The 110,321-nt window shown below is 67.8% G+C and carries 121 protein-coding genes and 1 pseudogene (2 of these 122 running past the window's edge); 57 read left to right on the top strand and 65 right to left on the bottom strand.

Annotation, left to right across the window (positions count from 1 at the left end; all coding sequences use genetic code 11):
- On the bottom strand, positions 1-1,739 hold the 5' portion of the coding sequence (pepN, locus tag AC0662_RS07005) for an aminopeptidase N (protein WP_452201782.1). 718 nt of this gene lie to the left of the window's left edge; only the first 1,739 of its 2,457 coding nucleotides appear in the window; the start codon lies at positions 1,737-1,739; the stop codon falls past the left edge of the window.
- 34 nt (positions 1,740-1,773) lie between these two features.
- Between pepN and AC0662_RS07000 the strand changes: the two genes are divergently transcribed.
- The 3 genes from AC0662_RS07000 to AC0662_RS06990 all read left to right on the top strand — a co-directional run bounded on the left by AC0662_RS07000 (position 1,774) and on the right by AC0662_RS06990 (position 4,226).
- Positions 1,774-2,718 (top strand): aldo/keto reductase, encoded by a 945-nt coding sequence (locus tag AC0662_RS07000; RefSeq protein ID WP_452201780.1) that lies wholly within the window; start codon positions 1,774-1,776, stop codon positions 2,716-2,718.
- The gene (locus AC0662_RS06995) at positions 2,715-3,476 is read left to right on the top strand and encodes a YaaA family protein (protein WP_452201778.1); all 762 of its coding nucleotides are present in this window, start codon (positions 2,715-2,717) and stop codon (positions 3,474-3,476) included. The genes AC0662_RS07000 and AC0662_RS06995 overlap by 4 nt, the downstream gene beginning before the upstream one ends.
- 150 nt (positions 3,477-3,626) lie before the next feature.
- The gene (locus tag AC0662_RS06990) at positions 3,627-4,226 is read left to right on the top strand and encodes an HNH endonuclease family protein (protein WP_478299077.1); all 600 of its coding nucleotides are present in this window, start codon (positions 3,627-3,629) and stop codon (positions 4,224-4,226) included.
- Here the strand turns inward: AC0662_RS06990 and AC0662_RS06985 are convergent.
- Positions 4,223-5,155, bottom strand: a complete 933-nt coding sequence (locus AC0662_RS06985; RefSeq protein ID WP_478299075.1) for a helix-turn-helix transcriptional regulator — start codon at positions 5,153-5,155, stop codon at positions 4,223-4,225. The two genes, AC0662_RS06990 and AC0662_RS06985, sit on opposite strands and share 4 nt — an antisense overlap.
- Positions 5,156-5,246: 91 nt before the next feature.
- Here AC0662_RS06985 and AC0662_RS06980 point away from each other — a divergent pair, with 91 nt between their 5' ends.
- Complete coding sequence (locus AC0662_RS06980) at positions 5,247-5,642, top strand: RidA family protein (RefSeq protein ID WP_478300202.1); 396 nt, start codon at positions 5,247-5,249, stop codon at positions 5,640-5,642.
- Here AC0662_RS06980 and AC0662_RS06975 read toward each other — a convergent pair.
- Together AC0662_RS06975 and AC0662_RS06970 are read right to left on the bottom strand one after the other, a co-directional pair.
- Positions 5,639-6,595: a transcriptional regulator TrmB gene (locus AC0662_RS06975; RefSeq protein WP_478299073.1), complete on the bottom strand. Its 957-nt coding sequence runs from the start codon at positions 6,593-6,595 to the stop codon at positions 5,639-5,641. The two genes, AC0662_RS06980 and AC0662_RS06975, sit on opposite strands and share 4 nt — an antisense overlap.
- Before the next feature lie 156 nt (positions 6,596-6,751).
- Entirely contained in the window at positions 6,752-7,705 is a 954-nt protein-coding gene (locus tag AC0662_RS06970; RefSeq protein WP_452201890.1) for a DUF389 domain-containing protein, read from the bottom strand.
- A gap of 124 nt (positions 7,706-7,829) precedes the next feature.
- Between AC0662_RS06970 and AC0662_RS06965 the strand changes: the two genes are divergently transcribed.
- On the top strand, positions 7,830-9,242 hold the full coding sequence (locus AC0662_RS06965) for an APC family permease (protein WP_478299071.1): 1,413 nt from the start codon (positions 7,830-7,832) through the stop codon (positions 9,240-9,242).
- Here AC0662_RS06965 and AC0662_RS06960 read toward each other — a convergent pair.
- The gene (locus tag AC0662_RS06960) at positions 9,184-10,383 is read right to left on the bottom strand and encodes a Cmx/CmrA family chloramphenicol efflux MFS transporter (protein WP_478299069.1); all 1,200 of its coding nucleotides are present in this window, start codon (positions 10,381-10,383) and stop codon (positions 9,184-9,186) included. The genes AC0662_RS06965 and AC0662_RS06960 overlap by 59 nt on opposite strands.
- Before the next feature lie 109 nt (positions 10,384-10,492).
- On the opposite strand from AC0662_RS06960, the gene AC0662_RS06955 reads away from it, so the two are divergent.
- Positions 10,493-11,110, top strand: coding sequence for a rhomboid family intramembrane serine protease (locus AC0662_RS06955; RefSeq protein ID WP_478299067.1), 618 nt, complete (start codon positions 10,493-10,495; stop codon positions 11,108-11,110).
- Position 11,111: 1 nt separating this feature from the next.
- Here the strand turns inward: AC0662_RS06955 and AC0662_RS06950 are convergent, their stop codons facing one another.
- The gene (locus tag AC0662_RS06950; RefSeq protein WP_452201764.1) at positions 11,112-12,032 is read right to left on the bottom strand and encodes a threonine/serine dehydratase; all 921 of its coding nucleotides are present in this window, start codon (positions 12,030-12,032) and stop codon (positions 11,112-11,114) included.
- 51 nt (positions 12,033-12,083) lie between these two features.
- On the opposite strand from AC0662_RS06950, the gene AC0662_RS06945 reads away from it, so the two are divergent.
- Complete coding sequence (locus AC0662_RS06945; protein ID WP_478299065.1) at positions 12,084-13,979, top strand: propionyl-CoA synthetase; 1,896 nt, start codon at positions 12,084-12,086, stop codon at positions 13,977-13,979.
- On the opposite strand, the gene AC0662_RS06940 is transcribed toward AC0662_RS06945, so the two are convergent.
- The gene (locus AC0662_RS06940; protein WP_478299063.1) at positions 13,944-14,729 is read right to left on the bottom strand and encodes an alpha/beta fold hydrolase; all 786 of its coding nucleotides are present in this window, start codon (positions 14,727-14,729) and stop codon (positions 13,944-13,946) included. The genes AC0662_RS06945 and AC0662_RS06940 overlap by 36 nt on opposite strands.
- Before the next feature lie 43 nt (positions 14,730-14,772).
- On the opposite strand from AC0662_RS06940, the gene AC0662_RS06935 reads away from it, so the two are divergent.
- Both AC0662_RS06935 and AC0662_RS06930 read left to right on the top strand, forming a co-directional pair.
- Complete coding sequence (locus AC0662_RS06935) at positions 14,773-15,423, top strand: NAD(P)H-binding protein (protein WP_452201759.1); 651 nt, start codon at positions 14,773-14,775, stop codon at positions 15,421-15,423.
- Between the two features lie 72 nt (positions 15,424-15,495).
- A complete protein-coding gene (locus tag AC0662_RS06930) occupies positions 15,496-15,906 on the top strand; it encodes an OsmC family protein (protein WP_478299061.1) in 411 nt (136 codons plus the stop codon).
- 4 nt (positions 15,907-15,910) lie between these two features.
- Here the strand turns inward: AC0662_RS06930 and AC0662_RS06925 are convergent, their stop codons facing one another.
- From AC0662_RS06925 to AC0662_RS06915, 3 genes are read right to left on the bottom strand one after another with little or no spacing between them, the layout of a single operon-like run.
- Complete coding sequence (locus AC0662_RS06925; protein ID WP_478299059.1) at positions 15,911-16,687, bottom strand: SDR family oxidoreductase; 777 nt, start codon at positions 16,685-16,687, stop codon at positions 15,911-15,913.
- Positions 16,684-17,526 carry a hypothetical protein gene (locus tag AC0662_RS06920; RefSeq protein WP_478299057.1) on the bottom strand — a complete coding sequence of 281 codons (843 nt, stop codon included), beginning with the start codon at positions 17,524-17,526 and terminating at the stop codon, positions 16,684-16,686. Before AC0662_RS06920 ends, AC0662_RS06925 begins: the two co-directional genes overlap by 4 nt.
- 17 nt (positions 17,527-17,543) lie before the next feature.
- A complete protein-coding gene (locus AC0662_RS06915) occupies positions 17,544-18,005 on the bottom strand; it encodes an Lrp/AsnC family transcriptional regulator (RefSeq protein WP_478299055.1) in 462 nt (153 codons plus the stop codon).
- Between the two features lie 93 nt (positions 18,006-18,098).
- Between AC0662_RS06915 and AC0662_RS06910 the strand changes: the two genes are divergently transcribed.
- Both AC0662_RS06910 and AC0662_RS06905 read left to right on the top strand, forming a co-directional pair.
- Complete coding sequence (locus AC0662_RS06910; RefSeq protein WP_478299053.1) at positions 18,099-18,947, top strand: LLM class flavin-dependent oxidoreductase; 849 nt, start codon at positions 18,099-18,101, stop codon at positions 18,945-18,947.
- Positions 18,944-19,369, top strand: a complete 426-nt coding sequence (locus tag AC0662_RS06905) for a nucleoside deaminase (protein ID WP_452201747.1) — start codon at positions 18,944-18,946, stop codon at positions 19,367-19,369. The genes AC0662_RS06910 and AC0662_RS06905 overlap by 4 nt, the downstream gene beginning before the upstream one ends.
- Before the next feature lie 34 nt (positions 19,370-19,403).
- Here AC0662_RS06905 and AC0662_RS06900 read toward each other — a convergent pair whose 3' ends face one another.
- On the bottom strand, positions 19,404-20,387 hold the full coding sequence (locus AC0662_RS06900; RefSeq protein WP_452201746.1) for an LppU/SCO3897 family protein: 984 nt from the start codon (positions 20,385-20,387) through the stop codon (positions 19,404-19,406).
- Between the two features lie 64 nt (positions 20,388-20,451).
- Positions 20,452-21,390, bottom strand: coding sequence for a helix-turn-helix transcriptional regulator (locus AC0662_RS06895; RefSeq protein ID WP_478299050.1), 939 nt, complete (start codon positions 21,388-21,390; stop codon positions 20,452-20,454).
- A 93-nt stretch (positions 21,391-21,483) separates the two neighbouring features.
- On the opposite strand from AC0662_RS06895, the gene AC0662_RS06890 reads away from it, so the two are divergent.
- The 4 genes from AC0662_RS06890 (at position 21,484) to AC0662_RS06875 (ending at position 24,030) form a co-directional block, all read left to right on the top strand.
- On the top strand, positions 21,484-22,431 hold the full coding sequence (locus tag AC0662_RS06890) for a helix-turn-helix transcriptional regulator (RefSeq protein WP_452201742.1): 948 nt from the start codon (positions 21,484-21,486) through the stop codon (positions 22,429-22,431).
- Positions 22,428-23,114, top strand: a complete 687-nt coding sequence (locus AC0662_RS06885; RefSeq protein ID WP_452201740.1) for an alpha/beta fold hydrolase — start codon at positions 22,428-22,430, stop codon at positions 23,112-23,114. Before AC0662_RS06890 ends, AC0662_RS06885 begins: the two co-directional genes overlap by 4 nt.
- Positions 23,102-23,401 carry a DUF1905 domain-containing protein gene (locus tag AC0662_RS06880; protein WP_452201738.1) on the top strand — a complete coding sequence of 100 codons (300 nt, stop codon included), beginning with the start codon at positions 23,102-23,104 and terminating at the stop codon, positions 23,399-23,401. The genes AC0662_RS06885 and AC0662_RS06880 overlap by 13 nt, the downstream gene beginning before the upstream one ends.
- A gap of 80 nt (positions 23,402-23,481) precedes the next feature.
- Positions 23,482-24,030 (top strand): isochorismatase family protein, encoded by a 549-nt coding sequence (locus AC0662_RS06875; RefSeq protein ID WP_452201736.1) that lies wholly within the window; start codon positions 23,482-23,484, stop codon positions 24,028-24,030.
- Here the strand turns inward: AC0662_RS06875 and AC0662_RS06870 are convergent.
- From AC0662_RS06870 to AC0662_RS06860, 3 genes are all read right to left on the bottom strand, one after another.
- Positions 24,020-24,700: an HAD family hydrolase gene (locus tag AC0662_RS06870; RefSeq protein ID WP_452201734.1), complete on the bottom strand. Its 681-nt coding sequence runs from the start codon at positions 24,698-24,700 to the stop codon at positions 24,020-24,022. The two genes, AC0662_RS06875 and AC0662_RS06870, sit on opposite strands and share 11 nt — an antisense overlap.
- Positions 24,685-25,038, bottom strand: coding sequence for a hypothetical protein (locus tag AC0662_RS06865; RefSeq protein WP_478299048.1), 354 nt, complete (start codon positions 25,036-25,038; stop codon positions 24,685-24,687). The genes AC0662_RS06870 and AC0662_RS06865 overlap by 16 nt, the downstream gene beginning before the upstream one ends.
- Positions 25,039-25,584: 546 nt before the next feature.
- Positions 25,585-26,529 carry an aldo/keto reductase gene (locus AC0662_RS06860; protein ID WP_452201731.1) on the bottom strand — a complete coding sequence of 315 codons (945 nt, stop codon included), beginning with the start codon at positions 26,527-26,529 and terminating at the stop codon, positions 25,585-25,587.
- 71 nt (positions 26,530-26,600) lie between these two features.
- On the opposite strand from AC0662_RS06860, the gene AC0662_RS06855 reads away from it, so the two are divergent.
- The gene (locus AC0662_RS06855; RefSeq protein WP_452201730.1) at positions 26,601-27,440 is read left to right on the top strand and encodes a phosphotransferase; all 840 of its coding nucleotides are present in this window, start codon (positions 26,601-26,603) and stop codon (positions 27,438-27,440) included.
- A gap of 29 nt (positions 27,441-27,469) precedes the next feature.
- Positions 27,470-27,820, top strand: a pseudogene (locus AC0662_RS06850) (methyltransferase domain-containing protein); the annotation flags it as partial.
- 25 nt (positions 27,821-27,845) lie between these two features.
- Here the strand turns inward: AC0662_RS06850 and AC0662_RS06845 are convergent.
- Positions 27,846-28,319 carry an NUDIX hydrolase gene (locus AC0662_RS06845; RefSeq protein ID WP_452201728.1) on the bottom strand — a complete coding sequence of 158 codons (474 nt, stop codon included), beginning with the start codon at positions 28,317-28,319 and terminating at the stop codon, positions 27,846-27,848.
- A 103-nt stretch (positions 28,320-28,422) separates the two neighbouring features.
- Between AC0662_RS06845 and AC0662_RS06840 the strand changes: the two genes are divergently transcribed.
- Genes AC0662_RS06840 through AC0662_RS06830 form a run of 3 tightly spaced genes read left to right on the top strand, consistent with a single transcriptional unit; the run spans position 28,423 to position 30,067 of the window.
- Positions 28,423-28,818: a tautomerase family protein gene (locus tag AC0662_RS06840; RefSeq protein WP_452201726.1), complete on the top strand. Its 396-nt coding sequence runs from the start codon at positions 28,423-28,425 to the stop codon at positions 28,816-28,818.
- Positions 28,819-28,838: 20 nt separating this feature from the next.
- Positions 28,839-29,306: an NUDIX domain-containing protein gene (locus AC0662_RS06835; RefSeq protein WP_452201723.1), complete on the top strand. Its 468-nt coding sequence runs from the start codon at positions 28,839-28,841 to the stop codon at positions 29,304-29,306.
- Positions 29,303-30,067, top strand: a complete 765-nt coding sequence (locus tag AC0662_RS06830; protein WP_452201721.1) for a DUF3626 domain-containing protein — start codon at positions 29,303-29,305, stop codon at positions 30,065-30,067. The genes AC0662_RS06835 and AC0662_RS06830 overlap by 4 nt, the downstream gene beginning before the upstream one ends.
- A gap of 110 nt (positions 30,068-30,177) precedes the next feature.
- Here AC0662_RS06830 and AC0662_RS06825 read toward each other — a convergent pair whose 3' ends face one another.
- Entirely contained in the window at positions 30,178-30,474 is a 297-nt protein-coding gene (locus tag AC0662_RS06825) for a helix-turn-helix transcriptional regulator (protein WP_452201719.1), read from the bottom strand.
- Positions 30,475-30,600: 126 nt separating this feature from the next.
- Between AC0662_RS06825 and AC0662_RS06820 the strand changes: the two genes are divergently transcribed.
- On the top strand, positions 30,601-30,918 hold the full coding sequence (locus AC0662_RS06820) for an antibiotic biosynthesis monooxygenase (RefSeq protein WP_452201717.1): 318 nt from the start codon (positions 30,601-30,603) through the stop codon (positions 30,916-30,918).
- A gap of 108 nt (positions 30,919-31,026) precedes the next feature.
- Here AC0662_RS06820 and AC0662_RS06815 read toward each other — a convergent pair whose 3' ends face one another.
- Positions 31,027-31,200 (bottom strand): hypothetical protein, encoded by a 174-nt coding sequence (locus AC0662_RS06815; RefSeq protein WP_452201715.1) that lies wholly within the window; start codon positions 31,198-31,200, stop codon positions 31,027-31,029.
- Positions 31,201-31,442: 242 nt separating this feature from the next.
- Positions 31,443-32,384 (bottom strand): acyl-CoA desaturase, encoded by a 942-nt coding sequence (locus AC0662_RS06810; protein WP_452201714.1) that lies wholly within the window; start codon positions 32,382-32,384, stop codon positions 31,443-31,445.
- A gap of 622 nt (positions 32,385-33,006) precedes the next feature.
- Between AC0662_RS06810 and AC0662_RS06805 the strand changes: the two genes are divergently transcribed.
- Both AC0662_RS06805 and AC0662_RS06800 read left to right on the top strand, forming a co-directional pair.
- Positions 33,007-33,165: a hypothetical protein gene (locus AC0662_RS06805; RefSeq protein WP_452201712.1), complete on the top strand. Its 159-nt coding sequence runs from the start codon at positions 33,007-33,009 to the stop codon at positions 33,163-33,165.
- A 168-nt stretch (positions 33,166-33,333) separates the two neighbouring features.
- Positions 33,334-33,828, top strand: a complete 495-nt coding sequence (locus tag AC0662_RS06800; RefSeq protein ID WP_452201710.1) for an Hsp20/alpha crystallin family protein — start codon at positions 33,334-33,336, stop codon at positions 33,826-33,828.
- Between the two features lie 482 nt (positions 33,829-34,310).
- Here AC0662_RS06800 and AC0662_RS06795 read toward each other — a convergent pair whose 3' ends face one another.
- Positions 34,311-34,559, bottom strand: coding sequence for a hypothetical protein (locus tag AC0662_RS06795; protein WP_452201708.1), 249 nt, complete (start codon positions 34,557-34,559; stop codon positions 34,311-34,313).
- Positions 34,560-34,869: 310 nt separating this feature from the next.
- On the opposite strand from AC0662_RS06795, the gene AC0662_RS06790 reads away from it, so the two are divergent.
- Positions 34,870-35,835, top strand: coding sequence for a phosphotransferase (locus AC0662_RS06790; RefSeq protein ID WP_452201706.1), 966 nt, complete (start codon positions 34,870-34,872; stop codon positions 35,833-35,835).
- Positions 35,836-35,845: 10 nt separating this feature from the next.
- Here AC0662_RS06790 and AC0662_RS06785 read toward each other — a convergent pair whose 3' ends face one another.
- The 6 genes from AC0662_RS06785 to AC0662_RS06760 form a co-directional block, all read right to left on the bottom strand.
- On the bottom strand, positions 35,846-37,081 hold the full coding sequence (locus tag AC0662_RS06785; protein ID WP_478299041.1) for an RNA polymerase sigma factor: 1,236 nt from the start codon (positions 37,079-37,081) through the stop codon (positions 35,846-35,848).
- On the bottom strand, positions 37,078-37,401 hold the full coding sequence (locus tag AC0662_RS06780; protein ID WP_452201702.1) for a YciI family protein: 324 nt from the start codon (positions 37,399-37,401) through the stop codon (positions 37,078-37,080). Before AC0662_RS06780 ends, AC0662_RS06785 begins: the two co-directional genes overlap by 4 nt.
- A gap of 102 nt (positions 37,402-37,503) precedes the next feature.
- A complete protein-coding gene (locus AC0662_RS06775) occupies positions 37,504-38,931 on the bottom strand; it encodes a serine hydrolase domain-containing protein (protein WP_452201701.1) in 1,428 nt (475 codons plus the stop codon).
- A gap of 39 nt (positions 38,932-38,970) precedes the next feature.
- Positions 38,971-40,722 (bottom strand): ABC transporter ATP-binding protein, encoded by a 1,752-nt coding sequence (locus AC0662_RS06770; RefSeq protein WP_478299039.1) that lies wholly within the window; start codon positions 40,720-40,722, stop codon positions 38,971-38,973.
- On the bottom strand, positions 40,706-42,457 hold the full coding sequence (locus tag AC0662_RS06765; RefSeq protein ID WP_478299037.1) for an ABC transporter transmembrane domain-containing protein: 1,752 nt from the start codon (positions 42,455-42,457) through the stop codon (positions 40,706-40,708). The genes AC0662_RS06770 and AC0662_RS06765 overlap by 17 nt, the downstream gene beginning before the upstream one ends.
- An 87-nt stretch (positions 42,458-42,544) precedes the next feature.
- Positions 42,545-43,255 carry a class I SAM-dependent methyltransferase gene (locus tag AC0662_RS06760; RefSeq protein WP_452201695.1) on the bottom strand — a complete coding sequence of 237 codons (711 nt, stop codon included), beginning with the start codon at positions 43,253-43,255 and terminating at the stop codon, positions 42,545-42,547.
- Positions 43,256-43,333: 78 nt separating this feature from the next.
- Between AC0662_RS06760 and AC0662_RS06755 the strand changes: the two genes are divergently transcribed.
- On the top strand, positions 43,334-43,972 hold the full coding sequence (locus AC0662_RS06755; RefSeq protein WP_478299034.1) for a GNAT family N-acetyltransferase: 639 nt from the start codon (positions 43,334-43,336) through the stop codon (positions 43,970-43,972).
- On the opposite strand, the gene rox is transcribed toward AC0662_RS06755, so the two are convergent.
- Positions 43,958-45,382, bottom strand: a complete 1,425-nt coding sequence (gene rox, locus AC0662_RS06750) for a rifampin monooxygenase (RefSeq protein WP_478299032.1) — start codon at positions 45,380-45,382, stop codon at positions 43,958-43,960. The two genes, AC0662_RS06755 and rox, sit on opposite strands and share 15 nt — an antisense overlap.
- Before the next feature lie 493 nt (positions 45,383-45,875).
- On the opposite strand from rox, the gene AC0662_RS06745 reads away from it, so the two are divergent.
- Both AC0662_RS06745 and AC0662_RS06740 read left to right on the top strand, forming a co-directional pair.
- Positions 45,876-46,658, top strand: coding sequence for a VOC family protein (locus AC0662_RS06745; RefSeq protein ID WP_478299030.1), 783 nt, complete (start codon positions 45,876-45,878; stop codon positions 46,656-46,658).
- On the top strand, positions 46,546-47,523 hold the full coding sequence (locus AC0662_RS06740) for a class I SAM-dependent methyltransferase (protein WP_478299028.1): 978 nt from the start codon (positions 46,546-46,548) through the stop codon (positions 47,521-47,523). Before AC0662_RS06745 ends, AC0662_RS06740 begins: the two co-directional genes overlap by 113 nt.
- Positions 47,524-47,536: 13 nt before the next feature.
- Here the strand turns inward: AC0662_RS06740 and AC0662_RS06735 are convergent, their stop codons facing one another.
- Positions 47,537-51,055 carry an ATP-binding cassette domain-containing protein gene (locus tag AC0662_RS06735; RefSeq protein WP_478299026.1) on the bottom strand — a complete coding sequence of 1,173 codons (3,519 nt, stop codon included), beginning with the start codon at positions 51,053-51,055 and terminating at the stop codon, positions 47,537-47,539.
- 98 nt (positions 51,056-51,153) lie between these two features.
- Between AC0662_RS06735 and AC0662_RS06730 the strand changes: the two genes are divergently transcribed.
- The 4 genes from AC0662_RS06730 to AC0662_RS06715 all read left to right on the top strand — a co-directional run bounded on the left by AC0662_RS06730 (position 51,154) and on the right by AC0662_RS06715 (position 55,440).
- On the top strand, positions 51,154-51,999 hold the full coding sequence (locus AC0662_RS06730; protein WP_478299024.1) for a class I SAM-dependent methyltransferase: 846 nt from the start codon (positions 51,154-51,156) through the stop codon (positions 51,997-51,999).
- 374 nt (positions 52,000-52,373) lie between these two features.
- On the top strand, positions 52,374-53,543 hold the full coding sequence (locus tag AC0662_RS06725; RefSeq protein WP_478299022.1) for a tyrosine-type recombinase/integrase: 1,170 nt from the start codon (positions 52,374-52,376) through the stop codon (positions 53,541-53,543).
- Between the two features lie 8 nt (positions 53,544-53,551).
- Entirely contained in the window at positions 53,552-53,893 is a 342-nt protein-coding gene (locus tag AC0662_RS06720) for a helix-turn-helix domain-containing protein (protein WP_478299020.1), read from the top strand.
- A 344-nt stretch (positions 53,894-54,237) separates the two neighbouring features.
- Positions 54,238-55,440, top strand: a complete 1,203-nt coding sequence (locus AC0662_RS06715; RefSeq protein ID WP_478299018.1) for a hypothetical protein — start codon at positions 54,238-54,240, stop codon at positions 55,438-55,440.
- Positions 55,441-55,495: 55 nt separating this feature from the next.
- Here AC0662_RS06715 and AC0662_RS06710 read toward each other — a convergent pair whose 3' ends face one another.
- Positions 55,496-56,260, bottom strand: coding sequence for a class I SAM-dependent methyltransferase (locus tag AC0662_RS06710; RefSeq protein WP_478299016.1), 765 nt, complete (start codon positions 56,258-56,260; stop codon positions 55,496-55,498).
- Between the two features lie 306 nt (positions 56,261-56,566).
- Between AC0662_RS06710 and AC0662_RS06705 the strand changes: the two genes are divergently transcribed.
- Complete coding sequence (locus tag AC0662_RS06705; protein ID WP_452201680.1) at positions 56,567-57,217, top strand: TRM11 family SAM-dependent methyltransferase; 651 nt, start codon at positions 56,567-56,569, stop codon at positions 57,215-57,217.
- 279 nt (positions 57,218-57,496) lie between these two features.
- Positions 57,497-58,009: a GNAT family N-acetyltransferase gene (locus tag AC0662_RS06700; protein ID WP_452201678.1), complete on the top strand. Its 513-nt coding sequence runs from the start codon at positions 57,497-57,499 to the stop codon at positions 58,007-58,009.
- A gap of 122 nt (positions 58,010-58,131) precedes the next feature.
- On the opposite strand, the gene AC0662_RS06695 is transcribed toward AC0662_RS06700, so the two are convergent.
- Both AC0662_RS06695 and AC0662_RS06690 read right to left on the bottom strand, forming a co-directional pair.
- Positions 58,132-58,647, bottom strand: a complete 516-nt coding sequence (locus tag AC0662_RS06695) for a GNAT family N-acetyltransferase (RefSeq protein ID WP_452201677.1) — start codon at positions 58,645-58,647, stop codon at positions 58,132-58,134.
- A gap of 129 nt (positions 58,648-58,776) precedes the next feature.
- The gene (locus AC0662_RS06690; RefSeq protein WP_478299013.1) at positions 58,777-58,989 is read right to left on the bottom strand and encodes a hypothetical protein; all 213 of its coding nucleotides are present in this window, start codon (positions 58,987-58,989) and stop codon (positions 58,777-58,779) included.
- Between the two features lie 414 nt (positions 58,990-59,403).
- On the opposite strand from AC0662_RS06690, the gene AC0662_RS06685 reads away from it, so the two are divergent.
- A complete protein-coding gene (locus AC0662_RS06685; protein WP_452201673.1) occupies positions 59,404-59,901 on the top strand; it encodes an acyltransferase in 498 nt (165 codons plus the stop codon).
- A 3-nt stretch (positions 59,902-59,904) separates the two neighbouring features.
- On the opposite strand, the gene AC0662_RS06680 is transcribed toward AC0662_RS06685, so the two are convergent.
- Positions 59,905-60,603: an alpha/beta fold hydrolase gene (locus AC0662_RS06680; protein ID WP_452201672.1), complete on the bottom strand. Its 699-nt coding sequence runs from the start codon at positions 60,601-60,603 to the stop codon at positions 59,905-59,907.
- Positions 60,604-60,721: 118 nt separating this feature from the next.
- Here AC0662_RS06680 and AC0662_RS06675 point away from each other — a divergent pair, with 118 nt between their 5' ends.
- A complete protein-coding gene (locus tag AC0662_RS06675; protein ID WP_478299010.1) occupies positions 60,722-61,540 on the top strand; it encodes an LLM class flavin-dependent oxidoreductase in 819 nt (272 codons plus the stop codon).
- 10 nt (positions 61,541-61,550) lie between these two features.
- On the opposite strand, the gene AC0662_RS06670 is transcribed toward AC0662_RS06675, so the two are convergent.
- Positions 61,551-62,138, bottom strand: a complete 588-nt coding sequence (locus AC0662_RS06670; protein WP_452201668.1) for a hypothetical protein — start codon at positions 62,136-62,138, stop codon at positions 61,551-61,553.
- 124 nt (positions 62,139-62,262) lie between these two features.
- Between AC0662_RS06670 and AC0662_RS06665 the strand changes: the two genes are divergently transcribed.
- Positions 62,263-62,667 carry an NUDIX domain-containing protein gene (locus AC0662_RS06665; protein ID WP_452201666.1) on the top strand — a complete coding sequence of 135 codons (405 nt, stop codon included), beginning with the start codon at positions 62,263-62,265 and terminating at the stop codon, positions 62,665-62,667.
- On the opposite strand, the gene AC0662_RS06660 is transcribed toward AC0662_RS06665, so the two are convergent.
- Entirely contained in the window at positions 62,664-63,152 is a 489-nt protein-coding gene (locus AC0662_RS06660; RefSeq protein WP_478299007.1) for a GNAT family N-acetyltransferase, read from the bottom strand. The genes AC0662_RS06665 and AC0662_RS06660 overlap by 4 nt on opposite strands.
- 234 nt (positions 63,153-63,386) lie before the next feature.
- On the opposite strand from AC0662_RS06660, the gene AC0662_RS06655 reads away from it, so the two are divergent.
- Positions 63,387-64,895 (top strand): methionine--tRNA ligase, encoded by a 1,509-nt coding sequence (locus AC0662_RS06655; RefSeq protein ID WP_478299005.1) that lies wholly within the window; start codon positions 63,387-63,389, stop codon positions 64,893-64,895.
- Positions 64,896-64,898: 3 nt separating this feature from the next.
- On the opposite strand, the gene AC0662_RS06650 is transcribed toward AC0662_RS06655, so the two are convergent.
- From AC0662_RS06650 to AC0662_RS06635, 4 genes are all read right to left on the bottom strand, one after another.
- Complete coding sequence (locus AC0662_RS06650) at positions 64,899-65,597, bottom strand: class I SAM-dependent methyltransferase (RefSeq protein ID WP_478299003.1); 699 nt, start codon at positions 65,595-65,597, stop codon at positions 64,899-64,901.
- 87 nt (positions 65,598-65,684) lie between these two features.
- On the bottom strand, positions 65,685-66,032 hold the full coding sequence (locus AC0662_RS06645; protein WP_478299001.1) for an HIT domain-containing protein: 348 nt from the start codon (positions 66,030-66,032) through the stop codon (positions 65,685-65,687).
- A 24-nt stretch (positions 66,033-66,056) separates the two neighbouring features.
- Positions 66,057-66,428: a GNAT family N-acetyltransferase gene (locus AC0662_RS06640; protein WP_478300199.1), complete on the bottom strand. Its 372-nt coding sequence runs from the start codon at positions 66,426-66,428 to the stop codon at positions 66,057-66,059.
- A gap of 127 nt (positions 66,429-66,555) precedes the next feature.
- Positions 66,556-66,729: a hypothetical protein gene (locus tag AC0662_RS06635; protein ID WP_452204421.1), complete on the bottom strand. Its 174-nt coding sequence runs from the start codon at positions 66,727-66,729 to the stop codon at positions 66,556-66,558.
- 123 nt (positions 66,730-66,852) lie between these two features.
- Here AC0662_RS06635 and AC0662_RS06630 point away from each other — a divergent pair, with 123 nt between their 5' ends.
- Complete coding sequence (locus AC0662_RS06630) at positions 66,853-67,230, top strand: hypothetical protein (protein WP_478298999.1); 378 nt, start codon at positions 66,853-66,855, stop codon at positions 67,228-67,230.
- Here the strand turns inward: AC0662_RS06630 and AC0662_RS06625 are convergent.
- Entirely contained in the window at positions 67,221-68,021 is an 801-nt protein-coding gene (locus tag AC0662_RS06625) for a helix-turn-helix domain-containing protein (RefSeq protein WP_478298997.1), read from the bottom strand. The genes AC0662_RS06630 and AC0662_RS06625 overlap by 10 nt on opposite strands.
- Positions 68,022-68,165: 144 nt before the next feature.
- Here AC0662_RS06625 and AC0662_RS06620 point away from each other — a divergent pair, with 144 nt between their 5' ends.
- Positions 68,166-68,576 carry an Ohr family peroxiredoxin gene (locus AC0662_RS06620; RefSeq protein ID WP_452204418.1) on the top strand — a complete coding sequence of 137 codons (411 nt, stop codon included), beginning with the start codon at positions 68,166-68,168 and terminating at the stop codon, positions 68,574-68,576.
- Positions 68,577-68,649: 73 nt separating this feature from the next.
- Here the strand turns inward: AC0662_RS06620 and AC0662_RS06615 are convergent, their stop codons facing one another.
- The 8 genes from AC0662_RS06615 to AC0662_RS06580 all read right to left on the bottom strand — a co-directional run bounded on the left by AC0662_RS06615 (position 68,650) and on the right by AC0662_RS06580 (position 76,622).
- Positions 68,650-69,318, bottom strand: coding sequence for an HAD family hydrolase (locus tag AC0662_RS06615; protein ID WP_478298995.1), 669 nt, complete (start codon positions 69,316-69,318; stop codon positions 68,650-68,652).
- A gap of 15 nt (positions 69,319-69,333) precedes the next feature.
- Positions 69,334-69,678 (bottom strand): VOC family protein, encoded by a 345-nt coding sequence (locus tag AC0662_RS06610; RefSeq protein ID WP_452204416.1) that lies wholly within the window; start codon positions 69,676-69,678, stop codon positions 69,334-69,336.
- Between the two features lie 118 nt (positions 69,679-69,796).
- Positions 69,797-72,157: an ATP-binding cassette domain-containing protein gene (locus AC0662_RS06605; RefSeq protein WP_478298993.1), complete on the bottom strand. Its 2,361-nt coding sequence runs from the start codon at positions 72,155-72,157 to the stop codon at positions 69,797-69,799.
- A 27-nt stretch (positions 72,158-72,184) separates the two neighbouring features.
- Positions 72,185-72,595, bottom strand: a complete 411-nt coding sequence (locus AC0662_RS06600) for a VOC family protein (protein WP_452204414.1) — start codon at positions 72,593-72,595, stop codon at positions 72,185-72,187.
- A gap of 4 nt (positions 72,596-72,599) precedes the next feature.
- Entirely contained in the window at positions 72,600-73,049 is a 450-nt protein-coding gene (locus tag AC0662_RS06595; RefSeq protein ID WP_452204413.1) for a helix-turn-helix transcriptional regulator, read from the bottom strand.
- A gap of 57 nt (positions 73,050-73,106) precedes the next feature.
- The gene (locus tag AC0662_RS06590; RefSeq protein WP_452204412.1) at positions 73,107-73,871 is read right to left on the bottom strand and encodes a hypothetical protein; all 765 of its coding nucleotides are present in this window, start codon (positions 73,869-73,871) and stop codon (positions 73,107-73,109) included.
- Positions 73,872-74,010: 139 nt separating this feature from the next.
- The gene (locus AC0662_RS06585) at positions 74,011-75,585 is read right to left on the bottom strand and encodes a hypothetical protein (RefSeq protein ID WP_452204411.1); all 1,575 of its coding nucleotides are present in this window, start codon (positions 75,583-75,585) and stop codon (positions 74,011-74,013) included.
- Positions 75,586-75,644: 59 nt separating this feature from the next.
- Positions 75,645-76,622 carry a saccharopine dehydrogenase NADP-binding domain-containing protein gene (locus tag AC0662_RS06580; RefSeq protein ID WP_452204410.1) on the bottom strand — a complete coding sequence of 326 codons (978 nt, stop codon included), beginning with the start codon at positions 76,620-76,622 and terminating at the stop codon, positions 75,645-75,647.
- Positions 76,623-76,694: 72 nt separating this feature from the next.
- Between AC0662_RS06580 and AC0662_RS06575 the strand changes: the two genes are divergently transcribed.
- From AC0662_RS06575 to AC0662_RS06550, 6 genes are all read left to right on the top strand, one after another.
- On the top strand, positions 76,695-77,633 hold the full coding sequence (locus AC0662_RS06575) for a helix-turn-helix domain-containing protein (protein WP_452204409.1): 939 nt from the start codon (positions 76,695-76,697) through the stop codon (positions 77,631-77,633).
- 10 nt (positions 77,634-77,643) lie between these two features.
- Positions 77,644-78,063 (top strand): VOC family protein, encoded by a 420-nt coding sequence (locus AC0662_RS06570; RefSeq protein ID WP_452204408.1) that lies wholly within the window; start codon positions 77,644-77,646, stop codon positions 78,061-78,063.
- Positions 78,060-78,848 (top strand): alpha/beta fold hydrolase, encoded by a 789-nt coding sequence (locus tag AC0662_RS06565; RefSeq protein ID WP_452204407.1) that lies wholly within the window; start codon positions 78,060-78,062, stop codon positions 78,846-78,848. The genes AC0662_RS06570 and AC0662_RS06565 overlap by 4 nt, the downstream gene beginning before the upstream one ends.
- The gene (locus AC0662_RS06560; protein WP_452204406.1) at positions 78,841-79,287 is read left to right on the top strand and encodes a GNAT family N-acetyltransferase; all 447 of its coding nucleotides are present in this window, start codon (positions 78,841-78,843) and stop codon (positions 79,285-79,287) included. Before AC0662_RS06565 ends, AC0662_RS06560 begins: the two co-directional genes overlap by 8 nt.
- 12 nt (positions 79,288-79,299) lie before the next feature.
- A complete protein-coding gene (locus tag AC0662_RS06555) occupies positions 79,300-80,151 on the top strand; it encodes an AraC family transcriptional regulator (RefSeq protein ID WP_452204405.1) in 852 nt (283 codons plus the stop codon).
- A gap of 86 nt (positions 80,152-80,237) precedes the next feature.
- Positions 80,238-80,999 (top strand): SDR family NAD(P)-dependent oxidoreductase, encoded by a 762-nt coding sequence (locus tag AC0662_RS06550; RefSeq protein ID WP_452204404.1) that lies wholly within the window; start codon positions 80,238-80,240, stop codon positions 80,997-80,999.
- A 19-nt stretch (positions 81,000-81,018) separates the two neighbouring features.
- Here AC0662_RS06550 and AC0662_RS06545 read toward each other — a convergent pair whose 3' ends face one another.
- From AC0662_RS06545 to AC0662_RS06530, 4 genes are all read right to left on the bottom strand, one after another.
- Positions 81,019-81,183, bottom strand: coding sequence for a hypothetical protein (locus tag AC0662_RS06545; protein WP_452204403.1), 165 nt, complete (start codon positions 81,181-81,183; stop codon positions 81,019-81,021).
- A 66-nt stretch (positions 81,184-81,249) separates the two neighbouring features.
- Positions 81,250-82,203: a small ribosomal subunit Rsm22 family protein gene (locus tag AC0662_RS06540; RefSeq protein WP_452204402.1), complete on the bottom strand. Its 954-nt coding sequence runs from the start codon at positions 82,201-82,203 to the stop codon at positions 81,250-81,252.
- 229 nt (positions 82,204-82,432) lie between these two features.
- A complete protein-coding gene (locus AC0662_RS06535; protein ID WP_478298989.1) occupies positions 82,433-83,029 on the bottom strand; it encodes a VOC family protein in 597 nt (198 codons plus the stop codon).
- A gap of 21 nt (positions 83,030-83,050) precedes the next feature.
- Positions 83,051-83,809 carry a DinB family protein gene (locus AC0662_RS06530; RefSeq protein WP_478298987.1) on the bottom strand — a complete coding sequence of 253 codons (759 nt, stop codon included), beginning with the start codon at positions 83,807-83,809 and terminating at the stop codon, positions 83,051-83,053.
- 136 nt (positions 83,810-83,945) lie between these two features.
- Between AC0662_RS06530 and pyrH the strand changes: the two genes are divergently transcribed.
- Positions 83,946-84,653 carry a UMP kinase gene (gene pyrH / locus AC0662_RS06525; RefSeq protein ID WP_478298985.1) on the top strand — a complete coding sequence of 236 codons (708 nt, stop codon included), beginning with the start codon at positions 83,946-83,948 and terminating at the stop codon, positions 84,651-84,653.
- Here the strand turns inward: pyrH and AC0662_RS06520 are convergent.
- Entirely contained in the window at positions 84,646-85,569 is a 924-nt protein-coding gene (locus tag AC0662_RS06520; RefSeq protein WP_452204396.1) for a phosphotransferase family protein, read from the bottom strand. The two genes, pyrH and AC0662_RS06520, sit on opposite strands and share 8 nt — an antisense overlap.
- An 8-nt stretch (positions 85,570-85,577) precedes the next feature.
- Here AC0662_RS06520 and AC0662_RS06515 point away from each other — a divergent pair, with 8 nt between their 5' ends.
- Complete coding sequence (locus AC0662_RS06515; protein WP_478298983.1) at positions 85,578-87,554, top strand: GTP-binding protein; 1,977 nt, start codon at positions 85,578-85,580, stop codon at positions 87,552-87,554.
- Here AC0662_RS06515 and AC0662_RS06510 read toward each other — a convergent pair.
- From AC0662_RS06510 to AC0662_RS06500, 3 genes are all read right to left on the bottom strand, one after another.
- Positions 87,511-88,344, bottom strand: a complete 834-nt coding sequence (locus AC0662_RS06510; RefSeq protein ID WP_478298981.1) for a putative protein N(5)-glutamine methyltransferase — start codon at positions 88,342-88,344, stop codon at positions 87,511-87,513. The genes AC0662_RS06515 and AC0662_RS06510 overlap by 44 nt on opposite strands.
- 128 nt (positions 88,345-88,472) lie before the next feature.
- Positions 88,473-89,414 (bottom strand): SDR family NAD(P)-dependent oxidoreductase, encoded by a 942-nt coding sequence (locus tag AC0662_RS06505; RefSeq protein WP_478298979.1) that lies wholly within the window; start codon positions 89,412-89,414, stop codon positions 88,473-88,475.
- 29 nt (positions 89,415-89,443) lie between these two features.
- A complete protein-coding gene (locus tag AC0662_RS06500) occupies positions 89,444-90,340 on the bottom strand; it encodes a LysR family transcriptional regulator (protein WP_452204391.1) in 897 nt (298 codons plus the stop codon).
- Positions 90,341-90,446: 106 nt separating this feature from the next.
- Between AC0662_RS06500 and AC0662_RS06495 the strand changes: the two genes are divergently transcribed.
- The 8 genes from AC0662_RS06495 (at position 90,447) to AC0662_RS06460 (ending at position 97,447) form a co-directional block, all read left to right on the top strand.
- Complete coding sequence (locus AC0662_RS06495; protein WP_478298977.1) at positions 90,447-91,472, top strand: hydroxyacid dehydrogenase; 1,026 nt, start codon at positions 90,447-90,449, stop codon at positions 91,470-91,472.
- Between the two features lie 11 nt (positions 91,473-91,483).
- Positions 91,484-92,626, top strand: coding sequence for a mandelate racemase/muconate lactonizing enzyme family protein (locus tag AC0662_RS06490; RefSeq protein WP_452204389.1), 1,143 nt, complete (start codon positions 91,484-91,486; stop codon positions 92,624-92,626).
- Between the two features lie 8 nt (positions 92,627-92,634).
- Complete coding sequence (locus AC0662_RS06485) at positions 92,635-93,942, top strand: ABC transporter substrate-binding protein (protein WP_478298975.1); 1,308 nt, start codon at positions 92,635-92,637, stop codon at positions 93,940-93,942.
- Between the two features lie 31 nt (positions 93,943-93,973).
- Positions 93,974-94,888, top strand: a complete 915-nt coding sequence (locus AC0662_RS06480; protein WP_478298973.1) for a carbohydrate ABC transporter permease — start codon at positions 93,974-93,976, stop codon at positions 94,886-94,888.
- 55 nt (positions 94,889-94,943) lie between these two features.
- Positions 94,944-95,738, top strand: a complete 795-nt coding sequence (locus AC0662_RS06475; RefSeq protein WP_478298971.1) for a carbohydrate ABC transporter permease — start codon at positions 94,944-94,946, stop codon at positions 95,736-95,738.
- A 2-nt stretch (positions 95,739-95,740) separates the two neighbouring features.
- Positions 95,741-96,523, top strand: a complete 783-nt coding sequence (locus tag AC0662_RS06470; protein ID WP_478298969.1) for a sugar phosphate isomerase/epimerase family protein — start codon at positions 95,741-95,743, stop codon at positions 96,521-96,523.
- A gap of 34 nt (positions 96,524-96,557) precedes the next feature.
- A complete protein-coding gene (locus AC0662_RS06465; RefSeq protein WP_478298967.1) occupies positions 96,558-97,013 on the top strand; it encodes a carboxymuconolactone decarboxylase family protein in 456 nt (151 codons plus the stop codon).
- Between the two features lie 83 nt (positions 97,014-97,096).
- The gene (locus AC0662_RS06460; protein ID WP_478298965.1) at positions 97,097-97,447 is read left to right on the top strand and encodes a YciI family protein; all 351 of its coding nucleotides are present in this window, start codon (positions 97,097-97,099) and stop codon (positions 97,445-97,447) included.
- 619 nt (positions 97,448-98,066) lie between these two features.
- On the opposite strand, the gene AC0662_RS06455 is transcribed toward AC0662_RS06460, so the two are convergent.
- From AC0662_RS06455 to AC0662_RS06435, 5 genes are all read right to left on the bottom strand, one after another.
- A complete protein-coding gene (locus tag AC0662_RS06455; protein WP_478298963.1) occupies positions 98,067-98,957 on the bottom strand; it encodes a carbohydrate ABC transporter permease in 891 nt (296 codons plus the stop codon).
- On the bottom strand, positions 98,954-99,889 hold the full coding sequence (locus AC0662_RS06450; protein ID WP_452204379.1) for a carbohydrate ABC transporter permease: 936 nt from the start codon (positions 99,887-99,889) through the stop codon (positions 98,954-98,956). Before AC0662_RS06450 ends, AC0662_RS06455 begins: the two co-directional genes overlap by 4 nt.
- A gap of 14 nt (positions 99,890-99,903) precedes the next feature.
- Positions 99,904-101,193 carry an extracellular solute-binding protein gene (locus tag AC0662_RS06445; RefSeq protein WP_452204378.1) on the bottom strand — a complete coding sequence of 430 codons (1,290 nt, stop codon included), beginning with the start codon at positions 101,191-101,193 and terminating at the stop codon, positions 99,904-99,906.
- Between the two features lie 89 nt (positions 101,194-101,282).
- Positions 101,283-102,332 (bottom strand): LacI family DNA-binding transcriptional regulator, encoded by a 1,050-nt coding sequence (locus tag AC0662_RS06440; protein WP_478298961.1) that lies wholly within the window; start codon positions 102,330-102,332, stop codon positions 101,283-101,285.
- Between the two features lie 37 nt (positions 102,333-102,369).
- Positions 102,370-103,077, bottom strand: a complete 708-nt coding sequence (locus AC0662_RS06435) for an SDR family NAD(P)-dependent oxidoreductase (RefSeq protein WP_478298959.1) — start codon at positions 103,075-103,077, stop codon at positions 102,370-102,372.
- Between the two features lie 56 nt (positions 103,078-103,133).
- On the opposite strand from AC0662_RS06435, the gene AC0662_RS06430 reads away from it, so the two are divergent.
- Both AC0662_RS06430 and AC0662_RS06425 read left to right on the top strand, forming a co-directional pair.
- Positions 103,134-103,679 carry a MarR family winged helix-turn-helix transcriptional regulator gene (locus AC0662_RS06430; RefSeq protein ID WP_478298957.1) on the top strand — a complete coding sequence of 182 codons (546 nt, stop codon included), beginning with the start codon at positions 103,134-103,136 and terminating at the stop codon, positions 103,677-103,679.
- Between the two features lie 72 nt (positions 103,680-103,751).
- Complete coding sequence (locus tag AC0662_RS06425; protein WP_478298955.1) at positions 103,752-106,013, top strand: ATP-binding cassette domain-containing protein; 2,262 nt, start codon at positions 103,752-103,754, stop codon at positions 106,011-106,013.
- Here AC0662_RS06425 and AC0662_RS06420 read toward each other — a convergent pair.
- The 5 genes from AC0662_RS06420 to AC0662_RS06400 form a co-directional block, all read right to left on the bottom strand.
- Complete coding sequence (locus tag AC0662_RS06420; RefSeq protein WP_478298953.1) at positions 106,002-106,817, bottom strand: SRPBCC family protein; 816 nt, start codon at positions 106,815-106,817, stop codon at positions 106,002-106,004. The two genes, AC0662_RS06425 and AC0662_RS06420, sit on opposite strands and share 12 nt — an antisense overlap.
- A 32-nt stretch (positions 106,818-106,849) precedes the next feature.
- Positions 106,850-107,866 (bottom strand): winged helix DNA-binding domain-containing protein, encoded by a 1,017-nt coding sequence (locus tag AC0662_RS06415; RefSeq protein ID WP_478298951.1) that lies wholly within the window; start codon positions 107,864-107,866, stop codon positions 106,850-106,852.
- Positions 107,867-107,923: 57 nt separating this feature from the next.
- Entirely contained in the window at positions 107,924-108,709 is a 786-nt protein-coding gene (locus AC0662_RS06410) for an SGNH/GDSL hydrolase family protein (RefSeq protein ID WP_478298949.1), read from the bottom strand.
- Between the two features lie 129 nt (positions 108,710-108,838).
- On the bottom strand, positions 108,839-109,885 hold the full coding sequence (locus AC0662_RS06405) for a mandelate racemase/muconate lactonizing enzyme family protein (protein ID WP_452204370.1): 1,047 nt from the start codon (positions 109,883-109,885) through the stop codon (positions 108,839-108,841).
- Positions 109,882-110,321: the 3' portion of an energy-coupling factor ABC transporter ATP-binding protein gene (locus AC0662_RS06400; RefSeq protein WP_478298947.1), read on the bottom strand. Its footprint extends 334 nt past the window's final position; the window shows 440 of its 774 coding nt (coding positions 335-774); its start codon lies beyond the right edge, outside the window — the gene reads right to left on this strand; it ends in the stop codon at positions 109,882-109,884. The genes AC0662_RS06405 and AC0662_RS06400 overlap by 4 nt, the downstream gene beginning before the upstream one ends.

The raw sequence follows: 110,321 nt of genomic DNA, 5'->3' as shown, positions 1-110,321 counted from the left end.
ATCGAGGAGACCGCGATGTCGCTCGTCTCGGTCGCCAGCAGCGCGAGCAGCAGCTCGAACCCGAGCTTCGGGTCCATCTCGACGTCGGCGACGGCGTCCCGGATGCTGTTCAGTACGGCGGCCCGCGTCACTCCGTCGGTGATCTTCGGCAGTACGGCAGCGAGGTTCTTCAGGCTCTCGTCGTCGAGCCGGATCTTCGCCCAGCTGTCGTCACCGGCGTCCGGTACGACGACCGCGAGCGACGGATCGAGGTCGACCTCCACCTCGTCGGCGTCGACGAGGACCTCGACCGTAGTACTGCGGCCGTCGGCGTCGAATCCGGCGACGGTCAGCTTGTGCGGTCGTGAAGCCGGGTACTCGGCCGGCGCCTTGCGGTGCAGCTTGATGCCGGTCTCGGTGCGCGTCACGCTGAGCGTGTCCACACCGGGCGTCCGCAGCCAGGCCTGAGCCCAGTCGTCGATGCCGACCGCACCGGCTTCGGTCCACTTCGCGAGCAGGTCGGCGAACGTCGCGTTGCCGAACTGGTTGGCGGCGATGTGCGCGTTCACGCCGGCGAGGAAGACGTCGTCACCGAGGTACGCCGCCAGCTGCTTGAGGACTGCCGCGCCCTTCGCGTACGAGATGCCGTCGAAGTCGTCCAGCGAGGCGAGCGCGTCCTTGACCGCGTCGGCGGCGACCGGGTGCGTCGAGGACCGCTGGTCGGCCTGCAGGCCCCACCACTTGCGGACGTAGGCGAAGTCGATCCAGTTGTCGGTGTACCGGGTCGCGTCGGTCGCCACCCGGTGCGCCATGTACTCGGCGAACGACTCGTTCAGCCAGAGGTCGTTCCACCACTTCATCGTCACCGTGTCGCCGAACCACTGGTGCGCCATCTCGTGCACGATGGTCCGCGCCCGCTGGCTGCGCTCGCCGTCGGTCGCCACCGACCGGAACACCATCTGGTCGCGGAAGGTCACGCAGCCCGGGTTCTCCATCGCGCCGGCGTTGAACTCCGGGACGAACGCCTGGTGGTACTCGCCGAACGGGTACCGCAGACCGAACATCCGGTGGTACTCGTCGAAGGACTGCTTGGTCACCTCGAAGATGTCCGCGGCCTCCCGGTCCAGCGCGTCCTTCAGCGACTGCCGCGACACCACGCTCAGGTTGATGCCGTCGTGGGAGTCGGTGACTTGGTGGTACGGCCCGGCCACCACGGTGACGAAGTACGTCGACAGCGGCTTGGTCTCGGCGAGCTCCCAGCGACCGGGGGAGACCTGCGTCGAGGCGCCGTTGCCGAGCACCAGCCAGTCCTCGGGCGCGGTGACCTTGAACCGGTACGGCGCCTTGAGGTCCGGCTGGTCGAAGCACGCGAAGATCCGCGGTGCGGCATCCAGGAACGACATCGCGTAGGTGTAGGCGAGACCGTCCGCGGCGTCGACCGAGCGGTGCAGTCCCTCGCCGTCGTGGGAGTACGCCATCGTGGCGACGACGACCAGTTCGTTCTGCGGCTGCAGGTCGGTGAGCTCGAGCCGTCCGTCGTTCAGTCCGGCCACGTCGACCGCCGTACCGTTCAGCGTGACGGAGATCAGTTCGTCCGGTTTCACGTCGAGCCAGGTCGACGGTTCGGAGGCGGTGAAGCGGATCGTGGTGGTGGATCCGAACGTGCGCTCGCCTTGGGTGAGGTCGAGGTCGACGTCGTACGACTGGACGGAGAGGGCGGCGGCCCGAGTACGGGCGCCGTCGACGGTGAGACTCGGCATGAGGGCCACTGTATGCGCTGACTAGGCTGAGCACATGACGGATATGGAGTACCGGCAGCTGGGCGACTCGGGGCTGACTGTGAGTGTCGTCGGACTGGGGTGCAACAACTTCGGCCGGCGCCTGGACGCGGACCGGACGGACGCGGTGGTGAACGCCGCGGTGGACGCCGGAATCACTCTGTTCGACACGGCGGACATCTACCGCGGCGAGCACGGGTTCAGCGAGGAGCTGCTCGGCAAGGCGCTCGGGTCGCGCCGCGACGAGGTCGTCATCGCGACCAAGTTCGGCGGCGACATGGGCGGCGTGAACGGCCCCGACTGGGGTGTCCGCGGCTCCCGCCGGTACATCCGCAAGGCGGTCGAGTCGAGCCTGCAACGGCTCGGCACCGACTGGATCGACCTCTACCAGCTGCACTTCCCGGACCCGGTGACCCCGATCGGCGAGACCCTGGCGGCGCTGTCCGAGCTCGTTGCCGAGGGCAAGGTCCGGTACGTCGGCAGCTCGCAGTTCGCGGCCTGGCAGCTCGTCGACGCCGACTGGACCGCGCGGACCGACGGCCTGGAGCGGTTCATCAGCGCGCAGAACCGGTACTCGTTGCTCGATCGCGAGGTCGAGGACGAACTGGTGCCCGCCTGCGAGCACCTCGGCCTGGGCATCCTGCCGTTCTTCCCGCTCTCCTCGGGCCTGCTCACCGGTAAGTACAAGCGTGGCGAGGCCGCCCCGGACGGCACCCGCCTGGCGGCCCGGCCGGAGGCGCTGGCCAACGCCGACTTCGACAAGATCGAGGCCCTCGACACGTTCGCGGCCGAACGCGACCTGACCCTGATCGACGTCGCCATCGGCGGCCTCGCGGCACAGCCCGCGGTCGCGTCCGTGATCGCCGGCGCGACCAGCCCCGAGCAGATCGCCCAGAACGTCGCCGCCGGCACCTGGCAGCCGACAGTCGCCGACCTGGCCACCCTGGACGAACTCACGTGACGCTGATCCTGCTGCCGCCGTCCGAAGGCAAGACCGGGCGGCTGCGTGGTCGCGCAGTCGACTTCTCCACCCTGTCGTTCCCCGAACTGAACCCGGTCCGCGAGCAGGTGCTCGAGACGCTGGCGAAGGTCTCGGCGTCGGCCGACGCGTTCGGCGTACTGGATGTCGGAGCCTCGCTCCAGCACGAGGTCGAGCGCAACACCCGCTGGCGCACCGAGCCGTCCGTACCGGTCTCCGAGCTGTACTCCGGTGTCCTGTACGACGCCCTCGGCTACTCGACGCTGTCCGCGGGCAGCAAGCGCCGCGCCGCGAACCGGCTGCTCGTCGTCTCCGCGGCCTGGGGCGCGCTCCGCCCGGCCGACCGCGTCCCGCCGTACCGGCTCTCGATGGGTACGACGCTGCCCGGGCACGGACCGCTGGCCTCGGTATGGCGCGAGCCGTTGAGCACCGCACTGGCCGGCGTCGACGGCGTGATCGTGGACTGCCGTTCGTCGACGTACGTCGCGGCGTGGCGCCCGAGCGGCGCGCAGGCGGACAAGTGGGTGTCGGTGAATGTGGTCCGCGAGCGGGCCGGAGTGCGGTCGGTGGTCTCGCACAACGCCAAGCACACGCGCGGCCTGGTCGCTCGGCATTTGCTTGAGTCAGGCAAGGATCCGGGAACGGCGAAATCCCTGCACAAGTTGGTGAGTGAGCGGTGGAACGCCGAACTGGACCGCGCGGCGGCCGGGTGGACCCTGACCGTCGTGGAACACGACTGACGTTCATCCGACTGTAACTGGTGAGCGGTTTTCTACAGTGCGTGATCGGGGAAGGCTGAGGGGCAGCAACGTCAGGGGGGATTCCGCCCTACCTCGGAGGCCTGACCGATGCCCCGCAAGATCACACGTTTTACACCCCTTGCCACCACAGTGGCAGCGGCTGCGACTGCCTTGGCCCTCGGCGCCGGACCGGCGCTGGCCGCCCCGCCGACCCCGCCGTCGGCGAGCACCGCAGCCACCGAACTGGCGAGCCTGACCGTGAAGACCGAAGGCACGACGACCGGCTACAGCCGGGACAAGTTCCCGCACTGGATCAACCAGTCGGGCAGCTGCGACACCCGCGAAGAGGTCCTGAAGCGCGACGGGACCGGCGTCAAGGTCGACAGCAGTTGCCAGCCGACCAACGGCAGCTGGACGAGCGTGTACGACAACAAGACCTTCACCGACTCGTCGGACCTGGACATCGACCACATCGTGCCGCTGGCCGAGGCGTGGAAGTCCGGCGCCAACACCTGGACGCAGGCCAAGCGCCAGGAGTTCGCGAACAACCTGACGATCTCGCAGCTGATCGCGGTGTCGGCGTCCAGCAACCGCTCGAAGAGCGACAGGGATCCGTCGGAGTGGCAGCCGCCGAACGCCGCGGTGCACTGCATGTACGCGCGCTACTGGATCTGGGTGAAGTACACCTACAAGCTGTCGCTGCAGTCGGCGGAGAAGACGGCACTGCAGGACATGCTCGGCACCTGCTAGTCGGCGTAGCGGGTCGCCATCGCGGCGGCCCGCTGGTGCAGGGCGGTGCGTAGCGACTGCGGGGCAACGGCTTCCGCACTCGTACCGAGCTGCCACAGCGCCCACTCGGCGTGCCAGGCGTCCTGGAACGTCACCTCGAGCCGCAGCCAGCCGTCCGTGTCAGGTTCTTCGGCACGGACGGCGACTGCCGCATTCAGCAGGTCCTCCCGACGCCTGGGGTGCACACGAACCTGGACGGTCAGATGGCCGTCGGCAAGGAACTGTCCGCGGCGTTCCGCCCAGATCCGGTCGAGGTCGACCTTGCCGGGTCGCTCGGCCGGCTCGGGCAGCTCCTCGGCGGCCAGGATTCGGGAGACCCGGTACGTGCGGTTCTCGCCGGCTCTCGTAGCGAGCAGGTAGATCTGGTCCCGCACGGTCACGAGGCCGATCGGGTCAACCGTTCGCCAGCGGGGTTCCTGGCCGGTGGCCGCGTAGTGGATGCGCAGTTTGTGTCCGGCCAGCACCGCCCGCCGTACGTCGATCGGCGTCTGCTCGGTGACTAGGCGGCGGGAGAGTAGGTCGGTCTCGGGTTCGACCAGGATCCGTTGGGCTGCTTCGTCGGCGGTCGCTCGGTGGTTCTCCGGGAGCGCGTCGACGACCTTGCGCATTGCGGCGGCGAGCGCGGATCCGCGTGCGGAACCGGCGATCAGCAGGGCGACGGCCTCGTCGTTGTTCAGCCCGTAGAGCTCGGTACGGAATCCCGGGAGCAGGGCGAATCCGCCGTGCCGGCCGCGTTCGGCGTACACCGGGACACCGGCCGCCGACAGGGCCTCGATGTCGCGGAGGACGGTCCGCGTCGAGACCTCGAGTTCCTCGGCGAGGGTGTCCGCGGTCAGCCGGCCGCGCTGGCGGAGCAACAGGACCAGGGACACGAGCCGGTCGGCGCGCATCCCCGGAGGCTAACAAATACCTGACCAAGGATGTCGTGATTTCTTGGCAGGCTCCTCGGCACCTACCCACAGGAATGGAGCTGATGTGGCCATCGAACGAACCGCGGTCAACCCGGTGAGCTGGTCGATCCCGATGGGATTCAACCAAGGCGAGCTCGTCTCCGGGCACACCCGGACCTTGTACTGCTCCGGACAGACCGCGATGGACAGCGAGGGCAAGCCCCAGCACGACGGGGACCTGCCGGCGCAACTCGCGCTGAGCCTCGACAACCTCGAGGCGGTGTTGAGGGACGCCGGGATGTCCCTCGCGAACCTGATCCGGCTGAACGTCTACACCACTGACGTCGACCTGCTGTTCCCGCACTACGGAGTACTGGCCGCACGGCTCGGGGCTGCCGGAGTGGCGCCGGCGACCACGATGCTCGGGGTCACCCGGTTGGCGATCCCAGGTCAGCTCGTCGAGCTCGAAGGGACCGCGGTGGCCTAGTCGCGCTCGTCCTCGAGGAGATGGCGGCGCTGGGCGTGGATACCGGCCTGGAAACGGGTCCGCGCGCCCAGCGTCTCCATCAGCTCGGCGACCCGCCGACCGACCGTCCGGCTGCTCAGCGCGAGCTGCCGGGCGATGGCGTCGTCCTTGAACCCCGCGGCGAGGAGTGTCATCAGCCGGGCGTCTGTCGGATCCGTCTTCGCTGACGGGACAACGGGCACCGCCTGGTCCCACAGCAGCCAGAACATCTCGATGAGCGCATCGAGCAGCGCACACGGGTGTACGACGAGCGCGCTGTCGACCAGCTGGTCCACGGCCAGCGGAAGCAGTGCCATCTTCCGGTCGAACACGGCCAGCTTCATCGGCACCTGCGGATGCACCCGCGAGGTTTCGCCGGCGTCGGCCGCGCTGTACGCCTCGTCGACGCCGCCCGGGATGTCGAGCGAGTCCGGCGAGTAGATGCCGTGCACAACGACCCCGTCGCCGAGCAGACCGCGCACCTTGCTGTCCGACTCGTCGGCCTGCGCGGCGTACGGCGGCCGGTCGAGCACCAGGAGCTGATGGTTCGTGCCGTTCAGCAGCTGGGCGAACCGGGCGGCGATGGCTTCCTGACCGACGATCACCTCGACCAGGTTCTCCGGCCGGTGCTGCTCCTGCGCACGCAGTTCCGACAGCAGCACGCGGGCCTCCGCGCGCACCCGGTCGAGCTCGGCCCGGCGTACGGCGACCAGCGCGTCGACCGCGACATCGGGACGGGTCGGGAGCAGTCGCACCGGGTCGTCGGAGGTGCTGGTGAGCAGGCCGAGTTTCTCGAGCCGGCCGACGGTCGCGACGACGTCCTGCTCGTCCCGGCCGAGGTGCGTGGCGAGCTCGCGGATGTCGCAGCCGGGGATCGCGAGCAGCGCCCGGTACGCCTCCTCATCGGGCGGCTCCACCCCCACCGACTCCAGCATCCGATCAGGCTATCTCGTCCACCGGACGGGTTCGACCTGTTTGGCGACTTCGCGCCATGTCCGGCATACGTCAGCGTTCAACCAGGTGCGGAGTGCGGTTCGGTGGGGTATGTCTGACGGTGCTGGGCGCGCGCGGACCGGACAGGGGACGCCCGGTCAAGCCTCAACGCGCGCGCCCGCCCTTCTCCTGACCCGCAGATAGCTGCGCCAGACGAACCGCTGCGCCATCAGGGTCAGCACCCCGGCCACGGTCATACCGGCCAGGTTGATCCCGAGTTGTGCCGCTGAGCCGCCGATCTGGTGCGGTGCCCAGAGCGCCAACGACAGCGCCAGGTCGCCCGCTGCCGGAACGGTAGTGACCGAGATGAAGACCCCGACCAACGCGTTGCCCCGTCCCGCTGTCTGGGACAGCACCCCGGCGCAGCCGGCGAGGACGGCGACGACGACGGACCACTTGTCCGGACGCCAGATGAACCCGGTCAGCGGTCGCGCGGCCGTCAGGTCGCCGGCGTCGACCCACCCCAACGCACGGGCCAGCAGCGCTGCGAGCGCGGTCAACAGGATCGCGAGCAGAAAGCCCTTGACCAGCAGGGACAGCGATCGCCGCGTCAGCCCCGCCTTGCGCAGGAACAGGCCGACTGCCAGGGCAGCCACCACACCGAACTCCGGTCCGACCACCATGGCGCCGACCACCAGGATCGCGGAGTCGGTGATCACCGCGACCGAGGCGATCATCGTCGCCAGCGTGAGGAACGCGTAGTACACCCAGGACCCGCCGGCCTCGTTGTAGGCCTGGTCGACCACGGCGTCCCAGATGACCGCGTCGTCCGGCGCGCCCGGAGCGGCCTTCTCCGCGGCCTGGGCGTTCCGCGACGGGGCGGCGTCGACGATGGCGACGGCGACCGCGCCGTCGTCGTACAGCCCTTCGGACTTGAGCCAGCTGAGGATGTCCGACGTCGCCTCGCGGGTCACGTCGCATTCGATCACGTCCCCGGCGGGCCGATGGGCCGCGCCGGGCAGGCGGACGATGCTGGTGACCCGAGGGTCGGCGACCAGGGTGTCGAGGACATGCTCGCTGCCCACCGGCGGGACGATCAGACGGAGATGCATCACGGGCGACATGCTGCCAGCACCGAGGTCGGACGGTGCGATGCGACTCCCAACGCGCGTCAGAGCTTCTCAGCTGCCTCTCAGATGCGACGATGGTGTGACGCACCGACGTCAGGGAGCCACGATGAGTGAATCTGCTGCTGCCGCGCCGGACACCGGCGAGCGCCCCGAGCTGAAGCGGGTGATGGGGCCCGGACTGCTGCTGCTGTTCGTGGTCGGCGACATCCTCGGGACCGGCGTCTACGCGCTCACCGGGAAGGTCGCGGGGGAGGTCGGCGGGGCGGTCTGGCTGCCGTTCCTGTGTGCGTTCGTGGTCGCGATGCTGACCGCGACCAGTTACCTCGAGCTGGTCACGAAGTACCCGAAGGCCGGTGGTGCGGCGGTCTACACGCACAAGGCGTTCGGGATCCACTTCCTCACGTTCCTGCTGACGTTCGCGGTGATGTGCTCCGGTCTGACCTCGGCGTCCAGCGCGTCCAAGGCGTTCGCGGCGAACTTCTTCTCCGCGGCGCACATCGACCCCGACCGCGGCGCTCTGCTGATGATCACCGCGCTCGGCTTCATGACCCTGATCGCGCTGGTGAACCTGCGCGGCGTCGGCGAGAGCGTGAAGGCGAACGTGGTCCTGACCTGTGTCGAGCTGAGCGGTCTGCTGATCGTGATCGGGATCGGGGCCTGGGCACTGATCGGCGGCGACGGCGATACCTCGCGGCTGACCGAGTTCCACGTGCCGGAGGGCGAGTCGGCGTTCGGTGCGGTCACGGCCGCGACCGCGCTGGCGTTCTTCGCGATGGTCGGCTTCGAGGACTCGGTGAACATGGCCGAGGAGACCAAGGACCCGGTGCGGATCTTCCCGAAGATGATGCTGATCGGCCTGAGCATCACCGGTGTCATCTACGTGGCGGTCGCGATCTCCGCGGTCGCGCTGGTCTCGCCCGACGACCTGAACCAAGGCGCTACGCCACTGCTGAAGGTCGTCCAGGCCGGTGCGCCCGGGTTCCCGCTCGAGGTGTTCGCGTGGATCACGATGTTCGCGGTCGCCAACTCGGCGCTGATCAACATGCTGATGGCCAGCCGGCTGCTCTACGGGATGTCGCACGAGAAGGTGCTGCCCGGTCCGCTCGGCCGCGTGCTGCACAAGCGCCGGACGCCGTACATCGCGATCCTGTTCACCACGCTGCTCGCATTCTTCCTGATCGGGTACGCCGACCTCGCGGCCCTCGGTGGTACGACGGCGTTCCTGCTGCTCTGTGTCTTCGCGATCGTGAACGTCGCGGTGCTGGTGCTGCGCAAGGATCACGTCGAGCACAAGCACTTCCACGCCCCGACCGCGCTGCCGATCCTCGGTGTGGTGCTGTGCGTGTACCTGGCCAGCCCGTTGTCCGGGCGGGACTCGGCCGACTACAAGATCGCCGGCTGGCTGATGCTCGTCGGCGTCGGGCTGTGGGCGATCACGTGGCTGCTGAACAAGTACGTGTTCAAGCGGAACGCCGACTTCGATCCGACGCACCTCGATCAGCAGGGCCCGGTGAACTGACCGGCCAGAACGTGGCGAACAGGACGGTCGCGAGGGCCAGCGCTCCGATGGCGACCGCGATCCAGCCGAGCGACGGGTAGCCCGCGCCGGCGTCGATCGCGACACCACCGAGCCACGGCCCGACCGTGATGCCGACGTTGAACGCGGAGAAGTTCGTCGCGGTGGCCAGCGTGGACCGGTCGCCGGCCAGGCTGAACACGCGCGCGTTCAGCGCCGGGTTGGCCCCGAACCCACAGCCGCCGAGCAGCACGATCACGCTGATCGCCACCACCGGGATGTCCGCGGTGAGCGCCAGCACGCCCGACAGCACGATCAGGCCGGAGATGCTGACGAACAGCGTGCGGAACGGCAGCGCGTCGGCGTACCGGCCGCCGAGCGTGATCCCGATGAAGGACCCGAGCCCGTAGAGCGCGAGTACGCCTGGCACCGCACCGACGGGCAGTCCGGTCGTCTGGATCAGCAGCGGAGCGAGGTAGCTGAACACCACCAGGATCGCCGCGGTCACCAGCGCGGTGGTGCCGAACGCGAGCCAGAGCCGCGCGTTGACCAGCGAGCGCAACTCGCGGACGAGGTCGGGAGTGGTCGACGGATCCGGCCGCGCGCCGGGCACGGTCGCGAGGACACCACCCATGGCGAGCAGGCACAGCGCCGCCACGGTCCAGAACGCCGACTGCCAACCGAGGTGCTGCCCGAGCACGGTGCCGAGCGGGAGCCCGACGATCGTCGCGATCGTCAGTCCGCCCGTGACGATGCTCATCGCCCGCGCGCGGCGGTCCGACCGGACCAGTCCCACCACCGTCACGGCCGCGACCGACCAGAACCCGGCGTACACGAAGGCGCCGACGATCCGGGTCGCCAGCAGTACGCCGTAGCTCGTGGTGAGGGCGCCCGCGACATGGGTCAGCGCGAAGATCGCCAGGAAGACAAGCAACGCCGTACGCCGGGACCAGGTGAGCGTGGCGACCGCGAGGACCGGTGCGCCGACCAGCATGCCGACCGCGAATGCCGAGATCAGCAGCCCGGCCTGGGGGATCGTGACGTGCAGGTCTGCGGCCAGCTCCGGGAGCAGTCCGGCGAGCATCAGCTCGGAAGTGCCCTGGGCGAAGATGCTCAGCCCCAGAACGTACACAGCGATCGGCATCGTTCCCCCTCACTCGACGAGTGCCACGCGCAGTATCTCAGAGATTACTTTCCGCTGTCGCCGCGCCTGTCACCGACTGAGACTTGGGGGAGTGCGGCATGGTGGAGATATGAGTTCGGGGATTCCGGCGAAGCGGTCGGGGCGAAGCGTGGACACCGCCAAGATCGGCAGTGGCCTGACGCTGCTCGTCGCCCTGGTCGGCCTGATGTGGCTCATCGAGATCATCGACACCGTGACCCACGGGGCCCTCGACCAGTACGGGATCATCTCGCGCGAGCCGCGCGGCCTGATCGGCATCCTGACGGCGCCGTTCCTGCACCTCGGGTTCGGCCACCTGATCTCGAACACGTTGCCGCTGGTGACGCTCGGCGCGCTGATCGCGGTGAGCGGCGCCTCCCGGCTGTTCGCGGTGACCGCGATCGTCGTGGTGATCGGCGGCTTCGGGACCTGGCTGATCTCACCGCCGAACACGATCACGATCGGCGCGAGCGGCCTGGTCTTCGGGTACGCGTCGTACCTGATCCTGCGCGGCCTGTTCAACCGGCGGCTCGGGCAGGTGCTGCTCGGCGTCGTGGTGGTGATGGTGTGGGGCAGCGCCCTGCTCGGCGGGCTGCTGCCGCAGGACGGGATCTCCTGGCAGGGTCACCTGTTCGGCGGCATCGCCGGCATCCTCGCCGCCTGGGTGCTGGCCGACGACCGGCAGCAGCGCGTCAAGCAAACGCAGTAGGTCACATCAGCGTGCTCGGGTCGGTGTTCGCGCCGCAGACGACCACGACGACCCGCTCACCCGCCGCCGGCCGATAAGCCCCTGACAGCAACGCCGCGTACGCCGTCGCGCCGCCGTGCTCGGTCGCGAGGTGATGGTCGCGCCACAGCTCGGTGCGGGCGGCAACGATCGCCTCGTCGTCGACCAGCACCGACCGGACGCCGTACTGCTGAGCGGCCGCGAAGGCGAGTTCGCCGATCCGGCGGGCGCCCAGCGAGTCGGACGCCACGCCGCTCACCGCGGCGTCGGTGGGCACGCCGGCTTCGAGCGCGTGGTGCAGGGTCGGCGCGAGGGCCGGCTCCACGCTGACGACCTGGGCGTTGTCCCCGATCGCGGTCGCGATACCGGCGATCAGACCGCCGCCGCCGACCGCGACGAGCACGGTGTCGAACATCCCGGCCTGGTCGAGCAGCTCGAGACCGACGGTGCCCTGGCCCGCGACGATCTCCGGCTGGTCGTAGGCGTGCACGAGCAGCGCGTCGGTCTCGTCCCGCGCCGCGAGCGCTGCCTGGTACGCCTCGGCGTACTCGTTGCCGACCTGGACGATGGTCGCGTCCAGTGTGCGGAGCTTGTCGAGCTTCGCGGCGGGCGTGGTGACCGGGACGAAGATCCGCGCCGGTACGCCGAGTTCGCGGGCCGCGTAGGCCGCGGCGAGCCCGTGGTTGCCGCCTGACGCCGCGACAATGCCCTGCGCGGTCAGCTCCCCGCGTTCCTTCGCGCAGAGCAGCCGGTTGAAGGCGCCGCGCGGCTTGAACGATCCGGTGTGCTGGAGCAGTTCCAGCTTGAACGTAACTCCCGGCGCCACCTGGATCACCGGGGTACGTCGTACCCGCCCGGCGATCCGCGTCGCGGCCTGCCGCACGTCATCGAGGCTTACCGTCATGTCCCAACCCTGCCACGATGGGGAGCAAGCCGACGGACGGGAGGCCATGTGATGGCTGGAACGGGTGCGTACGACGACAGCTACCGGCGGAGCCTGGACGACCCGCACGGGTTCTGGCTGGAGGCGGCCGAGGGGATCTCCTGGAGCCGACCGCCGGCGCAGGCGCTGGACGCGACCGACGCCCCGATCTTCCACTGGTTCCCGGACGGCGTGCTGAACACGTCGTACAACGCTCTTGACCGGCACGTCGAGGCGGGCGACGGCGACCGGACCGCGCTGATCTACGACTCACCGGTCACCGGGACGGGCCGGAGCTACACCTACACGCAGCTCCGGGACGAGGTGGCGACCTTCGCCGGCGCGCTCGCGTCGCTCGGCGTCGGCAAGGGCGATCGGGTGATCGTCTACCTGCCGATGATCCCGGAAGCGGTCGTCGCGATGCTTGCCTGCGCCCGGCTCGGCGCGATCCACTCGGTGGTGTTCGGCGGCTTCGCGCCGCGCGAGCTCGCGGCCCGGATCGACGACGCGGAGCCGAAGGTGATCGTCGCCGCGTCCTGCGGGATCGAGCCGGCCCGGATCGTGGAGTACAAGCCGATCATCGACGAGGCGCTGACGATCGCGCGGCATCGGCCCGAGCACACGATCGTCCTGCAACGCGAGCAGGCCACGGCGCAGCTCGGCGAGCGCGACCTCGACTGGACCGCCTTGGTGGCGGACGCCGCGCCGGTCGAGCCGGTGCAGGTTGCCGCGACCGATCCGCTCTACATCCTCTACACCTCAGGTACGACGGGGAAGCCGAAGGGCGTCGTCCGCGACAACGGCGGCCACGCGGTCGCGCTCGCCTGGACCATGCGCAACGTGTACGACATCGGCCCGGGTGACGTGTGGTGGACGGCCTCGGACGTCGGTTGGGTCGTCGGCCACTCGTATATCGTCTACGCGCCGCTCCTGGTCGGCGCGACGACCGTGCTCTACGAGGGCAAGCCGGTCGGTACGCCGGACGCCGGCGCGTTCTGGCGGGTGATCTCCGAGCACGGCGTGAAGGCGTTGTTCACCGCGCCGACGGCGTTCCGGGCGATCAAGAAGGTCGATCCGGAGGCCGGCGAGCTGGCGAAGTACCCGATGGACAGCTTCCGGACGCTGTTCCTGGCGGGGGAGCGGCTCGACCCGGAGACGTACCACTGGGCGCACGAGCATCTCGGCGTACCGGTGGTGGACCACTGGTGGCAGACCGAGACCGGTTGGCCGATCGCGGCGAACCCGCGCGGGCTGGAGCCGCTGCCGACCAAGCCGGGCTCTGCGACCGTGCCGATGCCGGGGTGGAACGTGCAGATCCTGGACGTGCACGGCAAGGAGCTGCAGCCGCACGAGGAGGGCGCGATCGCGATCAAGCTGCCGCTGCCGCCCGGCGCGCTGCCGACGTTGTGGGGCGACGACCAGCGCTACATCGACAGCTACCTGAAGGAGTACGACGGTTACTACCTGACCGGGGACGGCGGGTTCATCGACGACGACGGCTACATCTTCGTGATGGGCCGCACCGACGACGTGATCAACGTGGCCGGGCACCGGTTGTCGACCGGTTCGATCGAGGCCGTCGTCGCGTCGAACCCGGCGGTCGCAGAGTGTGCGGTGATCGGCGTTCACGACTCGTTGAAGGGGCAGCTGCCGCGCGCGTTCGTCGTACTGAAGGCCGGTGCGACGGTGTCCGAGGAGACGCTCCGGGAGGAACTGGTGGCCGCTGTACGGCGGGACATCGGGCCGGTCGCGGCCTTCCGGGACGTGTCGGTGGTGGATGCGTTGCCGAAGACACGCTCGGGGAAGATCCTGCGCCGGACGATGCGCGGGATCGCCGACGGCCGAGACGAACCCGTTCCGTCGACGATCGAGGACTCCGCCGTACTGGACGCCCTACGCCCGGTCCTGCGCGGCGCTCAGGAAGGCTAGCGCCGCGGGGCTCGCCAGCGAGCGGAACTCGTGGAAGTAGGCGTGCCGGGCGCCCGCGATCACTTCGGCGCGGGCGCCCGGGATGCGCTCGGCGAGCAACTGGGCGTTCGCGACCGGGCTGAAGATGTCGTCACCACCGTGCAGGACGAGTGTCGGCGCGGTGATGCTCGGCAGCCCGTCCCACGCGTCGTGTCGATTGCTCGCGACCAGATGCCGACCCTTCGCGTACGCCGGCATGCTCGCGTCACCGAGGACGTAGTACGGGCCGAGGTTCTGGGCGAGCCAGGCGGGTGTGTACATGAGCTCGAGGAGAACCCGGTCGGTCTTGGCCGGGTCCGCGAGCGCTCTGCGGATCTCCTGGCTGCGTTGGTACCCGTGCGCCGCGCCCGGTGAGGTGCAGCCAAGGATCAGCGCACCAAGCCGCTCCGGATGGTTGATCGCCAGCCACTGCGCGACCCGCCCGCCCATCGACGTGCCGTAGACGTGCGCGCGGTCCAGCCCGAGTTCGTCGAGGACCGCGACGACGTCGTCCGCGAAGCCGTCGGTGGTGTAGACCTCGTCCGGTCTGCCGCTGTCACCAGTGCCGCGCCAGTCGAGCGTGATCGTCCGGTACGCCGTGGTGAAGTCCGCACGGATCGGGTCCCACCAGGTGTGGTTGTTGGACTGACCGGCGAGCAGCAGGAGTGGTTGCCCTTCGCCCCGAACTTGGTAGGCGATCCTGGTCCCGTCCGCCGCTGTCGCATGTGGCACGGGGAGCAGTCTGCCTGATTGGGCGCGGAGTTATGGTGCAGGTATGCGAGTCGTGATTGCTGGTGGACACGGACAGATCGCGTTGCGGCTGACCAAGCTGCTGAGCGCCGACGGGCACGAGGTGGTCGGGCTGGTGCGCAACCCGGACCACGAGGCCGACGTCGCGGCCGCCGGCGGGCAGGCCGCCGTACTGGACCTGGAGCAGGTGGACGCCGACGCGGTGGCCGCGGTTCTCGCCGGTGCGGACGTCGCGATCTTCGCGGCCGGTGCCGGCCCGGGCAGCGGGAAGGCGCGTAAGGACACGGTCGACCGTGGCGCGGCCGCGCTGTTCGCCGAGGCCGCCGAGCAGACCGGCGTACGGCGGCACATCCAGGTCGGCTCGATGGGGGCGGACCGGGCCGACTCGCTCACCGACGACGAGACGTTCACGATCTACCTGAAGGCCAAGTGGGCCGCCGAGGAGGACCTGCGGGCCCGCGACCTGGACTGGACCGTCCTGCGGCCCGGCAGCCTCACCGACGACCCCGGGACCGGCACGGTGTACCTCGCCGACAAGACCGGCAACGGGCGGATCACCCGCGACGACGTCGCCCTGGTGCTGGCCGGCCTCTGCGACACCCCGGCCGCGATCGGCCGGACCCTCGAACTCGTCGCCGGTGACACTCCGGTGACCGAAGCTCTCAACAACCTCTGAGACATCCCCCTTAAGTTGCCACAAGCAACAGAATGTGACGGATAGCGAATCATGGCTGACACCCTCCGCCAAGTGACCTTCGAGCGCCTGGCCAACAGCAGCTACGAGGTACGGAACGCCCGTGGCGGCAGCATCCGGATCGGTTCCGGCGGCGCGGACACCGACTTCACCCCGGTCGAACTGCTGCTGGCCGCGATCGGCACCTGCTCGGCGATCGACGTCGACATCGTCGTCAGTCGCCGCGCCGAGCCGTCCGAGTTCAGCGCCGTGGTGCGTGGCGACAAGGTCCGGGACGCCGAGGAAGGCAACCGGATGGACAACCTCGCGGTCGAGTTCACTGTGCGCTTCCCGGAGGGCGAAGACGGCGACAAGGCCCGCGAGGCGCTACCGCGCGCGGTGAAGATGTCCCACGACCGCCTCTGCACGGTCAGCCGGACGGTCGAGCTAGGCACCCCAGTCACCACCACCGTCAACGACGACTGACCCCTTAGGGGTGCAGGAACTCGCTCGCTGGGCGGAGGCGGGTGGTGAGGAGGGCTTGGGTTTCTCGGGTGTCCAGGCGGATATCCGATGCGGTGCCCGGTGTAGACGGAAGCGAGTCTGGGTCCAGGCCGTCGCGGGTCGCGATCAGCCGGCCCAACTCGTGGCGACTGAGCGCCTCTGGACCCGCCACGTGGACGGGACCATTGACGTCGCTCGTGAGAAGTTCGAGCAGCGCGGAAGACAGGTCCGTGACGTGGATCGGGCAGCGGATGTTCCCGGTGTAGAACGCTCCCGGCTCGCCGCGCGCCAAGCGACGTACCCGCTGCTCCTCCTCCGACGCACCGTCCGACCCGATGATGAGCGAGGTCCGCGCGATCACCGCGCCGGGGCGCAGCGCACGGATCGCCGTCTCGGCGGCTGCCTTCGCGGCCCCGTACGGCGTGATCGGGCACGGCGACTCTTTCTCCGTGTACGGCGTGCCGCGCGGACCGAACACCACGTCCGTCGACACGAACACGATTCGCGCATCGCCCGCCTCGAGCGCGACGTTCACCGCGCCCATCGCCGTCGTCGCCCAGTCGTCCTGCCGATAAGCAGCGTGGATGATCCCGTCCGGACGTTCCGAGCGCAGCACCTCGCGCACCGCGTCCCGCCGCCGGATGTCCAACTGCACCCCACCCGCGACAACCTCCGAGTGGTACGTCGGAACGATGTCGTGTCCGCCCTGCCGCAGCAGTTCACGTCCGAGCAGTCCGGCCGCTCCAGTAACCAGTAGCCTCACCCGAGAACCCTATGGCGTTCCAGCCGCCACCCCGCGGTGCGCGTGGCGCGCTTCACCTCCGCCACCGTCCGTACCTTCCGCGGCGACATCCACGACTGCGACGGCTTGTGAAACATCCACCCGGCCCCGATCGTCAACGCCGCATGCTCCACCAGACCCTCCAGGTTCCGCCACACAAAGACAGTCCCCGGTACGTCGTCCCGCCCGCCGCGCTCAGTGTGTTCAGCGAGCCACGACTCGAACGGCTCCCGCACCATCCACACCGACTCGGCCCCCTCGACGCCGCACCCGGCCATCACCGTCCCGAAACAGTTCGGCCCACTCCCATCCGCGAAGGTGCCCGCGAGCTCCCGCACTCGCGGAAACCGGGCCGGCCACTCGACCACCTCCGCGTGCCGACTCGGCCCCATGTCGACGCTCACGATCTGCGGAAGGATCAGCTCCGGCTGCCGCAGCAACGACTTCCACCACACGAACCGATGCCCGTCAGCCTGCTGCCGAACCTCCGGGCCGACAACGCCGGACCACCTGCGCACCGTCGGCACCGATCCCCGCCCATGGTTCACCTGCGCCCTCACCAGCCTCGCCCGCGTCTCCTTCGGCAGGGCCATGAAGTCGGTCTCGTTCAGCCAGACGGTCCGCGCGGCTGAGCCGTCGATCGCGTAGATCCAGTAGGTGTCGCGGTCCTCGCGCGTCGGCTCGCGCTCGTCGTCGGTCGGCAGCTCCCAGGCGGCAGCCTGCTTCTTCGTGACGAAGAACGGCTGCTCGTCCGGTGCCAGCCAATGCACCCAGTTCTCGAGCAGGTCAGGGGAGACGTCGATGCCCAGGACGGTCAGCATCGGGCAACGCTCTCATCTCAGGCCTGATCGGTCACCGGCTTTTGCGGACCGCGGTACCGCTGCGTCTGCGAGTAGACCAGGTTGGTCGTCGTACTGCCGAAGTCGGTGAGTTCGTTGACGAGCTCCTCGAGGTGCGGCATCGACGCGGCGGCGACCTTCAGCGTGTAGCAGTCGTCGCCGGTCGTCCGCAGGCATTCGAGGATCTCGCGCCGTTCGGCGAGCAGCCGGTGCAGCGGCTCGTGCTTGTTGCCCGGGTACTTCAGCCGGACGACAGCCAGCACCGGGTAGCCGACCTTGGTCAGGTCGATCTCGGCGCGGTACCCGGTGATCACACCGATCGACTCCAGGCGCCGCACCCGCTCGGTGGTGGCTGATGCGCTCAGGTTGACCCGCTTGCCGAGCTGCGTGAGCGACAGCCGGGCGTCGTCCTGGAGCTCGTTCAGGATGGCCCAGTCGGTCGAATCGAGAGTCTCGGTCATATCGCCAATCTACCGGTGATTCCCCGGCGCAAGGCGGCGTACGCCGGGAGGAATCTCTTCAACGGCCGGTGTTCGCCTGGATAGCCTGAAGCCATGGAACTTGGGGTGAACGTGCCGAACTTCGGCCCGGGGACGAACCCGGCGCGGCTGCGGGACTGGGCGCGCGTCGTGGAGGGACTCGGGTACGACCTGCTGATGGTGTCGGACCATGTGGCGATCACACCGGACGTCGCGGAGCAGTACCCGGCGCCGTTCTATGAGCCGTTCACGACGCTCAGCTGGCTGGCCGGCATCACCGAGCGGGTCCGGCTCGGAACCACGGTGCTGATCGCGCCGTACCGGCATCCGTTGCTGGTGGCACGGATGGCGGCGAACCTCGATCAGCTCAGCGGCGGCCGGCTGGTCCTCGGCGTCGGTGCCGGCTGGGCGCGGCAGGAGTTCGAGGCGCTCGGTCAGGATCACGCGCGGCGCGGGCGGCAGACGGACGAGGTACTCGCCGCCCTGCGGTCCGCCTGGGCAGACACCGCGGACTACGGCGACGTGACGATCCCGATCTGGGTCGGCGGAAGCAGCGCGGCGGCACTGCGCCGGACGGTCCGGTACGGCGATGCGTGGCACCCGCTGCGGCAGACTGTCACCCAGATGAGCGACGGGCTCGACCGGTTGCGGACGCTCGCGACCGAGCAGGACCGGCCGGTACCGGGGTTCGCGCCACGGATCCTGCTCCGGCTGACCGACGAACCGCTGCCCGAACAGGATCGCGCAGCGGGCGAGGGGTCGGTCGACCAGGTGATCGGGGATCTCGACGTACTGCGGAAGCTCGGGGCGCGGAGCGTCGTACTCGATCCGTTCGTGGGCGACCCCAGTGAGACCGAACGACCCGAGGTGGCTTGGCAGGCGCTGGCGACGATCGCCGCGCATCGAGGACTGGAGACGACGTGACACCTGAGGCTGAAGGATTCCTCCGCCGCGCGATCGCGCTGGCTGCCGAGGCTCGCGCCGGCGGCAACCCGCCGTTCGGCTCACTGCTGGTGGGGCCGGACGGGACAGTGTTGATCGAGGACCACAACACGACGGTGACCGAAGGCAACATCAGCTTCCACCCGGAGCTGAAGCTCGCCGTGTGGGCCGCTCAGCAACTGTCGCCCGAGGTCGCGGCCGCCACGACCATGTACACGAGCTGCCAGCCGTGCGAGATGTGCACGGGCGCGCTGGCGAGGTCGGGGCTCGGCAAAATCGTCTTCGCCCTGTCCGGCGAGCAGCTCGACGGCCTCAAGACCGGCGGCCACTTCGCCGCCGTACCGCTGGAAGGACCGGCCCTGTACGACGAGGCTCGGGTGCCGGTGGACGGGTACTACAACTGATGAGCGGGGTCCCTGCGAAGGGACCCCGCGCTCGTCAGCGAACCGGCGTCAGGCAGAGCGTGTACTTCGTGGAGCCCTGCTGGTACACGTACGACGCTTCCGCGTCGTCACCGCACTGGCTGTCGTCGGTGGAGTCGTCGATCTTGTCGACGATCTTGTACTCGGCGTCCGACGACGTGCAGTCGACGACCTTCACGTCCGGGTCCGACGAGGTGCCGTTGTTCACGACACACGCGCCGATCTGCGCCTTGGCCTCGGTCGAGTTCAGGTTCCCGATGATGAGCAGCGCGATGAACGCGAACGGCAGCAGCAGCATCAGGATCGCCGGGCGCTTGAACAGCGGCTTGCCCGGATCCATCGGCCGGCCCGGACCTTGCTGCGGCTCGGGGAGGCGCTTGAACTTCTGCATCGGGCCGATGTTCATCAGCATCGTGATCGGGTTGATGATCGACGACCCGATACCCCACCAGCCCTGCCACAGGCTCTTCGACGTCATGTCCCGGACCGACGCCATCCCACAGGTGCGGCAGAACGGGCCCTGCAGCTTCAGGAACCGCATGATGATGATCAGACCCTGGTGGCCGCGGACGGTCGCCTCGACGGCCGGGTAGCCACCACAGAACCGGCAGACCATCTGGCCCTGCGGCGCGAACGCCTGCTGACCGTGCGGCTGACCCTGCTGGCCATGATCCTGCTGGCCCGGGAACGTCGCCCCGTGCTGGTACTGGCCCTGGGCCTGCTGACCCGCGTACTGCGGAGCCTGCTGGTACTGGTCCTGCGGACCGGGACCCTGCTGGTAGGACTGCTGACCCGGCTGCTGACCGTACTGCTGGTCGTACTGCTGGCCGGGGTGCTGCTCACCGTAGGGCTGCTGGTACGGCTGACCGCCGTACTGCTGGTCCTGTTGCTGGCCGGGCTGCTGCGAGTACTGCGGGAACTGCTGCTCGTTGGGCGGACCGTAGCCGGCCGGCTGACCGTTGTACGGGTTCTGCGGCGGCTGGGGAGGGGATGTGGTCACGGATATTTCCTGAGGCTTGGTCGGGACGCTGAACCATCGCACCTTAATCACCCCGGTGGTCCATTCAGCCGTAGCGGTCTGTCAATTCCCGGCCAAGACGCGCCAGCTCCGCCTGTACCGACGGCGGATCGACCACCTCGATCGACCCACCCCACCCGGCCAGGTGCTGCGCGATCATCAACGGCGTCGGCGCGGTCACCTCGAGCCGGACCCGGTCGCCCTCGGTCCCGACGACCTCGCAGTTGCGGCCGAGCCGGTCCTGCATCACCCAGACGAATCGTTGCTCCATCAGCACTGTTGCCGTCAGCCCCGATCGCCGCTCCTCCATCTCCTCGACGATCTCGGCCCACGCCGATGACAGATCGAAGCCGTCCGGTCGCTCGAAGGAATCACCGGTCTTTTCGGCCTCGACGACCCGGTCGACCCGGAACGTGCGCCGCCCGCTCGTGGTCCAGGCGATCAGGTACCAGACGTCGTCCTTGTCCACGAGCCCGAGCGGATCGACGACGCGTTCCGACGTACCGCGTCCGCGGCCCGAGTAGACCAATCGGACCCGTTCCCGGCGTACGACGGCGTCCTGCAGGCGACGTACCAGCTCGGGCCGTTCCTTCACGTGCTCGCCCCAGCGGGCCGGATCGATCACCACCGCTTCGGCCGCGGCCTCGGCGTCCTCGCGGAACGTGCCAGGCAGCGCGCGGACGAGCTTGCGCAGCGCGGCTTTCGCCTCGGGCGCGATGGCCGCGGCGGGACCGACGAGCAGGAACAGCGCCTGAGCCTCCGTCGCTGTCAGGCCTGTGAGATCGGTGCGGGCGCCGCCGATGAGTTGCCAGCCACCGTTGCGGCCGGGCTGTGGATAGACCGGGATGCCGGCTGTGGACAACGCCTCGAGATCGCGGCGCGCGGTGGCGACCGAGATCTCCAGCTCCGCCGCGACCTCGGCCGCGGTCACCCGCCCGCGGGCCTGCATCAGCAACAGCACCGCTACCAGTCGATCAGCCCGCATACCTCGATCGTTCCAGACAAAGCGCTCACGGCGTGCGCACTTATTTCTGCGCTACCCTCGGTTCCGGACGGGACCCTTCCGGAATGGTGAACCATGGCGTACGACGTGAGCCCGACCGCGCGGACCCTGATGGTCCTGGAGTTGATCCAGAACAATCCCGGGATCACCGCGGACAAACTGGGCGACAAACTCGGCGTCTCCGAACGCGCCGCCCGCCGGTACGTCGCGATCCTGCGCGAGGCCGACATCCCGATCGAGTCCGTCCGCGGACCGTACGGCGGCTACCGGGTCGGGCGCGGGTTGCGGTTGCCACCGCTGATGTTCAGCACGACGGAGGCGCTCGGGCTGGTGATGGCTGTCCTCGAGGGACCGCGGGGCGCGGCTGATCCGGTAGAGAACGCGCTCGGGAAGATCATCCGAGTGCTGCCGGAGCCGATCGCACGGTCCACGAACGCGATCCGGCGGGTCAGCGCGCGTGGTCCCGATCCGGGCGCGCGGACACCCGATCCGGAGATCACCGCGTCGCTTGTCTCGTACAGCACCGCCTACCGGCGCGTCACGATCCACTACCGCCGGCACCAACACGAGTTTCCGATGGACGTCGACCCGTGGGCGGTCGTCGTACGGCGCGGTCGCTGGTACTTGCTGTGTTGGTCGCACACGAAGGACTCGCAACGGGTGCTCCGCGTCGACAGGGTCACGAAGGTCGAACCGCAGGAGACCGAGTTCACCCCACCCGCGGACCTCGAGCCGCTGGCGGCTGTCGAGGAGCACCTCGCGATGGGCTGGAAGTACCCGATCGAGGTCGAGATCGACGCACCCCACACCGACGTGGCCTGCTGGATCGCCCGCAGCATGGGCCGGCTCGAAGCGATCGACGACACCCACACCCGCCTGATCGCCAGCACCGACGAACCCGACTGGTACGCCGCCCAACTCACCGCCATCCACGCCACCTACCGAATCCTCGCCAGCCCCGAACTCCAACAAGCCTCCCGAGCCCTGGCCGAACGCCTCCTCGCCGCCAGCAACCTGACGTGACTCTCACGTGGGGTAGCGGCGATCGCGTCGCCCTGCTCGTCCACGGGATGCTCGGCGCCGCCACGCAGTACCACCAGCTCGGCCCCGAGCTCGCAGCGCGCGGTTATCGCGTGCTCGCCGTCGACCTCCCGGGCCACGGCGAGGCGCCGGCGCTCCCGAACGCCACGATGGACGACTTCGTCAACAGCGTCCTCGGAACCACTGACGTGGACCTCGCCATCGGTCACTCGCTCGGCGCGATCGTCCTCTGGAACGCGCTCCCGCAGTTGCGCCCGAAACGAGCCGTGTACGTCGACGTACCCCTCACGGCCGGCGGCGCGCCACCTGCCGAACTCCGTCAGCACTACGAGGCGGCTCGCGGCACCAGGACCGAAGCGCAGCTCCGTGCAACACGCCCCGATTGGTCGGCGGAGGACTGCCGGGTCGAAGCGGACGCTGCGGCGCGGTTCGACATCGACACGGCGGTCGCGCTGGAACGCTCATACGTCGGCGAGGACGCGGTGGCGCCGACGATTCCGTCGCTGGTGATCCGGGCCGACCCGAGTCGGTACGTCTCGGACGGGCGTGCTCGGGAGTTGGCAGAGATGGGATTCTGTGTGCGCTCGGTCGCGGGTGCTGGGCACTGTGTTTGGTACGGGCGTATGGACGACTTCATGGGGGTGTTGGGCGAGTGGCTGGACTGAGCGACGTCGAGTTTGCGGGGGAGATCTGGTACTGGCGGGGGCCGGCGCCGTGGTACTTCATCACGGTGCCCGAGGAGGAGTGTGCGTACTTCGAGGCCGAGTCGAGCTTCGTCACGTACGGGTGGGGGATGATCCCGGTGACGGCCGAGATCGGCGGGAGTGTGTGGGAGACCTCGATGTTCCCGAAGGACGGCCGATACCTCCTGCCGGTGAAGGCCGCCGTACGGCGGGCCGAGGAGCTCGACGACGGTGATGTACCGACCGTTCGTCTGCGGTTGCGCGCGTGAACCGAGAGCTGGTCTGACGGAAACTGTCGGCGGGCGGGTCTAGCGTTCCGGGTACCTGTTGGGGGACCGAAGGAGCTGAGATGTCCACGCTGTCCGATCGACCGAACGCGGCCCTGTTGGTGGTCGACGTCCAAACCGGTGTCGTCGCGGAGGCCCACGAGCGCGACAAGGTCGTCGCGAACATCGGCACCCTGGTCGGCAAGGCGCGCGCCGGGGGAGTGCCCGTGGTCTGGGTCCAGCACTCGTCAGAGAACCTTGTGAAGGACAGCGCCGAGTGGCAGTTCGTCCCGGAGCTCTCGAGAGACGAGTCAGAGACGCTCGTGCACAAGACATACCCCGACTCCTTCGAAGACACCGATCTCGAAGACGTCCTTGCGACCGGCGGCATCGGCCACCTGATCGTGAGCGGCGCGCAGACCGACGAGTGCATCCGCTCCACCATCCACGGCGCCCTGGTCCGCGGGTACGACGTCACGCTGGTCGGTGACGCCCACACCACCGAAGACCTCAGCGAGTGGGGCGCTCCGACGCCCGACAAGGTCATCGCGCACACCAACCTCTACTGGGAGAACCACCGCGCCCCCGGCCGCACCGCCAGCGTCCAGACCACCGACGAGGTCACCTTCTGACCACGTCCAACACCTGAGTCAAAGCCCGGACCCGCAGTACGTCGACCCCGTCGTGCACCCCGCTGCGGTCCACGAGCACGGCCTCGATCCCGACCGCCAAAGCACCCCGAACGTCGTTCTCCAGCGAGTCCCCGACCATCACGACCTCGTCCGCCTCGAGGCCGAGCCGCTGAAGCGCATGCCGGAACGCTCGTGGATCCGGCTTGCCCATCGGGAGCGTGTCGCCGGTGATCACATCGTCGATCTCGCCCGCCAACCCCAAGCGGTCGAGCTTGAACCGCTGGTGATCTCCGTCCCCGTTCGTGAGCACGACCACGCCCAACCCGGCCGCACGCGCGGCCCGCAACCCCGGCACCGCGTCCGCGAAGACCGTCCAGCCTGCCTCGTAGCGGCGTACGTAACCGGCGAACATCTTGTCGGCGTCTGCATCGCTCACGTCCACACCGAGGAACTCCCGTACCCGGAGTCGGCGCTGCTCGGGGAAGGTGAGCTCGCGGCGCTGATATCGCCGGTAGTGCTTGTCGGACACCACAGCCCAGTCCGCGGCGACAGTTGGTCCGACGACGGCGTACTCCGCGGCCCACTCGACGACCGCGGCGGCTGCTGCTGACTGCTGGTCGACGAGTGTCCCGTCGAGGTCGAACAGGATGGTGTTCAGCACGCCAGCCACGATTCGAAGGTTGGGAGGATCGCTCGGAGGTCAGGGCCGGTGTGGTTGACGTGGGCCTGGGCGCGGGCCTTCTCGGTGGCGTTGAACCCGACCGCGAGGCCGACCTCGGCGAAGAGCGGGAGTTCCTCGAGCCACTCGCGGATCTGCGTCTCAGTCGTCCCGGCCCACCCGCGCGCGTCGAGCTCCTCGACGTACCGCGCTGAGACCAGACCCGCGTCCCACGCCGCCTCGGCCTCGGCGACTACCTGCCGGCTGCCGAGATACCCAGCCAGGTGAATCGCCGACGAGGTCCCCGGCACCAACGTCCCGACCACATCAAAGAACGCAACAGTCCGCACCCCCGCGATCCTAGGCGCCCGGAAGCCTCGCCCGGCGGGCTCGTCGAACTGGTGTGGAACGACAACCCCGCCGGACCTGTAACGGCTGCCGCGGTTGCTGCCCGACGACGTGCTACCCCCGACCGCCGGCCGCGGCAACCGGTGCACACAGGCCGGTTGCCGTGGCCCCCGCAACCGCGCGACTGGAAGAACCTCACCGTCGAGTCCCAACACGACGACCAGTACTTGATGCCCACGCTCTACCGCACCGGCCTCCGCCTGCGCCGCGGCCTCGTCGGCGACGGCACACTCATATCGGCCGCCTCCCGAGCGACGCGACCGTGTGGATCCGCTGACCTGACGCATCAGCTGAGGACCTTGGACAAGCAATAGCTTGTCCAAGGTCCTCACACACTCAGCTCAGTGGGCGGAAGCGCCTCAGGCGCAGGCTGTTGGAGACCACGAAGACCGAGCTGAGGCCATCGCGACCACCCGTCCCTCGTGCGCGGTGGCATTCGGCCCGGCGCAGTCGAGCGAGCGGTGCGCCACTCCCGGACGCTCGCCGAGTCAGTCGACTAGTGCGTCGAGTGTGGCTAGGTCTTCGGGGGAGAGGATCAGCTCGCCTGCTCGCAGGTTTTCCTCGAGGTGCTGTCGGCTTGATGTACCTGGGATGGCGAGGACGTGGTTGCCGCGGCTCAGTGTCCACGCCAACCGGACCTGTGCCGCAGTCGCGCCGAGTCGGTCCGCGATCTCCTGGACCACGCCTGCCGCCGGCACCGCGGTCGGCACCCCGCCGGCCTCGCGTGACTCGGCGGTCAGCGCGAAGAACGGGATGAATGCGATCCCGAGCTCACCGCACAACTGCAGGATCTCGTCGTTCACCCGCCCGAACCCGACGCTGTACCGGTTCTGCACCGCGACCACCGGCGCGATCTCCCGCGCCTCCTGCAACAGCTCGACACGCACGTTCGACACTCCCAACTGCCGAATCATCCCCTTCTCCTGGAGTTCGGCGAGCACACCGAAATGCTCCGCGACCGACGGCAGTCCCATCTGCCGCAGATAAACGAGATCGAGTGCGTCGACCCCGAGCGCGCGCAGATCCTCCTCCACCAACCCCCGCAGCTCGTCCGGTCGCGCCATCCCGTGAGCGGTCGGCCCGACCTTCGTGGCGATCAGAAGCTCGTCCGGGTACGGCGCCAGCGCGCGCCGGATCACGTCGTTCGCCCAGTCCAGACTCTCGAATCGGGTCTGCCCGGCCGCCCCGTGGCTCGGGTAGAACGCGGCCGTGTCGATGTGGTTCACCCCGAGCGCGACCACCTCGTGGAGCAGCTCGACGGCGCGTTCCCGGGAGTCGGCCCCGCCGTCGCCGGACCCCGCGAGCCGCTTCGCCCCGAACCCGATCCGCCGGACCGAAACGTCCCCGAGTCGCCAGAATTCGACGGACTTGCTTTCCGCAATTCCCGATGATAGGTTTATTGGTAGAGAGACATTTCCCTGTGAATTCTGCATTCGGCCAGGATAAATCCTCCGGGGATATTCGTCCAGCTTTCTCCGCACATTTCGTGCGCTAGTCTTCGCGAGTGGGACTCACCCGACGTCAGCATGAACTCCTCGATGCGTGGCTGCCGTCCGCCGAGGTCGTGAAGGACCACAGCTGGGGTCTCGTCGGCACACTCGTGCTGGAGCTCATCCACGACGGACAGCGGTACATCGCGAAGGCGGGCGACGATGCCGACCATCACCTCGTCCGCGAGCTCCGGGCCCACCGCAACTGGCTACGGCCCTGGAGTACATCTCAAAGAGCGCCCGAACTCGTGCACGCCGACGACGACGCGAAACTCCTTCTCACCCGATTCCTGCCAGGCGAGCTGGTCGAAGGTACGCCGTACGAATGGGCGCCGGAGACATATCGCCAAGCCGGTGCGCTTTTGGTGGCGTTTCACCAGCAGTCCGCCGTACCGGATGACGACTATGAAGCGAGCGAGAATCGGCGGGTGCTGACAAATCTCGGCAAGCCACACCGCATCGCGCCGGGGACTGCCGAACGCCTGCGCTCCGAGATCAGCGCGTGGCCGATGCCGCCCGCAAAGCTCGTCCCGACCCACGGCGACTGGCAGCCGCGGAACTGGCTGATCGACGACGGCACCGTTCGCGTCATCGACTTCGGCCGCGCCGACCTCCGCCCGGCGTACACCGACTTGGCCCGCCTCGCCGCCCAGCAGTTCCGCGCCGACCCGGCACTCGAAGCTGCGTTCCTCGACGGCTATGGCGGCGACCCGCGGGAGCCGGCCGCCTGGTACCGCGCCCGGGTTCGCGAGGCCGTGAACACCGCGGTCTGGGCGTATCAGGTCGGCGACGAGGCGTTCGAGCAGCAGGGCCACCGGATGATCGCGGAAGCGCGCGGCGAAAATCCGTTGTGAGTCACCGCGCCCGCTGACACCGTCACACCATGTCCACCAAACAGTCCAGCGAACTCCTGCGCGAAGCGCTCACCCTCGATCGGTATCCGCGCTCGAACACCTACGACCAGCAATGGGTCGTCGACAACCTCATGGGCCCGCATCCACTGTGGAGCGCCGAAGGCCTGATGCAGGTGATGACCCTCGAACCCGGCATGCGCGTCCTCGACCTCGGTTGCGGTACGGCGCTCACGTCGATCTTCCTCGCCCGCGAGTACGACGTCGAAGTCTGGGCCACCGACCTGTGGGTCGACCCGACCGAGAACTGGCGACGTATCCAGGACGCCGGCGCCGTGGGTCGCGTTCACCCGATCCAGTCGGACGCACACAAGCTCCCGTTCGCGCAGGGCTTCTTCGACGCGGTCGTCAGCATCGGCGCGTACAACTACTTCGGCGATCGCGCAGATCCGCCGGATAGATCGCGAGCGTCTCCAGGTCCTCGGAGCCGGCCCACCGAACCTCGAAATGATTCGTCGGACAGTGCTCAGCCGCCTCGTCACCCGACAATTCAGGTACGCCATTCACATCGCCCACCAGGAAGTAGTACGCCGGCCGCCCGTTGTGGGTGCCGGTCCACAGCAGCCGATCGACCGCCCCGGTGAGCGTCGTCTCCTCCTCGAGCTCACGAAGCGCGGCGCCGGCGGCGGATTCACCCGACTCCACGTGCCCACCGGGAAGTACGGCGTACCGATGACCGGCGCAGTGCGGTCCTTGCGCGTCGGCGTACTCGCACATCACGCACTCGGCCGCGCTGGTATGCCGCAGGTACCGCTTGATGACCAGCACCCTGCCCGCGTCCACCACGACGGCGGCTCCGCGGGGAATCTTCCCAGTTGTCATGGTGATGGAGTGTGGCCGGGACCACCGACAAAATCGGTCGCCGGAGTTGGCGCTTCGTGGTGAGGTCGGGCTGTTCGAATCACCTGATGGAAGGATCCACGTCATGCCGAGTGTGCAGATCGAGGTACGTCGTCAGTACTCCGAGGCGGACGAAGTCGCCCTGATCGATGCCGTTCACAATGCACTCGTCGCGGCGTTCCGGATCCCGCCGAAGGACAAGGACGTCCGCCTCGTGGTCCACGCGCCCCACCGATTCGGCTGCTCGCCGAGCCTGACGCAGCCCGAGTTCTTCACGCTCGTCACCGTCGACTGCTTCGCCGGCCGCTCCACCGACGCCAAGCGCTCCCTCTACACGAACATCGTCACCAACCTGAAGTCCTTCGACATCCCTGCCGACCACGTCACGATCCTGGTCCGCGACCACACCACCGAGAACTGGGGTATCCGCGGCGGCCAAGCTGCCTGCGATGTCGACCTCGGCTTCAACGTCAACGTCTGAGCCCCGTGCACTCGACCCGCATGCTGACGTCGACCTTCCTCGTCCGAGCCGACCAGGTGCTGCTTGTCTACCGCCGAGGCTCCCGGGCCATCGCCGATTCCTGGGTCGGTATCGGCGGCCACGTCGAGCCTGAAGAGCTCTCCGACCCGGCGGCGGCCGCGCTCCGGGAGCTCGAGGAGGAGGTCGGCGTCACCGCGGACGACATCAGCGACTTCGCCCTTCGCTACACGGCGATGCGGGATACCGGCGCGGAGATTCGCATCACCTACTACTTCACCGCAGTTCTCCGGCCGGAGGCGCCCGTCCCGACGGAGTGCACCGAAGGCGATCTTCGGTGGTTCGGGCTGGACGTGGATCCGACGACCCTCGAGATGCCGCCGACTGCTCAGGTGGCCTTCGCGCACTGGCTGCCGAACGGTCGCCACGACGAGCAACTCCGCCTCATCACCATCGACGCTGATGGACGCACAGCGGGCCCACTCCAATGATCACGCTGCAGTTTCAGCCGAATTGGCCTCATGGTGGGCGGATGGTGATCGAGTCCTTGGCGGCGGACGGGGTTTATCGCTCGCAGTTCTCGACCGGGATCTCCAATGGCGGACTGACGGCGTTTCCGGGCGGGGACCGGTGGCGGTGGGAGAGCCGCTTGTTCGCGGGGGAGTACGACGGGAAGTCCGCGGCGGATCGTCCGGTGTACGGGGTGTGGAATCGTCGGCGTGATCCGTACGGCGGGGCGGTTCGCTTCGGGTCGTCGTACTTGCGCTTGAAGGACGAGGTGGTGGACCGGTCGACGTTCTGCTTTCCGGACTCAGCGCTGGACCCGGCGCAGGTCGGGGACAAGGCGATCCTGCCGCGGCTGTGTCAGCTGGCTGACGATTCAGGGGCCGACGAACTGGACGACTACGTCGAGGCGCAGGTCCACGGCCCGGTCCGCCTGGATGCCGACGTCGATGCCGTGGTGCTGGACCCGTCGTTCGCCGGCACGGCAGTCGAAGAGGCAGCGCGCCGACTGGGATGCACGGTCGAGGTCCACCCGGGTTTCCGCGGTACGACGGCCGATTTCGACCCGGCGTACCGCGGAGCGCACATCGTCGACCTGGCACGTTCCCTCGGCGACGAACTGACGCCGTACCTGCTCGGTCACGCCGCCCGCTCTGGCGCCCACCCGGCACAGTCCATCAAGCTGGTCTGGCACTACCTCGCCCGCTTCGGCCCGGTACTCCCGAAGCTGGCCCGAACCGACAGCTAGCTAGCGGGTGCTGGGGCGAGCCCAGCCAGTCAGCGGTCGACAGTGAGTCGGGCGACCACCAGTCGCCGCCGGGGGAGGTGAGGTTGGCGCACGGCGGCATGTCAGCGAGCTCAGGAGTGGTCGCGGGTGCCCTGTTCGGTGTGGGCGAGGAGGTCCACCAGTTGGCCGACTGTTCGCTGTCGCAGCAGAGCCTCGGGCAAGGGTTTGTCGACCTGGACCCGGTAGCTGTTGCGGCGGCCGTTCTTGTCCTTGACCACGTATCCGGCTGCCACCAGATCGGTGACGATGCCGAACGCCGCGCGCTCGGTGATGCCGAGCGTGGCCGCGATCTCCCGCAGTCGCACGCCCGGGTCGTGAGCGATGCACAGCAGCGCCCGCGCGTGGTTCGTCAGGAAGCCCCAAGCCATGACACAGAGCATACCGGTTTTCCAGATCTAGGAACTCTATTGCTAGTATTGAGATACCAGCGTAGGTTTAGTCGTGGAACTGGTTTGCGGGTCTACGTAAGCCGCTCCACCACAGGAAGGCACACCATGCGCTGCACGCGCGTCGCTCTCTATGACATCAAGACCGGCACCTTCGACGAGGTAGTCACCCAGGCGAAGTCCGGGATGGTTCCCTTGTTCACGGACAGCACCGGCTTCGTGTCCTACGGGGTTGCCCAGGTCGACAAGAACGCTTTCGTCTCCATCAGCACCTGGGAGAACCGGGCGCAGGCTGACGCGGCCGCCGTCAAGGCCGCGGACTGGGTGAAGGCCAACAGTCGGGACCGCTTCACCCTGCGCGACAACTACGTCGGTGACCTCGCCATCGACACCGGCCATCGCGAGCCGGCGCCGATCACCCACTAGATCGTCCCGGTAACGAGCCCCGCCGCGCATCGCGACGGGGCTCGTTGCCGGTCCGTCTGTTCGCCGCCGGCTTCGGGAATCCGGGCCAACCCACGTGCGAGCGTCCCCCTACGCCCAGAAGCGACGCCACACCTCGCGCTTCATCTCGGCGAGGGCATCGACAATGTCCTGCTCAGTCTCGGCACTGTCGGCGACCCCGAGTACCCGACCAACATCTGTCCACGAGGCGCCCGCCGCGCGAGCCTCACGGATCGCCTCACCAAGCGCCTTCTCGACAGCCACTGACGCTCGACAACATTCGCGCACCGCCGCTAGCGGATCTTGCTGCCACCGACCATGCTGCCGGAGCCGAAGCCGTTCACCGTGCCCAGAGAGCCGCAGATGGGGAGCTTGTGCCAACACGGAGACCACCTCCTCGTTGAACTCCTTCGAGGCTAGCGCGCCTCCTCGAGGCCCGGAAGCCAGGTCACGAACCGCATTGGGACGCAAACGCAGCCCACAAAGGGTCCCGATGTACACCCGAGTCAAGCGGCGGCGGTGCGCCTTCTTTTGAGGCGTTCCTGGTCTGGCCATTTGACGTCGTACGCCCAGCCGAGGCGTTCGAACCGCCTGATGAGCCAGGCGTTGATGTCGACCTGTCCTTTGAGTACGCCGTGGCGCGCGCAGGTGGGGTCGGCGTGATGGACGTTGTGCCATGACTCGCCCTGGCTCAGGACGGCGAGCCACCAGACGTTGCCTGACCTGTCGCGGGCGTCGAAGGGCTTCTTGCCGGTGACATGACAGATCGAGTTGATCGAGAACGTGACGTGGTGCATCAGCGCGATGCGGACCAGAGTGCCCCAGAAGAGTCCGGTGGCGGCACCGTGCCACGACCTGTCCCAAAGCCCGCCGATGAGCGCAGGGGTTAGCAGCGAGATCGCCGCCAGCTCACGGAAATGCCGCGAAATCGACACCAGGTCGCGGTCCTTCAGTAGGTCTGGGGCGTAATGCTTCGGGTCAGCGCGATCCTCGCCCCACAGCACCCAGCCGACATGGGCGAAAACAAACCCCTTGGTCACCGCCCAAGCGGTGGTGCCGTAGCGCCAGGGCGAGTGTGGATCGCCATCTCTGTCGGAGAACTTGTGGTGTTTGCGGTGGTCGGCCACCCAGCGGATGCCGGGTCCTTCAAGCGCCATGCTGCCGGCGATCGCGAGTCCGATCTTGAGGCCACGCTTGCTCTTGAAGGAGCCGTGGGTGAAGCCTCGGTGGTAGCCGACGCCGATGCCGGTCGCGGTGATCACGTAGAACACGACCAGGAGGACGATGTCGTGCCAGCCGATCCAGCCGCCCCAGGCGAAGAAGATCCCTGGCAGTAGCGCGAGAGTAGGTAGCACGATGAACACCCAGATGAGCCCACGCTCGAGCTTGCCACCAACGGGTTGGAATTCGCCTGGAGGTGAATCATCGGAACCTGCTGTTGAAGTCATGGTTCACTCCTAGATGCTGGTCTCCTCAGACCGACACCCGAGCACGGGTGGGGCCTTGGCGAGCCGCCTCTTCGGCGGCCCAAGCACGTCGCTTCTGAACCCCGAAGCCTCGCCGTCTCGGTCGGCCCGGGCGGACCGGCGCCGTATCCAAAGGATGCCCCGACGCACGATCATCCACTGGCGACTCCACCCGTAACGATGACACCTGACCACACCGCCTCCCACTCCGCATCGCCGAAGCCGACCCACCGTCCATCGCCAACTGCGCGAACCCGGCAGCTACCACCACGCCTATCGCGGGCGAACTCGAACCGGGTCGAGCCCGGACGCCGCGGCGGCGTGGCGTCCGAACTCGACGTGGCTGAGGGCGACGAATCGGTGCTGTGGGGTCATCCGTTTGCGCGACGCACATCCGGGTGCACCTCGAGGCAGCCGGGGGGGTGACGCCGGCCGGCATGGTTCGGCCGTGAGGGCCGCGCAGACCGCTGCTCACCGAGCCTCTGGTCCATAGACATCGGGCACCACACCGTGGACTCTGTTCTTATAGCGGTCGACCTGCGCGTCCCGCTTCGGCGATGTCGATGGGTCGTCGGTCTGAGTGCGTGGAACCACGGAGGTGGTCATGCTCATACTGCTGATCGTCTTACTGGTGCTCTGGCTTGTCCTGACGATCGTCGGCTTCGCCGTCGAGGGCCTGGTCTGGCTCGGCATCATCGGGATCGTCCTGTTCCTAGGGACCGGGGCGGTCGGGTTCGTTCGGCGCAAGGCCATCCACCGATAGTTGATAGGTCATGCCGTCGGCGAACCGGCCCGCGGCAGCCGGGAGCGGCGTCGACCAGCACCGTCCTCTGATCAAGCTGTTCCCTAGGGCATGCGCCTCGTGTCCGTTCCCGCGCGGCAGGCCAGGCGCCCTCAACATGAACAGATAGCTCCCAAGGAGGAGGCAGCGATGTCAGTGTTCAGGTTTGAGCCCTTCCGTGACCCTGCCCGTGAGCTCGACCGGCTCATGGCGATGGCCGCGAGTGGGACGCGCGCCCCTCTCGCGATGCCGCTGGATGTCTACCGCGGCGAGGACGGCAGCTACCACGTGGAGGCCGACCTGCCCGGCGTTGACCCTGACAGCATCGAGGTGATCGTCGATTCCGGCGCCTTGACGATCCAGGCCGAGCGCAGCCCTTCCTACCGCGAGGGCCAGCAGGTTATTGTCGCCGAGCGATCCCAGGGGTTATTCACTCGGCAACTGTCCCTCGGCGAGGGTGTGGACTCGGAGAACCTCACCGCCGCCTACGCCGACGGTGTTTTGCACGTCACCGTCCCGGCGTCACCGCGGAGCCAGCCCCATAGGGTCGAGATCACCCATTCGGGCGGCGCTGGCCGCACCATCTCGGGGAGCGCCGTCGAGCCGGGTGACGCGCCCGCCGGCAGCACGGGCGGCGCCGGCTGAAGGCGCCTGTGGCCCAGCGTCGTCGGCTGGCCATTGACCGCCGCGCCCTCGCCGAGTTTGCCGGCCCAACTCGTCGCCAGGCGGCCGAGTTCATGCAATGGTCGGCGCGGGCCCTGGGCGTGAAGATTCACGTGTCAACGATGGGGATCGGCGTGGATCGAGGCGGCATCGACACGAACGCCGACGATCCCCAACTGCGGTCATACCCGCCGCCACCAAGATCTGGGCCGCCGGCGTAGAAACATCCCGCTGCGCCCGGTCGGTTGGCCCGGCGCCGTGCTGCAGGTAGGCGTCAGCCTCTTGGTGCTCGTGACGTCGTTTCCTCAGCTTTGGCGCTCGCCTCGGCCGCGTCGGCACGGGCGGTGTCCCGGCTGGCCAGGTGCCACAAGGCGGGCACCACCGGCCTCGACGCTCGCCCCCGCAAGCCCAGGACAGGGCCACATGGAGCGGGTTGGGGGTCGGCAAGACGGCCAGACCCCCGGTCAGGCGTACGGGCCAGTCGCCTCGTCGTGGGCTGGTCGGTCGCCGGAGTCGAGGATGACGGCGGCGGCGACCTGGGCCCAGGCCACGACCAAGGTGGCGGGCGTATCCGAGGTGGGGTCGAGCACCGACAGTTGGGTGGTCTCGTTCTTCCCGACCTGGGTGATCGCCTCGCCTATCTGCTGCTCCATCCCCTCGGCGATGCGCCAGCGCTGGGTCCAGCCGCTGCCGTAGAGCATCAGGTAAGCCACGATCAGGTGCCGTCCGGCGGCAGGAGGATGGGGTTGTTCGACGTCGTCATGACGTCCGCCTCTCGACCGGCCCAAAGCCTCCGGACGGTGGCCACCGGACGGTCAGTCACCTCCACACTACAGCGGTCCACAACGTGGTCCGGAACCCCCGAAGCTGGCCCGGGCCGGTCAGGTCGCCGGCCCTGCCGTAAAAGGTCACGGTGTTCCGGTTCTCCACCACCTGCGGGCCGCCGTGGATCTCGCGGCGCCGCTCGGAGTCGGCGAGGTAGTCGCATGCGAAGATCGTCCGGGGCCGCTTCGGGAGGACCTAGTGGAATCCATTGCCAACGCCTTCGGACTCGGACGACCGGTCGAACCTCTGACTCCGGTCCAGCACACCAGCTTCGAGACCTGGCGTCTTCGAACCGCCTCAGCCGACTATCTCGTCAAACGGCTGTGGGGCCTCGAAGACCCGCCATGGTGGACGCGCATCGAGCAAGGCATGGCGCTGGAGTCGGCCGCGCTGTCGCAGGGTCTGCCGATCGCGCGGCCGGTTGAACCACGCGACCCGGCCTTCGGGTATGCGGCCCGGGTGGACGACCTCGGCACCGTTCGGTTGTACAACTGGATCGATCACCGCACGCTGATTGACGCGGATGACGTGGCTTCGTGGCTCGGACGGGTCGCTGCGGCGTTACACAGTCTGATGCCGCTGACCGACGAGCAGCCGGAATGGCGATGGTGGGGAGTCTTCCCGCGCGATCGCTGGGAAGAGTGGGTGCTGCTCGGCCGCAGCCAGGGCAAGCCGTGGGCTGACGCTCTCCACCGGCAGGTCGGCTTCTTCGACGAGCTGGGACGGTCGATCCAGGCAGCCTTCACCGCAGCCGACGACCAGGTTCTGAGCCACGGCGACCTTGAGCCGTACAACGTCCTGGTCTCTGCCGATGGCCCCGTGCTGATCGACTGGGAGAGTGTGGCCTGTGAGAGCGCCACCCTGGAAATCGGCCGCGCCGCACGGAGTTTCGGCGGTGACGACCCCGTCCGGATCTCGCGCATTCTTCAGGCGTACGTCGACGCGGGTGGCGTGCTGGCCCCGATCGGCGACGATCTCTTCCTCCGCAAAGTCTCGCTCCGGCTGTGTCATCTCGCCGAAGAGCTGGACGTTCAAGTCGGCAAGGAGTCCGCAACAGGCTGGATGCAAGGTCGCGATCTGGATGCCTTGATAAGCGAGCATGTCGATGCGCTTCCACAAGTCGTCGCCGATCTCCGCCGCCTCGCCGCGTCCTGCCTGGGGTGACTTCCAGTCGTCAGCCCAGTTGGTCGCGGCGACGGGTCAGGTAGGCGACTTCGGCAGTGTTCTCCGTCAGTTCGATCGCTTTGTCGTACGCCGCGCGCGACTGCTGACTCCGGCCGAGGCGGCGCAGCAACTCGGCGCGGGTCGCGTGGAACAGGTGGTAGCCGGCCAGCTTGTCCTCGAGGCGGTCGACCGCAGCCAGCGCGACGTTGGGCCCGTCGAGCTCGGCGGCCGCGATCCAGCGGTTGAGCGCGACGATCGGGGAGGGGTCGATGCGAACCAACTGGTCGTACAGCGCGACGACCTGCGACCAGTCGGTGTCGCGCACGTCCCGGACCGACGTGTGTACGGCGTTGATCGCCGCCAGCACCTGGTACCGCCCAGGCGCGACCCCGGCGGCGAGCCGCTCGCGCACGAGTTGATGCCCCTCGGCGATCAGTACGACGTCCCACGCACCGCGGTCCTGGTCGGCGAGCGTGACCAGTTCACCGCTCGCCGAGACCCGCGCCGTACGCCGGGCCTCGGTCAGCAGCATCAACGCCAGCAAACCGGCGACCTCGCCGTCGGTCGGCATCAGGGTTCGAATCAGTCGCGTCAGCCGGATGGCCTCGGCCGTCAGATCGTGCCGCACCGGATCGGAGTCCGGCCCGCTCGCCAGATAGCCCTCGTTGAAGACCAGGAACAGCACCGCGAGGACGCCGGAGACGCGCCGCGGCAGATCCTCCGCGGCCGGCACCCGGTACGGGATACGGGTGGCCTTGATCTTCGCCTTCGCCCGGGTGATCCGCTGACCGACGGTGGATTCCTGCACCAGGAACGCCCGAGCGATCTCGGGCACGGTCAGCCCACCGACCATCCGCAGCGTCAGAGCCACGCGGGCTTCCATCGCGAGCGCCGGGTGACAACAGGTGAAGATCAGCCGGAGCCGCTCGTCGTCGATCACCCCGAGAGGCTCGTGCGGTTCGTCGTCGGACAAGATCTGAGCCTCCTTGTGCTTGTCGTCGCGCTTGGCCTCCCGCCGGATCCGGTCGATGGCCTTGCGGTTCGCGGTCGTGGTCAGCCAAGCTCCGGGATTCGGCGGTACGCCGTCATCGGGCCACCGCGTGACAGCGGTCGCGAACGCCTCGGCGGCTGACTCCTCGGCGATGTCCAGGTCACCGAAACGCTTGGTGAGCGACGCGACGATCCGCGCCCATTCCTCGCGATGGGCCCGGGTGATCGCGTCCTGGACAACGTCGACGGGGTTCACAGGAACGGCCGCACCTCGAGCTTCCGGTTACAGGCTTTGGACGCCGCCGTTGCGAGCTTCAGCGCCACGTCGAGATCCGGCGCCTCGAACACCCAGAATCCGCCGACGAACTCCTTCGACTCCAGGAACGGGCCGTCGCTGAACAACGGCTCCGCGGCCCGCCCGTCGATCACCGTGCTGGTGGCCGGCGCGTCGAGCCCACCGGCGAACACCCAATACCCGTCGGTCCGCAACTGCTCGTTGAAGGCGTCGACCGCGGTCAGCTCCTCCGGCGTCGCGGATCGCGTCCTGTCGTCGATCACTGAGATCAGGTACTGCATGCGTCATCTCCCGTGGTCCGTGCCGCCCACCGTGGACAGCCACTCACCTCTGCAACGAACACCGACAGCCCGATCCGACAGCTGACCCGCAGCCAATTCTGCCTAGGCGACGTCCGGTCGTGTCATCAACGGCGCGCGCAGATGCAGCTCCAGGCTAGGACTCGTCAGGGGTACGGCGTTCCACGTCGCCACCGCAGTACCTGCCACCGAGTCGACCACCAGGCGGACCCGATGCGGAGACGTGATGACGTAGAGGTCGGCGACGAACGTGTCACGCTGCCACGCGCCGGTCGCGACGACTGGGCGGCCGAGCGGCGAACTCTCGCGCCAATCCCCATACCCGACCGCGACCTCAAAGGCTCCGAGCCGCAGCACCCAACCGCCGTCCACCGGATCGACGACCACCGTGGCGCCGTCAGGCAGAGCCGAGCCCTCGGCGGACGCATCGATTCTCGCCTTGGCGGAACGATCCGGGTCGACCGAGCCAGGCAGCACCTCGAGCGACAGCCGTCGCAGCCGCTCGGCGAGCGTCTCATCGTCCCGGGTGCTTCCCACGACCTCCAGACCGGGCAACAGACAGTCCCACAAGAGCCCCGGCAGCGCGTCTGTCGGGTCGACGACACCAGTGATGGCGACCACGAGATCGTGCTCCGGGACCACCACGCAGTACTGGCCGAAGGCGCCGTGACCGTGGTAGCCGTGCCGCGACATCCAGAACTGGTAGCCGTACCCGCTGAGAAAGTCCGGATTCTGCGACCAGCCCGGGAGCGGCAGGGTGTCGGCGTGCCGGCTGGTCGCGAGCTCCACCCACTCGCGCGGGACGAGCTGGCGACCGTGCCAAACACCACCACGCAGCAGCAGCTCACCGAAGGCAGCGACAGCCTCCGTCTGGAGATGAAGCCCGTGGAATCCGAAAGCGGCGCCGCTCGCCACCCGGTCCCACTCGGCGTGGTCGATGCCCATCGGCGTGAAGAGGCGCTCGTCGAGGAATTCCGGGAGGCCGCGGCCGGTGACCCGCTCCACCATCCGGGCGAGGATGTACGTCGTCGAGTTGTCGTAGGTATGCCGCGTTCCCTCCGGCTCGGCGAACGGAACCCGCAGGAAGCCCCTCACCAGATCGCCCGGCTCCAGCTGCCAGGCCTCCTCAAGGCTGTCCACCCCGTGGCCGGCCGTCATGGACAGCAGATGATGGACGGTGATCCGGCGCCCCTGCTCCGAGATGTCGTCTGGAACGTGATCGGGCAGCACGTCCACCACCCGGTCGTCGAGCGAGAGCAACCCGTCCTCGATCGCCAACCCCACGGCGATCGAGGTGAACGACTTCGTCAGCGAGTAGAGCAGGTGCGCACGATCGGCGGAGTACGGCGCCCACCAGCCCTCGGCGACGACCTGACCGCGGTGCACGATCATCAAGGAGTGACACTCGACGGATCGCTCTTCGAGCTGGTCCAGGAGCGTGGCGACCGCGGTGGCGGACAGGCCTGACGCGGCCGGTGTCGACCGTGGCAGCAAGGGGCGCTGAGAAGGCATCCACGGATGTTAATTTGCGGCGGGTCGCGCGGCACCCGCTTATTTCGGTCCGTGCCAGGTCTTCCACAGTCGGCCGTAGACGTGGTCGGCGTTGACGAGCGCGTCGTGGGTTCCGAGTTCGACGAGTTCGCCGGCTTCCATGACGGCGATGCGGTCCGCGTCGTGGGCGGTCTGGAGCCGGTGGGCGATCGCGATCACCGTGCGACCCCGGAGTACGGCGGCCAGCGACTGCTCTGTGTGCCGGGCGGTCTTGGGGTCGAGGAGCGAGGTGGCTTCGTCCAGGATCAGCGTGTGCGGATCGGCCAGGACGACGCGGGCCAGGGAGAGCTGTTGAGCGCTCGCGTCATCCAGGTTGGTGTCCTGTCCGATCTCGGTGTCGAGCCTGCGTGGCAGGTCGTTCGCCCAGACGGCGCCGACGGCGGCGAGTGCGGCGTACAACTCGTCGTCGGTCGCGTTCGGCTTCGCGATCAGGAGGTTGTCGCGCAGCGTGTCGTGGAAGACGTGGTGCTCCTGGGTGATCAGTACGACGTGTTCGCGGAGCTGGTCGGGCGGCAGGTCGGCAACCGGCGTACCACCGATCGTCACCGAGCCGATGTGCGGGCGATCGAGACCGGCGAGCAGGCGCGCGAGTGTCGACTTCCCGGCTCCCGACGTACCGACGATGGCCAGGCGTTCTCCGGGCTGAACGAGCAGATCGATGCCGTGGAGTACGTCGCGAGCGCCCGTGTAGCTGTAATGCGCGTCGGTCACCCGGATCCGATCACCGTGGACCTCTGGAGTGCGCTTCGCCTCCGCCTGCGGGATGTCGGCCAGTCCCTCGACGCGCGCGTACGAGGCGCCGGCCCCTTGAAGCTGTTCGATCCAGAGCATGACGGTGTCGAGCGGGCCGACGAGCTGGCGCAGGTACACCGTCGCGGTGACGACGACGCCGAGGCTGACGAGGTCGTTCGCGTACAGGGCGCCGCCGATCAGCAGCACGCCGACCACGGGCAGCGCGAGCGAGACCTCCGACCATGGGAACAACACGGTCCGCAGCCACAACGCCCCGAGGCGCGCGGACCGGGCCCGCGTGACAGCGGACTCCGTCGCCTGGGTACGACGATGCTCCAGCCCGAGCAGTTCGATCGTACGGGCGCCCTTCGCCGTACTGGCGACGACATCGGCGAGGTCCGCGCCAGATGCCGCGACTTCGAGGTACGCGGGCCGCGCGCGCCGTACGTACCACCGAATGGCTGCTCCGACGCCGATCAGGCACAGCAACCCACACAAGCCGAGGCGTGCGTCGAGGACGAAGACCGCCACGATGAGGAACAGGGCGTGGACGCCAGCGACCAGAACTTCGGGTACGGCGGACCGCAACGTGGTGGCGACGAGCGACGCATCGGTGCTCCCGCGCGCGATCAGATCTCCGGCCGGAAGATGGTCTGCGACGCGAGGCGGCAGCGCCAGCGTCCGTCGCAGGAATCGCTCCCGAACGCGCGCGGCAGTGCGCTCGCCGAACCGGTAGCCGATCTTGAGCGCCCACCACGTCAGAACGGTCTGCGCGACGGTGAACACCAGCGCCCCGAACGCGAGCCGATCCACAGTGCCCAGTACGTCGCCGGTGCCGGCTTGAATCGTGTCGATGATCCGGCCGAGGAGCCACGGGCCCACCAGACCCGCCGCGGCAGCGAGCCCATTGACCAGGACGAGCCCGATCACAGCGCCACGGTCCTCACTCAGATCACGGATCGCCGCGGCGCGGACTTCGGCAGATCCCGCGATCGGAAGCTGGTTACTCAACTTCGTCACCGTCCTGGGCGCGGGACACCAGGTCGCGATAGCAGGAGTCGCTGCGCAGAAGGTCCGAGTGCTTCCCGACCGCGGACACCTTGCCGTCAACCAGGAGGACGACCTCGTCGGCGCGGTCCAGGACGAGCGGGGACGTCGACGTGATCAGCGTTGTCGCACCCTTCCGCGCTTCCCGGATCCGGTCGATCATGGCCGACTCAGTGTTCGCGTCGACCGCCGACGTCGGGTCGATCGCGAGCAGAACGTCGGGTGTGGAGTAGACAGCGCGGGCCAGCCGGATCCGTTGCCGCTGGCCACCGGACAGATCACTGCCGCCGGCCGCGATCGCTGCGTCCAGACCGCCGGGCAAGGCCTCGACAACGTCCTCGGCCACGGCAATGTGGAGTGCGGCAGCGATCCGGGCGTCATCCGGCTCAAGGCGGCCGGAGACGATGTCCCGAACCGTGCCGGCGAACACCTCGGCATCGTTGTCGGCGACAACCAACCGGCTCCTGAACTCGTCCGGGGCGACGTCTGCAATCGGGACAGTTCCCCAGGTCACGCCCGTGTCGGCATCGGTGGTCAGCCCGAGCCGCTCGATCACCGCGCGTGCGTCCGCCGGCTCAGCAGCGACCAGCGCCGTGAACAGGCCGGGGCGAACGATCAGTCCTGAATCGGGGTCGACCAGCGGGCCGGCGCCGAGGGGGAGTGGCTCTGGATCGCGGACGGCCTCGCGAGCGAGCGGCAGGTTGAGCAGGCCGATGATCCGCCGACCCGCCACTCGGGCGCGAGCGATGTCACCGGCGCCTTCGATGAGAGCCGCCACGGGTACGACGAGCACAGCGACGTACCCGTAGACCGCGACGACATCGCCGATGGAGATGGCTTCGGTGGCAGCCATTCGGGCGGACAGCCACACGACCGCGGCGAGGAACAGCGCGGGTAAGCCGGTCGACAAGGCACCGACCCAACTGGCGGGCCCGGCGACGCGGTAGCCGTGTCCGACCAGGGTTTGCGACTGCTCGGCGTACCGCTCGGAGACGAAGGTCTTGCCGCCGAGGCCGTTGAGGACGCGAAGACCGGCCAGTACGTCGACCAGGCGCGTCGTCAACCGGCCTTGGTGCACGCGGTACTCGCCGCCCGTGCTCTCGATGCGCTGCAGGAACGGACCGATCGCGAACGCGACCAGCGGGACTCCGGCGAGAACCACCGCGGCGAGCAAGGGGGAGATCGCGAACAGTACGGCGGCGACGACGACGTACGCCACGACTGCACCGACACCGGGACCAGCGACCGTGAGCGCCTGCGCGACCGTGTACACGTCGGCGATGCCGACCGTCACGACCTCACCGGCGTTCAGGCGCCGGCCCAACGAGGCGCCCAGCCGGGAGGTGTGCCACACCGTGGCCCGGACCGAGCGGAACGATGCGTCCATCCGGGCCTTGGTCATCGTCCGATGCCTCGCGATCGACAGCAGTGCGTTGAGCACGCTGACCGCCAGCAGGAGCAAGGTCCACTCGACGAGGGCGGTGGTGTCGCCGGCGACGAGTCCGTCGTCGATCGCGTGCGACAGGACCCAGGGCGGCACGGTCAACCCGACCATCCAGGTACTGCCCAGCACCGCAGCCCACGTGATGCGCCCGGCCTGCGATCGACTCAGCCAGAACAGCAGGCGGTACGGCGTCGCCAGATCGCCGGCCGTTGGCGGGGTCCAGCTGTCGTTCGTTCTGTCCAGCCACTCACGAATCGGCGTCATCGGTCACATCGACTGCCGTGCCTGGGCGCTGGCCATGCGCAGATGCTAGCGACTTCGTGATTGCATTCACAAGGGGGTACGGCGGCCCTAGGCGCGGTCAGGCCGGGACGCGACGATGTGCAGGAATAATGGGATCCGCGACCACTTGTTGCCGGGGTCATCAGTCGCGTGTTCCCGGAGCCGTTCGATTACCAGCCCGGCGTCGGCGAGCGCCTCCGTGTAGGTCTGGAGTGGGCGGTGAATGCCGTGGTACGTCATCGACAGACCGTCCCTCTTGCGGGTGGTGGTGTAGTGCCTGGGTTCGGTGTAGGCGTCCCGGATCACGAAGGGCGGGTTCGCTGCGTCTGTGTCGAAGGACCCGGCCGAGTTGAGTGGGTGCACGATCGCCATCACGAGCTTCCCGCCGACCGCGAGGATCCGGCCGATCTCCGCAATCGCAGGTACGGCGTTGTCGATGTCGTGCAGGCTCATGAAGGCGACCGCACAGTCGGCGACCGCGTCGGGCAGCGGCAGGTTCATGGCGTCTGCGACGATCGCCGGCACCGGATCGTCCGGGTGCGTCGCCGCGGATCGGCTCATGGTCAAGGACTGGTCGACGGCCAGGACGCGATGTCCCCGGGCCTGCAACTCGCGGCTGACGCGGCCCTCACCGGCGCCGACGTCCACAGTGAGCCGGCCAGGTGGCGGGATCAACGGCAGGAAAGCCAGCTTGTGCTCGCTGTAGCTGTCGAGCCCGCGCCGCGTCCATTCGATCCACGCTCCGGCATTCGCATCCCAACCATCAGCCAGTCGCCGCATCCCTGCACCTTATCGACCGCGCCAATCGATATTCTCGCGGTCGGCCACCCCTTACGCGGAAGGTACGAGCACTGCGCTATGGAGAGCTATCCGCTGTTTGACGTGCGGGTCACCACACCGAGGCTGGAGTTGCGTGGTGCCACCGACGAGCTGTTGAACGAGCTCGCGGACACGGTGCGCGCCGGTAAGACGGACGCCGACCCGCCGCCGTACGACGACCCGATCTCGCTGTACGAGCCGGATCCCGACCTGCGGGTGGCCAAGTGGCTGCGAGCGATCTGGCGCGGCCGGGGGCGGGTCGAGCCCGAGAAGTGGCGGCTGTACTTCGCGGTCGTCGTCGACGGGCGCCCGGTCGGGATGCAGGACCTCTGCGGCGTCAACTTCTCCACCCTCGGCACCGTCACGAGTTTCTCGTGGCTGGCCGACGACCAGCGCGGGCTCGGCCGGGAGATGCGCGCGGCGATCCTGCAGCTCGCGTTCGACGGCGTCGGGGCTCAGGAAGCGAGCAGCGACGCGTTTGTGGACAACCATGGTTCGAACGCGATCTCACGGGCTCTTGGGTATCAGCCGAATGGTTCGGACTGGGCTACCCGCCTGGGTGAACCCGCCCTCTTGAATCGCTGGCGGCTGACCAGGGCTGCGTGGGAACCCCACCGCCGAGACGACATCCAGCTCCACAACGTCGAGGCTTGCCGGACCTACCTACCCCTGTCCTGACGCGAGGCCGAACCAACGGGTGAGGTGGTTGTCCAGCTCGCGCTGGTCGTCCCCGATCCAGACGATGTGGCCGTCGGGTCGCAGGAGGACGCACGGGACATCCAGTGCAGCGAGCGGATCGGTCAGATAGTCGACTCGGTCTGACCATCCGCGGACGGACAGGCGCTGGGTGCGGTCCAGGAGTAGGCCGCGGCCGTGGTGCAGGCGCTCGTAGAGGTGGCCCTGCTCGAGGTCGATGTCGCGCAGACGGCGGCCGAGGAGATCGTCGCCTTCTTGGAAGTCGTAGCGGATGTCGATCGCGGTGATCTTCTCGATCAGGTAGCGGTTGACCTGGTCGAAGTCCATCAGTTGGGTGAGCAGCCTGCGTACGGCCTGCGGGCCTGGTTCGGTGGACAGCAGTTCCATTTGCGCGCGGGTGTTGTCGAGTACGTCTTCGGCGACCGGATGGCGTTCGGCGTGATACGTGTCGAGCAGTGTTTCCGGCGCCCAGCCCTGGATCTCCGCGGCCAGTTTCCAGCCTAGGTTGAAGGCGTCCTGAATACCGAGGTTGAGACCTTGGCCGCCGGTCGGTGGGTGAATGTGTGCCGCGTCGCCGGCCAGCAATACCCGACCGACCCGATATTGTTCCACCAGCCGAGTGGCATCGCCGAAACGCGACAACCAGCGAGGAGAATGTACTCCGAAGTCGGTGCCGGCGATGGCGCGCAATTGTTTTTGGAAAACTTCGAGGGTTGGCGATTCAGGGCTGACTCCTGCAACTGGGACCACGACGCGATAGACCCCTTCGCCGAAGGGCCGCATGCTGAACGTCTTGTGCGTCTCCTGGGTTTCGATCACCTTGGCGGCGATCTCCTCCTGCGGCGCACCGACTTCCATTTCGCCCATCAGAGTCTCGTTCCGCGAGGGCTCGCCAGGGAAGCCGACGCCGAGCATCTTGCGCACCGTGCTGCGAGCGCCGTCACAGCCGACGAGGTACCGCGACCGAACGTGTTCGCCAGTGGACAATTCGACCGTGACTCCGTCGTCGTACTGCACGAAACCGGTCACCCCGGCGCCGTGCCGAACCTCCGCACCTAACTCGATCGCGTGTTCTTCAAGCAGCCGAACAATTACCGGCTGTGGGATTCCTAGCAGATACGCGTGCGCGGAAGCCAGGTCCGCCGGTGCGGGCTTGTTGATGGCGGCGAAGAACCCGCCGGCCGGGCGCTGTCGGCCGTGCTCAAGAAAGCGATCCAGTAGTCCACGCATTGCCATCAGCTCAAGACTGCGAACATGCAAACCGACAACACGCACGATCGAGACGGGCTCGGTTTCCTTTTCCAGAACCAGTACCCGCACATCGTGCAGCCGCAGTTCAGCGGCCAGCATCGCGCCAGTGGGTCCACAGCCCGCGACAATCACGTCGTACACGACCTGATGCTGTTGCGAAGCATTCATAGGAGTTGCCTTCCTGGAGAGCCTTGTCAGCAAGGCGCTCCGGCGACACCTACGTCAATCGCCAACCGTGACCGGACAGCGGAGCACCCACAGCGATACCGCGTTCATGGATCCCACCTCCTCAACCGAAAGTCACGACCACCCGCAAGCTACAAGTCCCATCGTCACCTCGTCCAACCCTTATCCCGAACTGCCACAACGAAGAGCCTGTCGGGGGTACGTCGCTGGCGAACCTCAACGTCGCGCCGTCCTGCATCGCCGCCTCGGTACGTCGCCACTCGCCATCAGCCCGTCGACGGGACTCGCTCGGCGGCAACCATCGCTGATCGAGAAGGCACCGGCGCAGTCTTTCAGCCCTGACCCGAGCACGGGTGCTCGGGACGCTCCGACGTACGCGCGGGTCTGGACGATCTCGCTCCATCCGGTGAACGATGGCCCCACGGCGACGGCCGGTCGGGAGGCCCCAGTGACCCACCTACTCCGAGACAGCGACGCGATGATCATCTACATCGGATGTCCAGAGGGCCGAGACCGGGCGCTGGCAGAGTTCTATCGGGCCCTCCTCGGGATGCAGCTGCACGAGCCGTGGGGCGACCTCGCGCTGCAGAAGCGCCCGCCCGACGCCGACTACATCGCCGGGAAGACGACCGACGGCGGAAGCAAGCTGCGGTTGGGCATCGGGCGGGACGGCTGGTCGGACGACCGCCCACCACGCTGGCCCGACCCCGAGTATCCACAGCACCTGCACTTCGACATCGCCGTACCGGACGCCGCGGCGGCCGAGGAACTCGTACTCAGCCGCGGAGCGACATTGCTGCGGGATCAGGGACAGTTCCGGACGTACGCCGATCCCGTCGGGCACCCCTTCTGTCTGTACGCCGATCCTTCGGCGAAGTCGGCGGAACTGCAGCGCGTCGTGTTCGACTGCTACAGCCCGCGGGCGCTGGCGAGCTTCTACGAGGGCTTCCTCGGTGTGCCGAAGCGGCTCGAAGACTCGCCCACCTGGGTCGTGCTCGACCTGGACGATGACGACGACCTACCGAACCTGGCGTTCCAGTACGCGCAGGTTCGTCCCACCCGGTTCCCGGATCCGGCGTACCCAGCGCAGTTGCACATCGACTACCGATTCCCCGACGGTGCACAGCCCGCGATCGATCGAGCCGAAGGGCTTGGCGCGATCCACATGCCACCCAACCGGTCGACGTCGCAGTGCTACGCCGACCCCGCCGGCCACCCCTTCTGCCTCTGATGGCCGGTCCACCGCGGATCCGGCTCGGGGCGATCGACCCCGACGGCCACCCCTTCTGCCTCTGTCTCGGCTGACGACTAGGGTCTGTCTCGTGGCGATCTCAGACGGTTCAGAGGCGACGAGTTCGAACACACCGGGGGAGTCGAGCCAAGCGTGGCTGGAACTAGCTCCCGACTACGAGCGGGCCCGTACCAAAGAGGACTCACTGGATCGGCTCGTCGAGTGGCCTGCGCAGCGCGAGCTTCTGGGCGATGTCACCGGACGGTCGGTGCTCGATCTCGGCTGCGGCAACGGTGGCAAGCTCGCGCAGTTGGTCCAGCAGGGTGCGACCGATTCCGTAGGTATAGATGTCAGCGGCAACTTCCTTGAAGACCCGCCGCCCGGCCTGGAGTTGATCCAAGGCGATCTGTCCGAGCTCGATTCCCTGCCTGCACTAGCAGGCCGCACCTTCGACCGGATCCTGTTCCTGCAGTCCTTCGGCTACGCGAAAGATCCAGTCCGCACCCTGCAAGCAGCCCGCGCGATGCTGACCGACGACGGCTTCATCCTGCTGACCAGAACACAACCCATCCGGTACGCCGTCGAACGCGCCGAAAGCAACGGAACGACGCTGGGGGAGGAGTACTTCACCACGGCCCAGTTCTCCTACACCAGCGGCTGGAACGACCACATCACCCTGACCAAACGCCCGTACACGATCTCTGACCTGATCAACACCTTCAGCGCCGCGGGCCTGTGGATCGAGACTGCGCTCGAGCCTCAACTGTCCGAAGACGCCCGACGCCGATACCCCCACAAACAAGCCTGGATGAACAAGTACCTCGGCATCCTCATCTTCAAGCTCCGTCCACTACCCGCACGGTAGTGAAGGCCAGCGGTCAGCCGGCCAAGTGGGACCAACTCGCGGAGAGTTCGGACCAGGGACCGACCGCGGCGACCTCGCCGTCGACCAGTACGACGACCCGATCTGCCTGTGCCAGCGCAGCCCGTTTCGAGGTCGCGCCGATGACCGTCGCGCGGCGCTCCCGCAGCGTCTTCCACAGTTCGATCTCGGTAGTGGCGTCCAGGGCGCTGGAGACGTCGTCGGCCAGCAGCAGTTCCGCATCGGTCGCCAGGGCGCGCGCGAGCGCGAGGCGTTGGACCTGACCGCCCGAGAGCCGTACGCCTCGATGGCCGACCAGTGCGTCCTCACCGCCGGCGTCGGCGACGTCGGTGTCCAGGCGGGCGCCCGCCACCGGACCCTCGAACGTGCGGGCGTGCCCGAGCCGTACGTTATCGGCGAAACTGCCGGACAGCACCCGGGGCACCTGGGCAACATGCGCGACCTGCCCCGGACGCAGGAACAGTTGCGGGTCATCGATGAGTTCGCCGTTCCAACGGATCTGACCTCGATGATCGATCAGTCCGGACAGGGCGGAGAGCAGGCTGGACTTGCCGGAACCGACCTGGCCGACCAACAGCACCAGCTCACCGGCCTCGACGGTCAGGTTGACGCCGCAGACGCCGATGGTGCCGTCGTCGTGGATCGCGCTGAGGTCGACCAGGTCCAACCGAAGCAGCCGGGTCCGGGGGACCGGCTCGGGTCCGGGCGCGATGCCGGCGACCAGGTCGACACCAGGCGGCAGGTCCATCAGGTCGGCGCCGCCGGCAAAGCGGCTGGTCTCGGCCTGCCACGCCCGGGTACCTGGCGCGTCGGTGACGACCGAACTCGCGACTCGTCCGAAGTAGTCGAACCCGTTGACGGCATTGGCGACCAGCAGCGCGGTGGCCAGGCCCCAGACATTTCCCATGTACGCCGCCCACGCCGACACCACGCCGATCTGCACCATCACGACGGGGATGCCGTCCAGGCAGGCTTGCACCCGGTGTTCCCGCACCGCGGCTGCCACCCGCCCGCCGTCCACATGCTGCAGATGGGCATGCACCTGCGGCGTCGCCGCTGCCAACTTGATCGTCCGGGCGGCCTCCAGTGCGGACACCAGCGCGCGGCCGAACCGGGCTCGGGCTGCCGATGCCGCGCCCGCCGATCGACCAGCGAAGGGGCGGCCGACGGTCGAGGCAAGCGCCGATGAGACCATCACGGCCAGCAGCACGGCGCCTGCCAGCCAGGTGCCACCGAGTACGGCGGTGACGACCGCGATCACCAAGGCGTTGAAGAAGTCGACCCACCGGTCGCCGTAGCTGATGATCCGTTGGGCATCCATGGCGCGGGCGACCACCTCGCCCGGTGGCGTACGGGGCAATCGGCGCTGTCCGGTCTGACCGAACAGCACCGACATCCGCGTCCGCAGCATCACCTCGGCCGCCCGGCGCGGATAGCGCGCGAGGCCCTCAGCGAACAGCAGCGGGGCAGTGAGCAGGGTCGCCACCAGAGCTACGGCGAGCCACCACGGTGCCCGCCCGTGGTTCAGGGCTTCGACGACATGGCCCCACACCAGACCGGTGACCGCTCCTTGCGCGCCGATCAGGCCCACGAACAGGAACAGCAGCGCGCCGACCAGGCTCCATTCCGGACGGACCAGCAGCACATGCGCGACGCCGCGGGCGAGACTCGGTCCGGTGCCGACGTCGGCAGGTTCAGGCGGTAGGCCGATCCGGCGCCGACCACCGACCGCCTCGGCCGGGGCATTGATCGTACGATCCCGGTCCGGCTCATCATGACTGTCGAAGCCAGAACCGCCGGCCAGCAAGAGTTCCCGGAACGGTCCGGGGGAGAGGGCCAGTTCGGCACGAACTCCGTGCTGGACGACCCGGCCGTGGTCGAGGACTGCGACCAGCGGTGCTCGGGCGATCGTCGAGAGTCGGTGCGCGATCAGAACGCCCGTACGGCCGGAGAGCAGTCGGTCCGATGCGGAGATCACCAGCCGCTCGGTCAGCGGATCCATCCGCGCGGTCGCCTCGTCCAGGATCACCACTCTCACGTCGCGGACCAGCAGTCGGGCGAACGCGACGAGTTGCTCCTCGCCCGCGGACAACGACGTACCACCTGGGCCGAGCAGCGTGTCCAGGCCGTCCGCCAGGCCTGCGACCCAGTCGCGTAGCCCGAGTTCCGCCACGGCCGCCTCGATGACGGACCTCGGCAGGTCATCGTTGAACAGGGCGATGTTCTCGGCCAGGCTGCCGGCAAGGATCTCAGTTCTCTGGGTGACCACACCGACTGCCGCGCGAAGCTTTTGCAGGTCGAGATCGCCGACATCGTGACCGGCGAGGAACACGCTGCCCGGCGGCGGTTCGACGGCTCGCGAGATCAGTGAGGCGAGCGTCGATTTGCCGGAGCCGGTGCGTCCGACGAGGGCGATGGTTTGACCGTCCAGTACGCGCAGATTGATGTCGCGGAGCGCGAAGGTGCCTTCGGCGTACGAGAAGTTCAGGTCGCGAATCTCCAGGTCGACCGGGCCGTCCAACGGCAGCTCTAGCCCGCCGTCCGGTTCGGGTTCGGCGGCGAGCATCTGCCGCAGGCGGGTGATGGCGCCGAGTCCGGCCTGGAGAGCGGGCAGGTTGTTCGCGACCATCGCGATCTGTCCGACGAAGGTCGAGGTGACCAGGAACAGGGTCACCAACCGTGCCACGGTCAGGTGGTTGTCGACGGCCAGGGCGATCCCGGCGACGCCGATCGCTGCGAGCAGGCCATGCAACAGCACACCGGCCCGTCGGGCGATCCGGCTGTCCACGGTGATCCTCGAGTTGAACTTCTCGTGCACCGCGGCCGAGAGGCGGGCAACCCGTACCAGGACGTGCGCCTGGCCCAGACTCGTCCGGAGATCGTCGCGGCCGGCGATGCCTTCCTCGAGGGCGGCCGTGTGATCGGTCCACGCCATCTCCTCGACGACCTTGCGAGTGGCGATCTCGGCCAGGAGCTTGCGGATGGCGAACCACGTGATCACGGCAAGCACGGGGAAGAGCACAGCGGCCGGCCACCAGGTCACACCGGCGACGATCCACATCGGAATCGTCCCGAACAGGATTCCCGCCAGCATCCAGACCTGGGAACGCAGCAGGGCGCCGACCTCGTGAGAGTCGTCGTCGACCCGATCCAGGATTTCGCCGACGGCTTGTTCGCTCAAGACAGCCAGCGGCTGCCAAATAGCCGCCTCGAGCACGTCCTCACGCAGCCGACCTTCAACTCTGTCGCAGACGCCAACCCAGATGATCTTGCCGACGCTATTGATCACGGCCCCGCCGACCACACACACCATCAGCAACCCAACCAGCCGCCAACTAGGCTCCGCCGCCAGCAACCCAGCCACGACACTGCCCAACGTAGAACCCAGCGCACCGACCGCGGACGCCGCAAGCGCCACCGCGGAACCCGGCCCGCGCAGACGTCGCCAATCGACCCGCCGCGCTGGATCGACGGGCGGCGACGTGTTGGCATGCGGCGCGAGAAGCTCGGTCATCAGTCCGAAACCCTAGGCCGCGACACACCCATAATCAGCCGGTTTTCCAGTCCCAACGACGCTCACCAACCACTAATCGTCCTGTCAGGTTGGTGCGCATGCCGCGTCAGCCGGTCGTCAGCCTGGTGATGGAATCTCATGCAGAGCTGGGCGAGGCGGTAGGTTACAAGGCTGACCCTGCCTATCTGTCGTCGGAGAGGTGTGTCCACATGTCCACGATCAGTAACTCAGAGGCGATCGCAGCGTGGTCGGCGATGCCGAGTGACGCGATTGAGGCGTACGACGATCAGGGCGATTTTCCCAAGCGCCACTTGATGAATGGGAACCTGCTCCGGATGCTGGGGCCCGTCGATGGCCGGAAAGTCCTCGATGCAGGCAGTGGCGAAGGCTATTTCAGCCGGCTGTTGGCCGAAGGCGGAGCTGACGTGGTTGGTGTGGAGCCGGCTACCGCACTGCTGGCGCGCGCTCAGAAGATCGAGCAGGAGCGGCGTCAGGGAATCAGGTTCGTACAGGCTGACCTCTCGACGTTGCCGGAGGTCGGTCAGCCGTTCGACGCGGTGGTCTGCAGCATGGTGCTGCTCGCCATACCGGCCTGGCAGTCGGCGATGGCGGCGTGCGTCGGCGCACTGAAGCCGGGAGGCCGGTTCGTCTTCTCGATCACCCATCCGGCGTTTGAGAATCTCTACCCAACGTGGCGGGACCACGGTCATTACCAACTAGATCGGTACCTGGATGAGTACGAGATGCCAGAGGGCCGTGCACCCGACTTCCACCGCCCGCTGTCGGCCTACATCAACGAGGTCATCAGTCTCGGGTGTCGCGTGACCGAACTGTGCGAACCAAGGCTTGATCCACAGGTCGCACGAGACAGCGGAATCGATGCGATCGAGTCCTACGTCGCACTGCCGAACTTCCTGATCGTCAGCGCCGAACGCGACAGATGACGACAGCCAGGCAACGACCGCCGTTTGCGCAGGCCAAAGCCCCGGCGGCGCCGTTGTGACGACCTGTCACAGGGGAGCGATGAGTTACCGCAGCAGATGCAGCTGATCGGGCTTTAGTTGACATAATGTTCGTTATCGGCGATTGAAGAGTGCGAGTTGCATCAGATGCGAGAACTCGCACCTAGGCGACATAGCCGACCTTTCGGCCAGCTTGCAGGCAAGCGTTTCGGCTTCTGCGGCGTGTGTTTCGTTGGCAGGCTGATCGCTGGGCCGTCGCGCGTCTTGTCGTCGCCAAGTCCCGCATCGAAGTCGCCCCCGGTTCGGGTGCGACACGCCCTGACGTGGGTGTTTGCGCTCCATCTTGCATCTGATGAATGATTCCAGCGTTCGCTGTGATGTGCTGGAGGGTGGGTGTGAGCGATACGTGGATGGCGCCGGGCTCGGCTCCGCAGTTGTTGCGCGAGGGTTCGTCGCGGCTGCTGCGGCCGGACGAGCAGGTGTTCGAGGCGATGCTGGCGGGATGGCAAGACCAGCAGTTGGCGCGGTCGCTGGCACCGGGAACGATCGCGCCGCGGCTGGCAATGGTCCGCCGATTCCAGGCGTTCACCAACGACTACCCGTGGGCCTGGGCGCCCCGGGATCTAGACGAATTCTTTGGCGAGCTGCGGAGTGGGTCGGCAGCGATCTCGGTGAGTACCGTCCGCGCCTATCAGGGCGCGCTGCGGCTGTTCTGCGACTTCGCAGCTGATCCACGCTACGAGTGGACAGCTGTGTGCGAGCGGCTGTTCGGCTCCCATCCTGCCCAGATCTGCTTCGAGTGGAACACCGCCGAGCACACCAGTGATTACGAGGGCCGGCCGCAGCGGCGGTCGCTGACCAAGGCCGAGTTGCAGGGCCTGTTCGATCACCTGGACGACCAGGTGGCGATCTTGCGGGCCCGAGGCAACAAAGGCTGGCTGGCGACGCTGCGCGACAGTGCAGCATTGAAGATCTGCTATGCCTACGGTCTGCGGCGCCGAGAACTGGCGATGCTGGACCTGGAGGACTTCGCTCCGAATCCGCATGCACCTGAGTTTGGAAGCCACGGTGTGGTCTACGTCCGTTGGGGCAAGGCGAACAAGGGCGGCCCACCGCGCCGGCGCTCGACCCTGACGGTGTTTCCGTGGTCGGTGGCAGTGTTGGTCGAGTGGCTGAGCGACTTCCGCGGCCTGTTCGACACCGCCGCCCGCAGTTCGGCGCTGTGGCCAAGCGAGCGCGGCGGCCGGATGGATGCCCATAGCATCGGAACCCGGTTTGCCACATATCGGGAAGCCGTCGGGCTGCCGCCGGAGATCGGACTGCACTGCTTGAGGCACTCCTACGTGACCCACCTGATCGAGGACGGCTACGACCCATTGTTCGTGCAGCAGCAGGTCGGCCACTCCTACGCCTCGACGACCGCGCTCTACACCTCGGTGTCGTCGGACTTCCGCACCCGCACCCTACGGCGAGCGCTGGACTCAAGCATTTCCCGTGCACTGGCGAGCAGCGAGGACGGCGTCTGATGGCAGGTATGGCGCGACGACTTGGCTACCACTGGCACTTGCGCCGTCTGATGGCCGCCCACGACATGTGGAAGACCACCGAGCTGACGCCGCTGCTGCGAGATCGCGGAGTCAACCTCTCCGCTGCGCAGGTCTACCGCCTCGTCACCGATATCCCAGAGCGGCTGTCGGTAAAGACTCTGGTTGCGTTGTGCGACATCTTCGACTGCACCCCGAATGATCTGCTCGAGCCGTACGTCGAGGCCGCCAAACGACCCGCCACGGCTGGAGATGCCGACGTCGTCGAGCTCCGCAAGGAACTTCGGCCGCAGCGAGCTCGGATCGTCGACGCCGATCCCGGCGAGCATTGATGGCACGGCCGAAACCACCGCCTGATCCGACCCGCCACTCCCCCTGCAGCCGTTGCGGACTGGCCTACGAGCGGGTGGCGAACTGGCCCGACGGCCCGGTCTGCGGCTACTGCTACCGAGCTGCCCACCGAACTCGCGGCAAGTGCAGCCAGTGCCACCACGAGGGCGTCCTGCCGGGCCGCGACGACGAAGGCGAACCCACCTGCCGCGACTGCAGTGGCATCAAGCTCAACGTCGACTGCCGTCGATGCGGCGCCGAGGACGAGCTCTACCGGGCCGGACAGTGCTGGCGCTGCGTACTGTCCCAGGAGATCGACAACACGCTGACCGGCCCCGACGGTGTGATGCCGGAGCCGCTCAAGCCGGTCGCCGCCGCATTGCGTGCAATGCGGCGGGCGAACAGTGGACTGACTTGGATCCGGCAGCCGCACGTCCAGCAAGTACTTCAGAGACTGGCCAGCCGCGGTGATGGGCTCGACCACGACGCGCTCGATGAGCTGCCTGCGTCGCGCACGCGCGAGTACATCCGCGGCTTGCTGATCGAGCATGGAGCGTTGCCGCCGCGACACCGGCACATCGACGACTACGCGGACTGGCTGACGAGCAAGGTAGCGTCGATCGAGGATGCCGAGGACCGTCGCGTCATCGAACGGTTCGGCCGCTGGCACAACCTGCGCCGGCTGCGGCGGCATGCCCAACGGGACCACGCGACGCACGGCGCGTTCCTGCGAGCCAAGCAGAGCACCACCGTCGCGATCAGTTTCGTCGAATGGCTCCGGGGCCGCGGGCTCGCCCTCGAACACCTCAGGCAGGCTGATATCGACGCCTGGTGCGCAGGCGGCCCAACGACCCGCGGCCTGGTCGAGACCTTCCTCTACTGGGCAATCAACCAGCGACTCATCCACGGCATCACCGTCCCACGACGTGCCGATGACGACGCAGCGGCGACACTTGGCGATCCCCAACGAATGAACGCCATTCGCCGCGTCCTCACCGACGACAGCCTCGCACTCAGCATCCGCATCAGTGCAGGGTTGGTACTGCTGTTCGGCCAGCCAGTGCACCGCCTCGTCGCCATGCGGATCGAGGACACCGACACCACCGACACCGCTATTCGGATCCGATTCGGCAACGACTGGCTCGAGGTGCCTGAACCGTTCAGCGACCTGCTGACAGCTCACCTCGCGGCTCGGCCGAACCTGCAGACCGCGGCGCATCGAGACTGCCCGTGGGTGTTCCCAGGCTTCCGACCGGGCCAGCACCTGAGTCCCCAGCACGTGCGGGCGGCACTCCGTGAGATCGGTGCTCCGGCGCTGGCCAGTCGCACCGCGACCTGGCGCCAGCTCGTAAAGGACGCGCCGCCCGCCGTGCTCGCCGAAGCTCTGGGCGTCTCACCCGCGACGGCCATGCGACACGCCACCTTGGCCGGCGCCGACTTCCTCGCCTACGCAGCCACACGGACCGCGAACGGAGAGCAGAGCTTGAGCACGCGACTGATGACCACACTACGGGCGACGGAGACCGCACGGTTTCGAGCTGACGACTGAAGCGATTCCTGTCGAGCCGGTGCCCGGAGGGATCGCTGATCGGGCAGCGCGGTCTCTACTGGCGCGTTGCCTTCCACACCTCGACACTTGGCCAGGTAGATGCCCATTCGGGTGAGACATACTCGAAGTCGGAGTGAGAGTCTGTTGGGACGACAAACTCGGTGAGTTCGTCGATCAAGAATCCGGATTCTCGAAGCAGCCTGATCATCGGCCCGGTTGGTAGCTGGAAATGGGTGCCACCATCAGGCCGGTCGATCCGCGCGACGTCTGCGTACGGTCGGCTCAAGCGGTCACCCGCAGTTTCAGCATCAGGAGCCGTGCACAGTTCCAAGAGAGTGGAGTTGCGCAGGAAGATCAGCTGTCCACCGGACCGGAGAAGCCGGGCCGCTTCCGGAATCCACAACGTTGGGTCACACCAACTGCTAGCCCCATACTCACTGATCGCTACGTCAAAGCTGTCGTCCGGCAACGGGACCGTCTCGGCGTTGCCGTGAATCAGCGGGAACACCAGGCCGAACTCTTGCTGGAGGGCTTCGGCGGTCGCGAGTTGCTCGGCTGAGTTGTCGATGCCGACCGGACGACCGCCGGCCCGCATCACCCATGCGCCGATATAGGCAGTCCCGCAGCCCAAGTCGATAACGTCCTTGCCGCTCAGTTCGGGCAACACATGCAAGTCGGATTCCGGCGTTGCCCAGATCCCCCAGTGAGGCTCGGCGGCCCATTGCTGCGCCGCCCGGACCCCGAACCACCTGCTGTGCTGGTCATCCCAGATCGACCGATTGCGTGAAGCGTGACCTGCGAGTGCCTCGTCGTCGGACATGACTGGCAGTCAAGCGGCGAGACCTGCACCAGCGCAACCGACATTCCACGGCTCTTCTTGCCGCTGAACTGCCCGGCCAAGGCAACGAGCGATCGGCCTGCAACACCCGAGGCCCGAACTCACACCACTTGAACACGAACCGTTACCAGTAGAGTAGGACGAGTTGAAACAGCTGAGAGAACTCCGTCTCGCCCTGTCGTTCCTGCAGGTCAGCTCACCCGTCGACCGTTGACTCAGCGACCGCATCCAGCCGGTATGTCGCAGCTGTCCGGGGCAGCTGACCCGGACAGCTGCCATGCTCCGCAGATGGACCGAGTCCTGAACATCTCAGCTGACGAACTGGCCGCGGAGCGGCCCGACACGGCTGCCGAAGACGTCCACTTCACCCAAGCGCTCGTCCGTGAAGTGCTGGAGCAGCATTCCTCTGTCGGGGACGTCGTCCTGGATCCCTTCGCCGGCTATGGCACGACGCTGGTTGTCAGCCATCAGATGGGCCGGAAACCAATCGGCGTCGAACTGGTACCAGAGCGAGCGGCGCTTATCAGGCAGCGGCTCGATTCGAGCGGCGTGGTCATCGAAGGGGATGCGCGACAACTCGATCAGCTCGAGATCGGGCAGGTGGATCTGTGCCTAACGTCACCGCCCTACATGAGCGCTGTCGACCATCCTCAGAACCCGCTCACGGGCTACGCAACCCTGGACGGTGACTACTCGACCTACCTGGACGAGCTGCTGAGTGTGTTCCTGGCCGTCAAGGACTGCCTGCGCAACGGCGGCTACCTGGTGATCAACGCCGCGAACATCCGAACAGGTGATGTCGTCACCCCGTTGGCGTGGGACATCGCGCACATCCTGCGACCCCATCTCGCCCTCCGTGGAGAGACGTACCTTCAATGGGATCGTCCGCTCGACTTCATCAGCGGTGACTACTGCCTCGTCTTTCAGAAGCTCAGTTAGAGCACGAGCACCACACGGCCGCAACCTGCGCCGTCGCACCGCGGCAACACCCGGCTCATCAGCTCCCGTCCACGCCGGTTCAAGAGTGCGAGTTTCATCAGCCGCGAGAACTCGCAGTTGAGCCGATGCCCTGGCGGTCCTCCCCTGCGACGGCGATGCGACATGCCACATTGGGCAGGCGCTGACTTCCTGTCCTACCGGGCCTCCCGGACCATCAGTCGTGAGGAGCGCCGTCGAATCCGGCGAGAGGATATGCCCTGGCGACTACAGTGCTTTCCCATGGATGAGGTGACGGTTCGGCCAGCCAAGTTGCCGGAGGATCTTGACCAGATCTGCGACCTGTATGCCGAGACGGTCGACTGGCACGCCGAAAAATGGCCAGCCGACTTCAGGAAAGTCGACGTACGAGAGTCGGTGCGCGAAGACCTATCTCGCGCCGACAGAAAGAGCGGGTTGCAGATCGTCGTTGCCGAGGATGACAGGGGCAGGCTGGCTGGACTCGTGGCCGGCTCAATCCGGCCGCGGCCCACGCAGGCGATCGCTCCCTATGACGGTCCTGTGATGCAGGTCAATGATCTCGTTGTCAGCGCCTCGTACCGCCGACGAGGAATCGGCGCCATGCTCATTGGACGGCTGGAACAGCTAGCCCATCAAGACGGCGCTGTTGCGATCACGCTGCACGTGCACAGCCAGAACGAAACGGCTGGAAGCTTCTACCAGCAGCAGGGCTTCCGGCCAGTCCAGATCGAAATGCGCAAAGACACTCACGCCACGATGAGCCCACGCGACTAGTGAGCTTCCTCAAGACCCCATCGCATAAGCCAACCGACGCGGCATCGGCACAGCGCCGACCCGCTGACGACGTCCGCCCGACGCTCGGATGCCCACCTGCTTGCCTGCGGGAAAGTGCCCGGTTATGGCAGGTGTACGAAGCCGGCGTAGTCGGCGCCGGCCGGCCCTGGACGGGAGGTTCCGTCGCGGGTCCAGCCGTGGCGCTCGTAGAAGCGGATGGCTCGGGAGTTTCGCTCCCAGACGTCCACCTCCCCCACAGCGTCGGCCTGGCGTGCGATGGAGACGAAGCGTTCCATCAGGGCGGTACCGACGCCGCTCGACCATCGGTCTGGCTCGACGAAGATCCCGACTAGCCGGACGCGTGTCTCGTTCGGTGCGTTGGTTGGGAACACTCCGTTGGCGTCCAGCGTGATCACACCGGCGATGTCATCGTCCAAGACAGCTACGAGGACGACGAGTCGAGAATCCGCCACCATCTGGCGCCAGGTCTCCCGGTACTTCTCGTCAGGAACTGCTGGCACGTCATGGCCGCCGGCACCGTAGTACGCAGCCCGCGACCGGGCATGCAGTTCCGCAAGCGCATCCGCGTCACCAGGTACTGCGTCTCGAATGCGGACTACCGGCGTTGGCTCTGTCATGAGGAACGAGGCTACGACTTAGACAAGCTGATCGGGCGGTACGACTGGTCGTACCGCTGATGGGAAGGCACGGAATTGATGACCTCTCCCCCGGACCGCGGACATCTCGGCAGGCGGCACGGTTTGCGGCTACTGAGGTGTGCCGCGGCGGGACGAGATGAGCGTGATGATGCCGTAGGTCAGTGTGGCGAGGCCTAGTGCGGCGATGACCGCGCTGACGGTCACGAATCCTCTCAGCATCGCGCTGAACGCCTTGGTGTCGCCGCCGCCTCCGAGGATGAACAGGCCGAACGGGAGGATCAGGACGACCAGCGCGACGCCCAGCAGGACGATCCCTGCCACGACGCCCGCCATGCCGGGCCGTCGGCGGGCACTGGATGCCCCTGATTGTTGCCTCGGGCCAACATTCCATGCACTCATGGAGCCAGACAATAGCGGTCCTGCTGGAGCACAAAGTACGGGCGAAGTACGGGCAGCGAAGTGTCGCCTCCCCTGTCTATCTTGCCCACCCAAACGACCGCTTGTCAGACTCCCCCAGCAGAGAGATCGAGTTGATTGACGTCGTATGTCGACCCCGGCAGACAGTCCACAGCCGGCGACGGCCTCTATATCAACTGATACGAGTGGCGGTTGTTGCCGCGTAGGCTGGCGCGGGTGGAGGAGCTTCTTGGGCAGCTGAGGGTTTGGGTGCAGAAGTGGCGGTGGTATCAGCGGAGTTCGTTGCCGTGGAATCGGGGGCGGGTTCACTGGGAGTTGATGCGGCGCGGGGCGTTCGCGCGGTGGCCGTTGCACGGGAATGTGTTGGAGGCGTTGCGGGACGGGCGGCTCGAGGTGGGGGCCAACGCGTTGTTCGAGCCCAACGTGTGGATCACCGTGGGCGACGAGGGGCGGGTGCGGATCGGGGACGGGACGTTCCTGAACATCGCCGTGATGGTCGCGGCTCTGGACCTGGTGGAGATCGGGTCGCACTGCATGCTGGCGAACGGGTGCTTCGTGACGGATGCCAATCATCGGTTCGACGATCCGGAGCGGCCGGTGCCGTGGCAGGGGTTCGATTCCAAGGGGCCGACGCGGATCGGGGATAACGTCTGGTTGGGAGCGAACGTGGTTGTCACGAGCGGGGTGACGATCGGCGAGAGGTGCGTGATCGGCGCGAACAGCGTGGTGACGCAGGACATTCCGCCGTACTCCGTCGCGGCCGGCGCACCGGCGAAGGTCCTGCGAGCCGTCACGTACCCAAATGCCCAACCCTGAGCGCTACATCGCGGTGCAGGCGGCAGCTACGGTCTTGGACCAGAGCTCGGGATGGGTGAACCAGAAGTCGTGCGGAACGCCAGGCACCGTCGAGAACTCGCCTCGTGGGACGAGCGCGGCAAGCTGGGCCAGCGGCCAGGAGGGGCGAATATCGTCCCCTGCCGCGATGAAATGCATGGGTACGTCGCAATCGGCCAGCCCACGCCACAGACCAGGTTGGCGAATCCACTCCTTGAACGACTCCCCGAGCGCCGCATGCACCTCCGGTACATAGTCGATCGGGACAACGGGCTCCGAGTCCTTGCCGGCGTGATACGCCGCGGACCAGCTGCGGTCGCGTTGCGGACCGGTGCCGGCGATGCCGATCACCCCGTCGACCGACCCCGGATGTTCGACCGCGTAGCGGACGCCCAGATCACAACCCCACGAGTGCCCGACAACGAGCCAGCTGCCGACGCCGACAGCCGAGCGGATACCTTCGAGATCAGCGATCGCTCGCTCCATGCTGTGTGGCTCGCCGCCCGAGCGGCCGACTCCACGCGGTTCCGGAAACCAGGCCCGGTGATCGGGAGGTGAGATCTCGTCCCGTTCCAGGTACTGCACGCAGCCCGGCCCACCGGTCAGCACGACCACATCGCGCCCCCAGCCAGTTACGCCGACATGCAGCGCGACGCCGTCCACCTCGACCATCCGCGATTCCATGACCACGGACGCTAGCAACAACATCCAGCCCGAGCAGTCGAAATTCTTGGCGTGATGTTGTCGGATTCTGGATCGCCGGTTCGTGGATGAGGCAAAGGGACCGAAAAGGAGAACCACAATGCCCGACCAGGCCAGGCCGTCGACCAGACCGTTTCGCTTCGGGGTCGTCGCGCCGCTGACTTCTGATGTGTTGACGTGGCGCGACCGTGCGCGCCGCATCGCCGACAGCGGTTACTCGACGTTGCTGATGCCCGACGTTCCTACGTGGCAACCAGCAATTGGCCCCACGCTGGCAACCGCGGCCGCGGTCGCTGACCTGCGGATCGGTTCCTGGGTGTACGCCGCCGCGCTACGCGACCCCTGGAACACCGCATGGGAAGCTCACTCACTCTCAGTACTCACCGACGGCCGCTTCGAGATGGGCATCGGCGCCGGCCGACCCGGGATCGAGGTCGAGCTCGGGCTGCCCCCGGTCTCCCCCGCTGAGCGTCGTACCAGAATGCGCGAGACCGTGGCCGCCCTGCGTAGATTCGACGGCCCCGATCAGCACACGCCGGTGGTCATGGCGGTGAGCGGACCGAAGTCGCAGGCGCTCGCGCTCGAAGTCGCTGACGCCGTCACGTTCGTCCTCGCGACGGACGACGATCGGGCCGAAACCACGAAGCGGGTTCGCGACTTCGCCGGCCGGCGGGACATGGAGCTCGCTCAGCACGTCGCCGCCGTCGGTGACCGAGCCGCACCGTTCATGGCTGCGCCCAACCTCGACATCGAGGCGCTCCGCGCGGCCGACTCGCTCGTCATCCTTCCCAGCGACCCTGCGGCGGCGGCCGAGGAAGTCCAGCGGCGACGCGAGGAGATCGGGTTCTCGTACTTCGTCATCGGCGCCGACTTCGCCGACAAACTCGCGCCGACGGTGGCGAAGCTGGCCGGGCAGTAGGCAGCGCAGGTCAACCGGTGAGGGCTGCGACCACGACTCCGAGAACGACGGCGGCGATGGCGAAGCCGAGGGCGCAGAGCAGCGGGAACGCAATCGGGTGGCGTCCGGGCCAACTGACGGTGCCGGGTCGCTCGCGCTCGAGTTGGGTCAAGCTGACGGGCCTGCCCGGCCCGTCGGTGGGCAGGCCGAGGTGGGCGATGAGCCGGTCGAGATCAGTGCGCGCGTAGAGGGCGCCGTTGATGTTCAGCAGGGGGTTCTGTCCGGCGTCGAGGACGACGATGGTCTCGGAGACAGCCCCGGGTTGGACCACCGTTGCCCGGATCACCGAAGCGGCGAGCGCGCGGTCCCGGCGGCGGTGGAATGTCAGGCCGCGCGCCTCGATACCGACGGGGGTGACCACGATGCGGGAGCGCCGCAGATAAACGGCAAGGGTCACGGCGAGCAGCACGGCGAGACCGATGGAGGTGATCAGGGCCGGCCGGCCACCGGCCAGGACGCCGCCGACCACGAGGGCCGCGGTGATCACGACGAGCATCAAGAGGACCTGGCGGCGCTGACCTGCGGCCGGCCGCAGGACGAGTACGTCGGTATCGGACACGGCCTGAACCCTACGGCACCAGAGGCGCTCCGCTCGCGACTTCGCGACGCGGCAGGTCAATGCGCTCGCGCGAGAATGACTCACCAGCGCCGCATGAGAGTCCGTAGCCCTTAGAGTGCCCGGCATGGTTGCCAAGATTCCGATCGCGGTCGCTGCGCTTGTGCGGGACGGTCTCGTGCTAATGGTGCATCGCCACCCGTCGCGTTCGGCGTACCCCGATTGCTGGGACCTCGTCGGCGGACATGTCGAGGCAGGTGAGTCGCCGGACCAGGCGGTACGCCGGGAGTGCCTCGAGGAACTCGGGGTCCGGATCGACGACGCCGTACCCATGCCTCTGACGATCAGCGACCCGGCCCTCGACATGCGCGCGTTCCTCGTCACGCGCTGGGACGGAGAACCTGTCAACGCCGCACCCGACGAGCACGACGACCTCCGCTGGTTCCGGCCCGAGGAACTCGCGGACTTGAAGCTGGCCAACCCGGCCGGCCTGTCGAGCATTCTGCACGCCATCCAGGTCGCAACCGGCTAGGTCAGTTGCTTACGTAGCAGGGTTATCTGGGTTTCGTAGCGGGTCGTCGACCCGTCCGGAGTCTCCTCGTCCCACGAGCCGATCTCGCTGCCGCTCACCACGTAGCCGAGCCGCTCGTACAAAGCGCGCGCCCGCGATCTGTTGTCGTCCACACCCAACTCGACCCAGCCGAGTCCACGGTCTCGGGCTCGCCGCTCCAACGCCGCGATCAGCACTGAACCGATCCCACAGGAGCGCAGCTCTTCCTGGACCGACAGTTGCCAGATGGTCGCCGCGCCGGGCGGTTTGCTGTAGTCGATCCCACCGACCGCAACTGGTAGGCCGGAGGGCGGGCAGACCGCGAGGTAGTCGACCTCGCCGCGTCGGGCACGCTCGATCGCGTCGGCTACGGCGCGAAGACCCGTCGCCGTCCCGTACCAGCCGCAGGCGGGCAGGTCCGCTTCGGTGAGATCACGAACGGTCAGCGGGACTACGACCTCGGCCATCTGGGCAGCCTGGCAGGTCAGCGTCGGCGGGCGCCAGCGATTTGCAGGCACGGTGGAAACGCGTTCGTCGGGAGCGCGGTGTGGCGGTAGCCTCTGGTTATGGTCAGCGTGCAGCGAATGATGGGCCCCTTGGTGGGCCTTGTCGTCTTGCGCTGAGATCAGCCGGTCGAGCCCACGGTGGTGGGCTCGACGCGATGTGGGGCTCCCTGCCGATATGACAGGGAAGGAACCCCTATGAATCCGTACTACATCACCACCGCGATCCCCTACGTGAACGCGGCACCGCACCTCGGTCACGCGCTCGAGTTCGTGCAAGCTGACGTGCTCGCCCGCCACCGCAGGCTCCGCGGCCAACCGGTCCGATTCCTGTCCGGCACCGACGACCACGCCCTCAAGAACGTCCTCGCCGCCCGGAACGCCGGCACGCCGGTGACCGACTACGTCAACGCAGCCGCCGACCGTTTCCAGGCACTCCAAGGCCTTCTCGACCTGAGTTGCGACGATTACATCCGAACATCGTCCGACCCACGCCATCGCCCCGGCGTCGACTACCTCTGGCAGCGCTGCGCGGACGCAGGCGACTTCTACCAGCACACCTACACAGGCCTGTACTGCGTTGGATGCGAGCAGTTCTACGAGCCCGACGCGCTGCTCCATGGACTCTGCCCGGAACACGGTACGGCGCCCGAGCGCGTGACCGAGACGAACTGGTTCTTCCGCCTCACCCGCTATCGCGATCACATCAAGGACGCGATCACCAGTGGCACCCTCACAATCAACCCGCCTCAGAAGCGCAACGAAGTACTGGCGCTCCTCAACGAGGGACTGCAGGACTTCAGCGTCTCCCGCCCGGCTGCTCGCGCGGGCGGCTGGGGCATCCCGGTGCCGGGTGATCCCGGTCAGGTGATCTACGTCTGGTGGGACGCGCTCACCAACTACATCACCGCACTCGGCGTCGACGATCCCGGCGAGGACTACGAGTACTGGTGGGCAGGCGACGGCGAACGTGTGCACGTGATCGGCAAGGGCATCACCCGTTTCCACGCCGTCTACTGGATCGGGCTCCTGCTGTCGGCCGGCCAGCCGCTCCCGACCACCATCCATGTCCACGACTACGTCAACGCGGGCGGCGCCAAGCTCTCGAAGAGCACCGGCAACATCGTCGATCCGGTCGATCTCGTCGACGCCTACGGTACGGACGCACTTCGGTGGTGGATCACTCGTGAGGCACCGCTCCTCGGCGACACCGAGTTCACCACCTCGCGCCTGGCCCAGGCCTACAACACCGACCTCGCGAACGGGCTCGGCAACCTCGCCAACCGCACCGTGACCCTGTTGCACAAGTATTACGACGGTCGGCTGCATGTCGACGGCGTACCCGTGACCGGGCCGGCCTGGGACAGCGCCGATCTGGACGCTGCCTGCGCCGCCCTTCCGTCGAGGATCGACGCCGCGCTCAGGACCGCGGACTTCCGGTCGGCGACCGCGCAGTTGGTTGCCACCGTCAACCTTGCCAATCAGCTCCTCAACGCGGCGGAACCCTGGAAGGTGCTCAGGAGCGGCTCGGGCGACCCGGATCTGGTGCACCGTCTCCTCAGTCGCGTCGCCCAGGCGTGTCGGACGATCACGACGGAGCTCGCGCCGTTCTGTCCAGCCGGGGCCACGCGGCTGTCGAGGCAGTTAGGCGACGGCGAACAGGTCGCGGCTCCCGAGCCCGTTTTCGTCCGCGTGGTCCGTGTCTGAGGGTCAGGAGGCCTCGAGGACGAAGAAGATGAAGCTGATGAACCTTGCCGGGTGTTCCATCCCCTGTGGACGGAGTTCGACCGGTGTGTCCGCGGCGATCGGCGGCTCGCTGATGACCGAGATCCGGAAACCTGCCGCTGCGAAGGCGTCGCTCATCGCCTGCAGCGGGCGGTGCCAGATGTTGTAGGTGACGGTTCGGCCGGCGTGCTCGGCGTCGAACGAGAACTCGGCGATATCGAAGTACTTGGCGTCGGGGTTCAACGCCGTGTGCACGATCGGGTGGTTCAGCGACAGGATCAGGCGTCCGCCCGGCTTCAGCACGCGGCGGAGCTCCGCGAGCGGGTCGGTCCAGTCCTCCAGATAGTGCAGGACGAGTGAGGCCACGACGTCATCGAATGCCGCGTCGGCGTACGGGAGGGGCTTGGCCAGGTCGCCGACCCTCAGGTCCACATCCTCGCCCAGCCTGCGGCGGGCCAGGTCGATCATCGCCGCGCTCAGGTCGAAGCCGGTGATGATCGCGCCTCGGTCGCGGAGCGCCGCCGAGAGCGGACCGGAGCCGCAACCGACGTCGAGGATGCGGCGGCCGTCCACGTCGCCCGCGAGGTTCACCATCGCCGGCCGCTCGTAATGGCCGTTGAGCAGGTTGACCTCGTTGTCCGCGGAGTACGCCACAGCGAACTCGTCGTAGTCGGTCTTCGGCACCGAGCGCTCCTTCTGTCGGATCCATGAACGAAGCCCGCAGGTCCGAGCTTCGCCCGTACGACGGCCGTCGCGCCGCTGAAGTTCGGGCTAGTTGGTGAGCCCTCCGCTGTGGACGTGGACGTGGAGGTGTTTGGAGTCCTGGTACTCGCCGAGGTTGGTCAGCACCGCGGCGGCGCCGTGTTCGATCTCGACATCGCGCGCGATTGATTGCACCGCCTGCAGCAGCGCTCGGATGTCTTGCTCGTCCGCGGCCGTGGCGGTGGTCAACGACCCGATGTGGCGCTTCGGGATAACGACGATATGCAGGTTCCAATACGGGCGCGTGTGATGAAACGCGAGCACCCGTTCATCCTCGTACACAACCCCCAGCCGAGCCGGGTCAACGAGCGCGACATCGCAGTAGAAGTCACTACCGACGTACGGCGCTTCAGTCATGTCAGTCACCTCTCGGTACGGCGGTTAGAGGTTTGGCTCGTGTTGTAGGAGTTGGGGGGATGACGTGAAGCCGAGGCGTTCGTAGACGGGGACGGCCTTGCGGCCGGAGTGGACGGTGACTCGGCTTGCGCCGGTGTGGAGCGCGTGATCCGAGGCGGTTTGTACGAGGGCTGAGCCGATGCCTTTGCCACGGTGTTCCGGTACGACGAAGACGCTCTGGATATCGGCCGAGCGGCGATCGAGTGCGTCAGGTCTTGGCGGGCGTGGAACCAGCGCGAGCCACGCCATACCGACGAGGTCGGTGCCGTCTGCTTCGGTCGGGCGGGCGATGAAGGCGAGGTGAGTGTTGGCGTGGTCGGTCCACCACGCGGCAAGGTCGGCCTCGAACGCCTCGATCGTTTGGTTGGCTCGCTGGTCCGGGGTCGCGTTCAGCCAGAGCAGACGGGGTCAGCTGAGGCAGGTCCGCTTGATCTGCGAGGCAGATGTCCATGCGGTGAGTCTTTCGCAGGACGCGACGGCCGGGCTATCGGGTTTCCAGCGTGGCCTTCCAGAGCTCGATGCCCACCGGGCGGCCGCCGGCGCGCTTCTCCCAGCCGCCGATGTACGCCGTAACGCAGCCGAGGTCGATCCACGAACCAACCGCCGCACCGTTCGGCGACGTCCAGATCGGTGACGCGGTGGGGAACAAAGATGCCATCCAGCGACCACTTGTTTCCCAGCCGATTGCCGTCGCGCCGCCGACGTCGCAGTCGACCAGGCTCGCCGTACGCGCGCAGCAAATTCGTGGCCGTCGTACGACGCGTGCTGCGATGCTGGCGGGATGGGTGTGTCCGGGCGGGTCGTCGAACAGCGGGTTCGTAATCGGGTGATTGAGGTGCTCGAGATCCTGGCTGACGGGGATGGCGGTGTGTTGCTGGTTGGGGTGGGTGACTACTTCAACCTGTTCTTCGACTGGGTGGACGAGCCGCCGCGCGCGTTGTCGACGTACACGGCTGAGGAGTTCGAGCAGGTCGGGCGGGTGGTGGCGGTGGTGAACGAGGCGCTTGCGGCGACGGAGGGGCTGGAGCAGGTCGACGAGATCATCGAGTCTGGATGGCCGACGCGGATCGCGGTGGTTGCTCGGGAGGCGTTCGCGGTGATGGCTGCTCGCGGACGGTTCAGCGAGGACGCGGAGGAAGCGGAACCGTCTTACACCTGAGCGGGTTGGTCGGCGAGGGCTTGGAGGAGCTTGGCGCTGCTTGGGTTGGCGGGGAGGAAGGTTTCTATGGCTAGGCCGGCGGCGTTGACTTCTAAGGGGGCGCCGATGGTGGCGATGAGGGTGAAGAGGCGGACGGGGCCTAGGCGGGTGTTCAGGTCGAGGGTGACCATTGGCTGCTGGGCGGGGGCGGTGGGGAGCTTGGCGGGGAGGTAGGTCTCGACCTCGTCGAGGAGCTCGAGCAGGGCCTCGTCGGGGGTGTCGCGGCTGCGGCGTTTGAGTTGGTGGATGAGCGGGAGGCTGCAGGCCGCGGTCATCGACGAAATGCTGGGGAGGCCGCCGGGGTGGACCGACAGGCGGAGCATGTTCATCGGCGGTTTCAGGAGTTCGGGATCGACGCCGGCCCAGAGGAGTTCGGCGGCGGCGTTGGCGTCGATGAGGTTCCACAGGCCGTCGACGATCAGCGCCGGGTTCGGCATGTGCGCGTCGAGCAGGTCGCGGAGTGAGTCGCGCAGCGGGAGCATCGCGTCGGAGTCGTACGGCTCGTCGAGGTACAGCGGAGCGAATCCGCCGGTCAGCAGCAGCCGGTTCCGCTCGGCCATCGGCAGGTCCAGATGGTTTGCCAAGTGGACGAGCAGTTGCCGGCTGGGCTGTGCGCGCCCGGTCTCCACGAAGGACAGATGTTTCGTCGACACCTCGGCCTCGACAGCCAGGTCGAGTTGGCTCAGCCGTCGGTGCATGCGCCAGAACCGCAGCAGTTCGCCGACTGTCTGCGGCTCCTCCAAAACGGTCATAAGCCAGGGTACGGCGCGCCTCGGACACTCCACGATTACCCACGAGGTAACGCGATGGACTGCACCAAGGAGGTAATTGAACCGCTCCCCCGGCGCCACGGATCGTTGACGAAGATCATCCCGATCCACCGAGGGGGCACCACCATGAATCCGACGTACACGGCTGTCGCGACGTCGTCCGGGCGCGAGGCCCGCGCTGTCACCGCCGACGGGCAGCTCGACATCAAGCTCGCGTTCCCGAAGGAGATGGGCGGTGACGGCGACGGGCTGAACCCGGAGCAGTTGTTCGCCGCCGGCTGGGCCGCCTGTTTCTCGACCACACTCGATCGGCTCGCGCAACTCCGGAACCTCGACGCCAGCGACGTCGCCGTCACCGCAGAGGTCAGTCTCGTCCCCGCCGACGGGAGGTTCGGACTGGCTGCCGTACTGCGGATCGAACTCCCCGAGCACCTCCGCGGTGAAGCGGGCGACAAGCTCCTCGAAGCCGCCCACAACACCTGCCCGTACTCCCGCGCCGTCCAAGGAAACATCCCGCTTGAGGTCGTCGTCGAGTGACCGGCCTACGCGGCCCTGACCTCGTGTGTTTGGTGAGAAGGGTGTCGAGGTAGTCGTCGAGTGACGCTGTTGCCTAGGCCGCCGTGATCTTGTGTTTGGTGAGGAGGGTTTGGATGGTGGCGTGGCCTTCGGTGAAGGTCCATTGTTCGGCGGGGAGGCCGGCGGTTCGGGCGGCGTCGACGTTCTTCGCGTTGTCGTCGATGAAGAGGATCGTGGACGGGTCGGCGCCGATGCGGTCGGCGGCGCGGGTAAAGAACTCGGGGTCCGGTTTTGCGACACCCAGGTCGTACGAGTAGCAGCTGACGTCGAACAGGTCGTCGTACCCGAGCGCCGTCCGCATGTGCGCGCCGCGGTAGCTCTCCTGGTTGGTCCCGAGGTGTACGCCGTACCCGTTGCGCCGTAGCGCCCGGACCGCCGCGAGGGACTCCTCGATCAGCACGATGTTCTTCCACACCGCGTCGTACACCTCGGCCACCGGTGCCGCCACGCCGTACTTGCGCAGCGTCGTGGCGAGCACCGGCAGATAGTCACCCTGCCCGGCGAGCATCGGCAGCTCGTCTTTCCAGGTCTCGTGCAGGAAGTCCCGGGCCCGATCGCCGAGATACGGCTCCATGGCCGCGTACCAGCCACCAGGAATCTCCTGCAGAACGCCGTCCGCGTCGAACAGCACGTGCTGAATGGTGCTGTCCGGTCGGGGTACGCCGTACAGGGCGGCGCGGACCTGCAGCGGGGCGTTGCACATGTAGTGGGGCCCTTCTCAGGACGGGTCTTGGAGAATGCCGAGGACGTTGCCGTCGGGGTCGGTCAGTGTGGCGACCAGACGGCCCCCGCCGACGTCCTTCGGTGCGTCCTTGAGGGCGCCGCCGGCCGCAGTGATGTCCTTGATCTTGGCCTCGATGTCGGTCACGTGCCAGTACGCGGTCGGCGAGGTCATGTCGCTGTTCGGCACCAGGCCGATCTGCTGGCCCTCGGCGTCGTAGCCGACGTAGTACGGCGAGTCGGCCATCGGCTCGACACCGAGCAGCGCGGTGTAGACGGGCTTGGCCTTCTCGAGGTCGGTGACCGGGTGCAGGATCGTCCTGGCGCCTTGCGTGGTAGTCATTTCGTCACTCCTGGTTCGTGGGCCGCAGCCCCTGACGTTTACTGACTACAACGCTATTTCGCCACCCCCACCCGGTGCTTCTCGATTCCTGACCGGTTCCCCGGCTGAGGTCGAGAGGTCAGGCGACGTACTCCTTCAGATGCTTCCCGGTCAGCGTCTTCGGCTTCTTGATCAGGTCCGCTGGAGTGCCCTCGAAGACCACCTTGCCGCCGTCGTGGCCGGCGCCGGGGCCGAGGTCGATGATCCAGTCGGCATGCGCCATCACGGCCTGGTGGTGCTCGATCACGATCACCGACTTGCCGGCGTCGACGAGCCGGTCCAGCAGCCCGAGCAGCTGTTCGACGTCGGCGAGGTGCAGACCGGTGGTGGGCTCGTCGAGGACGTAGATCCCGCCCTTGTCCCCCATCCGGGTGGCCAGCTTCAGCCGCTGCCGCTCACCGCCGGACAGCGTCGTCAGCGGCTGACCGAGCGACAGGTATCCGAGGCCGACGTCGGCGAGCCGCTCCAGGATCTTCTCCGCCGCGGGCGTCCGCGCGTCACCGTCGGCGAAGTACTCCAACGCCTCCGACACCGGCATCGCCAGTACCTCGGCGATGTCCTTCCCGCCGAAGGTGTACTCGAGTACGGCGGCCTGGAACCGCTTGCCCTCGCACTCCTCGCACGGGGACTCGACGGTCGCCATCACCCCGAGCTCGGTGTAGATCACGCCCGCGCCCTTGCACGCCGGGCAGGCGCCTTCGGAGTTCGCGCTGAACAGCGCCGGCTTCACCCCGTTCGCCTTCGCGAACGCCTTCCGGATCGGGTCCAGCAGACCGGTGTACGTCGCGGGGTTGCTCCGCCGCGAACCGCGGATCGCGCCCTGGTCGATCGCCACGACGCCTTCGCGATCGGCGATCGAACCCTGGACCAGCGAGCTCTTCCCGGACCCGGCGACGCCGGTCATCACCACCAGCACACCGAGCGGTACGTCGACATTCACGTTCTGCAGGTTGTTCGTCGAAGCCCCGCGCACCTCCAGCGCACCCGTCGCGCATCGCACCGCCGGCTTCAGCGACGCGCGGTCGTCCAAGTGCCGGCCGGTGAGCGTCCCGCTGGAGCGCAGCTTGTCGAGCGTGCCCTCGAACACCACCTGGCCGCCACCGGATCCGGCGCCCGGACCGAGGTCGATGACGTGGTCGGCGATCGCGATCGTCTCCGGCTTGTGCTCCACGACCAGGACCGTGTTGCCCTTGTCGCGCAGCTGCAGGAGCAGCTCGTTCATCCGCTGGATGTCGTGTGGGTGCAGGCCGATCGTCGGCTCGTCGAACACGTACGTCACGTCGGTCAGCGAGGACCCGAGGTGGCGGATCATCTTGGTCCGCTGCGCCTCACCGCCGGACAGCGTGCCCGCGGGCCGATCCAGCGACAGGTACCCGAGGCCGATGTCGACGAACGAGTCGAGTGCCTCGCCCAGCGCCTTCAGCAGCGGCGCGACCGCCGGCTCCTTGAGGGCGCGGACCCAGTCGGCCAGGTCGGTGATCTGCATCGCGGTCAGGTCCGCGATGTTCTTGCCGTTGATCTTCGACGACCGGGCTTCCGCGCCGAGCCGCGTACCGCCGCAGTCCGGGCAGGTCGTGAACGTCACCGCCCGCTCGACGAAGGCGCGGATGTGCGGCTGCATCGCGTCCACGTCCTTGGACAGGAACGACCGCTGGATCGACGGGATGATGCCGGTGTAGGTGAGGTTGATGCCCTCGACCTTGATCTTGGTCGGCTCCCGGTAGAGCAGGTCGTGCAGTTCCTTCTTGGTGTACTTCTTGATCGGCTTGTCCGGGTTGAAGTACCCGGCGCCGCGGAAGATCCGCCCGTACCAGCCGTCCATGCTGTAGCCGGGGATCGTCAGCGCGCCCTCGTTCAGCGACTTCTCGGCGTCGTACAGTGCGGTCAGGTCGAAGTCGGTGACCGCGCCCATGCCCTCGCAGCGCGGGCACATGCCGCCGGCGTACACCTGTTCGCGGACGACCTTCTTCTCGCCCGCACCCTTGTCGGCGGTCATCGAACCGGTCGCGGTCCGCTTCGGGACGTTGAAGGAGTACGCCGTCGGCGGGCCGATGTGCGGTTTCGCGACCCGGCTGAACAGGATCCGGAGCATCGCGTTCGCGTCGGTCGCCGTACCGACGGTGGACCGCGGGTTGGCGCCCATCCGCTCCTGGTCGACGATGATCGCGGTGGTCAGACCGTCGAGTACGTCGACCTCGGGGCGGGCCAGGTTCGGCATGAAGCCCTGGACGAACGCGCTGTACGTCTCGTTGATCAGCCGCTGCGACTCCGCCGCGATGGTGCCGAACACCAGCGAGCTCTTGCCCGAACCGGAGACCCCGGTGAACGCGGTCAGCCGGCGTTTCGGGATCTCGACACTGACGTCCTTCAGGTTGTTCACCCGCGCGCCGGTGACCCGGATCATGTCGTGGCTGTCGGCAACATGCTCGTCGGAGCTCATGTCTCTGTCTTCTCCAGGTGTCGTGGGTCAGGGGGCCTGGTTGATCCGGACGTGGTTGCCGGCCGGGTCGCGGAAGGCGCAGTCGCGGATGCCGTACGGCTGGTCCACCGGTTCCTGGATCACCTCGGCGTCGGTGGCCTGGAGGCGCTCGAACAGGCCGTCGAGGTCGTCGGTCTGGAGCACCACGGTCGCGTACGTCCCCTTGGCCATCATCTCGAGGATGACCCGTCGCTCGTCCTCGGTGAGGCCGGGGTCGACGGCCGGCGGGGTGAGCACGATCGAGGTGTCCGGCTGGCCGGGCGGGCCGACCGTGATCCAGCGCATGCCCTCGTACCCGACGTCCATCCGGACCTCGAAGCCGAGCAGGTCGCGGTAGAACTTCAGGGACTCTTCGGGATCGGTGTGCGGCAGGAAAGTGTTCAGAATCTTCAGGCTCATGGGGTCACGCTACGTGTCCGGGGCCCGGAGATGCTTCTCGATTCCTGATCGGTCGCGTGACCTGTTTCGCGACACACGACGGGATGCCGACGGTCGCGTCCGCCGCGTGCTCCTTGTACTGGCTCGGCGGCATCCCGACCAGCTCGGTGAACCGGGTACTGAAGGTCCCGAGCGACTGGCAGCCGACCGCGAAGCAGACGTCGGTGACGCTCATCCCGCCGCGCCGCAGCAGCATCATGGCGCGCTCGATCCGCCGCGTCATCAGATAACCGTACGGCGACTCTCCGTAAGCGCGCTTGAACTCACGGCTCAAGTGCCCCGACGACATGTGCGCGCCGCGGGCGAGCGCATCGACGTCGAGCGGCTGCGCGTACTCCCGGTCGATCCGGTCCTTCACACGCCGCAGCCGCGCCAGGTCCTCGAGGCGCTGCGCCTGCGTCGTACTGTTCCCCATCTCCGGAATCGTGCCACGTCAACGCAAGGAAGTCACCGAGAGGCGGCGACGAGCCGGTCAGCTCCGAGGACCCGTACCGCTCGCCTTCACCGCCGCCGCCGGACCCCCGCTCGTCGGGCGGCTGGCTGCGCCGTCGGTGCGCTCGGCTGTAGCGGTCACTCGCGGTGCGGGCTGGGCGCCGAGGGTGTGCTGAACGCTTCGGGCGAGCTCACTGTCGTGGCCGGTCGCGAGGGACTCGTTCACCGCCTTGACGCCGGCGTCGGCCGTGGCGTACCCCAGGCGGTAGGCGAAGTCCTGGTCCTGGTCGCCGACCGCGGGCGGGTTCCCGTACCGGCCCTGGAGCAGCGCCTCACTCATCGCGTTCCGGACGTCGGCGACCTTCTCCGGATCGGGTTTGTTCCACCGCTCCCCGTTCGTACCGGGATCGGCGGACGTCACGATCGAGGAGGCGGCCGTCTCGAGGGTTCGGTCGACATCGCCGCGGGCCATCTGCGCGCGCACGTTCGGCAGGAAGGGCGTGCTGTCGATGTGGGTGCCGACGTTGTCGTCGCGGATGTACTCCTCCGCGAGCCGTGCCGCGAACCCGTCGGCGAGGTTGCCCAGCGGGCCCTTCGGGAGGTCGGCCCAGCGTTCGCTCTGCCGCCATCCCATGCTGGCCGCGGCGCTCGCGTTGATCGCCGCGTCCGACCAGGGCACCTCGCTGCCGTTCTGCTCGAAGGCACGCAGCTGCATGGTCGCAGCGGTGGCGTCCAGCGCCTTGCGCCACCAGGCGTCGTCCGAGGGGTTGCGGTAGTTACCTGGTTCGACGTGCGACTGAGACATCGGCGCCCTTCAGCTGGTTCCGGATCGGCGACGACAAGATGTCACGCCAGCGGGTCAGCGACCGGCCGCCGCCAGTCCCAATCGTCGTCCGGTCCCACGACGAACGCGTTCAGGCTGGACGTCATCAGGTACGCCGTGGTCATCGAGCTCCCCAGTTCAGGTACGCGACATTGGCGAGGAGCCAGCCGAAGCCGATGGCTTGTTGGCCATCGCGTTCGGGAGTTGGTTGGTAGCGGTTGTACAGCGCGAGACAGTGCGCGTGGACCTGCGGATCCCACGGGCTCGCCTGCATCCACCGTGGCGCCTGGTGCGCGACCGAGGCCGCGCCGATCGCACCGCCGGCGACGGTGGTGTGTACGGCGGGCAGTCCGGCGGCGTCCGTGGTGGCGACGTTCTGCGTGAACGTCCTGGCGATCCGAGCCATGTCCCGCCCCGTGAACGCCAGCTTCGCGCGGAACGCCCGTACGGCGAACTCGACGTCGATCGCTCCGTGGCTGATGTCCTCGAACTGACGGGCCGGCCCTCCGGACGGCGTGAAGATCGACAGGTCGGTCGCCGGGTCGCCGCTCTTCGCGAACCCTTCGTAGATGTGCCCGCCCATCGGCCAGTAGTGCCATTGGTACGCGTCGCCGGCGTCGGTCACGAGCTGGCTCGCGAGCATCCGCCCCATCGCCGCGACCTTCGCCCGGTATCCGCGGTCGCCCGTGATCAGTGCGAGCTCGACGAGAGTCTGACCGAGGCCGACCGACTGGTTGATGGGTTGCTCGCACCCGTCGTACGCGAGCGGCTGGCCTTTCGGCCAAATCAGGTAACCGCCGTCGCGGTACTCCCAGTCGTGCACGGCGACCGCCTCGCGGCAGGCGGTCAGGTACTCGGCCGCCTTCGCCTGATACCGCCGCCGCAGGACGGGCGAGCCGAGGACGATCCGCACGAAGCTCGCGATCGGGTACGTGATCATGCCGGTGTGCACGGCGAAGATCACCGGCTCGCAATGCACTTCATACGTGCCAAGCCGGGGTACGTCGCCTGCGCGCGGCGTCGGCCGCCTGTCGATGGCGGTGAGCTGGAGCGGTCCGGGGGCGGCCGTGTAGATCCGAGTGACGGCGTAATCGGGACTGGCCGGGTCGAGGGACAGGTCTGTCAGCGTGACCGTGCGGTTCACGAAGGTGTTGACGAGCTTGACCGTGAAAGTGTCCGGACGGGACCCGGTGCTGACGGTGACCGTTGTGTCCTCGGCGTACGACAGGGCTTCGCGCAGGTCGAGCAGCGGCTGGCCGTTGCTGTCGGCAAGGGTTGCGTAGCCGGTGGTATACGGGTGGTCGGCGCGCCAGGCGGGTTGCGAGAGACCGCGGTAGTCCTGCACCCCGCGGACGCTGTCCCGGACCGAGAGCACCTGGTCGATGTTGTCGACGAGGCGGTCCAGGTAATAGGTGTCGCGGTACTTCTCGTACATCCGGACCAGGCCGAGCAGCACGTACGACTGGCTCCAGGCGAGCATCCCGGAGCGGCCGTCGCGATTGGTGTTGTCGTTCGGCTGGTCGGGTTGACCGGGGCCGCCTTGCTGGAAGAGGCGGTCCCAGTCGTCGAAGGTCTGGCGGGCGGTGTAGTCGATCCCGTCGGCGTACGCCGGGATTGCGGTCAGCCCGCCCGCGGCAACGGCGCCGACGGCTGTCAGGCGGAGGACGTCACGGCGGGACGGGCGGAAGTCGGTCATGGCGGGGCGGCCTCCCGGCGAGAGTGGGCTAGGCCACCATTCTCCCCGAGGGAATCGATTTACGGCAGGTCCAGGGCCAGTGGTAAATCGTTGAGGAACTCGGCCGCGTCGAACATCGCGCCGGCCGAGGCGACGCCTGACGACCGCGTCTGCCCGCCGAGGATCCGCCGTACCGCGCCGACGGCGAGCGGGGCCGAGATCGCATAGATGTCCTGACCGGTCGCGGTCGCGCGCACGTCGTCGCCGATACGCACGTCCACCACGAACGTCTGGTCGGAGCGGCCCTGCTCGTCGACGGCCGTCGGCGCCGGGGTGTCCGCGTCGGCCAGATCGCCGGCCGCTTCGAGCGTCATGTACGTGCGCACCTCGGGTACGGCGAGGTGGCTCGGGATGGTGACGATGTCGGCCATGCTGAACTCGGCGAGCACGCGGCGCCGGCCGAGCGGTTCCGGGAACGTCCAGTCCTGCTGAACCGGCGGGTCGTCGTGATACCGCAGCTTGCCCTCGGCGAACCGCACACGACGGCCGCTGCGGCGATCGTGTGAGACCTGGCCGGCGACACGGGTCCCGGGCGTCGGGTGCCAGCTGCTGAGTCCGTACGAGACGTGGACCGCGGGCGCGCTGGTCTCCTCCCCCAGGGCCGCCGTCGTCAGCAGGTCGCCGAGTCCGCCGTAGAACGCCATCGCCGGGACGACCGGTGTCGCGCTGCTCCTCGCGAGCGTGGACACGTTCGTCTCGATCTCGGCCGCGACATCGACGTACGGGATCCCCGCGCGGTTGGCCGCCTCGATGAGCGGTTCGGCGGTGAGCGCGAACGGACCGGCGCAGTTGATCACGGCCGCGGCGTTCTTCAGCGCCAGATCGAGGCCGTGCGGGTCGTCGGCGGCGGCCGGCCGGATCTCGAGGTCGCTCCAGTGCTGTTCGAGGGTCGCGGCGTTCCGGCCGGACACGATGGTGGGGAGGTCCTGCCGGAGCAGCTCCTCGACGACGAACCGGCCGGTGTGACCGGTGGCTCCGTAGACCACGATGGCGTTCATAGGTCCGAGTCTCGTCCGCTGCGGTCCGATTGCGTGAGAGTCCGGAACGACACCATCCGTACACTTTCGGACATGCACACCGTCGCGCTGGCGACCGCCGGCCATCTGCTGCACTTCGAGCTCGGGATCGCGTACGAGATCTTCGGCAACCCACCACTCGGAGCCGCCGAGTGGTACGACGTACGGCTGTGTGGACCGGGGCCCGTGCAGGTCGGGCCGTTCGTGGTGGAGCCTTCGGAGTCGCTGGAGTGGATCGCGGGCGCGGATACCGTGCTGGTGCCGGCTGTCGCGGACGTGGACGAGCCGCTGTCAGGTGAGCTGATCGAGGCAGTGCGGGCCGCTTCCGAGGCCGGTGCTCGGATCGCATCGTTGTGCACTGGGGCGTTCGTGCTGGGCGCCGCCGGGTTGCTCGACGGGCGGCTGGCGACGACGCATTGGGCGCATACCGACGTACTCGCTGCTCGGTTTCCGGAGGCGTTCGTCGATCCGGATGTGTTGTACACGGACAACGGGCAGGTGCTGACTGCGGCTGGGAAGGCGGCGGCGATTGATCTGTGTCTGCATCTGATCCATCTCGATCACGGGGCGACGGTCGCGAACACGGTGGCTCGGCGTCTCGTCGTACCGCCGCATCGGGCCGGTGGGCAGGCGCAGTTCGTGGCGACGCCGGTGCAGGTCAGCGGGGATCACGGGCTCGCGCAGCTGCTCGCGTGGGCCGAGGAGCGGTTGGACCAGCCGTTGACGGTGACGGATCTGGCGCGGCGGGCGAACACGAGCCCGCGGCACCTCGGGCGGCAGTTCCGTGCGGTGACCGGTCAGACGCCACTCCAATGGCTGCTGATTCAGCGAGTGCGGCGCGCCCAGCAGTTGCTCGAAGCCACCGATCACGGGATCGAGGCAGTCGCCGCCGCGGCGGGTCTGGGTACGGCGACCACCTTGCGCCGCCACTTCAAGCGCGTGGTCGGCGTGCCGCCCGACAGTTATCGACGCGCTTTTCGCAGCACTGGCTAGGGTGACCGGCATGGAGAGTTATCCGCGACGGATGCACACCGCGCTGGATACGACGGACGCGCGGGGGCTGGCCGAGTTCTACCGGGTGCTGTTGGGGTTGCGGTACCGCCCCGGAGACGAGCCGCCGGCCGACGGTACGACGGATAACGCGGACTGGCTGGTCCTCGTCGACGACGACGGCAACCGGCAGCTCGCGATCCAGCAGGTCAAGGTGCTCAAACGTTCCACCTGGCCGTCGCCCGACGTCCCGAAGCAGATGCATCTTGACTACGCCGTACCGTCGGTCGACGAACTGCGACGCCATCGGCAGCGCGCCGAGGAGCTCGGAGCGACGGTGTTGCTCGACCGGACCGGGGAAGAGTCCGAGCCGCTGTATGTCCTGGCCGATCCGGCGGGGCATCCGTTCTGTCTACTCGTGGGGGTTCTGTGAGCAAGCAAACCGGATATGCCGACGTCAACGGACTGCGGATGTACTACGAGATCCGCGGGTCCGGTGGTACGCCGCTCCTCCTGCTGCACGGGGGTTTGTTCAACATCGACCTGCAGTTCGGCCCGTTGCTCGACGGGCTGGCGGAGGGTCGGCAGGTGATCGCGGTCGACTTCCAGGGGCACGGGCACACGAACGACATCGACCGTCCGCTGGGCACCGCGGCACTCGCCTCGGACGTGGTCGCGTTCTTGGAGCAGCTCGGTATCTCGCAGGTGGACCTGTTCGGGTTCAGCGTCGGCGGCGCGGTCGCGCTCCACCTGACGATCAAGCACCCGGAGCTGGTCCGGAAGGCCGTCATCTCGTCGGTCCCGTACAACACGTCCGGCGAGCGCGAGGAGAACGCCGCCGTCGGCGAGATGAAGGTCGAGATGATCGCCGGGACGCCGATGGAGAGCGACTACCTGGCGAAGTCGCCGCACCCGGACCTCGAGCACCTCCAGGTCCTGCTCGACAAGCTCGGCGGCTACGACCGCGGCGGTTCCGGCTGGACCGACGACAACATCCGCGGCATCGCGGCACCGACGCTGCTCACGTACGGCGACTCCGACGCGGTCAAGCTCGACCACGTCATCCGCTTCCACCAACTCCGCGGCGGCGACGTGAACGGCGACTTCGTCGGCGTACCGGCCTCCCAACTCGCGATCTTCCCCGGCACCACCCACTTCGGCGGTCTCGCCCGTACCAACCTCGTCCTGGACACCGTCACCGCCTTCCTCGATGCCTAGGCGCGTCCGGGAGGCCGGCGCGGCCGACCTCGCCTCGATCCGTCGCCTCTACGACCAGCTGCATCCGAAGGACCCGCAGCTCGCTGACGCGGACGCCGACGCGATCTTCGCGAGCATCCTCGGCACACCCGGGCTCCACCTGTACGTGCTCGAGGACGAGGGCGAGGTGGTCGCGACGACGTACCTGAACCTGATCCCGAACCTCACCCGTGGCGGAGCGCCGTACGCCGTGATCGAGAACGTTGTCGTCGACGCGGAGCGGCGTGGGACCGGGCTCGGGAAGGAGCTGATGGCGGCGACGCTCCAGGCCGCGTGGGATGCCGGGTGCTACAAGGTGATGTTGATGACCGGCTCGCAGACCCCGGCGACGCATGCGTTCTATCGGCGCTGTGGGTTCGATCCGGACGAGAAGCAGGCGTACGTGCTGCGGCCGGCCTAGCCTGTGAGTTCTATGGACGAGTTGCGGGAGCTGATCGTCCGCGCTGACGGGCGTGAGGGAGCGATCGACGGGCTGTTGGTGTCGGTGGTGGATGCGCCGACACCGCCGACGGCTGGGCTGGCTTCGCCGACGTTCGCGTTGGTGGCGCAGGGGCGGAAGCGCCTGGCGCTCGGTGAGCAGGTCTTCGAGTACGGCGCCGGCGACTACCTCGTCGTCTCGGTGGACCTCCCCGTGACAGGACACTTTGTGGAGGCGTCGAAGAGCGCCCCATGCCTGGGAGCCGGGCTGGAGTTGCGGCCGGAGGTGATCGCGTCGCTGCTGCTCGACTCGGCGGAGAAGCCCGGTGGACCGGTGCGCGGACTGAGCGTGAGTCGAGCGTCCGTCGAGCTGATCGACGCGATGGTGCGGCTGCTCCGACTCCTCGACACTCCGGACGATGCGGCCGTCCTTGCGCCACTGGTCCAGCGAGAGATCCTCTGGCGGCTGCTCCGGAGCCCGCAAGGTGCCGCCGTACGCGAGATCGGGCTCGCCGACAGCAGTCTCTCGCACGTCGCCCGGGTGATCCGATGGATCCGCGACCACTACACCGAGCCGTTCCGCGTCGAGGACCTCGCGGCGATGGCCGGCATGAGCACGTCGGCCTTCCACCGGCACTTCCGCACGGTCACCGAACTGACCCCGATCCAGTTCCAGAAGAAAATCCGGCTGCACGAGGCCAGGCTGCGTGTCGTCGGCCTCGGCGAGGACGTGACGAGCGCCGGGTACGCCGTGGGTTACGACAGCCCGTCCCAGTTCAGCCGCGAGTACCGGCGTGAGTTCGGAATCCCACCGAGCCGCGATCACGGCAGGATCGTGCAAGTCTGAGCGAGGATTGATCTACCACCTCGTCAACGTCCACACGTCTACTGGAGTAGTACCGATTACCCATCCAGTAGGAGTTGTGCACGATCATGCAAATCGCTGTGATCACCGGCGGAAGTTCCGGCATCGGCCAGAGCGCCGCGTTCGAGCTCGCCAAACGCGGCACCGCCGTCGTCGTCACCTACCGCGGCAGCCGTGAACGCGGCCTCGAGACCGTGGAGCGGATCGAGAAGGACGGCGGTACGGCGGCCGCGCTGCCGCTCGACGTCAGTCGCCCGGACACCTTCGGCGAGTTCCGTACCGCGCTGACCGGCGTACTCGAGAAGTGGGGCCGCACCTCGTTCGACTTCCTCGTCAGCAACGCCGGCGTCGGGCAGCCGCCCGTGATGTTCGAGGACACCACCGAGGAACTGTTCGATCAGATGGTCGACGTCCACGTCAAAGGCCCGTACTTCCTCACCCAGACCCTCCTCCCCCTCCTCGCCGACAACGGCTCGATCGTCTACACCACCAGCACCTCCGCCCTCCCGACCGCTCGCCCGACCCCGGGGTACTCCGTCTACGCCAGCGTGAAGGGTGCGCAGATCGTCCTCACCCGCTATCTCGCCAAGGAACTCAGCGCTCGCGGGATCCGGGTCAACGCGGTCGCACCCGGCGTGACCCGGACCCGCCTCGGCGACGACGCGTTCGCTCAGCACCCCGAGCTGATCCCGCCCATCGCCAACCGCACCGCCCTGGGCCGCATCGGCGAACCCGACGACCTCGGCACGGTGATCGCCTTCCTCGGCTCCCCCGAAGCCGGATGGATCACAGCCCAGACGCTCGAGGCCTCCGGCGGCTACGAACTCTGACGACTCGCGGCGTGAGCGCTTAGTTGCGGAGTTGTGCGTTGAGCCGGGCGGCCTGCCGGGTGAGGTGGTCGCGTTCGGGGAGGTTGGGCGCCGCCTGGGCCGCTTCGGCGTACAGCTGTGCAGCGGTCGCGAGATCACCGTTCCGCTCATGGAGGTACGCCATGGCGGCGGTACGGCGGCCCATTGTGCCGACTCGTGCCCATGGGACGGAGACGCTGCGGGGTTCTCGACATCGTGGCGCGGACGAACTTCACGATTCTTCCGGCCAGGCGTCGCCCCAGGTGGTACGGCGGGCCGCTCGGTAGGTGCCGTCCGACTTCGGGATCACCGCCTGTTCCGGCGTACCGGCCGACGTGCAGAGGTCGAGCATGATCCGGTTCTTCGGGTGGCCGGGTCTGCGGATCACGCGGGCCGGCGCCGGCCGGGCCGGGTGGCGGGTCGCGACCAGGTAGGTGAACTTCTCGTCCTCGAAGTTGCGGGTGCCGTCCTTCAGCATGCGATGAAGTTCGGTGCGCGGGAGCCGGACGGCGAAGTGGCACCAGTCGACCGGGCACGGACCTGCGTGCGGGCAAGGCGCCGCGATCCGGAAACCCTGGTTGAGCAGCAGGTCTCGGGCTTCGAGGGTACGGCGGTGGCCGCACGGGGTTCCTGGCTCGACGAGAACGATCGTGGTGGCGGCGCGCGCGGCGGTGTGGATCAGGTCGCGGCGCGCGTTCTCGGTGAGCTCGTTGAGGACGTAGGCGATAGTGATCAGGTCCACCGGTTCGCGCGGCATCCAGTCGCGGAGGTCGGCCGCCGTCCAACGCCACCCACCAGCGCCGTTGGTGGCTAGTTGTTGGCCGAGGTGGATGGCGGCGGGTTGGCGTTCGATGATCTCTGTTCTGACGGTCGGCCAGAGCGCGGCGACGGCCCAGGCAGCCGCGCCGGTGCCTCCGCCGAGATCCAGGTGCGTGGCGAACGACGCGTCCACCCGCCGCCCGGCTTCCGCGAGCGCCCCGTGCAGAGCCCGAACCGTGGCGGGCATGCGAGTGACGGCGTACGCGAGGGCATCAAGCGGGTCGCTGATACCCGGCGTGGTGTCGTCGATCTGCTCGGTGCGGTAGCGCTGTGAGAGTGCGGTGACGCGGCGGCGCAACTCGTGCTGCGGTACGCCGCTGAGCGCCCGTGCGAGGGCAGCGTGCAGTTGGGTGTCCACGGAGGACATGAGGAAACTCCGGTTCGGTCGGCACGGAGTGCGCGCCTGCATCAGGGCGCACGTGATCCGCGGCCAGACGCCGCGACGCACCAACCGGTCCGGAAGAAGAAGCTGTCAGCCTGTCAGCAGGCAGCAGCCGAGGAGGGATTGGCGCGGAACCGGATAACCTTGCACGCCATCACACACCTCCTCGGGTCAGCACGACCGTAACAGAGCTGTCCTCTCCTGGCTGCTGCTTTTACCGGCCCTCCGACGTACAGAGGCACACCTTGTTGCCCTCCGGGTCCGCGAGGACGATGAACGCCGGCGCCTCGTCGTCGTACGCGACGGTCCCACCCGCGGCGATCGCGGCCTTGATCCGCGACGGGACGACCTCGGGCGGCAGCCAGAGGTCGAGGTGGAAGCGCTGACGTGGTGTCTCGTGCGGGTCGGTGCCCTGGAACCAGAGATTGGCGACGCGACCGGTCGGGTCGCAGACATCGTTGCCCCGGAACGAGTCGGTGCTGCCCGTGAGGACCGCCGCCCAGAACGGACCGATCGCCGAACGGTCGGGGGTGTCCAGAGCGATCTCCAGTTGCGCCACAGCTCCCGGCTGCGCGATCAGCCCGTGCTCGACCGCGATCGCGCTGACTTGCCGCGCCACCGCCTCGTCCTTGCTGACCGCATCGACGTACGTCGGACCGAGCCGTAACTCGGGCACGACCGCACCGGCCGCGAACGCGTCACCCACAGCCGCCACGAAGCGCGCGCCATCGGCGTACGAGTCGATCAGGTACCTCGCGTGCAGCGCCTGCTGCAGCTTGCGCCAGTCGGGCAACCCCGCATCCGTCACCATGTGTACCTCCTTGACCAGACACTACGATCCGCCACCGACAGTTCTCGCTTCCAGGGTCGCGAGATCGCGCTCGGCGAACCGGCGGTGCTCGAACTCCTCGCTCAGGATCGCGCCGAGACAATCGCTGACGACATAGCTGTCCGACGGCGGGTAACCGGAACCCGGCGTCGGCGTCGTCTGCTCGGTCAGGCGCTCGTCGGTGAGGTGCGCGAAGAACGCCCGTACCGTTGCTATCCGATCGGCCCGCAGAGCGAGGACTTCGTCGAGGGACGGGCGCGCGGCGTGGTCCCGCGGTACGGGCGGGGTGTCGTGCATCTCGTCGTGCGGCAGGTCCAACGGGTCCCACGGCTCGGGCTCACCGAGGACTGCCCGGCGTACCCAGGCGTCCGTCGCGAAGATCAGGTGCCGCAGCGTCTCGATGAACGACCACTCGCCGTCGACCGACTCGTGCAGCAGTTCGGGCGGCAGCCGACGGGCCTTCGTCACGGTCTCGCCCCACATCTGCTCGAGCAGGTCCCACGCTTCGCGATAGCCGTCGGCGTCCGTCGGGCGCATCCGTTCGCGGCCCGGGTACCGGCGGTTGAGCTCGGCGTCGATCAGCGGTACGACGTCGATTCCCCACACCGTCAGGTTCCGGATGTCACCGTCGAGCGACACGTCGTACAGCAGCGCGCCGCGGATCGTCGCGCCGGTCAGGTTCACGTTCTCGAAGTGGGCGCCGGTGAGGTCGACGTCGTGGAACACCGCACCGGCCAGGTTCTGGTCCTTGAACTCGGTCACGCGGTTCAGCGTCGCAGACCCTCGTCCGGCTGAGAACCGCGCGCGGTCCTGCGCCGTGATACATCTGCAGTCGGTACGCCGCCCTCGGACGGTCACGTGCGCGCGTGCCGTCCGCCTACCCACCGAACGGAGCGGCATGTACCGCAGGCTCGTCCTCAAGCTCTCCGGCCAGGCGATCGCCGGGCCGAACGACTTCGGTTTCGACGGTGATCGCCTCACCCATCTCGCGACCGAGGTCATCGCGCTGCGCGCCACCGGCGTACAGGTCGCGGTCGTGGTCGGCGGTGGGAACGTGTTCCGTGGAAACCGCGCGGCGGACTGGGGTATCGACCGGGTCGAGGCGGACAACATCGGGATGCTCGGCACCGTCATCAACGCGGTGCTGCTGCGCGGCCGGCTGGCGGCGCTCGGGGCGCACGGGGTGCGGCTGATGACCGCGATCCCGATCAACAACCTCGCGGAGCCGTACGTCCGGTTGCGCGCGCTGCGGCACCTCGAGAAGGGCGCGATCATCCTCCTTGCCTGCGGCAACGGGCAGCCGTTCACGACGACCGACTACCCGTCGGTGCAGCGCGCGGTCGAGCTCGACGCGGACGCGCTGCTGGTGGCGAAGAACGGCACCGACGGCGTGTACGACGCCGACCCGAACCGGCACCCCGACGCACAGCGCTTCGACCACCTGTCGTACGACGAGGTCATCGACCGCGGCCTCGGCGTGATGGACCAGTCCGCGTTCATTCTCGCCCGCGACCACCACCTCCCCCTGCACGTCTTCGACATCGACCGCCCCGGCGCCGCCGCCTCCATCGTCAACGGCACCAAACTCGGCACCACCATCACCTGAGCTCGCGCCCGATCACGTCAAGATGCGCCTGAAACCAGTCCCCACCGGCACGGTGCTCTGCCTGTAACGCCATCAACGACCACAGCACGCGGTACTTCGCGAGGGTCGTGCCGGGTGCGTCGATCGCGCCGTACCCGTCCCTGAAGGCGGTTGTTGCTTCGGGGCCCGCCATCGAGACGCGTGCCAGGTCGAACAGCGGATCGCCGTACCGAGCGTCTCCCCAGTCGAGAATCCCGGTCAGATCAGAGCCGTCGGCGTACAGATGCCGTGGGTGCAGATCGCCATGCAGCAGGACCGGCGTCACGCCGCTCACACCGTCGATGAACCGAGGCATGACCTCCCGCACGCGGGAGGCGAGTTCCGTCGGCAGCACGTCGAGCTGTTCCAGCGTCCGCGACAACTCCGCTCCCCAAGAAACCGACGAGTCCACGAGAGCGTGCGAGCGCCTGACACACTCGCCGGCTTGCCGAAGAACCGTGCTCAGGTGCGGTCCGGTGAGCGGGCGCCCCGCGAGTTCGCGCGTGATCAGGTACTCCGGTCCGACGCCGACCACCTCCGGCGCGGGAACACCAACCCCGCGCACGAGCTCGCAGACGCGCGCCTCCTCGGCAGCTGTGGGGCCGGACTTCAGGTAGTAGGTGCCGCCGGGGCCGTGGAGGCGGAAGTTCTGGTTCCCCACGAAACCGTTGACCGGCTCGACGTGGGTGATCGGACCGACGTACGACTCAGCCAGAGCGATGGGGTTCAGCATCGGGGGCAGCTTACGGAAGGTGTAGACGTCGGCTAAATAGTTTGTGGGGGTTACGCCGTAATTGGTGTACTCGGGGTGTCCGAGTAGGTGTTGAGAAAGGTTGTCCGTCATGCGAGCTCGCTTCATGTCTCTTGCGGAAACCAATGGCACCTGTTCGAAGGACATGAAGCTTCGTGGAATTACTGAACCTTGGGATCTTGGCGCATGTTGACGCCGGGAAGACCAGCCTGACCGAGCGGCTGCTGTACGCCGCCGGCGTCATCGACGAGGTCGGGAGCGTCGACGACGGGAACACCCAGACCGACTCGCTGGCGCTGGAGCGGCAGCGTGGGATCACGATCAAGTCGGCGGTCGCGTCGTTCGCGCTGCGCGGTACGAACCCGGTCATCGTCAACCTGATCGACACCCCGGGACACCCGGATTTCATCGCCGAGGTGGAGCGCGCGCTGGGCGTGCTCGACGGCGCGGTCCTGGTGGTGTCCGCGGTCGAGGGCGTCCAGGCGCAGACCCGCGTCCTGATGCGGACCCTGCAACGTCTGCGGATCCCCACTCTCATCTTCGTCAACAAGATCGACCGCCGAGGCGCGCAGTACGACGGCGTACTGCGGCAACTCGCCACCAAACTCACCCCGGCAATCGTTCCGATGGGCGAGGCGACGCACCTCGGCACGCCCGAGGCGACGTTCAAGCCGATCGTCCAGGAGGACACCCTCCTCGACACGCTCACCAGGAACGACGACAACCTCCTCCAGCAGTACGTCGACAACGAGCCGCTGTCCCTCGACAAGACACTCGTCGCGCAGACGCACGAGGCGATCGTCCACCCGGTGTACCTCGGATCCGCCATCACCGGCGCCGGCACCGAGGCGCTCGCCGACGGCATCCGGGACCTCCTCCCCCGCGCCCGCATCACCGACGGACCGACCGAAGGTGCCGTCTTCAAGGTCGAACGCGGACCGGCCGGCGAGAAGATCGCGTACGTGCGGATGTTCGCCGGCACCCTCGCCGTTCGCGACCGAGTCGGTTTCGGCACGAGCGAGGCGAAGGTCACCGCGCTACAGGTGTTCGACGACGGCGGACCCACCTCCGCACACGCCGTACAGGCCGGTCAGATCGCCAAGGTCTGGGGCCTCGCCACCATCAAGATCGGTGATGTGGTGGGGAACATAAATGCCACCGAGCGCCCACTTCTTTCCCAACCCGCCGCCTTCGCGCCGCCGACGTTGGAGACGGTGGTGTCCGCGCGGAAGCTGTCGGACAAAGGCAACCTCCGCGTCGCGCTCACGCAGCTCGCCGAGCAGGACCCGCTGATCAACCTGCGCCAGGACGACCTCCGGCAGGAAACCTACGTCTCGCTGTACGGCGAGGTGCAGAAGGAGGTCATCGAGACCACGCTGGCGACCGAGTTCGGGATCGCGGTCGACTTCCGTGAGACGACCACGATCCACATCGAGCGGATCGTCGGCACCGGCGCGGCGGTCGAGTTCAACAAGAAGGACGCGAACCCGTTCCTCGCCACCGTCGGCCTCCGGGTCGAGCCGGCGCCGATCAACGCCGGTGTCAGCTTCGAACTGGAAGTCGAACTCGGCTCGATGCCGTACGCGTTCATCAAGGCCGTCGAGGAGACCGTCCGCGAGACGCTGCACGAGGGTCTGCACGGCTGGCAGATCCCCGACGCCCGAGTCTTCATGACGCACTCGGGGTACTCCGCCCGGCAGAGTCACGCGCACGCCGTCTTCGACAAGAGCATGTCCAGCACCGCCGGCGACTTCCGCAACCTCACCCCGCTGGTCCTGATGACGGCGCTCCAAGAGGCCGGTACGTCGGTGCACGAGCCGATGCACCGGTTCCGGCTGGAGATCCCGACCGACACGACCCGCGCCGTACTGTCGGCTCTCACGAAGCTCCGGGCGATTCCGCAGGTCCCGGCGCTGGCCGCGGAAACCTCAACCCTGGAAGGAGAAATCCCCGCGGCCGCCGTTCACGAACTCGAGCAACAACTTCCGGCCCTCACCCGCGGTGAGGGTGTGCTGGAGTCGGCGTTCGAGCGCTACCACCCGGTGACCGGATCGATCCCGAACCGCCCGCGCACCGACCACGACCCGCTCAATCGCCGCGAGTACCTGCTGCACGTCCAGCGCCGGGTCTGATGCCGTGTCTAATTCCGTGCACGACGTTGGCGCCGAGGTCGTCGTCCGTGACGATCTCGGCGTCCAGCCCGTACTCCGTCATCACCGCCCGCGCGATCGGCGCCTGACGCTCACTCATCTCCACGAACAGATGACCACCCGGCGCCAGCCACTCCACGGCACCGGCCACCACCCGCCGCAACGTCGCGAGACCGTCCGGCCCGCCATCCAACGTCACGTGCGGCTCGTACAACCGTGCCTCAGGCGGCAACAACCGGATCTCGTCTGTCGGCACGTAAGGAACATTCGCCAGCAGTACGTCGACCGCGCCCCGCAACCGCTCCGGCAACGCCGCGAACAGATCGCCCTCATACACGGTCCCTCCCCACGGCAGGAGGTTCCGCCGGGCACACCGCACCGCGGCCGGCTCGATGTCGGCGGCGTACAACGACACATCGCGCTCAGCCGCTACTGCGGCCCCCAGCGCGCCCGACCCACACCCCAAATCCACAACAACAGCGCCCTCAGCGGTCACCTCCACCGCCTCGGACACGAGGAACTCGGTACGCCGTCGCGGAATGAACACCCCCGGGTCGACGGCAATCCGCAACCCGCGGAACGACGCCCACCCGACGACGTACTCCAACGGCGACCCGGCGACCCGCTGGTCGACCATGGCCGCGACCTCGGCCGCGTCTCGGGCGGTGCCGACGATCAACTCGGCCTCGTCCTCGGCGAACACGCACCCGGACGCACGCAACCGTTCGACGAGCACGCCGAACTCAACAGCTGGAACAGGAGAAACAGACACCGAACCCCTTCGAACTACGAGGCTCCCGCGATCAGCCGACGCTGATCACTCGAGGCGGGAGCAATTGACCTGCCTGCGAGATCGGTCCCACCTCCTTCGGTCCGCGGTACGTCCTGACAAGCGTCAGCTTACCCGAACGCGTTCACCCCGGTGAGCTCCGCCGAGACCGTCCACAACCGGGCCGCCGACGCCGGGTCGATCGCGTACGGACGCACGCCCGGCGCATCGTCCGTCGACACCTCCGCGATCTCACAGTCCTCGCAGAACACGCCACCGAGGCCGTCCAGAGCAGGCGAGGTCGCGGCCCACACCGAGGTCGCCGCACCCTGCTCCGGGCTCTTGAACGCGACGTGCGGAGTTCCGTCCTCGTCGATCCACCCGTAGCCGACCATCTCCTCGTGGGTCAGGTGCCGCTGCAACGGCGTGAGGATCCCACCCGGATGCAGCGCGAACGCCCGTACCCCGGAATCCTTGCCCAGGGCATCGAGCTGGACGGCGAACAGGACGTTCGCGGTCTTCGCCTGCCCGTACGCCGCCCACTTCTCGTACCCCTGCCGGAACTCCAAGTCGTCCCACCGGATGTCCGACCGCCGGTGCCCCGTCGACGAGACCGACACCACCCGCGCGCCGCCGTCCGCCACGATCGCCGGCCACAGCCGATTGACCAGCGCGAAGTGCCCCAGGTGGTTCGTCGCGAACTGCGCCTCCCACCCTGGGCCGACCCGCGTCTCCGGCGACGCCATGATCGCCGCGTTGTCGATCATGATGTCGATCGACCGCCCCGACGCGAGGAACCTGTCCGCGAATGCGCGAACGCTGTCCAGATCCCCCAGATCCAGCTCGTCCACCTCGGCGATGTCGCCCAGCGCCTCCCGCGCGACCTCGGGCCGCCGCGCGGGTACGACGACGTGCGCGCCGGCCTTCGCCAGCGCCTTGGTGGTCTCCAGCCCGAGACCGGAGTACCCGCCGGTGACGATCGCCAGCTTGCCGGTCAGGTCGATCCCGGCGAGGACGTCGTCCGCGGTGCTGTCGTGCCCGAATCCCGAGCCGATCTTGTGTTGTGCACTCATGTCTCCGAGCGTACGAATTAGAGCTCGCTCTAGGTCAAGTCCCCGAGGTGCGGGTTCTTGCGCAGCGAGTCCGCCAGCCGCTGCAGCGCCGGGTTCGGGTTGTCCGGGCTCCAGCACGCGTGCAGCGTCACCGAATGGGCGTCGGCCGCGTCCAGCTCGCGGTACCGGACGCCCTCGACCTGCATCGCCATGATCGAGCGCGGGATCAACGCGCACCCCAGGCCGGCACGCACCAGCGCGAGCATCGTCGGCACCTGCGAAGCCAACTGGCTCACGGCGTACCGGTCCATCCCGATCATCGCCGCACAGATGTCGTGCAGGTACTGCGATCCCTCGGGGCTGTACCCGATGTAGTCGTTGGTGGCGTCGACCAGCGACACCGGCCCGTCGCCGGACGCCAACGGATGCGCGGCGGGTACGGCGAGTACGAGGTCCTCCGAGTGCACGAGCAACGACTCGAACTGCGACGGGATCGGCGGCCGCACCAGGCCGATGTCGATCTCCAGGTTCGCCAGCGCCTCGAACTGCGCCGGACTCACCAACTCGGTCAGCTCGGCGGTCACGCCGGGCGTCCGTTTCCCGACCATCGTGAGGAAGTCCGCGAGGACGGCGTACGCGCCGATCGCGGTGAAGGCGAGCCGCAGGGTCCCGGTGGTTCCGTCGGCGGCGCGGCGGGTCGCCTCCGGCGCGACCTCGAGCAGCGCGAGCACGCGGCGGGCGTGCTCGAGGAATACCCCGCCGGCCGCGGTCAGCCGGACGCCGCGGCCGGTGCGGTCGAACAGCCGGACGTCGAGCGTTCGTTCGAGGCCCTGGATCTGCCGGGTCAGCGGCGGCTGGGTCAGATTCAGGCGCTGCGCCGCGCGGCCGTAGTGCAGCTCCTCGGCGACGGCGACGAATCCACGCAGTTGCTGCAGCGACAGGTCCATGCCGGCAATACCACCACAGCATCGGTCGATACGAAAAGGGGCTTGGACCTGCATAACGGAAAGCGCCTACCGTCAAACCACGTCCGAACGCTAAGGAGCCCACCCGGTGCCGAAACTCGCCGCACTCTTCTCCCCCGAACGCGCCGCCGACGTGGTCGACGCGGACACCCGCCGACTGCTCGAGGACCGCTTCGACGTCGTGTGGGCAACCGCCGACCACGCCGCGGGCCCCGGTTCCCTGGCGAAACCGCCGGCCCTCGACCCGGCCGCCGTACCGGTCCTGGCCGCGGGCGCCGACGTCCTGCTCACCAGCTGGGGTACGCCGCACCTCGGCAAGGAACTGTGGTCGGACGGGAACGGGCCGAAGGTCGTCGCGCACGCCGCGGGCACGGTCAAGAACCTGATCGACCCGGTGATCCTCGACCAGGGCGTCGGCGTCTTCTCGGCCGGTCCGCGGATCGCGTGGTCGGTCGGCGAGTACTGCCTCGCCTCGATGCTCACGCTGGCTCGGCGACTGCCCCGGTTCGACGGTGCCGTCCGCGCCGGCGGGTGGAAGCAGACGGAGTACCGCGGTCATGAGTTGGCGGGCGCGAAGGTCGGCATCATCGGCGCCAGCAGCACCGCCCGCGCGCTGATCACGCTGCTCAAGCCGTTCGGTTGCGACATCGCGGTGTACGACCCGTATCTGTCGGACGAGCGGGCCGCGGAGCTCGGCGTTCGGACGACGACTTTGGAGGACGCGGCCGGCGGGCCGTTCCTGAGCATCCATGTCCCGAACGTTCCGGAGACCAAGGGCATGATCACCCGCGAACTGATCGCGAACCTGCCCGACGGCGCGGTGGTGGTGAACTCGTCCCGCGGCCTCGCGATCGACCAGCCGGCGCTCCTCGACCACGCACTCGACGGCCGGATCTACGCCGCCCTCGACGTCTACGACCCCGAGCCGCCGACCTTCGACGCGACAACCCTGGCGTGCCCGAACCTCCTGCTCACCCCGCACGTCGCGGGCGACACCGCCGAGGGCCACCTCGCGCTGGCCGGTTACGTCCTGAAAGACGCGCTGAGCTGGCTCGAGGACGGGACCCGCGGACCGAGCTTCGTCGACCCGGCCGTCTGGTCGATCGCCGCCTGAAAGGACCGCCGATGTCCCGCATTACACAAGTCGAGGTCTTCCCGGTCGCCGTCCCGTTCGCCCGCCGGTTCGTGCTGGGCAGCGGCGCCGTCGGTGCCCCCGACGCGGCGCCCGATCAGGCCGGCGCGGTGATCTTCGTCAAGCTCACGACCGAGGACGGCGTCGTCGGGTGGGGCGAACAGCGCGCGCTGCCGAGCTGGAGCTACGAGACCGCCGAGACGATGGCCGTCGTCATCCGCCGGCACCTCGCGCCGATCCTGCTCGAACTGACACCGTTCGACGTCGAGTTGTTCCACCAGCGCGCCGCCAAGCGACTCAGCCCGGCGGTCTCGAACGGCTTCCCGTTCGCCCGGGCCGCGGTCGACGTGGCGATGCACGACGCGGCCGGCAAGCTCGCCGGCGTCCCGGTGCACGCCCTGCTCGGCGGCAAGGTGTACGACGAGATCCCGCTCTGCTCGGCCATCGGGGTCGGGGACCCGGACGCGGTCCGAGAGCACGCGCAGCAGTCGTCGGACTATGCGGCGTACAAGGTCAAGATCGGGGGCGATCTGGACGCCGACACCGCGGCGATCGAGACGGTCGCCGAAGTCGCCGGCGGTAAACCGCTCTGGCTCGACGCCAACCAGTCGTACCGTCCGGCGGCGCTCAAACAGCTCCGGGACCGTACGGCGCACCTCCGCACCATCCATTGCGTCGAGCAACCGGTGCCGAGCACCGACACGCTCGCCATGCAGCGGCTGCGCGAGCTGATCGACCTCCCGATCGCGATCGACGAGGGCAGCTTCTCCGCGCAGGACCTGGCCCGGGCGATCCGCCTGAACGCCGCCGACCTGGTGGTGGTCAAGGTCTGCAAGTCCGGAGGCCTCCGCAACGCCCTGAAAACCGCCCAGACCGCGCTCGCCGGCGGTCTCGAGATCCTCGCCAGCGGCCTCACCGACTGCGGAGTCGCGTTCGCCGCCGCGCTGCACGTGTTCAGTCAGCTCGAGCTCGCCCTGCCCGCAGAGCTCAACGGGCCGGAGCTGCTGACCGATCTGTACGTGGAGGGGCTGAGCATCACCAAGGCCGTCGCGACGGTCCCCACCGCCCCTGGATTGGGCGTCGAGGTCGACGAGGAGCGGATCCGCGCCGAGTCGATCGACCTGCTCTACCGGTGAGGAGAACCATGCGCACCACCCTGCCCCGCCGCCGCTTCCTCGAGTTGACCGGCCTGGCCGGCCTGGGGCTCGCCGCGGCCGGCTGTTCCTCCGGTCCACCGTCCGGCACCGCCACCTGGTCCATGTGGTCGAGCAGCGCCGCCGAGAAGAAGGTCTGGGAAGACTTCGGCAAGTACGTCGAACAACAGCTCGCGCTGAAGTCCGTCGCCACCCTGACCCCGTCGAACGGCTACCCGACCAAACTCGACCTCCAGCTCGTCAGCGGTACTGCGGGCCTGGTCACTGCACTCAACGGCACCCTGATCCCGACGTACGCCGCTCGCGGCGCGCACCGCCCGCTCGACGACCTGATCGCCGCGGACCCCGACTTCCAGCTCGACGACTTCTACGACACCAGCCGCCGGATCTCGAGCTTCAACGGCAAGACGTACGCGATCGGCTTCGACGTCGCGCCGACCGTCATGTACTACAACAAGGACCTGCTGAAGCAGCAGGGCATCCCACTGCCGTCGAAGACCGAACCGATGTCGTGGGCGACGTTCCGCGATCTCGCCAAGCAGCTCACCAAGCCCGGTCAGTACGGCTTCACCTGCGCACCCGCGATCGACGACCTGGTGTCGTGGATCTACTGCGCCGGCGGCAACGTGATGAGCGAGGACGCCAGCCGCAGCATCCTCGGTGAGCCCGAGGCGATGCAGGCGCTGCAGTTCGTCATCGACCTGTTCGTGAAGGACAAGGTCACGCCACCGATCAAGAACCTGGTCACCGAGAGCTCGCTGTCCAACTTCATGCAGGGCAACGTCGCGTTCATGCAGAACGGGCCCTGGCAGGTCGTGAACGCGCGGAAGGCGAAGTTCGACTGGGACATCATCCCGTTCCCGGCCGGAGCAGCCGGCAGCACGCCGCGGGTCTCGGGCTCCAGCTTCGCGATTCCCTCGGGGGTCCGCGATGGTGCGCAGCTCGAGCTCGCGTGGAAGCTGCTCAAGGCGCTGACCAGTACCGGAGCGCTCGACATCTACGCGAAGGCCGGCCGCAACAACCCGGCCCGGCTCAGTGCCGGGAGCGCGTTCCAGCCGCCGCCCGACAACCTCGGCATCGTCCAGCAGATCCTGGCCGGCAAGCTCGCCGGCGGGCACGCGTTCGACGTCACCACCAACTGGAACCAGGTCAAGCAGCTGCTCGGTCAGGATCTGCCGCGGACGTTCCTCGGCCAGGTCTCGGTCGCCGACGCGATCGACGGGCTCACCCCGCGTCTCGACGTACTGATGCGGCAGCACAAGGACACCATCCGCCAAGCCTCTGCCAGGAAGGGGTGATCAGATCATGGCCGTCGACACCGTATCTCCAGTGACCACACCGGTGACCCCACGCGAGGCCCCGAAGCCGCGCTGGCGGAGTCGCGAAGCGCTGACCGCGTGGCTGTTCATCCTGCCCAGCCTCATCGGCTTCCTGATCTTCACCGCCGGCCCGGTCGTCGCCGCCGGCGTCATCTCGCTGCTGAACTGGAACCTGTTCAGCGCACCCACCTGGGCCGGTCTGCACAACTTCGCCCGGCTCGGCCCCGACCCGACGTTCTGGTCGGCGCTCGGCAACACGGCGTACTTCACGCTGCTCAGCGTGCCGCTGACGATCCTGGTCAGCCTGGCGCTGGCGTTGCTGCTCAATCAGGGACTCAAGCGGATCGCCGTCTTCCGGTCGCTGCTCCTGTTGCCGTACGCAACCATCACGGTCGCGGTGGCGTTCGTCTGGATCTGGCTCTACATCCCGCACGACGGCCTGGTGAACGCCGTGCTCGGGTGGTTCGGCATCGGCGGACCGGCGTGGCTGATCTCGGACAACTGGGCGATGCCGGCACTGATCCTGATGAGCGTCTGGAAGAGCTTCGGCTTCGGCATGGTCGTCTTCCTCGCCGGACTGCAGGCGATCCCGCAGCAGCTGTACGAAGCCGGACGAGTCGACGGGACGTCGCCGTGGAACAGCTTCCGGCACATCACGCTCCCGATGCTGTCGCCCGCACTGTTCTTCGTGATCGTCACGTCGGTGATCGGCTCGTTCCAGGTCTTCGACCAGGCGCTGATCATGACGAACGGCGGCCCGGGCACGCGCACCACCACGCTGGTCATGTACATCTACCGGACCGGCTTCGAGAACTACGACCAGGGGTACGCCGCGGCGCAGTCGCTCGTGCTCTTCGCGTTCATCGTGATCATCACCGCGGGGCAGTTCCTCTTCCAGCGGAGGCTGGTGCACTATGACAACTAGCGCGATAACTAGCCGAACAACTAGTGGCACAACTGAGATCCGCCAGAAGGTCGTGGTGTTCACCTGCTTCCTCGTGACCGCGATCACCCTGGTCCCGGTCGTCATGATGGTGCTGGTCGCGTTCCAGTCCGACGCCGAGTCGATGGCCGCCAAGCCGTCGTTCTGGCCGAGCAGCTGGCACCCCGAGAACCTGACCCGCTCATTCGATCTGGTGCCGCTCGGCAAGTACCTGCTGAACACCGTCTACTTCGCTGCCGGTACGACGATCCTCGAAACGGTCACGGCCGCGCTGGCGGCGTACGCGTTCGCCCGACTGAACTTCCCCGGCCGCAGCTGGTTGTTCGGGATCTATCTCGCGACGTTGATGATCCCGTCGCAGGTGACGCTGATCCCGCAGTTCGTGCTCGTCGCGAAGCTGCACGGGATCGACACCTGGCCGGGGATGATCCTGCCGCACGCGTTCACCGCGATCGGGGTGTTCCTGCTCCGGCAGTTCTTCCTCGGCATCCCGCGCGACTACGAGGAGGCCGCGCGGCTGGACGGCGCGAACCGGTGGCAGGCGTTCGTCCGGGTGATCGTGCCACTCGCGGTCCCGGCGATCGCGACGCTCGCGGTGTTCAAGTTCATCGGCCAGTGGAACAACCTGCTGTGGCCGCTGGTGATCTCCAACAGCGACGCGACCCGCACCGCGTCGGTCGGCCTGCAGGTGTTCCAGGACACCAACGGCACCCAGTGGAACCTGCTGCTGATGGCGGCGACCGTCACCACGATCCCGCTGATCATCCTGTTCTTCCTCACGCAACGCTGGTTCGTCCGAGGTATCACCATGAGTGGGCTGGGAGGCCGCTGAACATGTCCTATCTGTGGTCCGTTTTCACCAAACCGTGGGCGGGACTGCCCGGGGCCGAACTCGGCCGGCTGATCGCCGGCATCGGGTTCGGTGGCGCCGAGGTGCCGGTGCGCGACACGGCGTACGTCACACCGGCGAACGTCGAGGCCGAGCTGCCGAAGTTCACCGCACAGTTACGGGCCGAGGGCATCGAACCGATCAGTGTCGCGAGCGACCTGTCCGAGCCGGTGTTCGCGGCGTGCGCCGAGTCCGGCGTACCGATGATCCGGATCATGGCCGAACTCGGACCCGACGGGTACGCCGCCTCGGTCGGGCGCAACCGCGAACTCCTCGAGCAGGCGGTCGCGCTGACCGAGCGGTACGACGTACAGGTCGGTGTGCAGCCGCACCACGGGCGCTACGTGTCGTCGACGCTCGGCGTACTGCAACTCCTGGAAGGGCTGCCGTCGCGGTTCAAGCTCGTGTGGGACGCGGCGCATGATGCGTTGGCCGGTGATCATCCCGCGGTGACGCTCGAGCTCGGCGCGGAGCGGCTCGGGATCGTGAACCTGAAGAACGTGCACTACCAGCGCACCGACGCCGGGTGGAAGACGAACTTCGTGGAGGCCGAGGACGGGTTGTCCGACTGGTCGGCGGTGTTCTCCACGGTGCAGCAACTCTCGTGGAGTGGGCCGGTGTGCCTGACAGCGCAGTACTCCGATTCCGCAGTACCGGTGGAGGAACGACTTCGGAGAGATCTGCATTTCGCTGTCACATCGGCCGCGCAGCATCCGTCAAGGCAGTGACATCAACAGACACTGACCCGATGGAGAACCTCCCATGCAAGCACGGATGACCAACCCCGCTCAGATCCTGCCGGACGCCACCAAGGGCATCCAGAACATCTACAAGGCGATCGGGCAGTCCGGCACGGACGGCAGGACGCTCGAGCTCGTGCACCTGCGGGCGAGCCAGATCAACGGCTGCTCGCCGTGCGTCTTCGGCGGGGTCAAGTCGGCCCTGAAGAACGGGGAGACCGACGAGCGGCTGCACCAGGTCGCGGCCTGGCGGGACTCCGACCTGTTCACCGACGCCGAACGGGCCGCGCTCGCGATGACCGAGGCCGCGACCCGGCTGGCCGACAACCCGACCGCGGTCAGCGACGAGATCTGGGACGCCGCGACCGACCACTTCGGCGAGAAGGAACTGTCGGCGATCATCCTGATGATCGGACTCACCAACCTGTTCAACCGCCTCAACACCACGGTACGGGCGCCTGCGGGTGCCACCTGGTGACGGATAGGTGACCGATACTGTGAGCCCCGGATGTCGAGAAGGCGTCCGGGGCTCCGACGTCCCGGGGTGAAGGGAGACTGCCGATGAAGTACATGCTGCTGATCTACGGCAACGAAGAGACCTGGGACACCTTGCATGCCGAAGGGATCGAGGGTGTCCTCGACCAGCACCGCGTGCTCTCCGAGGAGCTGAAGGCCAACGGTGAACTCGTCGATGGGATCGGTCTGACCACTGCGAACGCGCGGGTCGTCAAGGTCAACGACGGCGTACCGGCGGTGACGGACGGGCCGTTCACCGAGGCCAAGGAAGTGCTGGCGGGCTACTACGTCGTGGAGTGCAGCCTGGAGCGGGCGACCGCGATCGCGGCCCGGCTGCCGGAGGCGCGGTACTCGCCGATCGAGATCCGCGAGTTCACCGATCCGATGAAGGACTAGAGGTCGCTGCCGGGTGCGGTCGGCAGGGCGTCCTTCTTGGAGGAACTTGCCGGCCTCAGCTGGGCGTTGACACCTGAGACCGGCGAGTCACTGACTCAGAACTGCTGTCGTTGCGGGCTAGCTCGAGGCGAGGATGACCCCACCTGAGGCGGGCTGATCACCCATGCCCCGGCCACCCTGAACGAAAACAGTCGCGCCACGCGCCGGTGCCTGGGCACCGTCGCCGAGTCGCAGCGTGGTCCTCATCCCGTTGCTCAACCTCAGCATCGCCACGCGACGCGGAGGCACCGACGGAATCGACGAGCTCACCTCGTGGATGCCGGTGCACACCGCTGGCTGGACGGAAGCTCGGCCGAGTCCCTCGTTGCCGTGACTCCTCACATCACGGCACTGCTCGGCGAGCCTTTTCATCGCTGACACACTTCCCCCTTCTCATCGTGAACTGCCCCCGAGTGGCGGTGGACGCAGTCGTGTGACCGCACACTCCCCCGTCCTCCCCGCACCCGGAAACGACACGGAAGTGATCAGGCAACCCTCGCTGAGAGTGATCGGGTTTTCAAGGGATAGTAACCGGAATCCCGCGTATCGAAATCGGTGTCCATGCCTTGTTCCGGTCGGGTCACTGACCACCGAAGCCAGTGGTAGCAATTCCCTTGATGATCTGGCGCTGGAAGAACAGGAACACCACGACCAGCGGCAACGCGGCCAGGATCGCGGACGCCATGTTCTGCGCGTACTGCAGGCCGTAGGCGCTCTTCACCGTCTGCAGGCCCACCGGCAGCGTCATCAGGTGCGCGTCGGTGGTCACGATGAACGGCCACAGGAAGTTGTTCCACGCACCGATGAAGACGAAGATCGCCACCGCGGCGAGGATCGGCCGCGACAGCGGCAGCACGATCGACCAGAACACCCGCAGCCGGCTCGCGCCGTCCACCCGCGCGGCCTCCTCCAGTTCCACCGGGATCTGGTCGAAGAACCGCTTCAGGATCAGCACCATCGCGGGCGCGAACGCCTGCGGCAGGATGATGCCCCAGTAGGTGTCGACCAGGTTGAACGCCAGCATCTGCCGGAACAGCGGCACGATCAGCAACTGCGGCGGGATGATGATCGCGGCGATGATCGCGGCGTACAGCCAGCGCTTGCCCCGGAAGTTCACCCGCGAGAACGCGTACCCCGCCAGCGCCGACGTCGCGACCGTGATCAGCGTGATCGCCACCGACGTGATCAGGCTGTTCCACGCCCAGGACGGGATGTCGCCCGCGGACAGCACCTTGCGGTAGGCATCGAAGCTGAACCCGTCCGGCGGGGTGATGCTGATCTTCGACGCACCCGCGTCGGCCTCGCTCTTCAGCGACGTCAGCACCGCCCACGCGAACGGCACCAGCCAGGTCACGGCCAGCACCGCGAGCACCAGCAGCGCGGCCAGTCTGGACACACTCCATGGGTTCTCGCCCGGCTTGTGCGTCTGCTTGATCTTCCGGACGTTCCGGGCCAGCGTGTAGGTGCTCATGCGGCGCTCCTGCGGTTGATCAGCTTGTACTGCGCCAGCGACACCAGGACGATCAGCGCGAAGAACAGGTACGAGATGGCCGACGAGTAACCGAACCGGTAACCGGTGAAGCCGGACTCGTAGATGTACTGCACGATCGACCGCGTCGATCCGGCCGGGCCGCCGTTGGTGAGCATGTAGATCTGGTCGAACACCTTCAGCGAGGCCAGCAACTGCAGCGTGGCCAGCAGCGCGGTGGTCGGTCCGAGCTGCGGGATCACGATCGAGAACAGCTGCCGCCACTTGCCGGCACCGTCGATCGCGGCCGCCTCGAACTGCTCCTCCGGGATGTTCTGCAGCGCGGCCAGGTACAGCAGGAAGTTGAACCCGATCGTCCACCACAGCGTGGTGATCACGACCGAGATCATCGCGACCTTCGGGTCCTGCAGCCACGCCACCGGCGCCGCCCCGAACTTCGCCAGTACGCCGTTGATCAACCCGAGTGTCGGGTTGTACATCCAGCTCCAGAACATCACGACGACGGTCGAGGCGAGCAGGTACGGCATGAAGAACGACAGGCGCCACAGCCAGCGGCCGGGCAGCCCGAGGTTGACCAGCAGCGCCAGCGCGAGCGACAGCACGATCAGCGGGACGGTGCTGAGGACCGTGAACCAGACGGTGTTGCCCAGCGACTTCCACATGTCCGGGTCGGTCAGCGCCTCGCCATAGTTGGCAAAGCCAACCAATCCGCTGCCGGCGCCGGTCAGCGTCTCGCCGGTGAAGCTCAGGTACAGGCCGTAGATCGCCGGCACCACGAGGAAGAGCACGAACAGTACGGCGAACGGCGCCGCGAACGCCCACCCGGTGAACGTCTCGCCGCGCTTGGCCTTCGCCCTCCCCTGGGCGATGGTCTCCTCCGTCGCGACGGCCGGAGTGTCGATGGCAGTCGACATCTGTGTCTCTCCTCTCACACCGGCTGCGGGCGGTCGAGCAGCTTGTTCAGCCGCGCAACGAACCCGTCGAACCCGGCCGCTGGGTCACCACTGCCGAGGAACACGTTCTGCACGTTCTCCGCGAAGTAGTTCTGGAAGTCACTGCCCGCGCCGCTGAACCACACGTCCGGGTCGTAGTTCACGTACGCCGGGATACCCGCGTAGTTCGACTGCGGCTTCAGCGCCTGGTACTCGGCACCCGTCGCCACCGGCTGGTACGCCGGGATGTGACCGCCGTCGGCCCACTTCGCCGACCGCTTCAGGATCTCCGCGACCATCGTGTACACGTGCTTGCGGCGTTCCGGCGACACCTTCGCCTGCCGCGGCAGCACGAACGTGTGCGAGTCCGCGTACGCCGCCTGGGTCCCGAACAGGGTCGGGATCGGCATCGCGTCGACGGGCATCTTCGCGTCCTTCAGCACCGGGAGCTCCCAGACACCGCCGAGGAACATGCCACTCTCGCCGTGCAGGAACTCACTGGTCGCCGTACCGCCGTCGCCACTGCGCGAGGCGATCGTGTCGTTCAGCAACGACTGGACGAACTTGAGTGTCGTGACCGCGGCGTCGTGGTCGACCTCGGCCGGCTGGCCGGGCACGAGTTTCATGTCGGCGCCGGTCTGCTTGTACAGCGTGTACCAGAGCCGCCACATCTGCGCACCGTCGCCGAGGTACCCGTAGGACAGACCGTGCTTGCCGGTCACCTTCTGCAGCTTGGTCGCGACCTCGGTGAACTCCTCCGGGCTCTTCATCGAGCGCAGGGTGTCCGTGACACCGGCCTTCTCGGCGTGCTCGGTGTTGTAGTAGAGCACGAAGGGGTGGGTGTCGAGGGCGATCGCGTACAGCTTCCCGTCGTACTGGCACTTCTCCCAGACGCGGGCCGGGAAGTCGCTCTCGTGCAGGCCCACCTCGGCCAGCAGGTCGAGGTCCCACGGCTCCAGCAGGTCGCCGGGCGCGTAGCCGGCGATCCGGGACGCGTGCATGATCGCGACGTCGGGGGCGCGGCCGCCGGCCGAGGCCATCGCGAGTTTCGTGTAGTACGGCGGGCCCCACGCGAGCACCGTCTGGGTGGCGTGGAAGCCGAGGTTCGCGGCGTTGACGGCATCCACCAGGCCTGCCATCACCGTCCCGTCCCCGCCGGTCAAGAGGTGCCAGTAGCTCAGGTCGGTCGTCGAGCGCGAGCCGCCGGGCGCGCAGCCGACGAGCAGCCCGCCACCGGCGAGCGCGGCTGCTGCTTTCAGCAGTCCGCGCCGGGAGAGGTCAGTCATTCGGTCTCCTTCAAGGGGCGAACCGAAAATTACATCGTTAGAATGGCCGACACAAGACTCGTTTGTGTGATTTTGTGCAAACGCGACCGTTAGCGTTCGGTGCTGACGCGCTCGACGATGCGGTGCGGAATCATCACCCTGCGTGGCGGCGCGTCCTTGTCCGCCATCCGCTCGGCCAGCAGATCGAGCGCGGCCGCGACGAACGCCCGGCGGTCGAAGTCGACCGAGGTCAGCGGCGGGATCATGTACTGGCTCTCGATGATGTTGTCGAACCCCGCCACCATCGTCTGCCCCGGTACGTCGATGCCCGCGCTCCACAGGGCAGCCAGCGCACCGGAGGCGATCGAGTCGGTGAAGCAGAAGAACGCGTCCGGCAACTCGTGGTCGGTCAGGTACTTCCCCACGACGATCGCCGCGCCCTCGGGACTCCACCGGTCCAGGCTGACCTCGAGTGCGGGATCGATCGGGAGGCCGGCCGCCTCGAGGGCCTGGTGATATCCGATGGTCCGCAAGCGCGAGGCCGCCGTACCCGGTGATTCCGCTGATCCGCCGAGCACGCCGGCGCCGCTGGAGCCGCGCGGGACTTCCGGCGTACCGACGGTGGCGATCCGGCGGCAGCCGCGGGCCAGCAGATGCTCGGTCATCTCGCGGGCGGCCGCCACGTTGTCGATCGCGACCTGGCTGACGACGTCCTGGTCGACGTCGCCGATCAGGACCACGGGCGGCAGTGGCCCGGCCGACATCACCGCGCTGTCGTCGAGGTTCACCGGGTTCAGGATCAGGCCGTCGACCAAGTACGCGCGAGCCTTCGAGAGCAGCTCGAACTCACGGGTCGGCTCGGCGGCGGTCTGCTCGATCTGCACGCCCCAGCCGCGCTCGTGGGCGAGCTCGACGACCAGGTGCACCACTTCGGCGGAGTACGGCCGGAGCAGGTCGGGCAGCGCCAGCGCGATCATCCCGGAGCGTCCGTTGCGTAGTCCGCGAGCGCTCATGTTCGGCACGTAGTCGAGCTCGGCGAGCGCGCTCTCGACCCGGGCGCGCGTCTCGGGGCGGACGAAGACGATGCCGTTGATCACGTTCGAGACCGTCTTCGGCGACACCCCGGCCAGCTTGGCGACATCTTTGACGGTCGGACGCATGTCGCCCATTGTCACATCTGATGCCCGTTGTCACGCATCAACGGCTGGTCAGGGCGCCTCCGTTGACATGCAGCACCTGACCGGTGATGTGTCGAGCAGCGGGTGACGCGAGGAAGTAGATCGTGTCGGCGATGTCCTCCACCTGGCCCTCACGCTTCGTCAGCGTTGCCGCGAGCAACGCGCCACGCCGCTCGTCGGTGAGGCGGCCCTGGAAGAACTCGGTCTCGGCCGTGAACCCTGGTGCGACGACGTTCGAGGTGATGCCGCGCGTGCCCAGCTCGGCGGCGATCTCGGCGTTCCACAGCGCGAGGCCCGCCTTCGAGGCGCCGTACGAGCCGGGACCGCGGGCGCCGGCGATCGAGCCGAGGTGCACCACGGCAGTGGTCAGACGGGGCGCGAGGGCGGTCGTCGTCAGGACGGCGCTGATCAGGTTGGCCTCGAGGTTCGCCAGCCAGTTGGCTTTCAGTTGCGCGAGGTCGCCGTCCGGGCGGCCGAAATCGGTGTTGCCGCCGGCATTGTTGACCAGCACATCGACCTGCTCCGGCAGTTCGTCCACCAGCCGCTCGACTTGCGCCGGGTCGGTCGCATCGCACACCACCGCCCGCGCTCCGAGCTCCGCCGCGGCCTTCTCCAGTACGTCGGCGCGCCGCCCGGTGATCACCACGTCGTCGCCGTCGGCCCGGAACCGCTCCGCGGTCGCTCGCCCGATCCCGGTCGCTCCCCCGGTCACCACGATCGTTCTCATCACGACATCCTCACGTTTAGCCCTAAATGTTTAGCCCTAAACGTAGCATGGGTGCCGTGACCGACAACTATCCGCTCGACGGCCCGAGTCCGTACCCTGCTTCGGAGATCGCCCGCGCCTGGCAGCGCGAGCGTCCGGGGACGCCGACCGACTCGATCGAGATCGTGACTCCCCTGTGGCGGCTCGCGAAGTTGTTCGCCGACGACCGCCGGCGGGTGCTGTCCGAAGCCGGCGTTGATCCGGCGACGCTGGACCTGCTCAGCGTGCTGCGACGCGCGGGAGCGCCGTACGAGCTGAGCACGCGGGAGTTGGCGAACCGGACGTTGGTGACGGCCGGGGCGATCTCGCAGCGGGTCGCTCGGGCCGAGGAGTCGGGTCTGGTCACTCGACGGTCGGCCGACGACGGCACTCGCGCGGTGCTCGTGATCCTCACCGACCTCGGGCACGACCTTATCGAGCGGACCGTCGACCAGGTGCTGACGCGGGAGTCCGAGTTGGTGGCATCGCTGTCCCCCGCGGCGCGGAGCACGCTGGCCGGTCAGCTGCAGGAACTGCTCGACGACGTCAGCCGGGTTGCTCGCAAACCTTCCTCGCGGCGTTGAAGGTTTTTCCAACTGCTCAGGCTCGGAGTCACGGCGAACTGCCTACGACTGGTTCAATGACACCATTGAAGGATGCTTCCTGCTGACAGGCACGACGTCATCCAGGTGCGCGGCGCCCGCGAGAACAATCTCAGCGGCGTCTCGCTCGACATCCCGAAACGCCGGCTCACCGTCTTCACCGGAGTCTCCGGGTCCGGCAAGTCCTCCCTCGTCTTCGACACCATCGCCGCCGAGTCGCAGCGGCTGATCAACGAGACCTACACCGCGTTCGTCCAGAACTTCATGCCGAGCCTCGGCCGGCCGGACGTGGACGCGCTGCGGAACCTGTCCGCGGCGATCATCGTCGACCAGGAACGGATCGGCGCCAACGCCCGCTCCACGGTCGGCACCGCGACCGACGCCCACACCATGCTCCGCGTGCTGTTCAGCCGCGCGGGTACGCCGTCCGTGGGTCCACCGTCGGTGTTCAGTTTCAACCGGGCCGAAGGTATGTGCCCGACCTGCGAAGGGCTCGGGCGGACCACCGAGTTCAACCTCGACGAACTGGTGGACCGCGAGAAGAGTCTCAGCCAGGGGCCGATCAAAGCACCGGGTTACTCGATCGACAGCTGGCACTGGCAACTGATGGCCGGCTCCGGGCTGTTCGATCCCGACCTGCCGTTGAAGGACTACCCGACCGAGGCCTGGGAGCGGTTCCTCCATCAGGAGCCGATGAAGATCAAGGTCGGCAAGAGCAACCTGACCTTCGAGGGCCTGGTCAGCAAGCTCAAGCGCCAGTACCTGAGCAAGGATCCGCAGTCGATGCAGAGCCACGCGCGGGCCTTCGCGGAGCGGGCGATCCGGCAGCAGACCTGCGCCGACTGTGAGGGTGTCCGGCTCAACGCAGCGGCCCGGAGCGTGACCGTTGACGGTCGCACGATCGGCGAGTGCTCGCGGATGCAGATCAACGAGCTGGCCGAGTTCGTTGCCGGGGTCAAGCACTCTGGCGTGGGTCCGATGCTCGACGGTCTTCGCCAGTTGCTCGAGGCCTTCGTGACGATTGGTCTTGGCTATCTCAGTCTCGATCGGGAGTCGTCCACGCTGTCCGGCGGTGAGGCGCAGCGGGTGAAGCTCGTGCGGCACCTCGGATCGAGCCTCAGCGATGTCACCTACGTCTTCGACGAACCGACGGTCGGCCTGCACCCGCACGACATCCAGCAGATGAACGACCTCCTGCTACAACTGCGCGACAAGGGCAACACGGTCCTGGTCGTGGAGCACAAGCCCGAGACGATCCGGATCGCCGATCACGTGGTCGATCTCGGCCCGGGCGCTGGGTTGTCCGGCGGGCGGCTCTGCTACGCCGGCGACGTCGAAGGGCTGAAGACCTCCGGCACACTGACCGGTCAGTACCTCGACCATCGGGTGACCGTGCGCGACGACGTACGGCGTCCTACCGGGAAGCTCTCGATCGCCAATGCGACCCTGCACAATCTGCAGGACGTGAGTGTGGACATCCCGCTCGGCGTACTCACGGTCGTCACCGGTGTCGCGGGATCCGGAAAGAGTTCTCTCGTCCACGGATCGCTGGCCGGTCGGGACGGCGTGATCATCGCGGGCCAGGATCCCATCCGGGGGTCGAAGCGGAGCAATCCGGCGACGTACACCGGCCTGCTGGACCCGATCCGGGCGGAGTTCGCGAAGACGAACAAGGTGAAGCCCGGGCTGTTCAGTGCGAACTCCGTCGGCGCCTGCGGGAGGTGCAAAGGCATCGGGCTGGTGTACACCGATCTGGCGATGATGGCCGAGGTCGCCTCGGCGTGTGAGGAGTGCAACGGCGCGCGGTTCACGGCGGAGGTGCTCGAGTACCGGCTGCGCGGGAAGAACATCAGCGAAGTACTGCGGATGACGGTCACCGAGGCGCGGGAGTTCTTCGGACGCGGCACGGCCCGGACGATCCTTGACCGGCTCTCAACAGTCGGGCTCGGGTACGTCGGCCTCGGGCAACCGTTGACGACGCTGTCGGGCGGTGAACGCCAGCGCCTGAAGCTGGCGATCAACATGGGCCGCACCGGCTCGATCTACATCCTCGACGAGCCGACCACCGGGCTGCACCTGGCCGACGTCGACAATCTGCTCCGGATGCTCGACACACTGGTCGACCGGGGCAATACGGTGGTCGTCATCGAACACCACCTGGCCGTGATGGCTCACGCGGACTGGCTGATCGACATCGGTCCGGGTGCGGGTCACGCGGGCGGTCGAGTCACCTTCACCGGCACCCCTGCCGACCTGGTCGAGAGCAGTCCAACCCGCACCGCGGAGCATCTTCGGGCATATGTCTCAGCCGGCTAGCTCGGCAGCTAGGAACTCGATGACGTCACGCCACGGCGTGCGGTAGTCGGCGGCGGGGCCGGTCTGGGTGAGTACCAGGCGGGCTCCGCCGTTCCCGTCGCGCAGGGTCCACGTGACCTCGCCGCCGCTCCACGGGTAGACGAGCCGCAGCGGCTCCTCGACGGCCGTAACGGGTCCAGGCTCAATGCCCTTGGCAACGAAACCGGCAGGCGGCGGGCTGCCGACGGTCGCCGTCTGCGCACCCGTCAGCCGCTCCCACACCGCTTCCTTCGGCTGCACCAACTGCCGCTCGAACCGCAGCTCGCCGTCGGCCGCGACATCCACCTCGTCGAGCCCGAACACCTTCACGAAGTGCTCGTGCAGCATTCGATAGTCCCGCTCCGGCACGGTGTCCCCCAGCACCCGCTCCAACGCGTCGAAGCACAACGTCCATCCACCCGCGAAGCTCCCCGATCCCGAGCGGTCGTCGTACGTCGCGGTGAGGTGCAACGTGCAGCCGTCGGAGGTCGGCGTCAGCTCCCAGCGAAGGACTTCGACGCCCCAGGTGTACTCGAGCACGGTCGGCGGTTCGTACGCGCGGATCACGCCACGCGACTGCAGATCGACCGGGGCGCCCGGCTCGCCCTCGAACGTGAAGGTCACCGGACCGTCCAGACGCAGGTCGAGCTCCACGGCCGCCGGGAACCACCCGGCCAGCTGCTTCGGCTCGCTGATCGCCCGCCACACCTTCTCCACCGGGTGCCGCAGCTCGCGGCGCATCCGCAGGACGGTGCGCCCGTTCTCGGAACTCAAGGTCTCGGTCATGACTCCATATATACCCGCTCAGGAATATACGATCAACCGGTGAAGCGGACCAGGTCCGTCAACTCGGCGGTGAGGTCCGCCGGAGCGTCGAAGAGGTCCACCGACAGATCGGCGTGCCGCCAGGTGCCGATCACCCGACCGGAGTCGAGCACGGCCGGGCGCAGCATCCCGCCGCCTGGATAGATGCTGGCGGGCAGATCCTGATGGCGGTCCTGATAGCCGAGGAGATAGCTGTCGAACTCCCCGACCATGCGGAGGTCGCGGCACCCCGGGAGGTCGTCAACGGCCGCGACCTCGGTGCCGTCGACGTCGAAGGTAGTTGTCTTCACCGCCTCGACGCCGCGCCGCGCGAGCGGCACGGGCAGGCCCGACCAGGTCGCGAAATCGCGCGCGGTCGCCGGTCCGTAAGCACCCAGGTAGCGACTGGCGAGCCCCTCGAGATCACCGTCCAGGTCCAGCGGTTTGCCCAGCCAGTCCCGGACGGCGACCCAGGTCTCGGTGCGATCGTGGCCAGGTCCGTAGCAGAGCCGGCCCAGCAATCCCGTGTGCCGGATCAGCGCGTACACCGCCTGGCCCTTCGGCTCGGCGATCAGCCCTGCCCGCACCAGTACGTCGGCCAGCTCGGCGCGGCTACACGGGCCGTTCGCGAGCAGATGCTCCTCCAGGACATCGGCCGCCTTGGCGCGGATCGGCTCGGTCAGGCCCAGTTCGCCGTACCGGCGGGTCGTGTCCTTGATCAGCTTCGGACCGAGAAGGCCGAGCAGCGAACCGGCCTGCTCGGTCGCGACCAGCTGGATCGTCCCGCGCATGAACCACCCACGCACCACCGAGCGGTCGATCTCCTGGGCGACAGTGACATCGGGAAGGGTTGTCGCCGTGGATCGCGCCCGGACGCCGTACGCCGCGCCTCGCCAGGTCTGCGCCTGGAGTCCCCCCGTCCGGCGCACGACGTCGGCCACCCCTCCGGGGCCGGCCTCGTTCACCGGACGCGCGAGGCTGTTGGCCTGCATCCTGGCCCGCAGCAACCAGTCGACAGACCTCCGCGCCACTTCAGCATGACACCACGAACCGACCGTTTCCGCATCTCGAAATAGCCGGGTGCTGCCTCAGAGGGCCGGCTGGACGAGGTCGGCGAACGCGGCCTGGCCGGTGACGTTCGGGTGGTAGGACTCGCTGACCGGGTTCGAGAGGCCGTTGATCCACTCGGGGCTGCCGCAGACCGAGTGGCCGATGAACTTCGACGTCGGGTTCACGAATGCGAACCCGGCCGCGTTCGCGGCGGCGGAGATCTTCGAGTTCAGCAGGTCGGCGGTCGCGTTCAGCTTGGTCATCTCGTCGGGGCTGAAGAACGTCCCGGCGTTGCAGTCGGTGCCGTTGAACAGCCGCGGGTACCCGACGACCACGACCTTCGCCGAGGACGCCCGGCTCTTGATCGACCCGTACAGCGTGTTCAGCCGGCCGGGCAAGGTGTTGTTGATGATCGACTGGGCACCCGCGACGGCGCTGGTGCAGTTGCCGAGCCAGGAGGGCTTGGCGCACTCGGTGATGACCGACGAGAAGCCGGCGTCGTTGCCTCCGACCTGGACGGACACGATGTCGGCCGAACTGGTCACCGACGGCAACTGTTTCGAGGTCACGTCCGCGACCTTGGCGCCGGAGCAGGCGACGAACGTGAGATTGGCGCCGATCCGGGCGGCGTCGACGTAGGAATAGGCCTTGGTGGAGCGCTGACAGGACCCGCTGCTCTCGATGTAGGTGCGGGTGCCGACGCCGGAGGCGTAGGAGTCACCGAGCGAGACGTAGTTCGGGGCCGCAGCGTGCGCGACCCCGGGGCTGAGCAGCATCGCGGCGCCGAGGGCCGCGGCAGTGAACAAGCTGGCGATGGACTTCATGGGCGGGACCGCCTTTACCTGTGCGAGGAGTGGCGACTGAAGTACTCCATGTCACCTTCACCCGACTCGCCGGTAACACACAAGGGCCTGGTAATAAATTCACCGTGGATTCCCGGTGACGGTCACCAACTAGCCATCCCAGGACGACAAGCCAGGCCCGGTTGGGAGCGGATAGCAACCATCGACGAGCTGGACCCTGCCGTCGGCCGGCAACAGCCCGCTCTCCACGTAGATGGTGTTCGGCAGCGCCGCCAGCACGTGGATGTGCGCCCCACCGCCGTGCGACGCGTACGGCACCCCGAACCCGGCCGCCATCAACCCGATTTCCAGGCAGTCCGTCAGCCCACCGGCCCGCCGCAGATCCGGCTGTACGACGCCGACGCCGCCGCGCTCGATCAGATCCCGGAACGCCGCCTGCCCGTACCGGTTCTCCCCCGTCGCGATCGGGAGATCCAGCTTCTCCGCCAGCCGCACATGCCCCTCGGTGTCCCCGGCCGGCAGCGGCTCCTCGAACCAGGTGCAGTCCATCGACTCGTACACACGCCCGCGCCGCAGCGCCTCGGCGTACCCGAAGGCCTGGTTGGCGTCGACCATCAGCGGCGCGTCCGGGCCGATGATGTTGCGGACCGCCTTGATCCGCCGCACGTCCTCGGTCAGCGGGCCGCCGCCGACCTTCATCTTCACGCCACGGAAGCCCTGCTCCATCGCCTTCGCGGACACGCTCTCCAGCCCCGCGACGTCCAGCTCGAGCCAACCAACCATCGCGTACGTCGGGATCACGGTCCGCTGCGCGCCGAGCAACCGCCACACCGGCACCCCGAGCGACTTCCCGAGGAGGTCCCACAACGCCTGATCGATCGCCGAGATCCCGTACGACGACAGTCCGGCGGTCCCCTGGTAGTCGGTGAGGGTCTGCAGCCGTTGCCGGATCCCCCGAATGATCGTCGGGTCCGCGCCGATGATCTCCGGTGCGAGCTGCTCGGACACGATCTTGGCCAGGATCGCCGGCGAGCTCTCGACGCGACCGAAGTACGTCGTACTCTCGCCGCTCACGCCTTCGTCGGTGTCGATCCGCACCCTGGTCACGCCGTTGCGGTCGAGCAGCTGGATCGCGTCGCGGACCGGATGGGCCTTCGGTTCGGACGTGGCTTCGACGGTGACCTGGGTGATCTTCATGGGCGCTCCGGGCCGGTGACGGACAGGGGGTCGAATCCGTAGGGCAGTTCGAGGCGGTGCGCTGCCATCAGGCCGCCGTCGCCGAGCAGGTCGCGGGTCTTGCCGTCGGCGACGATCCGGCCGTCATCCATCAGCAGGCTCCGCTCGCACAACTGCAGCGCGTACGGCAGGTCGTGCGTGATCATCAGCAGCGTCACGTCGAGCCCGGCGAGGATGTCCGCGAGCTCCCGGCGCGCGGCCGGGTCGAGGTTGCTGGACGGCTCGTCGAGGACCAGTACTTCGGGACGCATCGCGAGCACCGTGGCGACGGCGACCCGGCGGCGCTGGCCGAAGGAGAGGTGGTGCGGGGCCAGGTGGGCGTGGTCCTGCATCCCGACCTGGACCAGCGCTTCGTGCACGCGCTCGTCGAGCTCCAGGCCACGCAGGCCGAGGTTCG

Source organism: Kribbella sp. NPDC043289, from assembly GCF_056436705.1.
The sequence above is the reverse complement of the archived record's forward strand: the minus strand, read 5'-3'. Positions and strand labels throughout refer to the sequence as shown.

Bases quoted from the DNA above. Each gene is read 5' to 3' on its own strand.
- AC0662_RS06705 (WP_452201680.1), top strand. From the start codon at position 56,567: ATGGACCGAGTCCTGAACATCTCAGCTGACGAACTGGCCGCGGAGCGG.
- AC0662_RS06615 (WP_478298995.1), bottom strand. From the start codon at position 69,318: ATGTGCAACGCCCCGCTGCAGGTCCGCGCCGCCCTGTACGGCGTACCC.
- AC0662_RS06890 (WP_452201742.1), top strand. From the start codon at position 21,484: ATGGCGTACGACGTGAGCCCGACCGCGCGGACCCTGATGGTCCTGGAG.
- AC0662_RS06760 (WP_452201695.1), bottom strand. From the start codon at position 43,255: ATGCGGCGACTGGCTGATGGTTGGGATGCGAATGCCGGAGCGTGGATC.
- AC0662_RS06610 (WP_452204416.1), bottom strand. From the start codon at position 69,678: ATGACTACCACGCAAGGCGCCAGGACGATCCTGCACCCGGTCACCGAC.
- AC0662_RS06960 (WP_478299069.1), bottom strand. From the start codon at position 10,383: ATGCCGATCGCTGTGTACGTTCTGGGGCTGAGCATCTTCGCCCAGGGC.
- AC0662_RS06755 (WP_478299034.1), top strand. From the start codon at position 43,334: ATGGAGAGCTATCCGCTGTTTGACGTGCGGGTCACCACACCGAGGCTG.
- AC0662_RS06945 (WP_478299065.1), top strand. From the start codon at position 12,084: ATGGCTGGAACGGGTGCGTACGACGACAGCTACCGGCGGAGCCTGGAC.
- AC0662_RS06605 (WP_478298993.1), bottom strand. From the start codon at position 72,157: ATGAGCTCCGACGAGCATGTTGCCGACAGCCACGACATGATCCGGGTC.
- AC0662_RS06800 (WP_452201710.1), top strand. From the start codon at position 33,334: ATGTCAGTGTTCAGGTTTGAGCCCTTCCGTGACCCTGCCCGTGAGCTC.
- AC0662_RS06580 (WP_452204410.1), bottom strand. From the start codon at position 76,622: ATGAACGCCATCGTGGTCTACGGAGCCACCGGTCACACCGGCCGGTTC.
- AC0662_RS06425 (WP_478298955.1), top strand. From the start codon at position 103,752: ATGCTTCCTGCTGACAGGCACGACGTCATCCAGGTGCGCGGCGCCCGC.
- AC0662_RS06700 (WP_452201678.1), top strand. From the start codon at position 57,497: ATGGATGAGGTGACGGTTCGGCCAGCCAAGTTGCCGGAGGATCTTGAC.
- AC0662_RS06840 (WP_452201726.1), top strand. From the start codon at position 28,423: ATGCCGAGTGTGCAGATCGAGGTACGTCGTCAGTACTCCGAGGCGGAC.
- AC0662_RS06965 (WP_478299071.1), top strand. From the start codon at position 7,830: ATGAGTGAATCTGCTGCTGCCGCGCCGGACACCGGCGAGCGCCCCGAG.
- AC0662_RS06970 (WP_452201890.1), bottom strand. From the start codon at position 7,705: ATGCATCTCCGTCTGATCGTCCCGCCGGTGGGCAGCGAGCATGTCCTC.
- AC0662_RS06560 (WP_452204406.1), top strand. From the start codon at position 78,841: ATGCCTAGGCGCGTCCGGGAGGCCGGCGCGGCCGACCTCGCCTCGATC.
- AC0662_RS06450 (WP_452204379.1), bottom strand. From the start codon at position 99,889: ATGTCGACTGCCATCGACACTCCGGCCGTCGCGACGGAGGAGACCATC.
- AC0662_RS06540 (WP_452204402.1), bottom strand. From the start codon at position 82,203: ATGTCCTCCGTGGACACCCAACTGCACGCTGCCCTCGCACGGGCGCTC.
- AC0662_RS06860 (WP_452201731.1), bottom strand. From the start codon at position 26,529: ATGCAGAATTCACAGGGAAATGTCTCTCTACCAATAAACCTATCATCG.
- AC0662_RS06550 (WP_452204404.1), top strand. From the start codon at position 80,238: ATGCAAATCGCTGTGATCACCGGCGGAAGTTCCGGCATCGGCCAGAGC.
- AC0662_RS06445 (WP_452204378.1), bottom strand. From the start codon at position 101,193: ATGACTGACCTCTCCCGGCGCGGACTGCTGAAAGCAGCAGCCGCGCTC.
- AC0662_RS06875 (WP_452201736.1), top strand. From the start codon at position 23,482: ATGTCCACGCTGTCCGATCGACCGAACGCGGCCCTGTTGGTGGTCGAC.
- AC0662_RS06955 (WP_478299067.1), top strand. From the start codon at position 10,493: ATGAGTTCGGGGATTCCGGCGAAGCGGTCGGGGCGAAGCGTGGACACC.
- AC0662_RS06440 (WP_478298961.1), bottom strand. From the start codon at position 102,332: ATGCGTCCGACCGTCAAAGATGTCGCCAAGCTGGCCGGGGTGTCGCCG.
- AC0662_RS06695 (WP_452201677.1), bottom strand. From the start codon at position 58,647: ATGACAGAGCCAACGCCGGTAGTCCGCATTCGAGACGCAGTACCTGGT.
- AC0662_RS06775 (WP_452201701.1), bottom strand. From the start codon at position 38,931: ATGCCTTCTCAGCGCCCCTTGCTGCCACGGTCGACACCGGCCGCGTCA.
- AC0662_RS06985 (WP_478299075.1), bottom strand. From the start codon at position 5,155: ATGCGCGCCGACCGGCTCGTGTCCCTGGTCCTGTTGCTCCGCCAGCGC.
- AC0662_RS06500 (WP_452204391.1), bottom strand. From the start codon at position 90,340: ATGGACCTGTCGCTGCAGCAACTGCGTGGATTCGTCGCCGTCGCCGAG.
- AC0662_RS06490 (WP_452204389.1), top strand. From the start codon at position 91,484: ATGTCCCGCATTACACAAGTCGAGGTCTTCCCGGTCGCCGTCCCGTTC.
- AC0662_RS06575 (WP_452204409.1), top strand. From the start codon at position 76,695: ATGCACACCGTCGCGCTGGCGACCGCCGGCCATCTGCTGCACTTCGAG.
- AC0662_RS06665 (WP_452201666.1), top strand. From the start codon at position 62,263: ATGGTTGCCAAGATTCCGATCGCGGTCGCTGCGCTTGTGCGGGACGGT.
- AC0662_RS06660 (WP_478299007.1), bottom strand. From the start codon at position 63,152: ATGGCCGAGGTCGTAGTCCCGCTGACCGTTCGTGATCTCACCGAAGCG.
- AC0662_RS06420 (WP_478298953.1), bottom strand. From the start codon at position 106,817: ATGACCGAGACCTTGAGTTCCGAGAACGGGCGCACCGTCCTGCGGATG.
- AC0662_RS06950 (WP_452201764.1), bottom strand. From the start codon at position 12,032: ATGACGGTAAGCCTCGATGACGTGCGGCAGGCCGCGACGCGGATCGCC.
- AC0662_RS06720 (WP_478299020.1), top strand. From the start codon at position 53,552: ATGGCGCGACGACTTGGCTACCACTGGCACTTGCGCCGTCTGATGGCC.
- AC0662_RS06975 (WP_478299073.1), bottom strand. From the start codon at position 6,595: ATGCTGGAGTCGGTGGGGGTGGAGCCGCCCGATGAGGAGGCGTACCGG.
- AC0662_RS06645 (WP_478299001.1), bottom strand. From the start codon at position 66,032: ATGACTGAAGCGCCGTACGTCGGTAGTGACTTCTACTGCGATGTCGCG.
- AC0662_RS06820 (WP_452201717.1), top strand. From the start codon at position 30,601: ATGCGCTGCACGCGCGTCGCTCTCTATGACATCAAGACCGGCACCTTC.
- AC0662_RS06910 (WP_478299053.1), top strand. From the start codon at position 18,099: ATGGAACTTGGGGTGAACGTGCCGAACTTCGGCCCGGGGACGAACCCG.
- AC0662_RS06825 (WP_452201719.1), bottom strand. From the start codon at position 30,474: ATGGCTTGGGGCTTCCTGACGAACCACGCGCGGGCGCTGCTGTGCATC.
- AC0662_RS06555 (WP_452204405.1), top strand. From the start codon at position 79,300: ATGGACGAGTTGCGGGAGCTGATCGTCCGCGCTGACGGGCGTGAGGGA.
- AC0662_RS06455 (WP_478298963.1), bottom strand. From the start codon at position 98,957: ATGAGCACCTACACGCTGGCCCGGAACGTCCGGAAGATCAAGCAGACG.
- AC0662_RS06435 (WP_478298959.1), bottom strand. From the start codon at position 103,077: ATGAGAACGATCGTGGTGACCGGGGGAGCGACCGGGATCGGGCGAGCG.
- AC0662_RS06725 (WP_478299022.1), top strand. From the start codon at position 52,374: ATGATTCCAGCGTTCGCTGTGATGTGCTGGAGGGTGGGTGTGAGCGAT.
- AC0662_RS06730 (WP_478299024.1), top strand. From the start codon at position 51,154: ATGCCGCGTCAGCCGGTCGTCAGCCTGGTGATGGAATCTCATGCAGAG.
- AC0662_RS06625 (WP_478298997.1), bottom strand. From the start codon at position 68,021: ATGACCGTTTTGGAGGAGCCGCAGACAGTCGGCGAACTGCTGCGGTTC.
- AC0662_RS06485 (WP_478298975.1), top strand. From the start codon at position 92,635: ATGCGCACCACCCTGCCCCGCCGCCGCTTCCTCGAGTTGACCGGCCTG.
- AC0662_RS06520 (WP_452204396.1), bottom strand. From the start codon at position 85,569: ATGTCCTTCGAACAGGTGCCATTGGTTTCCGCAAGAGACATGAAGCGA.
- AC0662_RS06600 (WP_452204414.1), bottom strand. From the start codon at position 72,595: ATGAGCCTGAAGATTCTGAACACTTTCCTGCCGCACACCGATCCCGAA.
- AC0662_RS06570 (WP_452204408.1), top strand. From the start codon at position 77,644: ATGGAGAGTTATCCGCGACGGATGCACACCGCGCTGGATACGACGGAC.
- AC0662_RS06505 (WP_478298979.1), bottom strand. From the start codon at position 89,414: ATGAGTGCACAACACAAGATCGGCTCGGGATTCGGGCACGACAGCACC.
- AC0662_RS06920 (WP_478299057.1), bottom strand. From the start codon at position 17,526: ATGCTGACCGTCCTGGGCATCGACGTCTCCCCTGACCTGCTCGAGAAC.
- AC0662_RS06895 (WP_478299050.1), bottom strand. From the start codon at position 21,390: ATGCGGGCTGATCGACTGGTAGCGGTGCTGTTGCTGATGCAGGCCCGC.
- AC0662_RS06810 (WP_452201714.1), bottom strand. From the start codon at position 32,384: ATGACTTCAACAGCAGGTTCCGATGATTCACCTCCAGGCGAATTCCAA.
- AC0662_RS06915 (WP_478299055.1), bottom strand. From the start codon at position 18,005: ATGACCGAGACTCTCGATTCGACCGACTGGGCCATCCTGAACGAGCTC.
- AC0662_RS06805 (WP_452201712.1), top strand. From the start codon at position 33,007: ATGCTCATACTGCTGATCGTCTTACTGGTGCTCTGGCTTGTCCTGACG.
- AC0662_RS06410 (WP_478298949.1), bottom strand. From the start codon at position 108,709: ATGAAGTCCATCGCCAGCTTGTTCACTGCCGCGGCCCTCGGCGCCGCG.
- AC0662_RS06465 (WP_478298967.1), top strand. From the start codon at position 96,558: ATGCAAGCACGGATGACCAACCCCGCTCAGATCCTGCCGGACGCCACC.
- AC0662_RS06590 (WP_452204412.1), bottom strand. From the start codon at position 73,871: ATGTCTCAGTCGCACGTCGAACCAGGTAACTACCGCAACCCCTCGGAC.
- AC0662_RS06710 (WP_478299016.1), bottom strand. From the start codon at position 56,260: ATGTCCGACGACGAGGCACTCGCAGGTCACGCTTCACGCAATCGGTCG.
- AC0662_RS06780 (WP_452201702.1), bottom strand. From the start codon at position 37,401: ATGCAGTACCTGATCTCAGTGATCGACGACAGGACGCGATCCGCGACG.
- AC0662_RS06680 (WP_452201672.1), bottom strand. From the start codon at position 60,603: ATGGAATCGCGGATGGTCGAGGTGGACGGCGTCGCGCTGCATGTCGGC.
- AC0662_RS06735 (WP_478299026.1), bottom strand. From the start codon at position 51,055: ATGACCGAGCTTCTCGCGCCGCATGCCAACACGTCGCCGCCCGTCGAT.
- AC0662_RS06685 (WP_452201673.1), top strand. From the start codon at position 59,404: ATGCGGCGCGGGGCGTTCGCGCGGTGGCCGTTGCACGGGAATGTGTTG.
- AC0662_RS06935 (WP_452201759.1), top strand. From the start codon at position 14,773: ATGCGAGTCGTGATTGCTGGTGGACACGGACAGATCGCGTTGCGGCTG.
- AC0662_RS06630 (WP_478298999.1), top strand. From the start codon at position 66,853: ATGGGTGTGTCCGGGCGGGTCGTCGAACAGCGGGTTCGTAATCGGGTG.
- AC0662_RS06535 (WP_478298989.1), bottom strand. From the start codon at position 83,029: ATGGTGACGGATGCGGGGTTGCCCGACTGGCGCAAGCTGCAGCAGGCG.
- AC0662_RS06830 (WP_452201721.1), top strand. From the start codon at position 29,303: ATGATCACGCTGCAGTTTCAGCCGAATTGGCCTCATGGTGGGCGGATG.
- AC0662_RS06545 (WP_452204403.1), bottom strand. From the start codon at position 81,183: ATGGGCCGCCGTACCGCCGCCATGGCGTACCTCCATGAGCGGAACGGT.
- AC0662_RS06620 (WP_452204418.1), top strand. From the start codon at position 68,166: ATGAATCCGACGTACACGGCTGTCGCGACGTCGTCCGGGCGCGAGGCC.
- pyrH (WP_478298985.1), top strand. From the start codon at position 83,946: ATGTACCGCAGGCTCGTCCTCAAGCTCTCCGGCCAGGCGATCGCCGGG.
- AC0662_RS07000 (WP_452201780.1), top strand. From the start codon at position 1,774: ATGACGGATATGGAGTACCGGCAGCTGGGCGACTCGGGGCTGACTGTG.
- AC0662_RS06715 (WP_478299018.1), top strand. From the start codon at position 54,238: ATGCCGGAGCCGCTCAAGCCGGTCGCCGCCGCATTGCGTGCAATGCGG.
- AC0662_RS06675 (WP_478299010.1), top strand. From the start codon at position 60,722: ATGCCCGACCAGGCCAGGCCGTCGACCAGACCGTTTCGCTTCGGGGTC.
- AC0662_RS06470 (WP_478298969.1), top strand. From the start codon at position 95,741: ATGTCCTATCTGTGGTCCGTTTTCACCAAACCGTGGGCGGGACTGCCC.
- AC0662_RS06845 (WP_452201728.1), bottom strand. From the start codon at position 28,319: ATGACAACTGGGAAGATTCCCCGCGGAGCCGCCGTCGTGGTGGACGCG.
- AC0662_RS06595 (WP_452204413.1), bottom strand. From the start codon at position 73,049: ATGGGGAACAGTACGACGCAGGCGCAGCGCCTCGAGGACCTGGCGCGG.
- AC0662_RS06460 (WP_478298965.1), top strand. From the start codon at position 97,097: ATGAAGTACATGCTGCTGATCTACGGCAACGAAGAGACCTGGGACACC.
- AC0662_RS06405 (WP_452204370.1), bottom strand. From the start codon at position 109,885: ATGAAGATCACCCAGGTCACCGTCGAAGCCACGTCCGAACCGAAGGCC.
- AC0662_RS06585 (WP_452204411.1), bottom strand. From the start codon at position 75,585: ATGACCGACTTCCGCCCGTCCCGCCGTGACGTCCTCCGCCTGACAGCC.
- AC0662_RS06635 (WP_452204421.1), bottom strand. From the start codon at position 66,729: ATGGCATCTTTGTTCCCCACCGCGTCACCGATCTGGACGTCGCCGAAC.
- AC0662_RS06655 (WP_478299005.1), top strand. From the start codon at position 63,387: ATGAATCCGTACTACATCACCACCGCGATCCCCTACGTGAACGCGGCA.
- AC0662_RS06765 (WP_478299037.1), bottom strand. From the start codon at position 42,457: ATGACGCCGATTCGTGAGTGGCTGGACAGAACGAACGACAGCTGGACC.
- AC0662_RS06835 (WP_452201723.1), top strand. From the start codon at position 28,839: ATGCTGACGTCGACCTTCCTCGTCCGAGCCGACCAGGTGCTGCTTGTC.